Source organism: Bacillus sp. RC252, assembly GCF_044909215.1.
GTDB lineage: Bacteria > Bacillota > Bacilli > Bacillales > Bacillaceae_G > Bacillus_A > Bacillus_A mycoides.
The window spans coordinates 1-115,343 of record NZ_JBIYDV010000014.1; the positions used below are offsets into that span (position 1 = coordinate 1).

Below are 115,343 nucleotides of genomic sequence, written 5' to 3' on the forward strand. Positions count from 1 at the left end.
AAGAAAAATTAAACCACCTATCCCCTAAAGAATTTAGGGAACAGATGGTTTAGGTGTTTTGATATGTGTCCCGTTTTCGGGGTTCACTTCAAAATTGTACGGGGTTTTTCTGTAAGATTAAATATTCAGTTTATTTTCAAGGGAATATATGGTTTAATAATGAGGGGAGGGACAGCCGTTATGATTAAAAAAAGCGCACTCATATTAGGTAGTTTATGCATAGGTTTTAGTATGACAGCGTGTGACCAGAAGAAAGAAGTGAAGAAGAAAACAGCTATGTCTTCTACTATAACGGAAAATAAAAAGCAAGAGACCATTAATATAAATCATTTCTCAAATATTAATGAAGGAATGACTTATTTAGAAGTGAAAGATTTAATCGGTTTTGAAGGGGATTTACTCATAGAAGAAGGGGAAGAACATTCTACACGAATTAAGCAAATTTTTGCTTGGAAAGGAAACGATCCAAAATCATTTGCTAAAATAACATTTTTGGATGGAAAAGTGCATTCTAAAACACAGCAAGGTTTAAGTTAATAACTTGAAGGAATGGGAGAGTTAAGCATGAACATACATACAAGCGAAATACAATTAGTGCCGTATAAGGAGCAATATAAAGAGATAATACAATCATTTACTTTACCAAGTGAACAAGTTCAATTTACAGCGAATCCAGGTGAATTACTGGAGAAAGCGAAAAATGATCGAACGAAAAATGTAGTTGTTATTTTAGACTATAACGGAGTACCTGTCGGTGTATTTATATTACAAACAGGTGATAGGGTACAGGAGTTTACAGAAAATAAGGATGCCATACTTTTAACCTCTTTTTCCGTTAATCACAATAAACAAAAGAAAGGATATGCTAAAAAATCATTGGCGTTATTACAAGACTTTGTAAAATATTATTATCCAATAAAAAATGAAGTGATTCTCGCTGTAAATGAAAAAAACATTCCGGCACAAAAGTTATATGAGAAAGTTGGATTTCAAGATAAAGGGTTTAGAAGAATGGGACCAATTGGACAACAATTCATATTACATTTGCCTATAACGAGATAATGAGATAACAAAGCTTACTCTTGAAAAAAATCATGTAGTAAGTTTTTTAATTTGAGATATTTTCCGTACATGATATGTTAGATGTATTAAAGTAAGTATTCGAGAAGCATGAAGGTGCAAAACAATTCGATTGTTAAGCATTTAAATACGTGAGGGGTAATCATATGACAATTTATATTGCACTACTACGGGGAATTAATGTAGGTGGACATAAAGTAATCAAAATGGCAGATTTGAAAATAATGTTTGAATCAATAGGGTTAAAAAGAGTGAAAACATATATTCAAAGTGGAAATGTAGTGTTTGAGTCAGAAGAAGAGATAAGTTTTTTAAAGGAACGAATTGAATGTGAAATTAAGAACGTTTTTGATTTCAATGTTCCAGTCATGTTACGAGCAAATGATGAATTTATTAATATTATTAAAAAGTGTCCTTACGAGACCCATTCGTTATTAGAAGGAGAAAGTGTACATGTGGCCTTTTTAGCTAATCTACTTTCTGAAGAAGACAGTAAGCGGTTACTTATGTGCAAAAGTGACATAGAAGATTGCCATATCGAAGGAAGAGTAGTGTATTTATTTTTCAAAAAAAGCATTCGGAATTCTAAACTAATGAACCAGTTTCAAAAATTACATACGCCAGCTACAGTAAGGAACTGGCGGACTGTGAATAAGCTGAAAGCAATAGCAGAAGGTATTTAAACATAAAAAAGTGGTTTTCTAAATGCAGAAAACCACTTTTTTTATTTATATTGTTTGGCGACAATGAGTTCAACAATAGGGAAAATAAGAAAGGAAGAACAGAGTGCAATAAAGAGTGGAAGGTTTTTTACACCATCCAAATTGGAACCCATAGAAAATCCTTCCGAGCAGAGTAATATAAGGAACATAACACCTACAAGCACAAAATACGCGATTTTAAAGCTTTTATAGGTAATTTGTTGTCCCATCTCATCTTGACTTTCTTCCGATACTCCGTTTGGATCTCCCCATGTAATATGATTTATTAAATTACTAAGTATTAAAGAAGCAGCGAAAATAGTCCCGCCCAAAATTGAACCTTCAGTTATGTATTTGTATGTGCCATGTACAAGTATAGCGATTAAAGATAAAGTTATGATTACAAAAATAATTTTTTTAGTATTCAATATATAATTGCACCTCCACCTTTGTAAAAAACTCTTTACATCCATAGTATAAAATTGGAAAAGCTTCATGTCAAACGTTTTTTACATATGAAGTGAATGTTTAGGATGTTTTATTTTTGAGATAAATAAAAAATTACAATACATTTGAATGTAAAAGAATGGGCTCGCATATATTTGGAAGGGATGTCAGATTAATTTAGGGGGTAGTTATGTCTATTCTTTTAAAAGCGGGTGCAGATGCAGGAAATAATGGTTTGAAGTTAATGGTGAAAGGGCAGGAACCTATTTTTATTCCGAGTATTTATTCTTTATATATAGGTGAGTCTACGGGGTTGTTAGATGAGGGTGAAGTTTCATCGTCAGAATTAGAGAATCACATTGATGTGACCATTAGTTCTCCATCGCTAATGTTAAATAATGTACGATACATCGTTGGAGAAAAAGTGATTCAAGATCAATTAAAAGGTACTGAAGTGGAGAAGAAATCAAATAAATCTACTGATGAATTAATGGTCATTACAATCCTTTCAGGTTTAGCGATAAGTGCTATGCGTCAAAGTCCAACTTCAAGTCATATTAATATTCGTTATGATTTATCTGTTGCTCTTCCAATGCAACTTATTACACAGGAAATTGCTGCTGAAAATGCGAAACGGTATATGGGTAATCACAAGGTCATATTCCATTATCCAAATGGACGCGATGTTACGATTAATGTTTCTATTGAGTTTTGTAAATGTCTACCTGAAGGCGCTTCTGGGACGTGGGGGATTGTATATGATGAGGAAGGAAATGTTGTGAAACATAAAATAGAATGTGAACAAAATCAAGTTTCAGAAATTGATTTTGTAGATAAAACTTTATTGTCTTTTGATATTGGCGCGGGGACAACGGAAGAAGTTGTTTCATTAGGGGTAAATTTCCGTCCGCAATTAAGTAAAGGATTATCGTACGGTGTAAAAGAAACGTTACTACAAATTATTACGAGATGGAATCGGAAATATCCTACGAAAACAATTGATAGCATTACAGAATTTAACCAAATTTATTTAAATGAAAAGCACCCAAGAAATGCATTGTTAGTTGAGGAATCGCAGCCAGCATTTTTAGGTTTAGCAGCACGTGTCGCAACGGATATTATTAACAAAATTGATGATATGAAAGACGATCCATATGTATTTATTTATGGTGGGGGCGCAGTTATTATTAAAAATAGCTTAAAAATGATTTTGAAACAAAAAGGACGCTTGAAAAATGTGATCTTTGTAGATAACCCGTTATTCACCAATGCTCGCGGGTTATTAGTATATACATGTTCGCCAAAATATAGAGAGCATAAGCAAAAAGAGTTAGGGTTTACAAACTTAACGATAAGTTAGTTGGTGGAAGTATGCGATCTAGGCGATATAAACGTGGTGATCGAGTGAAAATTAATATTAATAAATCAGTATCGCCTGAAATGATTGCTTGGCTTAATAAACAATCTAATCCAACTAATTTCTTTTTCTTTGCGGCCCAGCAATTATTTAAACAAGTAGGAGATATTGATGTATCAAAAACCTTGCCAAATAGCCATGTTTTTTCTTTATATATAGAACCATCATCTCTATTAAAAGTTGAAATGAATCCATTTAAACACGTACCACTAGAAAATAGTAAATCCACCGAAAATGTAAAAAAAAAATCGTGGGAATCTGTTGACCAGTTAGATTGTCCATTTTTTTAAGCATAGAAAAATATAGGTAGAGCCCATCACTATACATACGAATGCAGTGATGGGTTTTTGATATTGTATCGTAATCTTTATAAAGTGAAACTATAATCAGTGGGGGTTTTGTTCATCCCCCACTGATTATTAGCCTTCACCAATCGGGTGTTTACTGCCCACAAATAGCGGGATAAATAGAAGGGGCAAAACAATTTGAGCCCCTTCTAATAGTTGTTCTTATCTTATACGGGATATATGTTCTGAAACTGCTTTAATAATTTTATCCCAGTCATCGGGATGAATCTCGTGCCCTGTACCTTCAAGGGATAATAGCTTTGAGTTCGGAATTTCATCAATAAGTGCGAGTCCATGTTCAAGTGGAAGAGCTGTATCGTCCGTACCGTGAATTACTAAAGTAGGTACTAGTAACGACTTTAGTATACCTTCATAAGAATCATCACCTGTAAGGAGGGCGTGATTAAACATACTTAATAGATTGTTAGCACGTTCTATTTCTTGCTTTACTTGTTTTAAAGTTCTTGCTTCATCAAATATACGCTTTGATCCACAGAGTAGACGTGATCCTGTAATTAAATATTTCGCTATAATATCTTTATTTGTCCAATCTAAATTTGCACCATTAGCATGATGTGTCAAAATTCTTTCATCCATTGGAGGCAAATCACGAGTATTGTTATCAGATCCAATAACGCTTGTTGCTAGTAATGTTAAGGTCAAAATTCTTTCTGGGTGTTTTACTGCAGCAATTTGAGCAATCATACCTCCTAATGACATGCCAAAAAGGTGTGCCTTGTCAATATGATACGCATCGAGTACTCCGATTGCATCTTCAGCCATGTCTGCTACAGTGTAATTGAAAGTCCCAGGCTCATATGTAATAGAGCGACCAACATCACGGTTATCATAGCGAATGACAAATCTTCCTGTGCTAGCTAACCTTTCACAAAATTCTTCATCCCAATAAACCATTGAACACGTAGCTCCCATAATTAATAATATTGCTGGGTTATTAGGATTGCCAAAGCTTTCTGTACATATATCGATACCGTTTACTTTGAAAACTTGTTCACTCATAGCACACTCTCCGTTTCATTTAAAGGTCATTAATAAATAAAGAGAAATATAACTTTGGGTGTTTCTTAGGCGTAAATTAGATTGTATTTAAGTGAAATAAATGTTTTTTGCACTCATGATGCTTAATTAGTAGAGTAGCATAAATATCACCTCCTAACATATTTATTGTCATCCAAGGCGGAAAATTTTGAAAAATAATTGTTTGTTATTACAATAAACAACAAGGGGGAGAGGAAATGAAAGCAATTGTTATTGATCAATATGGTAGTGTTGAAGAATTACAAGAAAGACAAGTTCCTAAACCAGTTGTTAAATGTAATGAAATATTAATACGTATACAAGCAACATCTGTCAATCCTGTTGATTGGAAAATAAGAAAGGGAGAATTACAAGAGAAGCTGCAATTTTCATTTCCAATAATATTAGGTTTAGATGTTGCTGGAGTAATTGAAGAAGTTGGAGAAGATGTGGACCATTTCAAAATAGGAGATAAAGTGTTTACGAAACCAGAAAATATAGGGAAAGGCTCCTATGCTGAATACATTACAGTGAAATCAGATTTAGTAGCACATAGGCCAAATAATATTAGTTTTGAAGAAGCTGCGTCTATACCTCTTGCAGGACTAACAGCTTGGCAAAGTCTTGTTGATTACGCACAAATAAAAGAAAATGATCGAGTATTAATTCATGCTGGAGCGGGCGGAGTAGGTAGTTTTGCAATTCAAATCGCAAAATCATTTGGCGCCTTTGTCGCTACAACTGCAAGTAGTAAAAATGAAGAGTTTTTAAAGTCTTTAGGTGCTGACCTCATTATTGATTATAAAAAAGAGAAATTTGAAGAGCTGCTATCAGATTATGATATTGTGTTAGATACAATCGGCGGAGAAGTACAAGAAAAAAGTTTTCAAATTATTAAATATGGTGGTGTTCTAGTTTCTATCGTTCATGAACCATTTCATGAAGTAAAGGGCATAAAATCAGGGTTCTTATGGTTAAAACCAAGTGGAAAGCAATTAGAAGAATTAACTAGTTTGATCCAGGATGAAAAGATAAAACCGATTATTAGTAAGGTTGTTCCGTTTAGTGAACAAGGAGTTAGAGAAGCTCATATTTTGAGTGAAAGTCAGCATACTAGAGGGAAAATTGTAATTACGATGGAATGATGTTTACATAAATATATGAGTGGTGACTTAAAAAAATTGTCACCACTCATATAAACTACAATTTTTGCATGACAAAAGTAATCGCATTCGTATTTAATTGAATGTGTGTACCGTTTCGTACAATATTATACGCTAAATTTTTTATTTCAACTTTTACTTCTTGCCATTCGGTATAAACGCCTTTTAGTGTCCGTATCATTTCTTCCATAGAAAGGTTAATTTCAATTAAAGCATCTAATTCTTGATTCGTTTCCAAGTCAATTTCTTGAATGTTAGAGTTAACTATTAAACAATTGATACCACCACTCTTTGTCCCATTTTTCATAGAGTGAAGCACTTTTTTAAAATCGTCTATTGATCTGACGTGTTCTAAACTTGATACTGCAACGATGTAGTCATAAGTATTAGGAGCAATATAGTAGTTTTCAATTGCTACTTGTTCCGTTTTTATGTATTCAAATACACCATATTCTTTGCTATAAACTTGTAACTTCATTAAAGCCGAATCGAGTAGATCAACACAAGTAACAGTGCCGCCACTATTCGTGATTTTTTGTGCAATCGGAATACTGTTTCTACCGACACCAGAGCCAAGGTCAAGTATTTGTAGGTCTTTCTGTCCTTCAAAATAGTTCAGCATGTCCATAACTGTTTTAACAGGTTTATAAAGCCAAGATCCCGCTTCGAATAATTTATATTGTTCATAGCAAAGATCGTGATACTTTTTCTCTTCTCGTCTTATGTAATCGATTCTGTTCATAGTGTTTCAGCTCCAATAGTTTCATGGCGAAATGAATAGGTTGGACAACCTTTAACATTCATTTGAATTCGAAATATACCACCAGCATGTGGGTACAGTTTTAATTCCGCATCCGTCATTCTTGTTCTGGCTGTTGTGATATATAAATCGGTCAAATTAGATCCTCCAAATGTACACGACGTTACATATAAAGCAGGAATCGGAATACTTAAAATCTGTTTTCCAGTAAAGGGATTCCATCTAGTAATCTTCGAGCCTCCCCAATGTGCAATCCATAAACAACCTTCTACATCAATTGTCATACCATCGGGTATACCTTCATTTTCAGGGAAAATGATAACATCTGTTGGATTGCTAATTACACCAGTATGTATATCATAATGAAAACGGACTACTTTTTTGGTAGGTGTATCAATAAAATAAAGGTATGTATCGTCAGGAGACCATGCTATGCCGTTTGATGTATTTACATGTGCAACTTTTTTATCTACGTTGAAATTATTGTTTAAACAATACAAGGAACCAGCAGCATTAATACCGTATAAGTCTGTAGTGCCTGCCCAAAAGCGGCCAGCCGGATCGCATTTCCCGTCATTAAAACGATTTTCTATTAAATGTGGTTCAGGATCATAGATATGTGTAAGCTCTTCTGTATTTAGATTAAAAGAATAAAACCCTCTTTCTAGAGCTAAAAGTACTACATCATCTAGATATGGAACGACACAGCCGATTTGCTGATTGAGGGCAATCACTCGGTTTGAATTATTAGTGGGGGTATAAATGCATAGTTTTTTCTCCATAATATCAACCCAGTATAAAAGCTGCTTTTGTTCATTCCAACATGGTCCTTCAGCTAAACTTGCTTTAGCATCTAAAACTAATTCTATATTATTGAACAAGATGTTCACCTCGCTTTATAAGATATTTATATAATTCGATAAGAATAGAGGTAAACCTTTTGTGAGAGATTATTAAGATTTGCAATGTCGAAAACAGACCTTTTCAAGTTATTAAAAAATGTATAAACACTGTGAGGAAAATGCATATGATGTTTTATGAGATTGTTTGCTTTTCGTGTAAAAATATATTCCGAGTATACGAAGGAAGTGAAAAATATAAGCGATTTAAGGAGAAACCGAAAGGGACATATTGTTGTGATGAGTGTAGCCACAGAATTCAATTAGAAGCGATAAAAAATTTTTTTAGGTAGTTTTATATTTTTGTTCAGAAAAAATTGACAATAAACACATAATAAATTATCATATGTAAAAATCAATATTTAAAATGGCATTGAAGAGAAGAGTAGTTAAGAAAGAATACGTACAGAGAGCTCTGGTAGCTGAGAAAGAGCGGTATACATCTTAATGAAAAAGACTTGGAGCTGCGCAAGGAACTAATTTATTTAGGGATGGTGCGACGGGTTCTCCCGTTATAGAGATAGGGTATAAGCATATTTTGCCGTACCTGAAAAGGTTAATATGGTGACGTATTAACAAACTGAGGTGGTACCACGAAGCTAATAACTCTCGTCCTCAAGATGAATAATCTTGGGGGTGGGAGTTTTTTTGTTGTATAAAACTGAAAATGTGAAAATACAATTGAGGTGAGTGGCATATGCATTGGGCGTATGAAGTAGCACCTGAATTAATTAGAAAACATCCAAACAAAGAAACTTTTGTTTGTGCAGCTGGAATTAGTCCATCTGGTTCTGTTCATATTGGGAACTTCCGTGAAATAGTAACGACTTATTTCGTTGTAAGGGCTCTGCAAGATTTAGGGAAAAAAACTCGGTTTATCTTTTCATGGGATGATTATGACAGGTTTAGAAAAGTTCCTAAAAATATTGATCCTTCTTTTGCAAAATATATTGGTATGCCATACTGTGATATTCCAGATCCGTATGGGTGTCATAACTCGTACGCAGAGCATTTTGAAAAAGAGTTTGAGGAATCGCTTCAAGCATTTGGAATTGAAGTAGAATTTATTTATCAACATGTTGAATATAGAAGCGGAAGGTATAACGAAAACATATTAGAGTCTTTGTATAAAAGAAAAGAAATATATGATATTTTAATGGGTTTTAAAACAGGAATACACCGAGAAGAAGATAGAGAAAACTTTTATCCCGTTACGTTATATTGTGAGAGCTGCGGGAAAGATGCAACAACTATTACCCATTTTGATGAAGTATTAAAAACAGTTCGGTATGACTGTGAATGTGGAAATCAAAATAAATTATCCGTATTAAATACAAGTCAAATGAAACTGAATTGGAAAATCGATTGGCCGATGAGATGGATGATAGAGGATGTTATTTTCGAACCGGGCGGAAGAGATCATTCATCGGAAACCGGTAGTTATAATGTATCAAAAGAAATTGCAAGGAAAATATTCAATTGTGAAGCCCCTCAATACGTTGCTTATGATTTTATTGGAATTAAAGGGCATCATGAAAAAATGTCCAGTTCTTCAGGGAATAGTATTACACCTAGCGACTTATTAAAAGTGTATGTACCAGAAGTAATTCTTTTTATGTTTGCAAAATATAGGCCCGGCGCAGCTTTTCACATTGGACTTGATGAAGATGTAATTCGCAATTATACAGAGTATGAGAGATTGAAGGATAGTTATGAAAATAAAACACTCAAAAATGAAGATTTATTTGATGCAATTAAACTTTCTAGACTAGATAGCCGATTTAAAGAATATCCAAAGTTTAATCAAGTAGCAGGAACTTTACCGTTATTAAATTTTGATTCATCTATTTTACAAGATATATTAGAGAAAATAGATAGGAGCTATGCATTACCTGAAATGATAGCGATAAGTAATCGTGCTGAGTATTGGATAAGAAACTTTCAATCTAAAAAATTAATTGCGGTAAATAAAGAGAAAAATACGGAGTTTTATAACACATTGGATGAAAGGCAGAAAAAATGGCTAGTAGAAGTTTGTAAAATACTTCGTTCTAATAACGATCATTCTAAACTAATGGAGCAATTGTATACGATTTGTCATCATGAAAATAAAAAAATAATGAAAGAAAATCAAAAACAATTATTTACCATTATTTATAGGCTCGTTATGAATCAATCAAGTGGTCCACGTATACCGTTATTAATACATGTGGTAGGCATCAGAAGATTCATCACATTATTAGATTTCTAAACTACAGTAAAACAACGCAAGTACTCAAAAAAATAAGTACTTGCGTTGTTTAAGTTTAGTTATCTTGAATACATTTTCGGACATTCATCACCACGTGGTTCATAAAAACAATGGCTTTTAAATTGTCCTGCAAACGGCTGGTTATACCATTCGGGTGGACAAGCTCCAACTGGACGAAAATACCAAAGAGCCCATCGTGCTGGCCAGCGCCATTCACCTTGTAAAACTTTTCTTGCGATTTCTTTTTCTGATTCACGGGCACGTTGATAAAAGTAACCGTATTGAACAGCTTCGAATCCGCCAGGGCTTTGATATACTGCATCACGCACAGATCGAAGCTCTTTAAAATCTAAACAATCACAAAACACACGATTTACGACAACGCAGCCAACAAGTTGTTCACCTTGTCGGCCTTCACCCTCAGCTTCAGCACGGATTAAACGTGCTAATAAATCAACGTCACTTTCGTTGTATGGAATAAGGGGCATTGTAATACCACCTTTCTTTACCTGTTATAGTAAAGAGTGTATGTTTCAAAATGAGCTAAGTGCATTTTTCTTGAAAATAACTACTAATTTTAAAAAGGAGCTTATACAGATAAAAGCTAACTATTATATAGAAGATAAAAACGAAAAAGGAGAGGTATTATGCATTGTATTCATAAAGAACATATCATTTACGCAATGTCACCAGAAAATAATCCATGTATTGAAGTAGAAATTGGGAGCCGTCTTGTATTTGAAACATATGATTGCTTTGAAAATCAAATTGATTCTGAAGATGTTGTGTTTCAAGAGTTAGATTGGAATCGAATTAATCCAGCAACTGGACCTGTATATATTAAAGGTGCAGAACCTGGCGATATTTTAGTCGTAATGATTGAAAAAATTAAAATTGCAGGGCAAGGCGTTTTAACGACAGGTGCGAACCTTGGTGTAATGGGTGATAAGTTAAATGAAAATATAGTGAAAATTGTCCCAATACATAATGGACATGTTTCATTTTCAAAAGAACTGCAAATTCCGATTAATCCAATGATTGGTGTGATTGGTACTGCACCGAAAGAAGAGAGTATTTCATGTGGCACACCGCATGATCATGGCGGGAATATGGATTGTAAAGAGATTAAAGAAGGAACAACGTTATTATTACCTGTAAATGTTCCTGGTGCTCTTTTAGCATTAGGTGATTTACACGCTGCGATGGGTGATGGTGAAATTGGTGTTAGTGGAGTAGAGGTTGCTGGTGAGGTAACTGTAACTGTTCAAATTATAAAAGAAAAGAAATGGCCACTACCGATGGCGATCCAAAAAGAAAAAATAATGACAATTGCTTCAGAGAAATTGTTAGATAATGCAGCGAATCGTGCTGTACGTAATATGGTGACATTTTTACATGAAGAATTAGAAATGTCTAAAGCTGATGCAACTCTTTTATTATCAGCAGCAGGTAATTTAAAAGTATGCCAAGTTGTGGATCCACTGAAAACAGCGCGGATGGAACTAGGAAGGGAATATGTGGAGAAGTTAGGGTTTTCTCTAAGTCAATTTCATATTAAATAAAAAAAATAGAAAAAGGATACTTTTGTATAAAAGTATTCTTTTTCTATTTTACGGATTTTGTGAAAAGAGGTAGTATTTATTTATATAAGTATATTTGAGATTGTGGATCAAAAAGGAGTTCAGAAATGGTTAAAATTATGATTGTAGAAGATGATATGAAAATTGCGGAGCTATTATCAACTTATGTTGCGAAATACGGTTACCAAGGAATTGTTATATCGGATTTTCAAAATGTGTTAGACATATTTTTAGAAGAACAACCAGAGCTAGTTTTATTAGATATTAATTTACCAAGCTTTGACGGTTACTATTGGTGTCGTCAAATTCGTGCGGTTTCCACATGTCCAATTTTATTTATCTCGGCCCGTGAAGGTACGATGGATCAAGTTATGGCGTTAGAAAATGGTGGCGATGATTTTATTCCGAAGCCTTTTCATTATGAAGTTGTAATGGCAAAAATTCGTAGTCATTTAAGACGTGCTTACGGAGACTATGCACCGAAACTAGAAGAACGAATGGTTGAGCAACAAGGTCTTTGTTTATATCCAGAAAGACTTGTGTTAAAACTTAGGGGTCAAGAGATTGATATAACGAGAAACGAAGCTATTTTATTAGAGACGCTAATGAAATATTATCCACGTGTTGTGAGTAGAGAAGTATTATTAAATAAATTATGGGATAGTGAATCTTATGTTGATGACAATACATTAAGTGTAAATACCACACGTGTGCGTAAAAAGTTAAAAACGTTACAAATTGAAGGAGCAATTGAAACGATTCGTAGTGTTGGATATAGGTTGCATATTACTTGGGATACTGGTATGGAAAAATGATAAAGCTGTTTATACGTGATCATATACCACTCATTTGTTTTACAGCGATCCAACTACTAGCCATATTCCTAGTTTATTGGTTTGATGGGCATAATCATATTTCAACGGCATTATATGCAATGTTTTTAGGTGCTTTTTTTATGGTAAGTTATTTAGTTTTTCGTTATTTTACACATCGTTCTTTTTATGAACGTTTAGCAAATCCATTGCAATCTTTGGATGAATCTGTTCAAAAATCTGATTTTGCAGTTTTATCTACTGCACTTCAAGATCTGCTTGATGCACAATATCGTCATTATCAAAATCAGCTGCAATTACAAGAGAGAAAAAATAATGATCATTTAACCTTTATGAATCAGTGGATTCATCAAATGAAAACACCTCTATCTGTAATAGAATTAATTACACAGGATGAAGTGGATTCACGTTTTGAAAGTATTAATGAGGAAACAGATCGGTTGAAAAAGGGATTAGAGATGGCATTATATGTCGCACGTTTAGAAGCATTCACACAAGATTTTTATGTAGAAAGAGTACAACTACATAAAGTAGTAAATGATTCCGTGCATGAACATAAACGCTTCTTTATCCGGAATTTTGTATATCCAGAGCTTGAAATTGATAAAGGTATTACTGTAGAAAGTGATGCGAAATGGTTGCAATTTTTAATTGGACAAATTATATCGAATGCGATTAAATACTCATCAGGTAGTAGAGAAAAGATTAAAGTGAAAGCATGTAGGGAAGGTAATACAGTTGTACTTGAAATTATTGATAGTGGCGTAGGGATACCGAAGCAAGATTTGCCAAGAGTATTTAAACCTTTCTTTACAGGAGAAAATGGTAGAGATTTTAAAGAATCAACTGGAATGGGGCTATATCTTGTATATGAAATTACAAAACAATTAGGACATAGTGTAGAAATCCATTCAGAAGTTGATAAAGGTACCGTTGTACGAATTAAATTTTGTAATGTGTAAAAAGTAAACAAGGCTAAAAAACTTTTGAGATAAGTTTTTTAGCCTTGTTTTGTACCCTTGATAAAATTGGAGAATGAAATATTATATACGTAAGAGAAGCAAAACGAATCCGATAAGAATAAATGAAATACTACATACATAAACGCTTTTTAATAATAAAATAGAATCCTTTATAAGTTGCGAATGATAGGGGGCTTGAAATGGATATTCGGAAAATGAGATATTTTATAACGGTGGCAGAAGAATTAAACTTTAGCCGTGCAGCAGAACGTCTTATGATGGCACAACCACCTTTAAGTCAAGAAATTCGTAAATTAGAAGAAGAATTAGGAGTTCAACTTTTTCATCGAACGAAAAGGATGGTTGAACTTACCGATGCTGGAAAAATATTTCTAGAAGGTGCACGACAAACGTTACTTCAAGTAGATAGAACCATTAAAGAAACACAGCTTGCGAATGAAGGGAAGATAGGACATTTAATAATCGGTTTTGTCGATTCTACAGAAACCGTTATAAATGTATTAAAAAAATTTCGAGAACGGTTCCCCAGAATCCAGCTCATATTACGCGAAATGACAACAGATCAACAAATAAAAGCGCTCTATGAAAAACAAATTCATATTGGATTTATTCGTTCCAAGCAGAATAATGAAATATTAACTTCCGAAGTTTGTTCTGTAGAATATTTAAAACTGGTTTTGCATGAAGAGCACCCTTTCGTTTCGTTACGTAAAATTCCAATCAAATCATTAGTGGATGAACCATTTATTTTATTTCCACGTCATTTTGGTACAAATTTTTACGATTTAATTATTAGTTACTTTTGGGAACATGGAGTAAGTTTAAATATTGTTCAAGAAGCGATTCAAATGCAAACGATTGTGAATTTAGTTGCAGCAGGAATGGGGATTTCTGTCGTTCCATCATCAGTGGAAAGTTATAAAAAATCGGGAGTCATATATAAAGAAATTCAAGAAAATACCCCGAAAATAAATTTATATGTTGGATGGAGACTAGATGAAAAGTCTGTTGTGTTAGAGAACTTTTTAACAGTTATTAGAGAGGTTTATACGACTTCACAATGTGAATTTAAAAGATAAAAGCCCATCTTTATAGGATGGGCAGTGTGGATTTGGAAAGGAAAGCTTCTTTATAGGGAGAATTCACTGATGTTTCAACCTGTTTTGCTCGGATCATACTCAATGAAACCTTTTAGTACACTATCAATCTGATCCATAATTTCAGGTTGCAATTTAACACTAGAAGCAATTACGTTTTCTCTTATTTGCTCCGGATTTGAAGCACCGATAATCGCGGAGGAAACAGCTGGATTTTGTAGTACCCAAGCAACAGCGAGTTGAGATAAGGTAAGATTAGTTTCGTGCGCGATGGGATTAAGTTTCTGAATTGCAGTGAGTACATCATCACTCATCCAACGTTGCACGAGTTTTTGGAAAAATGGTTTACCAGCATCAGAGTTAGCACGGGATTGATTCGACAAGGGTTTACCAGGTTGATATTTTCCTGTGAGAATACCTTGTGCAAGGGGAGACCAAACAACTTGACCAAGTCCCTCACGTTGACATGTTGGTATTACATCAGTTTCAATAACTCGCCACAACATCGAATATTGAGGTTGGCTAGCGATAAGTGGAATGTTCAATTCTCGTGCAAGTGCTGCACCGCGGGTAATTTGTTCTGATGTCCACTCACTTACGCCTAAGTAAAGGACTTTACCTTGTCTTACAAGATCACCAAAAGCTAACATCGTTTCTTCAAGGGGAGTTGTTGTATCAAATCTATGTGCATAATAGACATCAATGTAGTCTGTCTGCAACCGTTTTAATGATGCATTACAATTTTCTATAATATGTTTTCGCGATAATCCACGATCATTTTTTCCAGTTCCAGTCGGATGACATACTTTTGTACATAGTTCTATACTTTCTCGGCGTATACCTTTTAAAGATCGGCCAAGTACTTCCTCGGCTATCGTGTCCGAATAAACATCAGCAGTATCGAACGTTGTAATTCCTACATCTAGTGCGGCTTTCACGCAATCATTTGCAGTATCTTCGTTTACTTTTCCACCATGGTTTATCCAGTTCCCATATGCAATCTTACTTACTGTTAATCCACTGTTTCCTAGTTTGCTAAATTCCATTGTAGAATGCCCCCTTAAAAATGATATCTTTATTATAAGAACTGAAATTCAATATGTATAATATATAATTGATGATAAATTTATATAAAAATTATATAAGGAGGAGTATATAGAAGTTTATAGATAGGGAAATCTAAAGCAAGAAGAACATGAAATTGTAGTTTGTGTTTTATTGATATGAAGTGCAAAGAGGGAAAAGTTTTTTTGCAGTACATATAATAATATTTACGTATACAATACCACTATGGTATAATATGGTTACTAATGACGGAAAGGAATGATGGGTGGACGATGATTAACTAATCTTATTTTTAAATGTTGAAATTAAATAAATTTCAATTTGTAAAAAATAGGATTAGTCTGCCCGATTCCATTCAACGGTATTGCTATTTGATTTGCGTAATAGCTTATTTGGGTATAAATAATGTAACGACTAATCCTGCCAAAATTACTTTGGGAGGATTTTTTTGTTCTCCCTTAATGAAAGGGATCGGTAATATGAAAGAACTTTTAAAATTAAATGATGTTTATGTTGAAATAATGGAAAATACTTTGTTAGAGAAAATGAATGTTACAGTAAAACAAGGGGATGTTATCGGATTAATTGGTAAAAATGGTGCCGGTAAATCAACGTTGCTTCAATTAATAAATGGGAAGATTGAGCCATCAAAAGGTACTGTTGAATGGCAGCAAATGGATGTGACAACAGCATATGTTGAACAAGAAATAGAATCCTTTATTAGTAATGATGTGATTGCAAAAGAAGCAGAACTTCTTGCGAAATGGGGCGTGCCAACGAACGATTTTCTTACGTTAAGTGGTGGTGAAAAGCTGAAAGTTCGACTAGCTAAAGGATTTGCTGAAAATCCTAATGTCTTAATATTAGACGAACCGACAAATCATTTAGATGAGATGAGTACGGAATTTCTCATTAAACAAATAAAAAATATGAAAGGTACCGTTATCGTCGTATCGCATGATCGATATTTTTTAGATGTTGTCGCAACAAAAATATGGTCAATTGAGGATAAAAAATTAATCGACCATAGCGGGAACTATACAAGTTATATGAAAGTTCGTGAGCAAAAAAGATTGACGCAGCAGCGTGAATATGAAAAACAACAAAAACGTATTGAACTTGTAGAATCACAAATAAAAGAATTAAGTTCATGGTCACAAAAAGCGCATGCACAGTCTACAAAACAAGAAGGTTTTAAAGAGTTTTATCGTGTAAAAGCGAAGCGAACGGATGCACAAGTTAAGTCAAAACGAAAACGTCTTGAAAAAGAGCTTGAAAAATCGAAAGTAGAACGAGTTAAAGAAGAGTATGCTGTTGAATTTTCTATTCAAGCGAATAAAAAAGTAGGAAAACGCTTTTTAGAAGTGAAACAATTGAGGAAAGGATTTAATAAACAAATATTATTTGAAAACGTTAATTTTACAATCCAGCACGGTGAGAAAGTTGCGATTATTGGACCAAACGGTTGCGGGAAAACAACCTTATTGAAGATGATTATGGGAACAGAAATGGCTAAAGGGGATATATGGATTTCACCATCTGCAAACATCGGTTATTTAACACAAGAAGTATTTGATTTACCACTTGATAAAACACCAGAAGATTTATTTTTTAAAGAGACGTTTGAAGAAAGAGGAAAAGTCCAAAATTTAATGAAACATTTAGGATTCCAAGCTTCTCAATGGAAAGAGCCGATTGAACATATGAGCATGGGTGAACGAGTAAAATGTAAGCTAATGGCTTATATTTTGGATGAAAAAGATGTGCTTATTTTAGATGAACCGACGAATCACCTTGATCTTCCTTCGCGTGAACAGCTTGAAAATACATTAGCGGAGTATAATGGAACACTAGTTATAGTTTCTCACGATCGATATTTTCTAGAGAAAACAACTAACACGAAACTTGTGTTTTCAAATAATACGATACAAAAGCAGCTAGAGAAACCTATTAAAACAAGAGATGAAATTGAAGAGATTCGTTTAACGTTAGAAACAGAAAGACAAGAAGTATTAGGGAAATTAAGCTTTTTAACTTCTAAAGACAAAGAATATAAAGAACTCGATGAACGGTTTATAGAACTTACGAAGCAGATTAAGGCGCTTTAACGTAAGTAAGGGGGATTAAAATGAAAGAAAAGAGTTTGACTAATATATTTAGAATAGATTGTGGAGATATATACCTACAAGAGTTTACGGTCAAAGATGCAGAGAGTATTTATAAAATATCAAATCAACCAGAAATAGAAAAGTTTTTACCCGACTGGAAATCAACGAAAGAACAAAGGGGTAATTGGGTTGCAAATTATGAAATACCAGAAAATAAAGCATTTCTTAATGCAGTGAGAACTACGACTAACATAGATGATCACATATTAAGACTAGGAATATTTAAGAAAACCACAAATGAATTTATTGGATGGTGCTGCACAGGTATGAAAGATGAGCTTCCTGCACCGAACAGAGAAATTATGTATGCTGTTTCAAGTGAATATCATAATAATGGCTATGCAACGAGAGCGACAAAAGGCTTGATCGGCTATTTGTTTGAAAATACAAATGTGGATGTCCTTAACGCAATTGCATTAATAAACAACGCACCATCAAATAGAGTTATTGAAAAATGTGGATTTACTTATATAAGCCAACAGACGATAGAAAACCAACTATATAATCATTATTTATTGAGCAAATCAGAGTGGATAAAAAATATCGCTCTTTAAAAGGAGTTATAATGGAATGAAATGATTTTAAAAAAGCTTAGAGCTAAAGCTCTAAGCTTTTTTATGTACTATTTACTTTTTGATTTTAATTGTGAATTATAAGTTGTTATTCATCGTTTTGAAGTTCTATAGTTTTTCTTTATAATATATTTTATGTTGCTAATAAAGAATACAAGGAATACAGCAACTTTTAATGATGATAATTGTTTCTTAAACTCACTTTTATTTATATATTTAATAGGTTTACAAGGTGTCCTGGCAACCAGAAATAAGTAGTATTGTATTTCATACTACTATATAGATATTATAAGATGAATAATCGTTAATTATAGTTTGAAAATAGGTTTGTTATCAGTTTTTTTAGAAATCTTACAAGCGTGTAAGATAAATGAAAGATGAATCAATATGTGCTATAAGACAATTCATTTACACTATATTGTGAGAAGTGCAAATGAAGGGAGAATATAAATGGAAATTCTACATGCAAAAAGTATTAGTAAAGTATATAAAGGGAAAGTACCTTTTAAAGCATTGGCAGATATTGATTTATCAATTCAAGAAGGTGAATTTATAGGGATTATGGGGCCATCAGGGAGCGGGAAAACAACGTTATTAAATATGGTATCTACTATCGACTCTCCAACATCGGGAGAAATATTAATAAATGGTACAAATCCTTTCCAGTTGACATCAGATAATTTGGCTTTATTCCGTAGGAAACAATTAGGATTTGTTTTTCAATCATTTAATTTACTTAGCACACTTACAGTAAAGGAAAATATCGTATTGCCGATGACATTAGATGGTGTTTCTGTACAAGAAATGAACAAACGAGTTGAAGAAATTGCAGAGAAATTAAATATTACAGATATATTGAGTAAAAGAACTTTTGAAATTTCAGGGGGGCAAGCTCAAAGAACAGCAATTGCTCGTGCAATTGTTCATAAGCCACAATTATTACTTGCAGATGAACCAACAGGGAATTTAGACTCTAAATCTTCAAATGATGTAATGGAGATGCTAGATACTTTAAATAAAGAAGAAAAAGCTACGATGATGTTAGTTACACATGATCCGTATGCAGCGAGTTTTTGCAGCAGAGTCATATTTATTAAAGATGGTCAACTATATAACGAAATTTATTGTGGTGAAAGTAGGCAAGCATTTTATCAAAAGATTATGGATGTCCTTTCTTTGTTAGGAGGGAAAAGGCATGACTTTTCGTCAGTTCGCATTTAATAATATTTTTCGCAATAAGCGTACATATGCTGCTCATTTTTTAAGTAGTGCATTTTCTATTATGATTTTCTTTACGTATGCTCTTTTATTATTTCATCCTGATTTACAAGGTGAGTTGAAATCGACAAGTGCAACAATAAGTGCATTTGGTACATTGGGATTTTCAGTTTCGCAAGGCTTGATTTTTGTATTTTCATTTTTCTTCATTCTATATTCAGTTAGTTCATTTTTAAAAACGCGTAAGAAAGAATTTGGGATATTAATGATGCAAGGTATGTCAATGAGACAGCTTAAGAAATTATTATTAATTGAAAATATGTTGATTGGACTTGGCTCAATTTGTATAGGAATTCTCATTGGACTCGTATTTTCTAAACTAGTTTTATTGATAAGCGCAAGTGTATTAATGATTAGTAATGGTTTGCCTTTTTATATACCAGTGCAGGCTGTATTATTAACAGTCATCACATTTCTTTTATTATTTTTAATTGTTTCGCTCGTTACATTTAAAATGATAAAAGTAACAGAACTTGTGGAACTTATACAAGCAGAGGAAAAGCCAAAGCCAGAACCGAAAGCATCAATTTTATTATCGCTACTTTCTTTAATTAGTATAGGGTATGGATATTTTTCAGTATTTCGCTTTATCCCAAGTACTAATTTTATTACGCTTGGGATAGGGGTGCTCCTAGTAATTATAGGAACGTACTTTTTATATACACAGTGTAGCGTTTATATATTGCACCTTGCGAAAAGGAGAGAATCTTTCTTTTTAAAGAGAACAAATATATTAACATTTTCTGAATTAATTTACCGTATGAAAGATAATGCAACGATGTTTTTTATAGTATCTATTGTTTCAGCAGTTGCATTTACAGCGATTGGTACAACAGCTGCAATTGGAAATAGGGATTTGGTAAGGATGACAAATCCGTATACATTTTTGTATGAAAGTTTTGAAAACGACAAAGTATTAAATAAAAATCTTTCTATTATAAAAAAACACCTTTCTGATGCTAATATCCCGTATCGAATGGCTTCATCTTCATATATATACACGGAAAATGGTGTAAATGTAATGAAGTTAAGTGAATATAACGATCTTGCTAAAGCACTAGGCTATCAACAAGAAACAATCGAAAAAGAAGATGAAATTTTATTAATTCCTGGAGTCGTATCGCAAAAACAAGAATTTAAAAATGGCGAGTATAAAAAGAATATAGAAGTCATTCAAGGAGATTGGACAAAGACATTTCATGTGAAAAAAGCTGTAGAAAATTTAGTTTTACCACATGATTCTAGAACTATTTATATCGCTGTTAAAGATCAGGTATATGATGGAATACCTCTTACTAGTGACCCGGTTAATAAAGACATTCAATATCGTACTTACGGATTTGTTGTAGACGATTGGATGAAAACGAAGGGAATTTCAAACGAATTAATTAGTAGATTTGAGAAAGATACTAGAGTAGGTAATTTTCAATTTCGGGCTTTAACTATAGATTTGTTAAGTGCAAAGCAAACGAATGGATTATTACTTATGGCAAGTGTTTTAGTCGGAATCGTCTTCTTCACATTCGCTGCTAGTTTTATTTATTTCCGATTATATACTGATTTGGATCGCGATCAACAGCAATATAAAATGATTTCGAAAATGGGATTAAGTAAACGAGAATTAAAAAAAATTGTAACGAGACAGTTATTATTAATGTTCTTCTTACCGATTGTTGTTGCAGTGATTCATACTATAGTCGCTTATACGGCATTACAGCAATTAGTCGATTTTTCTATAATTAATAGCTCTATCGTTATTTTAATTTCATTTATATGTATACAAGTATTATATTTCTTTATAACCCGTTGGCGTTACCTGCAAAAGCTTTATAAGGTTATGGAGCAATAGAGTTTATTAGCTTGTAAGACTACATTAAAGTATGTGGAAAAAATGAACTGTATGATGAAAGGAAACGCGATGAAAAGAACTTTAACTATTTTTATGTTAACGATACTACTATTAATAAGTTTTAGTGCATGTTCTAAAAAGGAGGATCCATTTCCTGCAAACGGTTTATTAATCATTGGAAATGAAAATAAAATTTCACCAATTATTAATCGTTATCAGGAAATTACGAAAGCAAATGAAGTCTTTTCTGTGAAAACAGGTACTTATGGAAACGGACAGGTATTAATTTTAAATGAATCTACAGCACAAGCATTGATTAAAGAAAAAGTTTTTCGTAAACGAGATAATGGCTCCAATTATATTATAGATACGTTACCGAATTTCCCAAAAGAAGGTTCGCTGTTGTTTACACATGAAGACGAAAAGAATATGAAAAGTATTGAATTAGAAGGAAAAGAGATTCCAGTTTTATACGATAGTGACGCTTGGATAGGTAACACTCGTAAATATCCAACGCAATGGTATGTGATTGTAGCACAAAATAGTGTGTATAAAGAAATAAAGGTAAATGAAACGAAAATGCACCTTCTTCATCTGAAAAAATCTTTAGGAGATGAAAAACCTAAAATGTCGACAGATAATACATTGGTTAATGAAAATGTCAAAGTAACAAGGCTAATTAAAGGTTTGGAAGGAGAAGTATCTTTTCAGTTTGTAACGATTGGAGAAAAATCTTAAAAAAGAGTTCAAGGTTGATAAAAACTTTATCAATCTTGAACTCTTTTTAGTTTATAGACCAATCAAATATTATGCTTTACATTACTTCATCTAATCGAGCCTCACTCGTTTCTTCAATCGTATTTGAATTTTGAACTGAATTATTTTGAGCTTCTTTTTCTTTACGAGACTTTTGTAGCATTTCAAGGATGATCCATAAAGGAACACCTTTATCCTTTAACATCTTCCATAAATCTAATTCGTTAAATTTATGCTCAGGCTGTTTCATTTCTTTTTCAGAGGAACGAATATCGAACTTGATAGGATCATCCGCTTTCTTACCTTCAAGTTTAGTAGAAGAGATAGTATTATGCTCAAGAATAGATGGAGTTATTTTAGTAGGTTGAGATAATGTATGAATGTTTGATTCGATTTGCATGCTTTTTCCTCCTTTTCAAGTAATGAAATAAGTTTTCTTATGATTATTAAATCCATTTGACATGAGGAAACTATATTCAATTATAAATTCAAATAATCAGATTTACAAGTTGTATTGTAAAAAGAAAATGTTTACTTGAATTAATATTTATCAACATTTGTGTATGTTGTCTATATATACAACGTATATAAAATACTTTACATTATGTTTAAGTTAAAAACTGATTGTGTCAATCTTTTTCACGGAAAAATGAAAGCGTTTAATTAGGGGGAGAAAGTATGGGGAAGTTATTTTTAAAAGTATGTTTTTTTACATTAGTAACTGTTTGTTCATTCGCAGCGAAAACAACATACGCTGAAGAGAGACAACAAAATAATTATCCTATCATTTTAGTGAATGGATTTGCTGGATGGGGTAGAGAGGAAATGCTAGGGGTAAAATATTGGGGTGGTGTTCATGATATACAAGAAGATTTAAAAAGAAATGGTTATACAGTACATACTGCAGCTGTTGGGCCAGTTTCTAGTAACTGGGACCGTGCATGTGAATTATACGCGCAAATTAACGGTGGAACAGTAGACTACGGCGCGGCGCATGCTGAGAAACATGGACATAATCGTTTTGGTAGAACTTATAGTGGATTTGCACCGAATTGGAGTGAAACAAATAAAGTTCATTTAGTTGGGCATAGCATGGGTGGACAAACGACAAGAACATTAGTGCAGTTATTAAAAGAAGGCAGTTATGAAGAAAAAAATCATGTGAAAAATCATCCGAACGCAAAGATATCACCACTATTTGAAGGCGGTAAATCGTATGTTCATAGTGTTACAACTTTAGCAACTCCTCATAATGGGACAACACTTGCAGACGGGAGTCTTCTATTGCCATTCGTTAAAGATTTTCTCATTACAGCTGCGAGTTTAGGAGGAAACAATAATTTATCATTATATGATTTTAAATTGGATCAATGGGGTATGAAAAAATATGCTGGAGAGTCCTTTTTCCAATATACTGATCGTATTTTAAATAGTTCAATTTGGGAGAATACAAAAGATATTAGTCAATGGGATTTAAGTACTGATGGAGCAAAGGAGTTAAATAATTGGGTAAAGACGCAATCGGATGTATATTACTTATCCTATAGTGGACATGCATCGCAAGCAGCACCTATAACAGGTTTGCATCTACCGCATATAACAATGAATAAAGTGCTAATGGGGAATGCATTCTTCTTAGGCTCTTATGCAAGATATGAAGAAAACCGACCATTAATAGATACTTCTTGGTGGCAAAACGATGGTGTAGTAAATACAAATTCTATGATTGCGCCTGCGTCTAATACTTTTGTAAATAATAATGAGTCTTTACAAATTGGAAAATGGAATCATATTGAAACGAAAGCAAATTGGGACCATCTTGATATGGTAGGGCTTAGTGTTTCAGACACGTTAGGTTTTTCTAACATTCAAGAGTTTTATAGAACAATTGTTGGAAAATTATCACGTCTACCGAAATAGATAATATAAAGCGCTCTCGATGGAATTCGAGGGCGCTTTATATTATATTGAAAGAGGGATTTGGTATAAAGATATGGGGGGATATTATGAAAATTCAAATTGTATTATCAGGATACGGGACAGTAGGAAGAGAGTTTATAAAATTATTAAATGAAAAATATTTATATATAAATGAAACATATGGAATTGACTTAGTTGTTAGTGGAGTGATAGGAAGAAATATTGCAATACATAACGGGAAAGGTTTGCAGATTAATGATTTATTGACGTATGGTGATGGTTCTGCTGCAATTGAAAAATATATCGAACATTATCCAGAGGAACGCGGAACGATTAATATAAATGGTACTGTATTGGTTGAATCAACTGCTACAAATCTTAAAAATGGAAATCCAGGGAAACAGTATATGAAACAAGCTATTGAAAAACAAATGGATATAGTAGCTATTTCAAAAGGTGCACTTGTTACAGCTTGGAGTGAACTGAATACAGCAGCACGTATTTCAGGATCACGCATTCGATATAGCGGTGCAACTGCCGCTGCGTTACCGACATTAGACATAGGACAACTAAGTTTAGCAGGTTGCCATATTGAAAAAATAGAAGGAATATTGAACGGGACAACAAATTATATTCTTACAAAGATGCATGAAGAATATAAGACGTTTGAAGAAGCATTGCAAGAAGCACAAAATAAAGGAATTGCGGAGACTAACCCGTTATTAGATATAAGCGGGATGGATAGCGCTTGTAAATTATTACTTTTGACGAATAGTTTAATGGGAAACGATTATTCACTCAAAGATATAAAAATAAACGGAATAGAGCACGTTACAACGCAACAAATTCAAAATGCAAAGGAACAAAATAAATCAATTAAATTAATTGCATCAGCATATAAAGATGATAATGGAAAAGTAAACCTTAGTGTACAACCTTGTAATTTAGAGAAAGAACATCCGTTAGCAAATATAAATGGCACGGAAAAAGGAATTACGTTCTTTACAGATACAATGGGACAAGTCACTACAATTGGTGGAGCTTCTAATCCACGTGGAGCTGCAGCTGCTGCTTTAAAAGATGTAATCAATTTATATCGAAATGATTTATAGGCTTTATAACCGTACCGCTATTAATAAAAAATACATATGTAGTGGACCTTTTGAGAATGAAATAAATATGCAAAAATAATTGCAGGGGGTAAGAAATTGTTTAAAGATTTTAAAGTTGTAAAAGATCGTCCCGTTTATATTCAATTAAAGGATTATTTAAAAAAGATGATTATGAAAGGGCATTTGTTGGGGGACCAAAAAATCCCATCAACAAGGGAACTGAGTGAATTATTATCAGTGAGCAGAAATACAGTACTCTCTGCATATGCGGATTTAGAACAAGAAGGACTCATTTATGCAGTTAAAGGAAAAGGAAATTTCGTTGCGAAGGTGGATATAAGTAACACCTCGTCTGTTGAAATAGATTGGAAAAATAAACTTAATACAGTTACCACATTAGCGGATGAATTAGACTTAATGAAGCATGGAGTTCGCTGGGAAAAAGGAATGATTGTTTTTAATAGTATAGCCCCTGACGAAAAGCTATTTGATGTTGAAAATTTCAAAAGAGCTTTTCTTACTCGTATGTCCATTGAAGGGGATATCGTATTGAACTACGGATATGCAAAAGGTTATAGACCGTTAATGAATTATTTACTTCATTACATGGAAATGAAAGGTGTAGATATTTCGAACAAAGATATTCTAATTACAAATGGATTTACAGAAGGATTAGATATTGTGTTATCTTCTTTATCGAAGAAATCAGGGCGTGTTATTTGTGAGAACCCAACTCACCATGCTGCATTGAAGCTTTTTCGTTTACATGGACTTGAAGTTCATGGAATTGATATGAATGATGATGGTATTGATACGAATGAAGTAGAAAAAAGTTTGCGTGAAAAGGATTTTGATTTCGCGTATTTAATCCCTTCTTATCATAATCCAACTGGTATTGTTACGAGTTCGGAGAAAAGAACGGAATTGATGAGGTTATTTTCAAAATACAAGATCCCTATTATAGAGGATGGGTTTAATGAAGAATTACGTTATTCGGGTTCACATTTATCGCCATTATTAACTTTTGCAGGGGCTGGTAATAATGTGATTTATATTAGTAGCTTTTCAAAGGTACTTTTCCCTGGTTTACGTGTAGGTTGGATCATTGCAGATAAAGAACTGATACATTATTTAGAAAGTGTTAAAAGAGCCAGAACCATTCACACATCTACGTTAGATCAAGCTGTTCTGTTTCAATATTTACATGAAGGATATTTTGAAAAATATTTAAAAAAAGCAAGATCTGTTTATAAGAAAAAATATGAGTTAGCTGTTGGGGCGTGTAATCAGTACATTCCGTTTAAAAGAATGACTGGAGACGGTGGACTTCATTTGTTTATAGAGTTGGAAGAAAAAATTCAAGCCCGCACACTTTTACAAAAGTGTTATGAGAAAGGAGTTACCTTTTCTCCTGGTGATGTTTTTTACTCTGATGGAGGAGGAGCGAACACATTCCGATTAGGATTTTCACGTTTGAAAGAACAGGAAATTGTTAGAGGGATTCAAATAATTGGTGAAACTTTAAAAAATGAAACTTGGAGTTGAGAAAATGAGAATTGGCGTTATTATGGGAGGAGTATCCTCTGAAAAACAAGTATCAATTATGACTGGGAATGAAATGATTGCACATTTAGATAAGAGTAAATATGAAATCGTTCCAATTACGTTAAATGAAAAAATGGATTTAATTGAAAAAGCGAAAGACATTGATTTTGCATTGCTAGCATTACACGGAAAGTACGGAGAAGATGGTACAGTTCAAGGGACGCTAGAGAGTTTAGGTATTCCTTATAGCGGTAGCAATATGTTATCTAGCGGTATATGTATGGACAAAAATATTTCGAAAAAGATTTTGCGTTATGAAGGAGTAGAAACACCAGATTGGATTGAACTTACAAAAATGGAGGATCTAAAGCTTGAGGAGTTAGATAAATTAGGATTTCCGTTAGTGGTAAAACCAAACTCTGGCGGCTCAAGTGTTGGAGTTAAGATTGTCTATGATAAAAATGAATTAATCTCTATGCTGGAAACTGTATTCGAATGGGATTCTGAAGTAGTAATTGAGAAGTATATAAAAGGTGACGAGATTACATGTTCAATTTTTGATGGGCAACAGTTACCTATCATTTCGATTCGACATGCTGCTGTGTTCTTTGACTATAATGCAAAATATGATGATACTAGTACAGTTGAAGAAGTTATTGAACTTCCAGCTGAAATAAAGGAACGTGTAAATAAAGCGTCACTGGCTTGTTATAAAGCATTAAAATGTAGTGTTTATGCAAGGGTTGATATGATGGTGAAGGAAGGAATTCCATATGTAATGGAAGTTAATACATTACCAGGGATGACACAATCAAGTTTACTACCAAAAAGTGCGGAAGCAGCGGGAATTAATTATAGCAAACTATTAGATATGATAATTGAAACTTCATTAAAAGTAAGGAAAGAAGAAGGTTTTTAAGGTAGTTATATAATTAATTCTTTTGACAGTTCCATGAATTATGCTATGATAATTACAATACGACAACTAAATAGTTATCCACTAGGGGGGCCTTTTATAGGCTGAGATCAGATGAAATTTTGAGACTCTTAGTACCTGATCTGGTTAATGCCAGCGTAGGGAAGTGGGAAAGACGTTGCTATTTAACGAATAAATACTGTCAATTTCACTTTCTTTACGCCTGTAAAGAAAGTTTTTTTATTTTACAGCTTTAATAATTGTGGATAAATACGTATATTTTTTACATTATTTGGAGGGATTTAAATGACTTTTTCACAATCATTACGTAAAGAAGTAGATTCAATTTGGGAAGCAAGTTTTAACCATCCTTTTGTAAAAAAACTAGGTGAAGGAACATTAGATATAGCTAGTTTTCGATATTATGTGCTTCAAGATTCTTATTATTTGAGTCATTTTGCTAGAGTACAAACGTTAGGTGCTGCAAAGGCTCTTGAATTAGAAACGACAGCTCGTATGGCACACCATGCACAAAATACGTATGAAGCTGAGTTATCATTACATGAGAATTTCGCAAAAAAATTAGGGATTACAAAAGAAGAAAAAGATAATTTCATTCCTGCGCCAACTGCATATGCATATACATCTCATATGTATCGTGCAGCTTATGAAGGGCATTTAGGAGATATTATTGCGGCTATTTTACCTTGTTATTGGTTATATTATGAAATCGGTGAACGATTAAAAGAATGTCAACCAGAAGAGCCAATTTATCAAGAATGGATTTCTGCATATGGGTCTGATTGGTTCCGTACTCTAGTAGAAGAGCAAATCACACGATTAGATATGATCGCTGAAAAGGTAACAGAGGCAGACCGTAATCGTATGAGACAACATTTTATTTTTAGTAGTCAATATGAATATTCATTTTGGGAAATGGCATATACATTAGAAAAATGGCCGATGAATGAAGAAGTTAAAGGTGTTATTTAATTAAGAGTATATAAAAGGTATCGCTATATAAAGAGGCGATACCTTTTATTATATTTAGTTTCTGTAATTTTTTTGTAAATCACAGATAAAAAATATAATAATTCATTATAATGATTTTATAATATAAAGTCCCATAAGGAGGTAGTTATATGTTAATAGGTATTTTATATTAATTTGATTTTAATAATGTTTTATTTATATAACTAAATGTAATTTAGCTATTTCCTTTAATGTGCTTGGTTAAAATTTGATTCGTTAATGCTTAAAAAATTGGTATCTTTTCTAGTATTATTCATGATCAATATAAATTAAGAGAGGAAGTATTAATAATATGGAAAAATTACAGTTATTAGCATTTAAAAATATAGTAGAACCCCTCTATAATGAGAAAGTATCGTATATTTATTTTCCTATTGAATGGCTTGAGATTGTAGAGATACATTATAGAACATTTTTATTAACGAGCAAATTAAAACTTGTAAATGAAAGATTGTATGAAATGTTTTCTGATATATTATTCATTCAGCATAATCCATATATATTAAAGGAAGATACACCTTGGATTGTGGCTAAGGAACCAATGAGACAAGAACAGTTAGACTATATTTTCCAAAGCTGGTATGAGGTTATTCGTGATTGGAAACCGAATAAATTAATAGATCCACCACATTTAGAATGGCAGCATGATTTAATTAGTAATTTACCAGTATTACATGATAAAAAAACGTTTTCTAAATGGGTACCAGCTCTAATTACTCATATTTTTTGCGAACAGCCTTTACGTATGGAAAATAAAAATGAGGAAGAAATATATTTTTCACCACTGCGATCACAACATGTTTCTGAAGCGATGTCTGAGCCAATTAAAGATGAAGAAACACATGATTATTTCTCTTATGTATATCGGTTTGAATACGTAACTCGTGGAGGTGAGAATATTCCGCTATTAAAAGTATCTGTAGGGATTAGGAGGTTTTATCAACAATATAATCATAAAGATATCCCTATACTTTTAGGGCGAAAGCGGAGCCAAATACTGATTTCAACTCCTGAATTTGAATCAAATAATAAAAAGCAAAGATTTGTAAAGTTAAAGGTACAACAAGCTGTAAAAGGAATAAAGTGGATTAAACGTTTTAGAAATTTAAAAGATGATTATAGGATAGGGGGAGAAGTTAAATTAGAGAACATTCTCCAATGTCCGAAAGAGTATATTAGAGGAACTAATGTAAGAGTACTTCTTCCATATAACGAAAATATATATAAAGTTCAAGGAACAAAAATAAAATTTGGTATAAAAGTAAGAGAAAAAGAGGAACTTTTTAATGAATTCCAACGAATATTCCCATACTTCACATTACTTCCAGAGGGTAAAAAAGTATTAACTAATAATGAGAATGAGTTATTACCTTTATTTGCACCAAAGGGATTAGACACAATTACGTTAGAAGTATGGTCAGATGATATAGTAATAGAGATAGAACAAGCGTTATTAGATAGCAAAATAGTTTTAGCTCAAAACGGAGATTCCTCCTATGTATTAAATGCAGACAATCCGGTGTTGTTAAAAATAGTAAGATATAACATTGGGAAATTGTTACAAAATCCATATAGAATGCAATATAGTCATAAAAACAAAAAGAAACTAGTAGACGATGTCGTAAAAGCTGTACATGCTACGGCAGGTGAGCAAAATGAAATGAAATTAGCATTAATTGCAATAAAAAATTGTGATGGTCGCGAAAAAATTAATCCAAAGCAAATTATTCGGGAAGGATTCGCTCAAACGGAACGTATTTCAGCATTTATTAATTTATTTATCGGACAAAGTGTATCTAAAAAAGAAATTATTAATGCCATTCTTAGTTTGTTAGAACAAAAGGGGTTCTTAAAGTGTAGTTGGAATAAGATAAAATTACCGGGGATAATTGTAAATTTATCAATTGAGAAAATGTCTAAATATGATTTCTTACCTATTTTTTCAAAAATAAATGGGAGAGAAATATTATATAAATTATATGGTCAAGAAGAATGGGGCACAATTGATCATACTTTATTAAATATAGGTAATAATAAAGTGTTTTTACCACAACCATCAAAAAGGAATGATATAGGAGTCAGTTTTAAACAATTTATGTCAGAAACATTAGTTGAAATTTCACAAGATGCACATAAACAAAATAAAGAAGTTTATTTTATTGTAGATGCCAATATGAGGAAATATTGGATAGAGGAATTGCAAAATAAAAGCGTTAATATTGGGGTTTCACCTGAAATAATCTCAAATTTAAAAGAGGATATAAACATAATTAGAATTAATACTAACTCAGATGTACCGAACTATATTGTTAGAGACCAAGAACATGTTATGAATGAAACGAGATTATTTGTAGATCAAATGGGAATTTACTATAGCACGGCTGCATACGAATTAGATTGTAATGAGATAGTACATCAGTACATACTCGAAGTTATCCCGCTTGGTGTGAAATCTGAAGAGAGAGAAGAAATCGCCAAAATGATACATTACATGTGCTGTAAATCAACCTTGCTCTCAGAACAAAATATTCATAATACGCATGTAATGCATATGGCTAAATTAATTAAAAATTATACTACCGATATTGATTCAAGGGAGTTTAAAGAATTCAATGACGAATTAGATGAAGATATAATAATTTTAGAAAAAGAAGATACATTGATATTAATATAAATAATAGTGTACAAATCCTGCTAGTAATAATGAGCAGGATTTGTCATTTTTCATTGTAAATATAGATATGATTTGTCATGTATATTTTCGGTTTCATATTTACTTTATTTACATACAGGATTAAGATGTTTTTTAGAAATACAAAAACTACATCATATGGAAAAGCGATTTTTATTAATTGAAAAGAAAATTTGAAAGGAATGGGGAATTGTGAAGAAATTAGATGTATTATTAATGCTACTGAGCGGCCTCTTTCCAATTGCAGGAATGTTAAAGCAAATCCCTCTTGAACAATCTTTATATATTGGAGGACTTTTATTTTTTACTAGTTTCGGTAGTTACTTTGCGAAAAAGATATATTCACGTATATGTAGCTGGATAGCCTATGCACCATTTATAACACTACTGTTAGTTATTTGGAATCAGGATATTTCAATAAGTTCAATAATAGCGAACGCGAAAATCGCCGCTTGCATTGCGTTAATTCCGTGTTTATTCCGGTTTCGTACATACGGGCTTACTTTGGGCTTATTCTCATTATGGGCCGCGTTACTATGGGATATAAAAGAAGTGCAGTCGTTAGTCATACTTGAGCGTATGATGAATTTAATGACAAGCCATTATTTATATATTCTCCTTTTAGTTGGAGGACTTATATTAGGTGGATTACTTGCGATGTTATTACACCGTAAAGAGAAAGACACTAATAAAGAAAATACTAATTTATTTAAACAAAAAAAGAAACGTAAAAGGCTATCATTTAAGATCCGCTTTCCAAGATTACCGAAATTTAAGATGAAATTATTTAAGTTTGGTGGAAAAGGTTCTAAACGTAAAAGGCCAGAAACAATGCATGAGCGTAATAACGAAGAACCAGTTGTAACATATGAAATGGCAGAGCAAATAGATCAATATAAAGAAAGTACTGTTCAAGGACAAACTAGGATGGAACGTCGAAAAAATAGGTATAATGCATAATAAATTCCACTAACCCCTTAATGATTTATCGTAAAATTGATAAATCACTAAGGGGTTTTTATGTAATTAAATATAGGTTGCGTATGAAGTATTCATAGCATATTTTAAAGGTAAGGATTTAAGTAAAATAATGGGAGGACAAAATGCTTATTATTACATATATTTCTGTTTGCATATTATTCTTAGTTAGTTTTTTACATGTTTATTGGGCTTTCGGAGGTAAGTGGGCGACAAATAGTGTCATTCCAACTAAAGCTGGAGAAAAGGCGTTTACACCAGGTGCAGGAATGACATTGTTCATTGCATTATTGTCAAGTATGGCAGCAATGATTTTATTACAACAAGAAAATATTGTTCATTTCGCAGTTCCCAATGTTTTTGTTCAAATAGGACCCTGGGTTTGTATGGTTGTTTTTTCATAAGAGTAATTGGTGAGTTTCATTATTTTGGTATATTTAAACGAAAAAAAGATACGCAGTTTGCTAGAATGGATACTGTTTTATATGTACCACTTTGTGCATTTTTATCTTTATCCTTCTTATTAGCAATAATAACGTGAACATATAAAAGGTAATTGTATAGTGAATTTAAAAAATATAAATATACGGATGTCGGATAAGCGGTTTCTGTGTAATCAGAAACCGCTTATTTTGTATGATTGCATTTTATTGCAAAAGAGTGTGACACATTATAGCGTATGCACAGTTTTAGAAGTATTAGTCAATTAAATAATAACTTCATGTATATCTTGAGGTATGTATTTGTGAAGATAATTTCTTTTTCAATCATATAATACATTAGGAGGAGGGATTATCTTGACCGAAATAACAATTAGTTTATGCATGATTGTAAAAGATGAAGAGCAAGTTATCGCAAGGTGTCTAGATTCAGTAAAACACATAGTTGATGAAATAGTTATTGTAGATACTGGATCTACAGATAGAACTAAAGATATTGTTCGAAAGTATACAACTAATATTTATGATTATAAGTGGAATGATAATTTTGCGGCGGCCAGAAATTTTTCATTTTCTAAAGCGAAAAAAGATTATATTTTATGGTTGGATGCTGATGATGTTTTATTTGAAAAGGATCAGCAGAAATTTTTAAATTTAAAACAAGAAATGAATAATGATATTGACGCTGTATTAATGTTTTATCATTTGAATACTGGATTAAGTATGGAGCTAATGTATATTACAACACGTTATAGGCTTGTTAATCGCTCAAGAAATTTTCAATGGATTAACAAAGTGCACGAATTTATACAAGTTGAAGGAAATGTGTTGCACACGGATATAACTATTACTCATTGTAAAGAAAAGCCAAGAATTGATCAGAATTTTAAAATTCTCCAATCCATAATTGAGACAGAAGAAGTTACACTTACAGATTGGTTCAATTATGCGAATGAATGTATGTTTCAGCAAAAGTATGATCAGGCAATTCAATTTTATAAAAAAGTATTAGATAGTAAAGAAAAATGGGGAGAAGGAAATGTTTATGTGTGCGGAAACTTAGCGTATTGTTATATGCAACTTCAAAAGTGGGATAAAGCATTAGAAACTTTTACAAGGGCTTTTCAATACGGGAATCCAAGAGGGGAAATTTGTGTTGGGATAGGGCATGTCATGATGGAACAAAAAAAATATAAAGAAGCAATTCGTTGGTATTTAGCAGCCACGAAAATTACATATCCTAACGAGGCGATACTTTATAACCCCGCAAGTTACAATTGGGTTCCATATTTCCATATAAGCTTGTGCCACAGCCATTTAGGAAACTATGAAAAGGCGTTACAGTATAATGAATTAGCAGCAAATTATATACCTAATCATCCAGCGGTAATATATAACCAGCAATATTTTAATACTTTATTACAAAGTAAAGAGAAGGGTTAATTAAGCAAATAAAGTCAAGTTATTTTTATTAATGATTTCATTTTCTATAGTGATATACACAATATTAATTATGAGGATGGACTGCTTCTAGTTGGTACGTAACTAAAGAAATTATTACAACTATGTAAGGTTAATAGGATTTAAAAGTATTTTTTATATATAAGGGGAAATAATATTTAATTAGGAAGTGTAATTAAATGATTGAAATTAAATCTATTATCCATTCGTACAAACTAAAGAGAAGAATAGCTAGGGATTTATACGGCAATAGAGATGAATTGACGCTGTTATTAAATGAATTTAATAATATAAAATGTACGGCTGCATCTGAAAAAAAGAAAAATAGTATGCTATCTCGTTTACAATTAATTTATCAAAATATGAAATTAGATAAGCAGTACCCTCTTCCATTTGCTTTAAATAACAAGTTATTGGAGCGGTTAGAAAATGAATCTCTTCAAACTATTGAGGGTTGTGTATCATGTCTACATGTAATGTTGGATATAAATTATGAGAAAATAAAACATTATGGATCGAGCACAAGTAGGTCATTTGTTCCATTATCGCAATCTTCAATTTGTCTTGCTGATTGTGTTTGTTTAACAGGAGTTGTATTGGGGTTACTAGGAACAGTGACATTTGGAGGATTAATGTTATCTGTATGTTCTCTTACATAAAGAAAAAAGGACACCCACTTAAGGTGTTTTTTTTAGCTACTTAGGAGAGCTTTTGAGATAGGAGGGACATGGATTCAAATCTATAGTTACACATTTTTATTGTGTTGTGTAACTTAAAAAGGAAAGTATCAGCAACTGCTTATTTTGTATGACTATAAACATTGGCTATTTGGGAGCTGTAATAGAATGCTTAGAAGGGGGCAAAAAATGGTGTGTGAAATATTAATAAAAAAGGACAAGCAGTCGTACCTACTGTCCTTTAAAGGAGAAAAGTCTTTTGGTTAAGAACTACGAATAAACAGAAAGTCTGCTTGTAATTAGTTTTATCCCAAATATACATGCCTATACAAAAAAGGGATAAGTTCAAAAATACTTATCCCAGGAAGGGAAATCCCAAACACCAAAATGGCTTGTATTGGTATACAGGTTCAAAAGTAGTATATGTCAAACGAAAAATCTCATACAAAAAGCAGACAATCAAAAGTATTGTCTGCCAGAAAGTTGGATGAATTAGCCAACTGTGAAAAATTGCTTTCCCACTTCAAGAAGAGTAAAGGCAACAAATTTGAAAGAAATGAATTGGGATTTAGTTATTGCTCTATGAATGATGCATTTTTTTCATTTTTTTTGTCCCCAAAAAACAACTAATAATTGCGAGTAATGCATTTGAAGAAATGAAATTTACGGTCCAATAAATTCCTGTTCCAGCAATTATATCGATAATTATAAATCTTTTAATTGCCGAACTTTGTACTACATGAAAAATAAATTGATTGTTATCGTTACCCAATGTTATCACATCCCTTATCTAATATATGACAAGGCATGCTTGCTCTAGTCTTCATGATAATATACGAAAAAGAGTAATTAGCAGAAGCTTATAAAGTAGTTATAAATAAAAGATAACTATCGGAAGTTAAATTATTAACTTCAGTGAAAAAAATAACAATCATAATTTATCCTGCGTTATTGATGGGATATTATGTTTTACTTAAGGTAAGGGCTTATGCGGAAAGTTTGATGAAAAATTCTTTCATTAAAAGTACGATTCCTAGCAGAAACAAGACTTCAATTGAGAACCAAAACATACTTTTGTGAGGTTTTTTAAACTCCATAATAATTGATGAAAATAAAAAAAATGCGATAAGTATGATGATTAAGAGTCGGATTATATCAACCATTAATAACACTCCTAATATTTAATCAGTACTATTATATAATCTTTTCCAAAGATATATAATTCTAGAAACATTCTATTGAAATTTTAATGAAAAGAACAGGTGGTGTTTAGTAGCTTTTTTCTCAAAATCATTTCAAACGTGTAGTGGGAAGTGATAAAAGTGATAAATCCACGTTTTAATAAAAGGATGTAAGCGTATTTTTAGCGAATTATAGATAATTAAGAGAGGCGGTGACACTATGAAGTATGTAAAAGTCAGTATGAATGGTGGAAGTGAGCACAAATTCTCAATGACTTTAGAACGATTTGAAGAGTTTATTACTACAGAGAATGGATTATTAGAAAATAAATTAGTTTGTATTGAAAATGTAATGATTAACCCTACTAATATATCTTCTGTAGTTGAAAAAATTGGTGTACCTGCTAAATTTATGGAAGTTTAAAGGTAATTAGAAAAAAAACATCCATGGGGATGTTTTTTGTTTATAAATAAAGCAATTGTACAATGAAAGTATGAGAAAATTTTATTAGTAATAATGTAGGCTATTAAGAATGAATGGATATAGAAAGGTCTTTTCTAGCGTGTTAGTTACTCCAATGTGTATGTATCTATTTGGCATCTAGACATTGTGCTTTCCAGTGCACGATGTAATAAGTACAAGCATATAGTATGTAATAGGACAAGATCTTCGTGTCCTACTAAATACTCAGAAAAAACCTCTAATCACATTAGGGCATCCAATAGCAGGGTGCTCTAATTTTTTATGAAAAATGTATCTTCACAACGGTTTCGTTTCAATTATAGTTTTCTTTAATGTTAATAAATATTAAGATTAATATGATAGCAATAATTAAATTAGACAAATAAAAATTTTGGTGACACAGTAGTTCAAAGATGACATCGAATGTATACAATAAAGCGACAGCAGGTAATATACAAATAAATATAAATCTCCAATTTTTTAAATAATGTTTATAATTAGTAAGTACTTTCGCCATTAATATTGCTCCTGTATTTTTTATTTTCCATATAATTATACATTTAAATAAACAGATTTACAAAGTGTTTAAAAATTATTTAGCAACTAATGTGATTTTGGGAGATAAATAAGGAGGAAGAAAAAAATATTATAGATCTATAGATTGAGAGGAATATAGAGAAAGCTTTTGTTAAAAACTTAGATGGCTGCAGCAATCTGTGTAATAAACGATTTGATTTTAAAAAGACTTTTAAACATCTGGGCTAAAATGATACACTATAATCTACGTTATTTTAGAAATGAATAGAGGGATTTATATGATAGATAAAATTAAAAATGTTGTAGAGGATATGTATGAAGATGAAGCAAAACATTTACTTCAAAGTATTCTAATACAGTTAGATGTATTAGACGGGAATTATAGCGAAGATATGATAAAAAATTTAACGAGTATCCCTAAGCAATTGACGAGTCATACAACTCAGGAAAAGAATTTAGAAGAAAGCACACACATTCATATTGCCTTTGATGATTCAACTGCCGGATGTTTAAAATATATGTTGAAACAAGAAGGATTACACGAGGAGAGTGTTGTTTCATACTCTGAATTCTTTTCAATTGGTCCCATACATCAATTACATACGAATGAAGGTCAATTAGCAAGGGCACAGTGGTTATTAAATAACTTAACTTCTTATGATTGTTATTTTGAAGAAGAGTATTTACCAAGATTTAAGGAGACTTTAGAAGAGCTACATTCAATTCCGAATGAAACACCGATTACCGTTTGGAAGGCGGATAATGCCCATGAGCACGTAGGGCTTTGTTTTGCAATTGCGCAATTAAAAGATAAGAAAAATATTCGTGTTATGAATACTTCTGAAGCGAGTAGAGAAATATTAAAACAAGATTATGATATCCGTGGAACTGGAGAAGTATCTCCTGAAAGTTTAGCTCTTTTCCAAAAAAGTTTTGTGGAATTTCCGTATTTAACTGAAGAGAAGCGAATGAAGTTTGCACATGAGTGGGATAGATTATCGCAAAGCACGGAGTTTTTAAGAGTTTGGAAAGACGATGAAGTGCATTCTGTACAAGAAGATTATTTTGATCAATTCATTATTGAGTGTGCGAAAAATGTAGGAGCAGATAAAGAGTTTCATAAAGCTCCGAGAGTAATAGGTGAAGCACTTGGACTTGCGGATCAATTGGTTGGGGATACGTTTTTGGAATATCGCTTGAAAGAATTAATTAAGCAAGAAGTATTTGAATATGAAGGTTCGTTAGATCAAATGCGTTTTTATAGTGTGAAGTTAATAAAATAAAAAATATGTTTTGTTTATAAAAAAGCTCGTATTTTTAAAATACGAGCTTTTTTTAGATGAATTTAGGCTATACATAAGCTTCCTATGAATGGCGTATCACATATGAATGTTAAAAGAAACAAATGAAAAGAAGGTGATGGGTTATTATGTATAACCAACAAAACTATCCATATGATCAAGAGATGTATTATAATCCACAAAACTACGGTTATGAATCTACAAATGAAGTGAGAGATATTGAACAAGAAGACTATAGACCAGATGATGCGGAAGATGCTCCAACATCACCACCACCGTCACAAGCTCCGTCGTTACCGTCCACATTTGCTTCTCCAGCACAAGCAGGCAATATGAAATCTTGGATGTGTAACTGTTTAGGAAGATGGGGCTATTTACGTTTACATCGACCTGGTCCTTTCGGAAGAGATTTATGGTTCTTTCCAACCGAGGTAAGAAGAAGCGGGGTTTCAGGCTACACTTGGCAAGGTGGTCGTCGTCGTAAAGTAAGTTATCGATATCAACAAATTAGTAATTTTATGTGCTTCGCATAATAGGAAGTGAGAGAGTAGAATAATTTTACTCTCTCACTTTTTTATTTTTCAATATACGAAGTAAGATTTTAATTAAAAATTTACAATTTTCTAGTTTTTATTGAAGTATAATTCAAATGTTAGGTTGATTTACACAAATAATTGAGAGTGAGGGAATGTAATGTCAATAAAAAATAAGGTTGGCCGAAAAATAGAGGATGGCATTAATTTAGCTTCTGCTCAGTTTAAAGAAGATGCATATGAAATTTATAAAGAGTCACGAAAAATGCAACCTATATTATTTGTAAATGAAGTTGAAATCGGTAAAGAATGGCTCATTACAAGATATGAAGATGCTGTGCCACTTTTAAAAGATAATCGTTTAAAAAAAGATATGGCAAATGTGTTTTCTCAAGATACAAATAACATGTATCTTTCTGTTGACAATAGTGATCATTTAACAACGCATATGTTAAATTCGGACCCACCTAACCACAGTCGTTTACGATCTTTAGTTCAAAAAGCTTTTACACCAAAGATGATTTCACAATTAGACGGAAGAATTCAGAGAGTAGCGGATGATTTAATAAATGAGATAGAGCGAAAAGGTACATTAAATCTTGTGGATGATTATTCATTCCCATTACCGATTATTGTAATAAGTGAGATGCTTGGAATTCCAAAAGAGGATCAAGCGAAATTTAGAATTTGGTCTCATGCTGTCATTGCATCGCCAGAAACACCTGGAGAAATAAAAGAAACCGAAAAACAACTATCTGAGTTTATTACATATCTTAAATATATAGTTGATGTAAAACGAAAAGATCCAAAAGAAGATTTGGTTAGTGCGCTAATCCTTGCGGAAAATGAAGGGCATAAACTTAGTGCTCGAGAGTTATATTCAATGATAATGTTACTAATCGTAGCAGGACATGAGACAACAGTGAATTTAATTACGAATACGGTATTAGCACTTCTTGAAAATCCAAATCAATTACAGTTATTAAAAGATAATCCAAAATTAATTGATTCTGCAATTGAAGAAGGATTGCGTTATTATTCTCCAGTTGAGGTTACAACTGCAAGATGGGCGGCTGAACCTTTTCAAATCCACGATCAAACAATACAAAAGGGAGACATGGTTATTATTTCATTAGCTTCAGCAAACCGTGATGAAACCGTATTTGAAAAACCAGAAGTATTCGATATTACACGAGAAAATAACCGTCATATTGCCTTTGGGCATGGTAGTCATTTCTGCCTAGGAGCACCACTTGCTAGGTTGGAAGCAAAGATTGCTATTACTACTTTGTTTAAACGGATGCCATCGTTACAAATAAAAGGTGAGCGTGAAAAAATTAATTGGCAAGGTAATTATTTAATGCGTTCTTTAGAGGAATTACCATTGTCTTTTTAGAATAGTTATATTGAGACATGCATACACGACAAATGATTAACATAGAGTATGTATGTGTTATTTAAATTCGAAACGGAAGGGTGAAAACATCCCAATGATCAACTAATTCTATTTGTAAGAGATCTTCGTTAAAAAACGAAATATTCTTCTGAATAGGATTAGTATGTGCATGTATAGAAAAGGGATGTGTTTCGCACTGCGAATATATAGTCTTTTCATATGATTTGTGCTGCCTCCTGTTCAGAACACGAAATAGGAGGCTTTTTTATGTCGACGACTGCAGAAACGAAACAAAATCATGGGGTATCACAAGTATTAAAAAATCGATTTGTGCAAGGGATTCTAGCATCAGCATTATTTTTACAAGTTGGTATTTGGGTTCGTAACTTTGCGATATTACTTTATGTTATGGAAATGACGAAAGGTGATGCTTTTGCCATTTCGATGATTTCGGTTGCTGAATTTGCTCCCATTTTTATTTTCTCATTCATTGGTGGAACTTTTGCTGATAGGTGGAAGCCAAAGAAGACAATGATATGGTGTGAGACGTTAAGTTCTATTTCCGTATTCGCTGTATTAATTACTCTTATGTTTGGAACGTGGAAAATCGTGTTTTTTGTGACGCTTATTTCTGCAATCCTTTCGCAGTTTTCTCAACCATCTGGTATGAAGTTGTTTAAACAGCATTTATCAACGGAACAAATTCAATTAGCGATGTCTATATATCAAACAATATTTGCGATTTTTATGGTGTTAGGACCGATTCTTGGAACATTTATTTTTCATAGTTTTGGAATTTATATTTCAATCATCATAACAGGTATCGCTTTTTTACTTGCAGCAGCTGTGTTGTTATTTCTTCCGAAAGATCTTGAGAATGATAATGAGAAGAAAGAAATTACGCTGTTACAGGAAATGCTGGATGGTATTAAATATGTAAAAAAGAAAAAAGCATTAACTTTGCTAGGGTTTTGTTTTATGGCAGCTGGACTAGGTATAGGTTTAATTCAGCCACTAGGCATCTTTATTGTGACTGAGCAGTTAGGGTTATCAAAAGAGAGTTTACAATGGGTACTAACAGTAAATGGTGCGGGAATGATTGTTGGCGGGGCTTTAGCGATGGTATTTGCGAAAAACGTTGCTCCCCAAAAGATGTTAATTGTAGGGATGCTCGGTCAGGCAATTGGAATTGGTATTATAGGCTACTCCACAAATTTATGGGTGACACTTACGGCACAACTTTTTAGTGGTTTAGCTCTTCCATGTATCCAAATTGGTATTAATACGCTCATTATTCAAAATAGCGATACCGATTTTATTGGTCGCGTGAACGGCATTTTAAGTCCACTATTCACCGGTTCAATGGTAGTAACGATGAGTATAGCTGGTTCCTTAAAGGAGATGTTTTCATTAGGTACGATGTATGAGGGAACGGCTCTACTATTTATAATTGGATTATTGTTTATTTTACCTATATACAATTTAAAGCCAGTAATAGCAGTAGAAAGTGAAATGAATGGTAAAGGAAGTGCTGTGCAACATGAATCCTAATCCAAATGTTAAATACCCTATTGAAGGAAATCAAAACGTTCATTTTATAAAAAATACAATAACGAAATCTAATATATTTGTTGGTGACTATTCTTATTATGATGCGAAAGATGGAGAAACATTTGAAAATCGAGTATTATATCATTATGAATTTATTGGAGATAGGCTTACCATTGGAAATTTTTGTTGTATTGCAAATGGAGTTACCTTTATTATGAACGGAGCGAATCACCGGATGGATGGATTTTCGGCATATCCATTTAATATATTTGGAAATGGGTGGGAGAAGTATACACCTAGTTTGTCTGATTTACCTTACAAAGGTGATACAGTTATAGGAAATGACGTTTGGATTGGTATGGATACAACTATTATGCCCGGAATAAAAATAGGGGATGGTGCAATCATTGCAGCTAAATCTGTTGTGACTAGAGATGTCGCACCATATACAATTGTTGGCGGAAACCCTGCAAATAAAATAAAGGAACGATTCACAAATACAATAATAGAAGAATTATTGCAAATTCAATGGTGGCATTTTGACATTGAAAAAATAACCGAAAATATAGATGCTATTGTACAAGGAAATATTGAACCATTAAGAAAGTTAAAAAGGTAATAAAAAATGCATGACAAAGAGTATCATACCTCCGAATTTTGTTAATGATAATAGAACAAGGAGGTGTGATACTATGGCACAAGACGTTTTATGTGAAGTAAACAACTGTAAATTTTGGGCTAACGGCAATAAATGTAGTGCAGATGCAATTTATGTAGTAAGTCATAAAGGTAAACATGCATCTACAACTGAAGAAACAGATTGCAAAACTTTTGATCCAGAAGTATAAATTTTTGAAGGGTAGCCAAATCGTGGTTGCCCTTTTATTAATTATAGTATTGATAATAAATCTCATTTTCATTCATTGTTTTTAACTTTTCTTTTTATTTTTTCATATTTTCTTCATAAGTGATGCAATCCAGAGCAATTCATGTTCAATACGTGATTTACTAAATTCAATGACTTCTGTAATAAAAGATGAGCTAACATGTAAAGATTGAATAGCAGTAAGTTGTTTATGTAGTACGTCTTGGCGTATTGTTAAAATTTCTTTTCTAGCTTCGTAATCAAGTTTTTCAAATAGTGCGATACGCACAAGGAACTCAGCGTTATTTGTCGCAATCTTTTCGGGAAACTCTCTTAACATTTCAGAAAAAATTTCTTCTCCTGTTTCAGTTATGTCGTACATATTTCGGTTTGGCTTTCCGACTTGTTTATGTATTTTTTTCGTTATAGCGCCCATATTTTCGAAGCGCCGAAGAGCGGGATACAGTGTATTATGATTTAATTCGAAATTCTCACCTAACCGATTTTGAACATTTTTCTTTATTTCATATCCATGTTTTGGTCCAGTCGTTAATTCTGCTAGTAATAAAATGTCAACGTACATAAAAATCCCCCTTATATATTTCTCAAGTTCTCCAATGAAAAATCTCCTTTAACATATGTTAAAATAACATATGTTAGATTATACAACTTTGAACTACCGACCTATGACTTTTATTGTAAAAGAAAAGGGAGGAAAGAACTATGGCTTCGCCTGAAAATGTGATTTTAGTTCATGAAATTTCAAAGCTGAAAACAAAAGAAGAATTGTGGAATCCGTATGAGTGGTATGAATTTATGAGGGATAACCATCCGGTTCATTATGATGAGGAGCAGGATGTATGGAATGTTTTTTTATACGATGATGTAAATCGAGTTTTATCGGATTATCGCTTATTTTCCAGTAGAAGGGAACGAAGACAATTCGCAATCCCACCTTTAGAAACTAGAATAAATATAAATTCTACTGATCCACCAGAACATCGCAATGTACGTTCTATTGTTTCTAAAGCATTTACTCCAAGAAGTTTAGAACAATGGAAACCTCGAATACAGGCTATCGCAAATGAACTTGTACAACATATCAGAAAATATAGTGAGGTTAATATCGTTGAAGAGTTTGCTGTAGCTTTACCTGTTACCGTCATATCCGATTTATTAGGAGTACCAACAACGGATCGTAAAAAAATTAAAGAATGGTCTGATATTTTATTTATGCCGTATAGTAAAGAAAAATTTAACGATTTGGATGTAGAAAAAGGAATTGCGTTAAATGAATTTAAAACATACCTTCTTCCAATTGTCCAAGAGAAAAGATATCATTTAACCGACGATATTATTTCAGATTTAATACGAGCTGAATATGAAGGCGAAAGATTAACCGATGAAGAAATAGTTACTTTTTCTTTAGGTTTATTAGCGGCAGGTAATGAAACAACTACAAATTTAATTATTAACAGCTTTTATTGCTTTTTAGTAGATTCACCTGGAATATATAAAGAGTTAAGAAAAGAACCTACGTTAATTTCAAAAGCGATTGAGGAAGTTTTACGCTATCGTTTTCCCATTACATTAGCTAGGAGGATTACTGCGGACACAAATATATTTGGACCTTTTATGAAAAAGGATCAAATGATTGTTGCGTGGGTTAGTGCAGCAAATTTAGATGAGAAAAAGTTCTTACAAGCTTCTAAATTTAATTTACACAGAATAGGAAATGAAAAGCATTTAACCTTTGGTAAAGGTCCTCATTTTTGCTTAGGGGCGCCACTTGCACGTTTAGAAGCTGAGATTGCATTAACTACCTTTATAAATGCCTTTGAAAAAATAGAGTTATCTCCATCGTTCAATTTAGAAAAATGTATATTAGAAAATGAACAAACATTAAAATACTTACCTATTCTTTTGAAAACTAGGTAAAACGTTCAGCAAGGTACAAAATTACTGTACCTTGTTTTTTTATTTCTCAATTGTAAATTTTTAGTGGTCTATTTAGTATGGAAGTGTGTGAAAGAAGAGTGGAGGAGAATGCTTATGTTAACGTGCGATGGGAGTAAAACGTTTCAAATATTTATTAAAGCTGTAACTGATTTAATAGATGGTGATTTATTGGAAGAACAAATCGTGTGTGAAATTGAAACATTACTAGAAGAACTTTTAGAAAAGAAAACATGGCTTCCGTTAGATAAACAGAAGGTGAATTCGGCTCAATATGCACGACACTTACTGTATGAAGATCCGTTAAAACGTTTTGAAGTATTAGCTCTCGTATGGAAAGATGGACAATCTACACCATTACATGATCATGATGGCACATGGGGAGTAGAAGGCGTTTTTTCAGGAAGGATAATGGTGCAGAACTTTGTTCAAACGAAGCAACTTGGAAATTCACTTTCTTATTTAACACATACAGGAAATCTTTATTTGGGAGAAGGCGAAACAGATAAAGTAATTCCACCAGCTGATTGTCATATTCTAGAAATATCCGGAAATGAAAGCGTAATCACTATTCATATATACGGAAAACGTTTAGAAAAGTTTAAAGTATATATACCAACAGAAGAAAAAAACGTATACATGTGTGAGACAAAATATATTAGTTATAATTCGTAGCTTAAAATCCAAAGCTTTTCTTTAAAAAGAACAGCTTTGGATTTTATTTTTAATTATTTCTTGACCTGAAACGCTTTTCATAAATTATAAATAAGGAGTGCTTCACGAGATTCGTATGAAAACGATACCTTTTATTTAATAAAAACTCGTGTATTTATAGAAAGTGGTGAAGAAATAATGAAATTAATCGCAATTGATCTAGATGGAACTCTTCTTTCAGGGAATAAAATGATTAGTAAAGAGAATGCAGAAGCAATTCGGAAATGTCAAGAAGCTGGCCATGTTGTAGCAATTTGTACTGGACGTTCTATTGTGGATATTGAACGACTATTGTTAGAAGTTGATTTGGAGTGTCCGATTATCGCGGAGAATGGTGCACTTATATATAAAGATAAAAAAATGATGAAGAGATACCCAATTCAAAATATGCAGGCACTTGAGATTGTAGAATATCTTGAAGAGAATGGCTTGTATTATCAGCTTTATACTAATAAAGGTGTGTATGTACCGGATTATGGAGTAGAGAGTGTACGTAATGAAATCGAGTATGTGAGGAATGCAAAAGAGAATTTCGATTTGAAAGAGTTAGAAACGATTGCTGCATTATACCTTGAGCATACAGCATTTCATAGTACAGAAAGTTGTAAACCAATTGTAGAAATGGATATACATGTGCATAAACTTTTACCGTTTTCTTATGACATAGAGAAATTAAAAAAATTAAAAGAAACGTTTCTGCATAATACAGATTTAGCTATTACATCTTCCTATTGGCATAATTTAGAGATTAATCATCGAGATGCTCAAAAAGGAAATGGATTATATACTTTAGCAGAACATCTTAATATTCCAGTTGAAAACACTGTAGCAATAGGTGATGGCTTAAACGATGTTTCTATGATGGAGAAAGCAAATATATCAATTGCAATGGGAAATGCAGTTGAAGAAATAAAAGCGATGTGTCAATACGAAACGTTAACAAATGAAGAACATGGTGTCGCACATGCTTTATATAAATATGTAATGTAATAAAAAAAGAAAAAAAGAATCCAAATAGATTCTTTTTTCTTTTTATTAGGGGTAAGGTATTCTATGTGATTCATAGAAGCCTTATTACACCTAATTATATAGAATATATTGGAATAAATGTTTATATTTTTCATGAAAGTTATGAAAAATTTGTGAACTTTATGTTTATTGTATTTTTATAGTGCTGTTAGCAGCGCGTAACACTCCCATATTATTTTCTGTTTTTAATTGAAAAATAGAATTTGTTCGAATAATTATTCTACAGCTATATACCTAGGAGCACTTTCTTCGTATAATGAAGAAGTATGAATTTTTAATTTGTATAAATTTTACATATCGAGGTGAAAAAGGAATGAATGCGCGGCTAATGGAACTTATTGATGTGAGTACAATAGAAACCATGGCAGAACAATTTTATAAATTAACCAACATATCACATCAACTTCTTGATGCTGAAAACGAATCTATATTTTCATTTGGAATTAATGAAATGAAAGTATGTAAACTTCCCAAAATTGAAATCCCCCTTTTCTTATACAATCAATATTTAGGATCTTTTGTTGTATGGTCCAAACGAAGCGAAATTTTCAATTGCCAAAAATATTTTGAAATGCTTTCTAACCTCATTATAACTGAGATGAAAAAAGCAGTTCAAAGTAAAAATACATCGTTACTTTCTCGAAAAGAGGAAGAACTACATACGATCTTACAAAACATGCCTGTTATGGTTGATGCGCTTGACTATAATGGAGATTTTGTTTTGTGGAATCGAGAATGCGAGATTGTAACAGGTTATACTGCTGAAGAAATAATTGGGAATCCAAACGCTCTTCAATTACTGTATCCTGACCATAATTATCGCAATCAAATACAAAATAAATTTTTGACTCGTGGAAAAAATTTTAGAGATTGGGAAATGAGTTTAACATGTAAAAATGGTGAAATTAAAACGATAATGTGGTCCAATATATCAGAGCAGTTTCCTGTAACAGGATTTAGTTACTGGGCTGTTGGGGTAGATATTACACATTTAAAAGCGATAGAAGAGCAATTAAAACAACAAACGTCTGAATTAGAATTAATTTTTAAAGCTTTACCAGATTTATGTTTTTTAACAGAAGATGATGGGACAATTATAGATTATAAAGCAGGATCCCCTACAAAATTTTACGTACCTGCAGAAGCTTTTATGGGAAAAAAATTTTACGAAATATTACCGTCTTCAGTAGCACAGCAATTTCAAGAAGCAATTCGCCAATTGAAAGAAGAAGGAAAGAATGTAATTGTAGAATATTTTCTAACAATTAATGGAAGTATCGATTTCTTTGAAGCTAGATGTTTACCATTATTACAAGATAAAATTATGATCATTGTACGCGATATCACAGAGCGGAAAAAGGCAGAAGAATTGCTAAATAAATCAGATACACTTGCGGCAATTGGTCAATTAGCAGCCGGTGTAGCTCATGAAGTGAGAAACCCATTAACTGTAATTAAAGGATTTATACAGTTATTCCAAATTAATAGAGAAGATCAAGAAAAATATTTTGACCTTATGCTTTCCGAAATAGAAAGAATAGAAGCAATCCTCCAAGAGTTTTTGTCGATTGCTAAAACTGATGAAATAAATACAGAAAAGAAAAATATTTATCAAATTTTTAAAAATGTCGTATCGTTAATTAATACAAAAGCAATCATGACAAATATTCAAGTTGAACTATTTACAGATTCCAAAGAGATAATCATTGAATGCTCAGAAAATCAATTGAAACAAGTATTTATTAATATTTTGCAAAATTCAATCGAAGCAATGCTAGATGGCGGGAAAATTTCAATCCATATAAAAGAAATACATAAAAAAGGTGTCATTATTAGTGTAATAGATGAAGGAATAGGAATACCTGAAGAAAGAATTAAAAGATTAGGTGAACCTTTCTATAGTACGAAAGAAAAAGGTACCGGTATTGGATTGATGTTAAGTTATAAAATAATTGAAGGTCATCAAGGAACAATAAGTATAATGAGTGAGGTTGGCGTCGGGACAACTGTAACTATTTACTTGCCAAAAATTCAGAGTAAACAATCTCTATCAAATTGTGATGATAGATGTATTTCAATACGTTCTAATATTAACTCCTAAAATACTTAATACCCAATAACAAAGCTAAGCTTTTGTTATTGGGTATTTTTATATTTAATTTAGTAAACTTTACCTTTTCTTTATGTTTGTTTTAATTTCTATTAAGTTTTAAACGTTATATTAATATGCGTACAAAGTAATGTATGGAAATTGTACATTATTTTTAATATAGAAAGCTTAAAATTATTAGAAATGTTGTAAGGAGGAGATTATGACAAGGTGAAAAAGAAAGAGAAAAAGAGTGGTAGAGCACTACCTATACGATTAAATATTTTATTCTTTTGTGTGTTTTTATTATTTTCTGGAATTATAATCCAGTTAGGCAAAGTACAAATTTTCGATGGAGAAACATATAAAAACGAAGTAGAAAAAAGAGAGAATGCAACTGTTAATCTTACAGTACCACGGGGCAAAATTTATGACCGTGAAGGTAATCCAGTTGTTGACAATAAGTCTTTACGTACGATTACATATACAAAGGTGAAAGGTGTAAAAGAGGAAGAAATGTTAAAAACCGCAAGACAACTTGCAGCAATAATTGAAATGCCGCAAGAAGATATTGATAAGTTAACCGAGACTGATAAGAAAGATTTTTGGATGCAATTAAATCCAAAACTTACTCAAAACTTAGTATCTAAAAAAGAAATAGATACGTTTAGGGAAAAGGATATTAATGGAAAAGATCTAGACAAAAAAATAGAAGAGTTAAAAAGAAAGCGCATCACAGATAAAAATCTTCAAGAATTAACAGCCACAGATATAGAAGTGTTAGCTATTAAAAGTAAAATGACTTCAGGTTATCAAATGGCACCTCAAATTATTAAAAAAGATGTTAGTGAAAAGGAATATACTGTGATTAGTGAAAATTTAGCAAATCTCCCAGGTGTAGACGCATCAGTTGATTGGGAAAGGCTCTATGTAAATGATGGCTTATTCCGTTCAGTTCTTGGAAATGTTTCGAATGCTAATGAAGGATTACCACGTGAACGATTAGATTATTATTTAGTGCGTGAGTATAGCCGGAATGATCGTGTTGGGAAAAGTTACATCGAACAGCAATACGAAGATGTGCTTCATGGTACGAAAAAAGAAGTAAGAAGTATTGCTGATAAACAAGGTAATACAATTAGAACGGAAACAGTTTCTGAAGGAAAAAGCGGCAAGAATTTAACTTTAACAATAGATATGGAATTACAGAAAAAAGTAGAAGAGAGCATAGAAAAAATATTAAAGGCCTATAAAGGTTCAGAATCGATGTTGGACCGTGCTTTCGTTGTAATGATAAATCCGAAAAATGGTCAAGTATTATCAATGGCAGGGAAAAAATTAGTAGAAAGAGATGGGAAAACAGAAGTTGAAGATTATGCTTTAGGTACGATGACAAGTTCATATGAGCTTGGATCAACTGTTAAAGGTGCGACAATATTGACTGGTTTTGAAACGAAAGCTATAACACCAGGTACTTATTTTTATGATGCGCCTATGAAGTTTAAAGGAACTAAGGAGAAGAAGTCTTGGAAAGAGTTTGGAAATATAGACGATTTAAGAGCGTTACAAGTTTCTTCAAACGTTTATATGTTTAATACAGCATTAAAAATTGCAGGTGTGGATTATGTGAAAAATAGCTCATTAAATATTAAACAGGAATACTTTGATAAAATGAGGTATTATTTCAGGCAATTTGGATTAGGTGTTCCAACAGGTATCGATTTACCGAATGAAACAGCTGGACAAATTGGTAAAAAAGATAACCAGCCAGGTTTCTTATTAGACTACTCAATTGGCCAGTATGACACGTATACACCGCTTCAGCTTGTACAGTATATTTCAACAATCGCAAACGGTGGATATCGAATGAAGCCACAAATTGTTCAAGAGGTTAGAGAGCAAACCGCGCAAAAAGATGAGATTGGTAAAGTGGTGCATTCAGTAGAACCAATCGTTTTAAATAAAATAGATATGAAAGAGGATTATATAAATCAAGTAAAGGAAGGATTTAGGAGAGTATTCCAAGAAGGTGATGGAACTGGAGTAAGGGCATTCCAAAAAGCACCGTATAAACCAGCGGGAAAAACAGGGACAGCACAGACAGTATACGGTGGAGAAAGTGATATTGGAAGAAATGAAAAAGGTGAGCGAAGAGAATGTTATAATTTAACGTTAGCAGGATATGCGCCATATGACGATCCAGAAGTAGCATTTTCTGTTGTTGTGCCCTGGGTTATAAATGATAAATCAGGTATTAACTCTGATATTGGAAAAGAAGTTTTAGATGCTTATTTTGATTTAAAAAATAAGCGATTAACTGGCGAAGCACCAAAAATAGATGACTCTAAAGAGAATTAAAATATACGAAACGTCTCTAGCAATTATATGAACTAGAGACGTTTTTTACATACGAATAGTTTAGAAATGAGGTATATATGAAGCAATTGATTCTAAAAGATTGGAGAAAAATATGTAGCTATATTTTAATTATAATAGGAATTATTTTTATTAATAAGTTATTTTTATTTTGTATGGTAGAAGGAATTTCGATGCAACCTACTTTGAATGAGAATAATCGCATACTAGTTAATAAGGCTAGCATCTATTTTTCTTCTTTTCATCATGGTGATGTTGTAATAATAAAAAAAGAAGACTCGCCTACATACTACGTGAAGCGAATTATTGGATTACCAGGGGATAACGTACAATTAAGAAACGATGTGTTATATATTAACGGTAAAAAGCGAGATGAGTTGTATATACAGTTAGATATGTCACAAGTATCAAATCGTTTTTCAAACTTTAGAGAAATGAAAGTTCCCTCGCATAAATTATTTGTACTAGGTGATAATCGTAATCATAGTATGGATAGTAGGAATACACTTGGACTGATCAATGAGTCACATGTAATAGGTAAAGTAAAAATGGTATATTATCCATTTGATCAAATAAAATGGTTAAAATAATTCTATTAGATATGCACGTTTTACAAAATAAATCATATATTGATAGCATAGGACAAGCAGAAAAGCTTATCCTAACCTCACAGAACACTCCTTATCACAGTTAGGCATCTACATTTTATGTAGATGCCTTTTTCAATGTCTGATAATTATTTATCAACCTAAAGTAGTAAGTATATTGGGACTATTAAGGGGAGATTGCTTGTAATAATAACAGTACGATTAATAAGAACATTGAATTGTAAGGAGTGAGAAATAAGTGATGAACATTTTAATAGTTAATTTCCCTGCAGAGGGACATGTAAATCCTACATTAAGTTTAGTAAAGGCCTTTACTGAAAGAGGTGATAACGTACACTATATTACAACGGAAAGCTTTAAGGAAAGGCTTGAAGTTTTGGGAGCCATTGTACATACTCATCCGGATTTATTAAAGGAGATTTCTATTGATAATGAAACTTCATATGGATTAAAATCTTTCTTTCATGTACATGTTCAAACTTCTTTATACATATTAGAAATTACGAAACGATTATGTAAAAGCATTAATTTTGATTTCGTAGTTTATGATATATTTGGTGCTGGAGAGTTAGTAAAGGAATATTTACAAGTTCCAGGCATAGTTTCCTCTCCTATATTTTTAATTCCACCAGTATTATTGGAAACCTTGCCTTTTCATCCAAATGCAGAAATACAATTCCAACCCGATGAACTCTCTGAAAAGTTACTGTATCAAATGGAACATGAATTTGGAGTAAAGCCCAAAAATAATCTTCAATTTATGCATAATAAGGGAGATATTAGTCTCGTGTATACAAGTCGTTATTTTCAACCTAATAGCGATTCGTTCGGAGAAGACAATGTTTTTATTGGACCGAGTATTATAAAGCGCAAAACAAATGTAAAGTTTCCACTTGAATTGCTTTCAAAAAAGAAAGTTATTTATATTTCAATGGGAACACTTCTCGAAGGGCTCGAACCATTTTTTAATACTTGTATTGATGCTTTTTCAAATTTCGAAGGGATTGTAGTAATGGCGATTGGTGATAGAAATGATATTTCAAAAATTAAGCAAGCGCCAGACAACTTTATTATAACCCCTTACGTACCTCAATCAGAAATATTAAGTGAAGCAGATGTTTTTATTACACATGGTGGAATGAATAGTGTGCACGATGCAATCCATTATAATGTCCCATTTGTGATAATACCGCATGATAAAGATCAACCTATGATAGCGCAAAGATTAACTGAGCTTGAGGCAGCACATAGATTATTGAAAGAGCATGTTAATGTGCAAACTTTAAAAAAGGCGGTAACAGACGTTCTTTCAAATGAAAAGTATAAACATGGCATTCGAAAACTGAATGAAAGTTTTTTAGGGTGTGGTGGTTCCAAAAGAGCCATTGCAGTTATTGATGCTCTTTTAAATAAATAGTTCGGACAATATAAAAGCATAGAGGCTCTACCTGTATGCTTTTATATTATTATCCAGCAAATTGTACAGCAGTATTTGCATGTAAATAAGCAGTATCAAAAACAGGAACAGTAAGGTCATTTTGGGAAATAAGCAATGGTATTTCCGTACAGCCTAGTAATATTCCTTCCGCACCATTTTGAATTAATGAATTGGTAATTTGTATTAGTTTTTCTTTTGATGTTTCTGAAATAATTCCTCTACTTAATTCATTTAATATGACGTGATGGATAAAAGTTCTTTCTTCGTCATTTGGGATAATTGTCTCAATGTTATATTTTGCTAGTCGTGATGTATAAAAATCTTGTTCCATCGTTTGTTTCGTTCCTAATAATCCGATCCGTTTTATATTCTGTTCTACCATTTCTTTAGCACTTACATCACCGATATGAAGAAGTGGGATTGATATTGCTTGTTCTACTTCCTCAGCAAATAGATGTACAGTATTAGAACACATTAGTAAACATTCAGCTCCTGAGTTTTCTACCTTTTTTGCTACCGTGACTAATTCATTTTTCACTTCTTCATATTGATGGTTTTGCAATAATGTAGTTACCTCCCCAAAGTCCATGCTATATAAAACAAGCTTCGCATTTTGATCATATTGAGAGAGAGTTAGTGTATTAATATGTTTATAATATAACGATGTTGATTCCCAACTTAGTCCGCCAATTAAGCCAATTACTTTCATCATGCATTCCTCCCGTAACAATTTTGAATTTATTATTTCATAATTCCGATAAGAATACAATGATTTAAATGAACTATTTATCGAAAAATAAAAATAGCAAGAAAAGTATTGAAATTATTTATTGTTAGTGCCATAATACAGATTACAACTACATACTTATCCAGAGAGGTAGAGGGAACGGCCCTATGAAACCTCAGCAACCCCTATGTAATTACATAGGAAGGTGCTAATTCCGCAGAGGACACTATGTGTCTTTTGAAAGATAAGGGGATTCTTGTACGTGAAAGAAAATGACCTCTTATTTAAGAGGTCATTTTTTGTTGTATAGAAAGGAAGTGTCGATGCATAATTCATTTTCAAAATAAATATAGAGTATTAAAAGTTGAATAATACGAGAGGGGAATTGTAATGAACAAATTAACGACAAAGCTAGTAGTAGCTATTGGAATTGGAGCAGCTTTATACGGGGTATTAGGGCTTTGGGGATTTTCTATCGCACCGAATACATTTATTAAACCCGCATTGGCTATTTTAACAGTTTTTGGAGCGTTATTTGGCCCAGTAACAGGACTTTTAATAGGACTCATCGGTCATACCGTTACAGATACGATCGCTGGATGGGGTATTTGGTGGGGATGGGTTATTAGTTCAGGTATTATTGGTTTAGCAATGGGACTCATACAAAAAAGAGTTGGTTTTAGTGTAAAACATGGAACGTATAATAACCGTGATATTTCTTATTTTGCAATTGCAGGGTTAATTGGTATTGTCATAGCTATTATATTTGCTGGAGCATTCGATATTATTGTGATGGGAGAACCGTTTGACAAAATAGTTATACAAGTACTAGGCGCAACAATTGCAGACGTTATCGTATTTTTAGTTCTTGGCTTACCAATCACGATCGGTCTAGCGAAATCAAATAAGAAACATACACATTTAAAAATTGAAAAGTAGGGATGAATACATGCAACCAATTATTTCTTTTGAACAATTTACCTTTCAATATAGGCATACCACGCAGCCTACTTTAAAAGATATTACATTTCAAATATATCCTGGGGAAAAGGTACTTATCGCTGGACGAAGTGGTTCAGGTAAGTCAACATTAGCTCATTGTATAAATGGGCTAATCCCATTTTCTTACGAAGGGATAAGTACCGGTAACATTTTAATAGCTGGAAAGGATCCGAGAAAAGGTAGTGTTTTTGAACAGAGTAAACACGTAGGGACAATATTACAAGATCAAGATGCACAATTTATAGGCCTTACTGTCGAAGAGGATGTAGCATTTGCATTAGAAAACGATTGTGTAAATCAAATAGAAATGAGAAAGATTGTTACGGATTCTTTAAAAAAGGTAAGCATGCAGGACTTTCATACACAAAGTCCACATGAATTATCAGGAGGTCAAAAACAGACAGTCTCTCTTGCAGGTCTGCTAACGACAAATGCAGATATATTATTATTTGATGAACCGTTAGCTAATTTGGATCCTGCATGTAGTTTGAATACAATAGAACTCATTAAAAATATACATGAGAAATATAATAAAACAATTGTAATTATTGAACATCGAATAGAAGAAATTTTAAACCTTGATTTAGATAAAATTATTTTAATAGATGAGGGAGAAGTTATTGCCGTTGGTTCACCGGATAGTATTTTAAATTCTAATATATTACCAAATATCGGACTAAGAGAACCTATTTATATAGAGGCGCTAAAGAAATTAAATTTTGATAGTAATAATGTTAGGGTATTTCCAATTGAAAATCTTCGTAATGCAGGCGTTCATATCCTATTAAAGAACTGGATGCATAAGCAAGTTTCATCAAAAAACAAATATATTAAAAAAGCTTTATGCAAGATAGAAAATTTATCATTTACGTACAATAACAAACATACAGCCTTAGAAGATATCAACCTTTCAATAGGAGAGGGAGAAATAGTAGCGTTATTGGGTCATAATGGAGCAGGGAAATCGACATTAGCTCATACTCTTATAGGAATAAATAAAACAAAGAATGGGAGAATAACATTCGATGGAGAAAATATAAATTGTTGGTCTATTCGTAAACGCGGGGAAGTTATTTCTTATGTTATGCAAAACCCAAATCAAATGATTACACAGCCTACTGTTTTAGAAGAGGTTTCATATTCATTAAAATTAAAAAAAGTTTCTAAAGATGAAATTGAGACAAGAGTCGAAAAAGCTTTAAGAATTTGTGGATTATATCCATTTCGTAACTGGCCAATTCAGGCATTAAGCTATGGACAAAAAAAGAGGCTTACTATTGCATCTGTACTTATAACAAACCCAAAACTTATTGTATTAGATGAACCGACAGCTGGACAAGATTATTACCATTACAAACAGTTTATGTCGTTTATTAGAAAACTGGCTGAAAGGGGCATATCCTTTATTATTATCACACACGATATGAATCTTGCTTTAGAATATGCAGATCGAGCGGTAGTTCTGCATGAAGGGAAAATTATTGCGGACAATACTGTATCTGCTGTTTTAGGGGATCAAGGAACGTTACAAAGAGCTAATCTACGGGAGATTTCATTAATAAAACTAGCTAAATTAAGCGGAATTCCAACTCCAGAAACATTTGTGAAACTTTATATTGAAGCTAATAGGAGGGAGGAATATGCATAATACGTATTTTTATCGTATGGATGGTGCAATTAAATTATCTTTATTTATATTTTGTATGACACTTACTTTTTTATTTTTTGATTTTCGTATATTGCTAATTTTATTTATTGTTGGATGTATCGGCCTCTTAATTGCAAAAATTCAATTGCGTAAAATTATAGTTATTTTCAGCGTTATATTTACATTTAGTTTATTAAATTCCGTTATGATTCTTTTCATTACGCCCACCCATGGATCGGAATTAACGGGATCGTATACCTCTTTTTTTTATATAGGTTATGCAACAATTACATATGAAACTTTATTTTATGCAGCTACACTTTCATTGAAATATTTTACGTTATTACCATTTACACTTCTTTTTATTTATACAACTCATCCAAGTGAATTTGTGAGCAGCTTAAATAAATTTGCTGTTCCTTATAAAATTACATATGCAATAAATATTGCACTGCGTTATATACCAAGCATTCAATCTGAATATATAATCATTAGACACGCGCAGGAAGCAAGAGGCGTACCTTTTGAAAAAGGAGAAGCGAGCTTGTGGATTCGTATGAAAAACCGTGTTTTAATTTTTTGGCCACTTATTATTCATTCATTAGAAAGGATTGATACTGTTTCAAATGCAATGGATTTAAGAGGTTTTGGAAAAAATGATAAACGAACGTGGTACTATGCAAAAGACGCACAAAAGGAGGATTACATCACACTTTTTGTTGGTATTATCATTTTGATTATTGCAGTTTACTTAAAGCTGAATGTATTCCAAAGCTTCTGGTACCCATTTTAAAGCACTCTCAATAGAGTGCTTTTACTAATTTTTATGAAGACATGCTCAAAAAAGGGAGATATACATACTGTATAATACGAACCAGTTAAAATGATCAACTACCTATTAGTTTTCAAACCAAAAGGAGGAGAAAATATGAGTTTCGGCGGTTCTTGTGGTTTTGGTGGAGGTTTCGCTTTATTAGTTGTGTTATTTATTTTATTAATTATTGTTGGATGTAGTTGTTGGAGCTAAGGGTACTAATTTCTAATTAGTCTCTTCTAAATGTAAATTAAAAAAACATAGCAGATACTTTTTGTATCGAAATAAAAAAGGAGCCATTATGCTCCTTTTTTATTTAGTATGCAATGTGCTCTCATTATTATATTTTGGGAATGTAATAGTTAAAGTAGTTCCTTTATTAACGATACTTCGGATTTTTAAACTGCCTCGCATCGTTTCAATAATTTTAACAGCAACCATCGTTCCTAAACCCGTACCTTTCGTTTTTGTACTAAAATATGGTTCGCCAAATCGATTAATTTGCTCTTGCGACATTCCAACTCCACTATCTTGAATCCTTATTATGACCTTATTATTGCTAACAGTTGCAGAAATAATTAGATTACCGCCACATGGCATTGCTTCTATACTGTTTTTTATTAAATTTAAAAAACATTGATGGAAGTGCTGTGTATTACCAATAATTGTTCCCTCTGAGAATTCTTTTGTAATATTAATATTATTCATGTTACAAAAAGGCAACATCATATTAATAACTCGATTTAACTCGTGCTCCACTGAAATATGATCTAGTTTTTCTGAAGCTGGTTTGGCAAAAGTTAAGTAATCATCAATAATTGCTTGTGCACGATTTAACTCTTCAAGAATATGTTCAATATACTCATCTTTGGATTGTTGAGTTATATTGGGTGTTTTTAAAAGTTGTGTAAATCCTTTTACAACAGTCAATGGATTCCTTACTTCATGTGAAATACTTGCAGCGAGTTGGCTGACAATCTCCATTTTTTCAACTTTTATTAATTTTGATCGCATAAATATTGCATCTTTTAAAACCTCATTAAAATAGACCATAAATAATATTAAAATAGTTGGTAATAGAATGAAATAAATAATGTACAAATTATTCACTTCAAAATCTGATAGAGTTAAAACAATTACTGTTGTAAATATTGCAAGGAAAAAAGTTAAAAACATAGATGAAGTTACTTTTATTTTCCTATTGTATGTATTAAATTTTGATGATGCGAATGCTGTAATGATTAACATCGTTCCATAAACAATGATTGTTAACAGGCTAAAACCATAAAACATAAAACGTATTATTAATAAAATCATGAGTAATGCAATACCGACTGGAAATCCACCATAAAGTGTACCAATTAAAAAGGGGATTTGTCTTAAATCATGAATATAATTTTCATCCATATAGATGGGATACCGCATACATAAAATTAGTGGGATACTCGTACAAAGAATGATAAGTAGTTTCTTATATTTCTTCCCGAAGTACCCACTATCATAAATAAAATAAAAAACAAATATACTGCTTAAAATATAAAGAAGATTATTTAAAACATTTTGATTAATGTAAACAAAGTTCATAATACATGCCCCGTTATCCTGAATTTCAATCCCATATGTATTATACATTATAAAAGTGCAAGTTTTACATGTACTTTTACAATGTATGTAGTTTTTATAGATTTTCAGTGTTATAGGCTTTTAACCATGCATTATTAAACTCTTCCATTGACGCATAGCGCTCACTACGATTTTCATTTACAGCACGGTATGCTACTTCATATAAGCCTTCACTAGCTTCCCATTTCAATAAAGGAACGATCTTGCCCGCCACCTAGTAGTGCAAAAGCTATAGCCCCCATATTAAATACGTTTGTTTGTCCGTCTATTATAGAGTTAAGTTGAAACTCTTCAGGTGACATAAAACGAGATGACCCCCACATTCGTCCCATTTTATTTACATACGGTTTGTTACTGTATAAATCAATATCACAAATTTTTATTTCATTAGTTTTAAAGTTGTACAAAATACTACCGTCATAAAAATCAATAGCTACATAGTTTTTGTGTTCAACGTAAGTATGGAAATTAAAAATAGAATTTAATGAAACTAGCCTATTTTTAACGGATAATTTTTTATATTTATAAAATGGTGAGTTAGGATTAGTATATTTTGCTGGGGGAGGGAAACTCCAGTGCGAGTGAAGACATTCACCGTCAAACCAATCAAAAATTAAAACATATCCATGTTGTACAGGGTAGTGATCAATTAAACTTATAAGAGAAACGTGTTTTAATTCATTGTATATAGTAACTGAGCTTTTTAATCTTTGTATAGCTTCATTTGTAGAAGCATTATATGAGAGTGTTTGTGCCCCTGCATATTTTATAAAGTTCTTTTTCCCATTCTTTTCAACACCAAAACTTATATTACCGGAATCTTGTTGGTCAAAAACCGCAAATACTGTACCTAGTTTTGTAAGCCAATCAAAATTATGATGTTTTTTTAGTTGGAATGTTATAGTATCTAACTGAATTTTAACTGGAATATCTTTCATAATTCACCTCAAATTTAATATAATTAAGTTGTCCATTACAGTATTCGACATATTTTGTGAAATCCCTATATTTATAAATTTGAATTTTATAAATATAATAATATATAGTTATAAGGAGGAAAGCAAATGGATGGAAAAATCATAATTAAACCGTACCAACAATATTGGCATACAGAGTTTTTAAATGAAAAAAATAAAATTGTGCCGTTACTCCATGAAGAAATTATTGCTATTGAACATATCGGAAGCACAGCCGTAGAAGGGTTAGGGGCTAAACCTCTTATTGATATGATGATCGGCGTAACAAATTTACAAATTACCGGGAATTGGAGGGAAGCCCTAGAAGAAATTGGCTATGAACATGTTCCTAAAAAAACACCTAATTGGCGTTTTTTTAGAAAAGGTAAATGGAGAGCTGGTACCCACCATTTACATATTTATATTTATAATAGCGAGGAATGGAGGAACAACCTTTTATTTCGAGACTTTCTAATAAATCATGAGTGGGCACGTGAAGAATATAGAGTATTAAAAGAGATGCTTGCTGCTACCTATCCTTTTGATCGTGTTTCATATACAAATGCAAAAGCACCGTTTATTTGCAACATATTAGAATTGGCCAAAAAAGAGATAAATAAAATATAAGTAGTTTGCAGATTCTCATTTTATTTTAATCTTTCTCTCATGTTATTCTCTCTTTTACTTGATACACTGCTGATTATAGAGCTTTTGAGTCAAAAGGAGATTATATAAAATGGAGAAAATACTTAGAAATAAATATTTCCATATATATGTTAAAATAATTGGTATTACTATTATTGTTTGTAGTGTAGAATTGCTATTTATTAATGTTTTGTACGGGAATGAATTAAATGTACAATGGCTAAATAAGAAATTAGGTTCTTTAGGTGAATACGGGGTAATTATAGCTGCATCATTATGGTCCTTACGTCATATATGGTTATTTTTAAAGAAGAAACATATTCACGGATTTAAAATAATTAAAGAGCTATATCTTTTTATAAAACATTTTCACGTATTAATTGGATACGCTGTAATAGCCGTTTCGACTACTCACGGTATTTACTTTTTAATAAAAGGAAGTCGGCATATTATGCTAGTATACAGTGGTATATTTTCTCTTTTAACCTTAATAACATTAGGGGTTGCGGGATTTGTTTTACAGAAATCTAATCAGAAAACAAAATTGAAGATGTATCGAAAAGCACATCAAATTATTGCAGTCATATTCGGAATAGGATTGCTTATTCATTTAATCGTATAGGAGGAAGTATCGTTGCAACATATACTAATTATTGAGGATGAGGAAAGCTTAGCAGATTTTTTAGAATTAGAATTAAAGTATGAAGGATATATAGTAGATATACAACTTGATGGAAGAAAGGGATTAGAAGCAGCACTTGAAAAGAATTACGATCTCATATTACTTGATTTAATGTTACCGGGATTAAACGGACTGGAAGTATGTCGTCGACTAAGAGCAACTAAAAGTACACCTATTATTATGTTGACTGCTCGTGATAGTATTATGGACCGTGTGACAGGGTTAGATAGTGGAGCTGATGATTATCTTCCAAAACCGTTTGCAATTGAAGAACTTTTAGCACGTATGAGAGTGATTTTTAGGAGAGAAGAAAATACAGAGCAAAAGCACGCATCTTTTCTTTCGTTTAAAGATCTACAGCTTCAGATTGAATCTCGAACTATAACTAAAGGAAATGAAGAAATCGAACTTACAAATAAAGAATTCGAGCTACTGCTTATGTTTATGAAAAATATTAATCGAGTTCTTACCCGTGATATTCTACTGGACCAAGTATGGGGATATGATGCAATGGTTGAGACAAATATAGTCGATGTGTATGTTCGTTATTTACGTAATAAGTTACATAGTTTAGATAAGGAGGAGTATATCCAAACAGTCCGCGGTGCTGGATATATAATGAAATGATAAAAAACATTGTGTACCGAATTCGAAATTTACCTATAAAGTGGAAATTAACACTTTGGTCCACTACACTAGTATTCATTTTGTTTATTTTGTATAGCACGTTACAATTCATTGTAATTAATAAGTGGACTATAGATTATGAACAGAAACAAATAAACAGACAATTGACAGAAATAGCGGCATATTTTCAAGATAAAAACGAAACGCTCTCGAGCAAAACATTTGAAAACAGTAATGAATTTCTTAACAACATGATTGATAAACATCAAATGATTCGTATTATCGGAAATGATGGAAAACCCATTGTTACTGTTTCGCGAGATTTTAATGAATCGTGGATAGAACCAAAAAATGTTACACAAGATGAATCATTTATAAAAAGACATATAGAAGATCGAATATTAGTTGAGCGCATACCAATTCAAACAAAAAAATTCACGGGAACTATTGAACTTACGAAAAACTTAGAGACATTTGATCATTTATTAAAAATTATCTTAGTGGTAATGGTCTTTGCAGGGGTATGTGGATTAGTGTTTAGTTTTTTAGGCGGAATACTTATAACGAAAAAGCTTTTATCAAGTGTCCAAAACATAACGGATACGATGAAGCGTATTAAGAAAAACGGACTAAATGAAAGAGTTCCAGTACGAGAAAATAATGATGAACTCGCAAAATTATCGATTCTTTTTAATGAAATGATGGATGAAGTAGAAACTTCTTTTACACAGCAAAAACAGTTTGTAGAAGACGCATCGCATGAATTAAGAACACCATTAACAATTATTCAAGGGCACTTATCAATGCTGAATCGATGGGGAAAAAATGATTCAGCAGTATTGGATAAATCTCTTCAATCCAGTCTAAAAGAAGTAGATCGATTAAATAAATTAGTTTCAGAACTGCTAGAGCTATCAAGAGCCGAATCAGAACAGATGCATCCTATAGCAGTCGAACGAGTCCATGTTAATAGCGTATTAAAACAAGTTACACAAAACTTTGCAATACTGCAAACGGACTTTAAATTTGATATGAAATTGGATGCAGATGATGCATATGTTTCAATGCCATCATCTTACTTAGAACAAATTATTATTATTGTAATGGATAATGCAGTGAAATATACAAAAGAAGCTAATAAGTATATTTGTATTGAATCAAGTATACAGTCGGGGGAAATTAATATTCGCATAATAGATCATGGAGCGGGAATACCTGAATCGGATTTACCATTTGTTCTTAACCGTTTTTATAGAGTCGATAAAGCGAGAAGCCGAAAACAAGGTGGCAATGGGCTAGGTCTATCTATTGCAAAACGGCTTGTAGAAAAATATAGCGGAACTATTCAATTAGAGAGTAAAGAAAACGAAGGAACAATTGTTACAATTACATTTCCTGATACTACACATGAATAGCTAAAGGTAAAAAATTCTTTTTGAAAATACTCTTTAAAAGGAGGAATACATTTTGTATTTCCTCCTTTTTTGATGCTTAGTAATCAAATTATTTTATTTATTTCGATATTTAAAGTACATTGAAAGGATTAAGGGGGAATAATTAATGAAAGCTATTGTACATCAACATAAAAAAGGATTAGAAGGTTTAGAATATAAATTATCACCGGAGATAACTCCTAATGTGGGGGAAGTTAAAGTGAAATTAAGAGCAGCAGGTTTAAATCATCGTGATTTATTTATAATGAATAATAGAAAAGAAATGGAACTACCATTAGTTTTAGGGTCAGATGGTGCAGGTATTGTTATAGAACTAGGAGAAGGAGTTTCAAATATTTCACTACATACCGAGGTTATTATTAACCCTAGTATTGGATGGAATAATACTCATGAAATACCAGAGTTACCTGAAGTACTAGGTGGACCAGCCGATGGAACGTTTGCTGAATATGTTATTGTACCAGCAGAAAATGTAGTGGAAAAGCCATCATATCTTATGTGGGAAGAATCTGGCGTTTTATCTTTATCGGCATTAACTGCATATAGAGCGCTTTTTACAAAAGGTAGATTAAAACCTGAAGAACATGTCCTAATTCCGGGAATCGGCGGTGGTGTAGCTACTTATGCTATGTTATTTGCTAAAGCAATTGGAGCAAAGGTGAGTGTTACTTCAAGGATAGAGGACAAAAGAAAGGCTGCTGAAAAATATGGAGCAGACTTTTCTTTTAATAGTTCTGGTAATTGGGACGAGTGCCTACATGGAGAAAAAGTGGATTTAATTATAGATAGTATAGGTCCGGCGACTTTCTTAAAATATTTTGATATATTAAAACCAAATGGAAGAATCGTTAACTTTGGTGCAAGTTCAGGAGATAAAATCGAATTACCGTTACGAGCATTATTTTATAATCAAATCGATATTATGGGAACATCAATGGGGAGCAGTGAAGAGTTTAATGCGATGATTCATTTTATAGAGGAACATAATATTAAACCAATCATTGATAAAGTATATCCATTAGAAGAAGCAATTCAAGCTTTAAATCGAATGCAGCAAGGAGAACAATTCGGTAATATTGCCCTTCGTATGGAATAAAAATATGATTTCAGAGAAATTATATTTAAATGAACATGTTAAGTATTATATTCATGCATAAAGTGTTTACCATACTATTTAAAATGTTTTACAAGCTGTATACATACTTAGCTCTTGTAAATAGTTACACGATTGTCAAATGAATAGTAATAAAATGAGAATTAGATGAGAAAAGTTTAAGCCCATTTTCATATTGATGTTGTATACTGTGTAAATCAAGAACACTTGTATCTTTATTTAAAGTACAATGAGTAATAATAAGGAGAGAGTAATATGAATTACACAGTATTTCAATGGATTAATAACTTTGCTGGATCATCCAAGCTATTAGATACGCTAATGATCGCTATTACAAATAGTGTTCCATATGTAGCTATTCTATTCATGCTTATCCTATGGTTCAATAATGGAAAGAAAGAGAATGCAATTAGAAAACAATATACAGTGTTATATACGACACTTTCAGTTAGTATTGCATTATTAGTAAATGTTCTTATACATGCGGTATATTACCATCCGCGTCCTTTTATAACACATCATGTAAATCAATTAGTACCGCATGCAGCAGATTCATCATTTGTAAGTGATCATTCTGTACTCGTATTTTCGATTGCTTTCGTATTTATTCTAAGAGGAGAAAAACTTAAATATATCGCGTTAATATGGGCAATATTAGTCGGTGTATCACGCATGTACGTAGGCGTTCATTATCCTCTAGATATACTTGGTGCTGCGTTCTTAACATTTATTACAAGTGGATTAGTGATGCAAAGCGCACGTATATTTGAACCGTTAGCAAGTTTTATTTTCAAAATGTATGCACTAGTAGCAAAACGAGTTCCTTTTTTAGCGAAATATAACCACAGAGCGTAAACTTAAGAACCTACCAAAAAGTAGGTTCTTTTTATTTGAAGATTCGAAAAATTTCACTCACCGTATTTTATATTTAAAAACATAAACGATCAGAAACAAATAGCAACTTAGATTGTTTTCTTATCGTTTTAGAGGAATTCACTGAAAAAACTACGAAAAATATAGTATCTAAAATAAAAAAGTGCATCTTCGCATTAATGCATTGTAAAGGAAAGGAGATTAGTATGCATAAACTTCAAACGAATAAAAGCGCTCGATATATGATGATTGCTTTTATTGTTTTGTTTCTTACTATGCTTTTACGCATATTTTATATTCAAGCGGTAGGAGTCGTGCATAATGTTAATGTAAAGGATCTTGCGAAGGAACAACAAAACAAAAATGGAGTTTTAGAGGCAAATCGCGGGACAATTTATGATCAAAACGGTAAAGTATTAGTCCAAGACTCAACGACATATCGCATCGTTGTAAACCTAAAAGGAAAAGATAAATTAAAAGATAAAGAAGATACCGCACAACGTTTAGCAGATGCGCTTGAAGTTGATAAAGAGGAGATCATGAAAAATTTTCACGAAGGACGTACGCAAGTTGAAATTGGTAAAATTGGACGGAATTTACCTAGAGAAGTGAAGGAGGAAATAAAAAAATTAAAAATACCAGGGGTGTCATTTACGACAGAAAAAGCTAGAGTATATCCAAACGAAGACTTTGCATCATATATCCTAGGTTTTGCTAGGCCAGATGAAAAAGGAAATGCAGAAGGTAAGTTTGGACTCGAACAAAGTCTTGATAAATATTTGCGCTCTACAAACGGAAATGTAAAATATGTAGGTTCACGAAATGGTATCCCACTTACAAATGATATAGGAAAAATAGAACCTGCTAAAAATGGAAATAACGTATACCTTACGCTTGATAAACAAATTAATAGTTTTTTAGAAGATGCAATGAACAAAGCGGAGCAACACTATGACCCTTCTATGTTAGTAGGAATTATTGCAGATCCAAAAACAGGTAAGATTTTAGCAATGTCTAGTAAGCCTAGTTATAATCCTAACAAGGGAGACATTGAATATTTTTTAAACGATCCAATTGCGAATGCATTCGAACCAGGGTCTACAATGAAAGTTTTTACATTAGCTGCTGCAATTAATGAAGGTGTATATAACGGGAAAGAATATTTCCAATCAGGAAAATACGCAGTTGGTTCAGCAGAGATTAAAGATCATAATGGCGGCTATGGATGGGGCTCAATTACATTTGATGAAGGGTTTGAAAGGTCATCGAACGTTGCTTTTTCTATTTTAGAAGACCAGTTACTGAAACCAAATAAATTCAAGCAATATATGAATAAATTTGGTTTCAATCAAAAAACAGGGATAGATTTACCTGGAGAAAGTAAAAATACATTATTGTTAAATACTCAAATTCAACAAGTTACTACATCTTTCGGCCAAGGCTCAACTGTAACTCCTATTCAAATCGTACAAGCGGCCACAGCTATAGCAAATGACGGGAAAATGATGCAACCTTATATTGTTGATAAGGTTGTAAATCCAACAAATAAACAAGTTATTATGGAAAATCAACCTAAAGAAATAGGGAATCCGATTAAAAAAGAAACCGCAGATAAGGTAAGGAACTTAATGGAGCGTGTTATAACATCATCTAAAGGAACGGGAACGATGTATAAAATTGATGGTTATCCGATTGGTGGTAAAACAGGGACAGCGCAAATTCCGAATCCTGAAAATGGACGATATATGGAAGGGAAAGATAATTATATTTTTTCATTCTTAGGAATGGCTCCAATTGATGATCCGCAATTAGTCGTATATTTAGCCATTAAGCAACCTAAATTAAAGGGGAATGAATACGGTGCTCAGCCTCTTGCTGAAATTTTTAAACCAGTTATGAAAAATAGTCTAGAATATTTAAAAGTGAAACCATATACAGAAAAGCAAATGGCAGATGCAACAAAGCAATCTGAAATAAAAATACAAAATTATGTAAATCAAACAATGGATACCGTAAAAAATATTGCAGAAAAAGAGAAACTTCAGCCGGTATTATTAGGAGAAGGAAAGATAATAAAACAATATCCACAGACTGGCGAGGTAATGAGTGAAGGAGATCGCATATTTCTAGTAGGAAGTAATGTGAAAATGCCTAACCTAAAAGGTTGGTCAATGCGTGATGTTATGTATTTCTCTAAGTTGTTGAAATTAGATTTAAAAACAACAGGTACAGGGTATGTAACGAGTCAAAGCATTGAAAAGGAACAATATATACAAGAAGGTGATACTTTAAAACTAGATTTGGAACCGCCTCTAGAACCATTAGCAGAAGCGAGTACAAATTAATATCGAATTTTGTAAGAGTCTATAGTATAATAGGCTCTTTTTGTTAGAGTTACAAGCAATTTCACGCACCGTATTTTTTAATAAATAAAAAATCAAGTTGCAAAATTATAAAGGATACTCACTTTTAAAAAAACTGATTATTCTTTTTAATCATTTACAATATAAAACCTATGTGATAATATGGAAAAAACCAAATGCAGTGAAGAGAAGAGTAAATAAAATGAATTTTTCACAGAGAGCTCCATTTAGCTGAAAAGGAGCAAAAATTCTTTATTGAATCAAGTCTCTGAGCAGCACATCGGAACCTTTTAAAAGTGGATGGTGTGACGGGAGCTCCCGTTATAGAGCTAAGGTATAAGCATGAAAATAGTGCAGTACCTGATAAGGTTAATATGGCGACATATTAACAAACTAGGGTGGCACCGCGATGATAAATCTCGTCCCTAAGACTTTAAGTCTTGGGGGTGGGATTTTTTTATTGTTTTAAAACAATTTAGAAAGCGGGTGCCTAAAGTGAAAAAATTACTTAAAGATTGGAAATATCCTTTATTACTATTGTCCGGAGTTGGTATTGCGAATTTAGGTGCATGGATTTATTTAATCGCACTGAATGTACTTGTCTATAATATGGGTGGCTCAGCCTTAGCTGTCGCTACTTTATATGTGATAAAACCATTAGCCACTTTATTTACAAACGCTTGGTCAGGAAGTATGATAGATCGTTTAAATAAACGAAAGTTAATGATTCACCTCGATATATATCGAGTAGTATTTATCGCTATTTTACCCTTGGTTCCATCCCTTTGGATTGTCTATCTCTTAGTATTTTTTATAAGCATGGCCAGTGCGATTTATGAACCAACTGCTATGACATATATGACGAAATTAATTCCAGTAGAGCAAAGACAACGTTTCAACTCACTACGTAGTTTAATAGGATCTGGTGCATTTTTAATCGGTCCAGCAGTAGCGGGGATATTATTAATTACTGGTACACCAGAGTTTGCTATATATATGAATGCTATAGCATTTTTGCTATCAGGGTTCATTACATTACTTTTACCTAATCTTGATAAAAAAGACGATTTTAATACATCCAATGATAAATTGTCACTTACTGTATTAAAGAAAGATTGGAACATAGTTTTAAATTTCAGCAAAAAATCTGTGTATATAGTATGTGTTTATTTCCTATTCCAAGGAATGATGGTTTTAGCTACCGCTATAGATTCACTTGAACTATCGTTTGCGAAAGAAGTTTTATTGTTAACAGATAGTGAGTATGGCTTTTTAGTTAGTACCGCTGGTGCGGGTTTTATTTTAGGAGCAATAACAAATACAATTTTATCAAAAAAATTAGCACCTTCATTTCTAATTGGGATAGGATCATTATTCATTGCAATCGGATATTTGATTTATGCTTTTTCAAATGAGTTTTTAATGGCTGCTATCGGATTCTTTGTTTTATCTTTCTCTATGGCATATGCAAATACAGGATTTTACACATTTTATCAAAATAACGTTCTGGTTCATATGATGGGACGAATCGGGAGTATATACGGGCTCGTTATAGCTGTTTTAACAATTTTTATAACGATTCTGTTCGGCGTTGCAACTCAATTCACTTCTATACAACTTGTAGTCATTGTAGGAGTATTGGTAATGCTACTTATTACTATCATATTGTGCGTGTTTACTTTATTACCATCGCAGTCTAAGGTATATTCCGCTGAATCAATAAATTCGAAATAGTTCCCTTGGTTTTTATTTGAAACTTAGGGGGTTGAATAGGAGGTTTCTTTCCCCTATATATGGAAAAATAATAAGGGGAAAGAACAATACCAATAAACAAGGGTGGTTATTATGATAAAAACAAAAGATCAAATAGAGAAAATTGTAAAAGAAATACATCAGAATATAGATTTTTCTGGGGTAGTCTTAATAAAAAAAGATGATGATATTATTTATGAAAATTCATTTGGATATGCTAACCGAAGTGAATGTATAAACAATACACTACAAACAAGATTTGGAATTGCCTCAGGATGCAAATTATTCACTGCTATCAGTATCTGTCAACTTGTTGAAAGAGGTGTAATTACTTTTCATACAAAGTTAAAAGATTGTCTACATATTAAATTTCCAAACTTTAATGAAGATATTACAGTACATCAACTTTTAACGCATAGTTCAGGTATTCCAGATTATTTTGATGAAAGTATCATGGATAACTTTGAAGACCTTTGGAAACAAACTCCTATGTATCTATTAAAAAGTTTAAAAGACTTTTTACCATTATTCCAAAACAGTAATATGATGTTTACACCAGGAAGTAAGTTTTACTATAACAATGCAGGTTTTATTATACTTGGATTAATTATAGAACAGCAGACAGGACTTGAATTTACGGAATATATAGAAAGAAACATATTTGTTCCAGTTGGTATGAATGATTCAGGCTATTTCTCTTTAGATAATTTACCAAAACATACAGCTCTCGGATATATAAAGGGTGGAAATAGTCAAAAATGGAGAACAAATGCATACTCTATACCCATAAAAGGAGGTTCTGATGGTGGTGCTTATATTACTGCACCAGACATGGTGAAATTTTGGGAAGCTCTATTTAACAACGAAATATTAAGCCACGAATATACGAAGTTACTTTTAACTCCTCATATTTTAGTGAATAATAGCCAGTCTTACGGCTATGGAATATGGATTGAAAAAAGACAAGGAAATATTTTTAAATATCATGTAATGGGATATGATCCAGGCGTGAGTTTTCGCTCGGCCGTATACCCGGAATTAGGAATTACATTAGTTATTCCATCAAATAAAGGGGCAGGACCTGAAAAACTAATGGTAGAAATAGAAGGAGCGTTTTAATTACATGGATATAAAAATTAGAGCATATAAAAAAGAAGACGAAATAGGCTAGGTACGTTGCCGTGTGTTATCTTTTTTAGATACAGCATATTATGACAATGTACTTAGAGGGAAAGAAAAATATGAAAATCCCGCAATTGAACTAGTTGCTATACATGAAGAACAAGTAGTAGAAGACGTACGAGTAAAAAGTACGTCTTTTTACTTTTATAAATAATGCTTAAGGCTGATGGGAAATCACATTCCATATTATACAAATTAAAGTAGCTATCGTATTTCAAGTATGGTATGAACAGAGACGAATATAATTTTCAAAGGTAAACAAGTATATAGGAGGACTCTAAATGGATATTCTATTTGTTATTCTACTTGTTATTCTTATAATTGTATTAATGCAAGGTAAGGAATACAAAGTGAATATTAATCGTATTTGGCTCATTCCGGCTTTGCTGTGCTTTGTAACAATCCAGTCCATTATTCATATGGGACAATTAAATATATTGCACGTACTACTATTCGTTGCAATGTTTGGAATTGGATTGGCACTTGGGATTATTAGGGGGAAAGCTTTAACATTTCGGTTAGATAGTGAAACGGGTCATGTATTACGAAAAGGAAATTGGTTAAGCACAATTATTCTCCTTGTTATTTTAGGTGCGAAAATCGTGATTAAGCAAAGTATGTTTTCTGGCAGTACGCACTCCACATTAATGGTTGTAACGAATGCCTTCCTCTGTATCACATTAGGTACAGTAATTAGTAGACGATATTATATTTGGAAAAAATATAATGAATTAACACAAAGAGTATAAAAAAAATCATCCCTTGTTTAACAATCTTTTGAATGGTGATACTAATTAACATTGAACTTTTTATAATAAGGGATGATATTATGATTTTTATCTACACAGATTTCGGCGGAACGCATACAACCTCGCTAGCTGCAGCTTATCATTTAAATAAATTACCAACTGATCGGAAGTTAACGAAAGAAGAAATTTTAAATGTGGAGTACTTTAATAAATTGAAAACAGAAGATATGGGGAAAATTATTTTTCATGGACAAGATGAATATGGGAATCCCGTATATACAATTGGATGCGGGGCATCAAAAGTCGTTGTACCTGCGATGAAGCATTTAGGAGAGATTCTGCAAAAACATTATCAAAACCATGACAAGATTATTTTCTCTAATACATCACCAACAGTTCCATTGCCAATGACTTTAGGCGGTTTGTTTTCTAGAAGATTTCATATTGATTTTATTGGTGTACCGTTACTCGTATGGGGAGCAAAAATTTGCTGTGATAATATCCAGCGACTTGTCAGTTATACGAAAGAAGCGGGGCGAATGACGAATGATTATGTTGTTATTTTAGATAACGAAACATTTAAGTAATTTAATGTTAAAAGAAAGCCGGAAAATTTTGTGGTTTTCTTTTTTTGATAAATAGACAAAAAACATTCACATTTATTATACATCTACTATAGCCAAAATAATAAAGTCCTGTTACTATTACAGGGGATATTCTCTTTTCGTAAGATAAATATATAGAAAAGTCAGAAAAGAGGAACAGAATAAGGGAGGAACAACATGAAGCGTGTTGCTTGGTTTACTGATAGTACAACTGCGAGTTTTACAACAGATGGTGATAACTTTGTTATCCCAATTGAAGTTATTATTGATGGAGTGTCTTATAAGGATTGTGAAGAAGGAGTTCATAAACGTCTTTATGAAGCGTTAAATGATGGAAGAACAGTTACTACTTCGCAACCTAATATAGGGGAAATGGTAGAATTATTTACTAAATGCAAAGAAGAATATGAAGAAGGCTTTGCAGTTGCTATTAGCGGAAAAGTAAGTGGGACCTATCAAAATATGAAGTTAGCTGCTGATATGGCAGGTTTCCCTTTAACTGTATTAGATAGTGAAACGACAAGTTATCCAATGGATGAACTTTTGAGAAAAGCTAAAACGTTATACAATGATGGTATGACTTTACAAGATATACATAAAACATTAGTAGATGAAAAAAGAAGGCCTTTTTATGTATTTCCAAAAAGCTTAAAAGGTTTATATGCAAGTGGTCGAGTAAAGGGAGTTCAATTTTTACTTGGAAGTTTATTAAGTGTCAACTTAATCTTAGAAGTAAAAGGCGGCGAACTTTTACTTGAAAAGAAAGTGCGTAAAATCCAAAAATGTAGAGAATACATTAAAAATGAGCTTGAAAAAGAATTACCAAAAGTACTTCATATGTTCTATGCTAACGATAAAAATGGAGCTGAAGAATGGATTTCAGATATTAAACAAGCATTCCCTGAAATGGATTTCAAGCTTTATCCATTGCCGATTTCATTTGCTGTACATGCAGGTGAAGGTACAATAGCAATTAGTTATTAAGAGGAAAACCCGTGAATGATTCGCGGGTTTTTTTATTTTTTTCTACAATTACCCTATACTAGATAATTATATATAGATGGATAAAAGGATTTCCTACTATTAGAAAAGAAGTATTTATAAACAAATACTAAAATGGTAGTGATATTATGAAAATCGGAAAGTTTGGAGAAAAAAACAATATAAGTATAGATACAATTAGACATTATATGGATCTCGGACTAATTATTCCTGAAAAAAAGGGTGGCCATTATTTTTTTGATGAGTATTGTCAAAAAGATGTAGAGCTTATATTAGAGTACAAATGGCTAGGATTTAGTTTGAATGAAATTAAAGAACTTTTTCTTTATAAAAGTTTAGCAAAATCTATAAATTATGAAAAAGATACTTTTTACCAATCTTTATTTAAATTGAAATATGAAAAGATTGAACAAGAAATACAAATTTTAGAGGAAAGAAGAGATAAATTAAAGGCAGCGTTAAATGATTTATCTATAACAACTGAGATTTCTAATTCAATTTTAGGGGTAGATTTAAGGGTGCTTAATTTTCTTACATGTTTTAAGTGTAGCGGAAATTTAATTCTTCAAGATGGAATTATTAATAGTAATCAAATTACGGAGGGGAAATTAACTTGTAATTGCGGCGAAGAATATGTTATTAATTCAGGGATTTTAACAGCAGATAAATCGTTTGAAACGTCTGACAGGGCTTCTTTTGAAGATCCTATTTCAGATTATATCCATGCAACTGATTCTTCTTATTTGGAGAATATACATAGAATAGGAGAATGGGCGAAAAAGAAACTAAAACAACTAGATTTAAATGACAAGGTAATACTTGATATAGGATCGGGTCTTGGATTCTTTTTACGAAATATTTATGAAGAACTGCCAGAGGATTGCTTATATATTGCTGTTGATCGTGATTTGAATAAACTTCTATTTTTAAAAGATGTAATTGAAAAAAGAAATTCCAAAAGAAACATTCTTTTTATTTGCGCTGATTTTTTAAGTATACCTATTCAGAACCATTCTGTTGATATTGTAATTGATCAGTCTGGTACAAGTAATTACAGTTTTGAGCATGAGGATTTTTTACTTCACGAATTAAACTATCTATTCAAACCTGATTGTTATTTATTAAGTTCATTTATTGTATTTAAAAATTTTAGCATAAATAGCCAAATTACAACTAGATTAAGAGATAATTTTACGTCTTCAAAAGTCAAGGGAGAAATCCAAAAGCTACAGTTTAATTACATAGATGAAAGAACTTCAGAATATATAGAACGAGGCGGAAAGTACGAAGATTTCTTTGTTCAAGGAGAAGAAATTTATACATATTCATTTTTCGGAAAAAGATGGGGTTAACCCCATCTTTTTAAATTTTTCTTTTAGAAGTTTTTAATAATAGCATATTGATATTGGGTTAACCCGAGAACTTACACTGTACGTAATACAAAGTTCAGCGGGAGGGAAATGTTATGGGAAGTTTACGATTACATATAGAAAATAAAAAAAGAAACCAAGAACTAAGAAATATTTGTTTATATTCAATTGCAAAAACAGTATCAATATCCGGTAGCTCTATGTATAGTTTCGCATTAGGATTATATGTTTTACAAATAACCGGATCTGCGTTAAATTTTGCGATTACGCTCATTTTAGGAACGATTCCAATGATTGTTATGAATCCATTTGCCGGTGTAATTGCTGATAAGGTTGATAAAAAGAAACTGGTTATTTGTATGGATTTACTAAGTGGTTGCTTATTAATAACTGTTTATATATTAAGCAGCTATTATGGATTAAACTTATTCATCATTTATACTACTACCTTTCTTATGACGGTATTTACAACATTCTTTGGAATAGGGTTAGAAGCGGCAAAACCAAATATCGTCTCTAAAGAGAGGTTAATGAGTATTAACTCTATAAGTAAAATTATCGATTCTGTATCTTTAATTCTCGGTCCTATGTTAGGTGGCATCGTTTTTGCTGTATTAGATATAAAAACTTTTATAATTATAAATGGTATTTCATTTATTCTTTCGGGCATATCCATATTGTTTATTCACTTTAAATTGTTCGAGTACAACATAAATGATGGATGTTCAAAAAGAGAAATTAATTTTATTAAAGATATAAAAGAGGGGTTTTCTTACTTAATTGAAAAGGAAAGCTTAAAGAATACGTTTAGTATTTTAACTTCACTTAATTTCTTCCTAGGTTTTGCTGTAACTGTTCCATTGCCATATATTATAAATACGGTTCTCAATCTAAGTTCTAAGCAATTTGGTATGATTCAAGGGACTTTTCCTGTAGGGATGATAATTGGTGCAATTTTAGTAAAAAAGATAACTAATCGTTTTTCTTACTCTTATCTTTTGAAAAAGCTAAGTTCAATGTTGGCAGTTTTTATGATTATTTCAGGAATTCCAGTTCTATTCAAAAGTTTTGAAGTAAATGATTTTGTATACGTTATTACGTATTGTGTTGTTATGTTCTTTTTAGGGCTAATAATAGCGTTAATTGATATTCCTTTAATTTATTTCACGCAAAAAGAGATTCCTGATGAATATAGGGGGAGAGTACTCAGTATTGGATTAAGTATAGGTAAAATGATGCAGCCAATAGCACTAGCATTATCGGGTCTATTATTAAATTATATTCCAGCCTACATGCTTCCAATTGCAGGAGGGATAGTATTTCTTATTTTAAATAAAGCTTACTCAAATAAGTTGAATTTAGAAATTCATTCAAAAGATTATAGTGTTTTGCGTAGCTAAGTGATATTGTTAAATGTTTAAAAAGCACAGGAACATCATCCTGTGCTTTTCTATCGTAATTCAGCTGTCTTTCTAATGACAATCTTATCAATATCATCTTCTTCTTCACCAATAAATAACCCGCGCTCTTTTAAATATGTTTCAAAGTATAAATCTGCTTCTGCACGTTCATCATATGGCTTTACAGATAGAACGAAACCTAATTTATTTTGCTCCTCTAAATGAGAAGTGGAGATATAAGCCGGTACATTGTGGCGTAAAAAGAGCTCTTTAACAGGAATGATCATATCTTTCATTAACTTCGTTAACATACCCATTTCAAACTCAAAATTAAAGCGATCTATACTAGATAAATCCGCGAATACTACACCAATAAAACCTGTATTAAATACTTCTTGATATTCTACTTCTTCGTTACCGTAAAAATTCTTTTCGATTAAATAATTTATAAAGTAAGCAACGCCATCACTTTGTTCAAACGGTTTTGTTGAAAGAACAAAGCCGATTTTCTTTTGTTTATGTAAATACACACATGACATGTGTGCGGATATATTATGTTCTTTAAATAATGCACTCGTTGCCCCAGATAGACCATCTAGTACGTGATGAACAATTTGAAGTTTTTTACGAGCGAAATAATAGGATTTCTTTTGTAACTCCAATGTATCAATAAAGACAGAGCCGATAAAGCCTGTATTTGAAATAATAGGTGTTTGCTTTTTTCTTCCTCTGCGCTTTGCTTGAGTCATTGTTGAAATCATCCCTTCATGTACAAATAAATTAAAAGAACGTTTGTTCGTATATTTATATTTTACTATTAAAACGCACTAAAGTAAAGGGTTTTTGACGAAAAAACAATAAAAAAGACACCTATAAAAGGTGCCTTAAACGTTGCAGGGAAGAGGTTTCATCCCATTATTTATATTAAGATACAGATACAATCTCTTCTGTATCTTCTACATCTAAATGACAGTCCATAGTACGAACATCTTGATCTTCATGACTTCCGAAATAAATAGTAATTTTCATATGTATCGCTCCTTTATTCTAGGAATACCTAAAATAATTACTAGTAATGTTAATATTTATTATATACCACTTTTTTCATTCCGACAACGTTATATCATTTTTAATTCTTTTAGGGCGCAAAGAGTGATTTATAGAGATATTTTTATAGAAATAGGTACATTTCTTATATGATATATTTAATACTGAAGGATTCGAATACGAATTTTTATGAAAGGAGCAAAATGAATGAATTATAAACAGTTACTAATAGACAATTTTACATATAAAACCTCATATATTGCGCGGCAGGTAAATGGAATGGATGTAAAAGAAACGAAGGATTACATTACTGTCGACTGCGGATTACCTGCAGATACATTTAATATTATCACACTACTAAATAGTAATGTAACGGAAGGAATCGAGAAATTATATAAGGAGGTAGAATACTATAATCAAAAGAAATTTCCAATGAGTGTTTGGTTTTGGGATGATAAGCAAGAACAGACTATAAAAAGCGAATTAATCAAACTTGGTTTAAAAGAAGCTGAAAAGAATATCGCGATGGTAGCAGAATTAAAAACAATTCATCCAAGAATAAACATGCCAGTAGGTTTTACGATACAAAAAGCATCTTCTTCAGGACAAATCAAAAAGTTTGGAGAAACGTTAGCTAATCTATTTGGTACATCAGAGGAAGGTAAAAATGTACAAGCATACTATAATCAAATTTCTTCTTTAAGTTTATGGAATAGCGATAACATGAAACTATACTTAGGTCTTTATAAAGGTGAGGTAGTATCTGTTGGCTCTTTAGTATGTACGAAAGATAGTGTCGGTATTTATGATATAGCGACTAAAGAAGAAATGAGAGGACAAGGATTCGGCTCTACTATGTTTAATTTCTTGCTGCAAGAAGCTGAACAACTAAAAAATACGTATTGCGTATTACAAGCTTCACCTGATGGAATAAATATTTATAAAAAATCCGGCTTTCAAGTTGTAGGACAAATGACTGTTTTTGAAAATCGGCATTTATTTGAGTAAATCATCCAAGTCAAATTGTTTTAAATATAGGAGTTAACATACCGTTATGAAAAAAACAGCTATAATTAAAATCATTTGTTTCTTCATAGTAATAAGCATCTTTGTTTTTCAACAAGTAAATGAACATAATTATATAAAAGCTACTAATCAATCAAATCATATAAAAAACATTGCGCATAGAGGTGCTTCTGCATATGCACCAGAACATACAATAGTTGCTTATACATTAGGACAACAATTAAAAGGTGACTATATAGAAATAGATCTCCAAATGACAAAAGATGGACATTTAATAGCTATGCATGATGAAACATTAAACCGTACAACAAACGGTGCGGGCTTAGTAAAAGAGCATACATTAGAAGAAATAAAGAAACTAAATGCAGGATCTTTTTTCAATAAAAAGCATTCTAATTTAGCAAAGAAAGAATTTGAAGATGCTACAGTTCCAACAATAGAAGAAATTATTGAAACGTTTGGACATAATGCTAACTATTATATCGAAACAAAATCGCCAGATAAATATCCTGGAATGGAAGAAAAACTATTAGAAATTATTAATCATTACCAAATAAATGATAAAGTTATTATTCAATCATTTAGTGAAGAAAGTCTGCGAAAGATTCATAATTTAAATGCCAATATACCGCTAGTACAATTATTATCACATAAAAAAGCAGTTCAATTAACAGAATCAGAAATAGAAAAGTATAAAACATACTGTATAGGTCTTGGTATGAATTACAAATATATTGATGCAACCTACGTAAAAAAAATAAAGAATTATGGATTAGAAGTTCATCCATTTACAGTAGATAATGAAAAAGATATGAAAAAGTTACTAGTATGGGGTGTAGACGGCATGTTTACTAATTATCCGGATCGTTTACATTCAATATTGGATTTGAAAAATCATAAATAAAAAGAATTACCAGATAGGAAATGATGTACGGCTGTTTTCCTGATGGCAACATAATTGAATACATTGAGCCGAAGTTTAAATAACTATGCAAAAGAGAAAACAAAAAGAATCCAATAAAAATATTGGATTCTTTTTATTTAGTTCTATGCACCCATCGTGAAACAATAGGATAATGAAATTCTTTATTTTGTAATTCATATAAAATCCCTTTAAGTGGTCCTAAAATTACGGCGGCTAAAAGTATTATATATAGTGGAATTGTTCCAAAAATAACAAATAAGGAATTTGTACTCAAGTCAATGTGTAATAAGGAAAGCATGATCGTACGGATTACTACGAAGTTCCAAAGAAATACAGCGAGCCATACTCCAAATTGGAAAAGGGCTGATTCTAGATTCATCTCTTTTATACTTTGTGATTTGAAAACGAAATAAAGTATGAGCGGTATAAAGAAAAGTGTATTACCAAAGAGGAAAAAGGCCAAGAAAGATAATAAAGTAATTGCATGTATCACTAGTTTAATGTTTTTATCTTGTGATAGTATCATTAAAATCCTCCTATATTTAATTTAGATGGTAAAAAACAATATAACCCATTATATCATAGGAAACATGAAATCTAAATAATCATACTATTCTCTGTATTGAGCATAATTTTTCATAAGATTACTCAGAAAGTAATCAAAATGCAACTAATTTTCCCTCTGTTTTTTATATTTTTTTGATACACTGGCTACGAGAGGAATGCCAATTAAGGTAGGTAAAAACCAAAACCATATAGGCGGCAGTAAATTAATAATTGGAATATGAATTCCGACGTTTACTAAAAGTGCGGTTACGGCACCGATATAGGAGCCTAACATACCTCTAATATGGTGTTGCAACCAATTTCTCCATCGTTTTTTTCTTGCGAGATATCCGTAAATCGCAAATGAATAGGAGATAATTGCTACATAAAATAAATATGCGATTTCATCCCACTTTATAATGGCCAATATAATTGCCGTCAGGGTTATGCCAACATAAGATGCATGATATATTTCGCCCCATTCCGTATGTTTTCCTTTCTTTTTTTGAGCAACCATCGCTACAATACCAGTAATTAAACATATGGTTCCAAATAATATGTGTATGGTCAAAAGAATATTGAAAATGCTCATAAAAGTTCCTCCTTTTTTATTTTTATAGTATTGCAGTATAGGAGAAAAGTTGAAAAATATAGTTAGTTCGCCTTAATATATTGAAATAAAGGTACTCCTAGAACAAAATGAAATGATTAAATTTTTTCTCAAATTTAGTGAGATGAGTATTACGTTAAATGAAGGAGAGACTTCTATATTTACATCTATCACATACTTACAATCCGGGAACGATAAACAACAAAAAGTTTACGACGTTATGAATAAGCTAAACATAATGGCGGATTTAGCTTTATATAGTCCTGTACTTTGTGGGACAATCTCTATTAGAATTGATACCCTTCACTCTGACTTAGATATTGTAATGGAAGTACATAATTATGATGTTTTTGAACAGGAAATTAGATCTTTGTATGGTTCATATGAAGGTTTTGAAATGAAAAAGAAAAACATTAGAAATATCTTAACAATAAAGGCAACTTTTCAATTTGAAGGTTTTGAATTTGAATTATTTGGTCAACCGCAGCCAGTGCGTAACCAAAATGCATATAAACATATGATAGTGGAGCACATGCTATTAATGCAGCATCCCCATATTAGAAAAAAATCATCCAATTAAAAGAACAAGGCATAAAAACAGAACCGGCTTTTGCACAAGTATTAAAAATTGACGGAGATCCTTATGAAGAACTTATTTTATTAGGACAGGAAATGAGATTTTGGTAAATAGGGTACACATAAAAATCCTCTTTATATAAAAGAGGATTTTTATTATGCCATTAACTTACGAATTAAATTACTTAATATATAAATACCTTGAGTAATTTGTTCAGAGGAAGCATATCCATACGATAAGCGTATGCACTGATCCGATTCTTCTTCATAAATACGTCCTGGGTTTAAAAGAACTCCCTTTGATAGTGCTTCTGAAAACAGTTTTTTCATTGGAATGTTAGGTACAACCGTTAGCCATATAAAAAATCCACCACTTGGAATATCCCATGTAGCAATATCTGCACAATACTTGTCTAAAGCTTGTAACATCATTCGTCTCCGCTCTTTCAGGTGGATCCTTACGTTCGCAACGTGTTCTTCATAAAATCCTTTACTCAACCATTCTGCAGCAACTCTTTGTGATAAAGAACTTGATCCATAGTCAGTTTGCATTTTTATGTCTGACAATCTCTCAATAACAGGCTCTGGCCCGATAATCCAGCCAATTCTAAGTCCTGGGCTAAGTGTTTTAGATAGACTGCCGATATATAAAATATGTCCATGTTTATCCATCGACTTTAAAGGTAGTGGCGGTATTTCATCAATCCATAATTCACGGTAAATATCATCTTCAATGATAGGCAATTGTTCTTTTTCGCATATTTTTAGTATTTCTTTTCTTCGATCCTTGGACATTAATACACCCGTCGGATTTTGAAAACAAGGAATCGAATATAAAATATTTTTCTTTTGACTATAATTAATTCTTCTTAACAAGTCATTAGGGATAATTCCATGTTGATCCATCTGTATTCCAGAAAGGTGAATATTAGCCGATTGAAATACATGAAGAGAATATAAGTAAGAAGGTCGTTCAAGTAAAACAGTTGACTCTCTATGTAAAAGACCGATTGATATTAATTGTAATGCCTGTAATGCACCAGAGACTATTAATATAGAGCTTGGTGATGTATTTATTCCAAATGATTTTACATAATTACTTATTGCTTCACGTAAAGGGAAATATCCTTTTTGTTCTTCATATCCGAAATAATCTAGTTCCTCACATACGTTACGCATAATGAATTGCATAGTTTCTAACGGGAAAAGATGAGGTGCAAGTTCTCCTTTACTAAGATGAATCAATTTTTTATTTGCTTCTGCTTTATTTATTTCTCGTACCATTAACTTGCTTGGTTTATGAATACCAGCCTTTACATATTCACTCCAATCGGGCGGGGGATTGGTGGCTAATAATGACCATGTATTATTCGTTACAATTGTTCCTGACCCGATTTGCCCTTGAATTAAGCCATCTGCCATAAGTTCTTCTAGTGCGGTTATTACAGTACTACGATTTACATGAAATAATTTCGCTAACTGCCGCTGGCTAGGAACCTTACTTCCAATCGGCCATTCTCCGTATTCAATTTTTTCTTTCATATAGTCTATTATCTGCCGATATTTAGGCAGTTTTTTATCAGTAGACATATTAAAAACTCCCTCATTCATTTTAAAAATGCAAAGTGGTTGGTTTTTTCGAGGATTAACTGGTTGAAGACATTGTATCAACTATTAAATATGATGAAAAGAAATAATTGGTAATTAGAAAATGGCTGGTTTATTGGAGAGGGAGAGAAAATATGCATAATAAAAAATGGGATTTTCGTATTGTATGTGCTCACGCTTTTACGATTCTTATATGGGGAACAGCTTTTCCAGGAATTCGGATGGGGCTTGAAGCTTACACCCCTGAACACCTTACTTTGCTACGATTACTAATTGCTTCTTTGATTCTTCTTCTGTTTTCACTTATATACAAATTACGGTTACCTGATTTAAAAGATATTCCAGTAATTTTTATATTTGGCGCTCTAGGATTTACTATTTATCATATTGCACTAAACTACGGTGAACAGAGTGTAAATGCTGGACCTGCTAGTTTAATTGTTTCAGTAACACCTATATTAACGGCAATTCTTGCTTCTGTTTTTATGAATGAAAAAATGAAATTAAATGGTTGGATTGGTGGTGTAATTAGTTTAGTAGGAATTGCTTTTTTATCATTAAGTCAAGGAGATTCCATTCAATTGAATAGTGGGGTATTACTAATATTATTAGCGGCATTTTCAGAAAGTCTATTTTTCGTTTTTCAAAAGTCTTATTTAAAAAAGTACGGTTTCTTACCATTTACAATATATACAATTTGGTCTGGTACTGTATGTATGCTTATTTTTTTACCAGGGATTTATCAAGAAATTGTAGCAGCTCCTATAGAAATTACTTTGAGCGTTATATATTTAGGTGTGTTTCCAACAGTCCTTCCATATATTGCATTAGCGTATATTACATCTCATGCCGGGGCTTCTGAAGCAACGAGTTCTCTATATTTAACACCAGTTACTGCATGTTTTATTGCGTGGATATGGTTAGGCGAGGTGCCAACCTTTGTTTCGATAATTGGAGGGATAATTACTATACTTGGAGTTGTGATTGCTCATTTAATATTTAAAAAAGATAATTATAAGCAAATCGAGAGCGAAAAAGTATGGTAAGACATCCCTGCGAGTATTTGCAATTTGAATGCAAAATTTCGGATTAATAACAGGTTTTCAATTCTATAAATATAGTGAAAAAAATCTATATTAAAATCAGTTAGTCCAATATTTGTACGAGATTTAATTAAACTGGTAGATTATTTATCTGCAAAAGAACTAGCATAATGCTAGTTCTTTTTTATCAATACATTACTCACCATTAATATTTGCTTAGAACTGTATAGATTTAATTTTTTTCCACATATACATAATTATCTTACCTATGAAAGGAGTGCATTTCTTGGAGAAGGTTTTATTTTTTGGAGACCCAGGTATTGATGATTCGTTTGCAATTATGTATGGCTTACTGCATCCTGAAATTGAAATTGTTGGTATCGTAACTGGATATGGAAATGTTGAACATATACATGCCGCTCATAATGCCGCATATATTTTACAGTTAGCAAACAGACAAGATATTCCTGTAATTAGCGGTGCAACAGGCCCACTTACAAATGAAATTACAACGTATTACCCTGAAATCCATGGACCAGAAGGATTAGGGCCCATCCATGTACCGGAAAGTGTGTTATCTATTCCTATATACAATTTTGGTAGTATTGCTGCGATTCTTGTAAAGTATGGAGAAGATTTAACAATTGTCGATGTAGGAAGATCTACCTCGTTAGCGATTGCTTTTAATTTATGGAACGAATTGATGTTAAATATAAAAGGAATTTATTTTATGGGTGGTGTCTTTTTAGAAGCAGGGAATGTTACTCCATTAGCAGAGGCAAACGTGTACGGAGATCCTATAGCAAGTCAAATTGTATTTCAGCAAGCGAAAAATATAACGTTATTCCCTTTAAATGTAACAAATAAAACGGTTTTAACCCCAAGTGTATTTACTTACATTTTAGTTAATACACAAAATCCATTTAAGTCGATTATGAAACCCATGTACGATTATTATTTATCAGCATACCAAAAACTCAATCCATCTATTGAAGGGCCATTATTACACGATGTACTTGCTATAAGCGGTTTAGTGAATCCTACATTTTTAAATTATACATCCCGAAAAGTGACTGTGGATATATGTGGCGAAACGAAGGGACAAACTTTTGCTGATTTTCGCCCACACTCTAAATCTGAAGGGGCGCGTATAGCGTTACAATTAGATGAGGAAAAATTTATTCAGGATTTTATGAAAATCATGTTATAAGTTGATGTCGAAAAAGGGAATCATTTCACTCCGTTGAATATAAAAGATAAATTCTCTTTTTAAAGGAGCTTAAAATAGTGAACGTCCAATTAAAAATTGTTACGAGAGAAAATTGGGAAGACGCATTAAAGTTACGAGTTAAAGAAAATCAAATGCAATTTGTTCCCGCAGTGGCAGTATCACTTGCTAAAGTATACATAAAACCAGATGGTGAAAATGTCGAATATATTCCATTCGCTATATATGATGGTGACCTTATAGTTGGTTTTATTATGCATGCTTTTGTACGAGAGTCAACAGATATGTATTGGATTAACGGATTTATCATTGATGAAAAAGAGCAAGGAAAAGGATATGGAAAAGCAGCATTACAGGAAATCATTAACTTAATAAAAAATAACTTTAAAGAGTGTGAGGAAATTAGATTAACTGTCCATAAAGATAATATTTCTGCAAAGAAACTATATGAATGTTATGATTTTAAACCATTAGGAAATGTATATGACGGTGAGGAAGTATATCGCTTATTGTTGTTGAAATAAAGATGTACTGTTTTGAAACAATAAGTTGTTCCGTTAAAGGGTCATATTGCGGAGAATTGGTTGTACTAATTCATATAAATTATCGCAAACTCAATTCACGCAATTATTTAAACATTTTATTATAAAACAGTATTTATATATACTTAAACTATCATTAATAAAAACATCAATGGAGGAACTAATATGAAAGAAAGCAATAAAAAAGAGTTGTCACTAGAGCAACGTGAAGAATTACTACAAACATTGAAAGATCGTTTTGAGAATAATATGAACCGTCATAAAGGTTTAGAATGGGCTAATGTTCAAGAAAGGCTGGATGCTAATACTGAAAAGTTGTGGTCGCTCAACGAAATGGAACGAACTGGTGGCGAACCTGATGTTGTTGATTTTGGTAAAGAAAAAGGCGAATATATTTTTTATGATTGTTCAGCAGAAAGTCCTAAAGGTCGTAGAAGTGTTTGTTACGATCTTGAAGCGCTAGAATCAAGAAAGAAACATAAACCAGAAAATAACGCTATTGATATGGCAACTGCCATGGGTATTGAACTATTAACGGAAGAAGAATATCGTACATTAAATAATCTTGAAAATTTCGATATGAAGACGTCGAGTTGGGTGCAAACACCTTCTGATATTAGAGAACTTGGCGGTGCCCTTTTTTGCGATTATCGCTTTGGACATGTCTTTGTGTATCACAATGGAGCAGAATCCTACTATGCCGCAAGAGGCTTTCGTGGTTCGTTAAGAGTCTAAAATTTGTACAGGCAGGTAAATTTGAAGTAGAGAATAGATTTGCTTAGGGAATAGTAGTGATTGCATATTAGCTACGGCTTCGATTTTGAGGCCGCAAAGAATAGGGCTAATCAAACCTTATTGTAAAAGAATGAATCAACTAAAAATATTAAGAGTATGTTTTGATAATTTTCTTCATAAACATACTCTTTTTTAGAATCATTTATCAAAATTATTAGTTTTAATTAACGTATAAACGAGAACTTGTAAAAGGTACTCTTGCAATTATCAATGAAATTCACCCATATGAAACACCTATGATTTATATTATCCCGCTTTTAAATGAAAATTTTCGAGCAAGTATAAAGTGAATGATTAGGAGGAATACAAAATGAAAAGTAAATTCCATCATATTGTACGAGCTATCATGATACAAGATGAAAAACTACTAGTTGCTGAATACATAGGCCATCACTATTTTTTACCCGGTGGTCATGTGGAAATTGGGGAATCAGCAGAGAATGCACTAATAAGAGAGTTACGAGAAGAACTTGGAGTAACTTGCAGTATAAAACAATTTTTAGGCGTCATAGAAAATCAATGGCAAGCCAAAGAAACCCTCCACCATGAAATTAACCACATTTTTGAAATAGATTCAAATGAGTTAAAATCCGATTTCACTCCAATATCTAAAGAGTCCCATTTAGCATTTCACTGGATTGATTTTAATAAAGAAAATATAAATTCCTATACAATAATGCCGACACCTTCAGTAAAAGAATTACTAGAAAGAAAATTAAGTGATGAACTATTAACTTGCTGGATTAGTAACTTTTAATTGTCTCTATTTATATTAATTCCGTCCACTAAAAGAATATAAAGAAAATAGGCTCATAAACAAGGTACATCACCTAGTGTAAAGTCATATTTTGTTGATGTACGCATTTAGTCTATAGCCTTATTTCTACTTTATTTTTAAAAGTAAATAAACTCGAAAATTTGGACGGAATTTACATTTGTAAATGGAGGGTTTCATAATGAATGAGTTTCAACAAGAACTACAAGCGTTAAACCTTAATGCTTATCAACCTGGTAATGTTGTGTATTGGGATCAGCAACAAAATCAATATCCATATTACTACATTCAAGACGATGCACGTCGTTGTGGCGGATGCGGTGGCGGCGGACGTTGTGGCGGTGGCGGTTGTGGTGGTCGCTGTGGTGGTTGTGGCGGCGGACGTTGTGGCGGTTGCGTAGGTTGTGTTGGTTGTTTCAGCTGTTCTAATTGCTGGAACTGGTGGTTTATTTAAGTATTATAGATCTATAATATTTCACATGAAAGAAAAGTGCAGATGCAAAGTTATAATGTATTGAAACTTTTCTTTCATGCTGTTATTTTTATATGTTTTAGGGGGATATTTATTTGTACAAATATGAAAAATTAATTTCATGGGTAGAAAGCATTAAAGAGACCAATCAAAGTTCTGCGGCAGCACTTTGTATTATGAAAGATAATAAGATTGTACTAGAGCATTATAGTGGAACGCATTCAAATACTCCTACTAGTAAAAAAGTAACCATATCTTCACAGTTCAATGTCGCTTCCGCAAGAAAAAGCTATTTAGGATTAATGGTAGCTTATGCAGTTTATGAGGGGGAAATAAAATCACTTGATGACGAGGCAGTAAATTATTTTGAAAAACATGATCCTTCATTACTCGGTAAGACAACGATAAGACATTTAGTAACTCATTCACACGGTTTAAATGAAACCGATGAGGGGACAGTTTTTCGTGAATTTGAACCGGGACAAGCTTGGGCGTACAGAGATATTAATGTAAGAATGGTGACGCAGCTTATTTATCAGCTGTATAATAAGAGTTTTCCTGAATTACTAAAGGAGCGTGTATTCCTACCTGCCAACTTCAATGAAACTGGATGGAGAATAGAACATGATGAAAATTTAGTTAAGGTTATTGTAAATCCAAATGAAGATGCAATAAGTAGTGTTGGTGCAGTAGATGACGGCTCCGAGAAAAATCTTTTTGTCTCCGCGAGAGAATTTGCCTACTGGGGGAACCTGCATTTAAATAAAGGGTTTTTAAATGGTAAACAAATTGTGCCAAAAGAAGTTATAGCACTTGCTACGAGCTTACAAAGTCCAGAGTATACAAATAAAGAACTACCTCAAAACGGGTTGTTTTGGTTCGTTCAAAATGAACCTGCTTTATTTAGCGAACTTGGTGAGCGAGTTCCTAAAGGTTCCTATCAAATATTAGGAATTACAGGACCAACGATATTAGTCATTCCAGAATATAATGTCGTCGTTGCTAAAATGTACAATAAAAGATACAACTATGGTGGGGATAATTATTTATATTATTTACGTGAATTTAGCAATTTAGTCGCTGATACATTTAGTAGCAGTAAAAATAATATGGTTAGGGTATAACTACTCCTATAATAAAAAGGAGTGAACTTTAATGAAAAATGAAGTGAATAAAAATAAAAAGCAAAATATAAAGGATGTAAACACAGAACAAAACGCGATTTATAGCGATCCGAAAGATGCAGCTAATATGCAAACTGTACCGCAGCCGCAAGACTTTGAGGAAATTGAATATTAATTTTCTCTCCGACTTATTTATGAAAGAAAAATACGTCTTAAGTCTCATCACTTTCAGCAAATTATTTGATAACATATATACATAAGCATTCGAAAATGTCTTATCTTAACAAAGCTTTCTTTAAATGCTGTATATAACCTACAAAAAGGCACTTCTTGATGAAGTGTCTTTTTGTGTAAGCTAACTCAATTTCCATTTTCCGTACAGTATCTTGCAATTTATCATGGATATACTAACTGTGAAAATTCATGTCATGATAAAAGAAGGGGACAGTTAGCATGAAACAAACATCTATAAATCCATTGCTAATTGTTCTAGGTACAATCATTGTTCAAATTGGCCTAGGAACAATTTACACATGGAGTTTATTTAATCAACCCCTTGTAAGTAAGTTTGGATGGAATCTCAATTCAGTCGCGATCACGTTCTCAATTACGAGTTTTTCTTTATCATTCTCAACTCTATTTGCAGGAAAGCTACAACAAAAATTTGGACTTCGTAAACTTATCGCTACTGCAGGAATTGTTTTAGGACTCGGTTTAATACTTAGTTCACAAGTTTCCTCATTACCATTACTTTATTTATTAGCCGGTGTTGTCGTTGGATACGCTGATGGAACAGCATATATTACATCACTATCTAATTTAATTAAATGGTTTCCAAACCGTAAAGGGCTTATTTCTGGTATATCTGTTTCAGCATATGGAATGGGAAGCTTAATTTTTAGATATGTAAACGGAAATCTTATCGATAGTCTTGGTGTATCACAAGCATTTTTATATTGGGGTATTATCGTCTTACTTTTAGTATTAATCGGATCGTTCTTCTTACGTGAAGCAATTGTAAGTAACACTACGGCTGAAACATTACACAATGACTATACTCCGCGTGAAATGATGCGCACTAAACAAGTATATTTCTTGTTTTTTATGCTATTCACTTCCTGTATGGGTGGTTTATATTTAATCGGTATGGTAAAAGACATTGGGGTGCAGCTCGTTGGTCTTAGTACAGCGACGGCCGCTAATGCCGTCGCAATGATTGCAATCTTTAATACAATAGGTAGAATTATTCTTGGAACGTTATCAGATAAAATAGGTCGATTAAAAATCGTCTCGGCTACATTTATTATTATTGGATTATCCGTCTTCACTTTAAGTTTTATTCCACTAAATTACGGGATTTATTTTGCTTGTGTAGCAAGTGTCGCCTTTTGCTTTGGTGGTAATATCACTATATTCCCAGCCATTGTCGGGGATTTCTTCGGATTAAAAAACCATAGTACAAACTACGGGATTGTTTACCAAGGTTTCGGATTTGGTGCACTTGCAGGATCATTCATTGGAGCACTACTTGGAGGGTTTCAACCAACCTTCATTACAATCGGTGTTTTAAGTATTATATCATTCGTTATCTCTATATTAATTCGCCCTCCAAATGCAGAAAAGAAGAAGGAAATAAAACAGTTAAATCGAAAAATAGCTTAATGCTAAGAAAGAGTCCTTATGCTAGGGCTCTTTTTCATTACAGCATAATGTATAAACAATGGATGCCATTCAAAAAATCTAATTCGTTTCGTATTAGTTATTTACTCAAATTACTTTTTATGAATCCAAGAAATTTAATGATAGAATAAAATAAAGACAGAAAATTTTCACCATTCAAGGGGGTTACATATGAAAAAAGTAAATGTTACATACGCACTTCTATATGATGAAACTCATGAAAAGCTATTAATGGTTAAAAACAAAGGGGAAAATGGTTCTTATTACACTTTACCAGGTGGAGCAGTTAAATTCGGGGAAACGTTAGAAGAGGCAGCAATTCGTGAAGTGAAAGAAGAAACAGGGCTAGATATATCCGTAAAAGGGGTTTGTTCCATTAGTGAAGCCTTTTTTGAGGAGAGAGGACATCATGCAATCTTCCTTAATTTTTTAGGAGAAATAATCGGAGGGGAAATCTGTATATCACGGCCAAAAGAGATTGAGGAGATTACCTGGATGGAATTAGATTCAGCAGAACCTTATTTACGTATACCAGAACACTTAAAAAGCCTTTTACAAAAGAAAGAAACAGTTCCTTATATTTTTAATGGAACTATTATTCATCAATCTTCATAAAGATAGTATTTCATTTAAGGCGGGGGAAAAATGGAGTTTATCGTTAATCACAAACAATTTACACAAGCTCTTTCAGAAGTAAGTAAAGCTATCTCAACAAAAACTTTAATTCCTATATTATCCGGAATAAAAATAACAGCAGATCAATCTGGAATTACTTTAATCGCAAGTAATTCGAATATTTTCATTGAAAAATTTATACCTATTTCAATTGAAGACGAACAAATTACAACTATTTTAAAAGCAGGGAGTATTGTTGTACCAGCAAAGTATTTCATTGAAATTATTAAGAAAATGCCAAGTGAGATTTTAATAAAAAGTATAAATGAACAGTTGATTACAATTCAATCAGATGAAATTACTTTAAACTTAAATGGACTCTCGGCAAATGAATTTCCTAATGTACCATTTTTAGACGCACATACAGAAATACAAGTAGAAACGGAACAGCTGATTGAGGTATTCAAACAAACTGTCTTTGCAACTGCTAAAAATGAATCTAGACCAGTTCTTACTGGCGTACATTTCGTTATTGATCATAACAAATTAATTTGTGCTGCTACTGATTCGCACAGACTGGCTTTACGTGAAATACCCATTTCTTCACATGCGAAATTAAATTGCATTGTACCAAATTCGACTATTAGTGAACTACTAAAATTAATGAACAGTAATTCAAATTTAGTATACATATATCTTTCAGAGAGTCACATTATTTTTAAATTCAGTACAATTACGTTGTATTCAAGGCTTATTGAAGGAAAATATCCTAATATATCCGGCCTAATTCCAAATGAATCCCAAACGGTTATTAATATAGATAGAAAAAAGATTTTACAAGGTGTAGATCGGTCAAGTTTATTGGCTAGTGAATGGGCAAACAACAACGTTAACTTAGAAATCATCGACGAATGCACAATACAAATCTCTTCTAACGCTTCTCAGATTGGTAAAATATCCGAGACACAACAAATAGATGCTATTCACGGCGAAAAGCAATTAAATATATCTTTCGATGGACGATATATGGTCGATACTTTAAAAGCAATAAAAGAAGATAGAGTTACTTTAAGTTTTGGCGGTTCCATGAGACCGATATTAATTGAAGCAGGTGAACAATCTGCAGCAGTATATTTAATATCACCTGTTAGAACTTATTGAGAACAAAGGAAGGAATTAAATTATATACAAGCACACTTTATGTTTTATAAAAAGAAATGAAGAAATACTTATGCTAAATAGAGAATATGATCCTGTAAAAGGATTATGGAACGGTGTAGGAGGGAAGATATAAAAAGGAGAAACACCGTTAGAAAATGCAATTCGTGAAATAAAAGAAGAAACAAATATAGATGTTGAACAAAATCAAATTCAATTTAAAGGCATTATTAAATGGGAGGATTCCTCATATTCTGGTGGCATGTATGTCTATTTAGTAGAGCTACTTAATGAATTTACATATCACACTCCAAAAAAAGTCTCAGAAGGAATTCTAGATTGGAAAGAGGTATCTTGGATTCTAAGTGACTATAATTACGGCGTAGGAGAGATGATACCTAAATTTTTAACTGAAGTACTTTATAATGAATTAATATTAGAGCACTCTTGCGTTTTATCAAATCATAAATTAGTAGAGTATAAGAATAAAGAATTAGCTAAGCAGACCAGCATAGTAAAGTAGTAATTAGGGGAGATTAGTATGTAATAGAAGGAGGAGCTCATGAAAAAAGGAAATCACTTATTTTGGATATATATAACTAGTGTTACTATTATAATACCCTTGATTATTTACTTAGCATTGGCAACCTCTAGCGAAAAAGATACTCTTACTCAAGTGAAAAAAGCCCCCAATATCCCATCTGCTATTCAAGATTCAAACGATATAGAAGACCCCACAGGATATTGGACAACAGAAAAGATGAAAAATGAAATTCCAGTAGATAAAACAAAAAATTTTAATAGATGAGTCATAAATGAATAAAAAGCGAACCATCAATATTAAATTGGTTCGCTTTTTATTATACTTACACTTCTCGCCACCAAGCAGCCGTAGGATAATCTTTAGATTGTAACGCAATAGCTTCACCGATTTGTGGCGTTGCAATATTAACCCCTAAACGATTTGCTTCTTTCGTAACACGTTCAATAGGATCACTCCATTCATGTAATGCTAACGTAAAAGCACCCCAATGAATAGGAACAAGCAATTCTCCTTTAACGTCAATATGAGCTTGTACTGTTTCTTCTGGCAACATATGAATAGCAGACCATCTCGTATCGTACTGCCCGCATTCCATTAAAGTAAGATCGAATGGACCATATTTCTCACCAATTTCCTTAAAGTGAGGCGCATAACCGCTATCACCGCTAAAGAAAACTTTCGTTTCTTGACCAAGAATAAGCCATGAACACCATAAAGAACGATCTTTATCTGTCATACTTCGTCCAGAGAAATGCCTTGCAGGAGCGCAAACTAACTTAATATTATCAAACGTAATTTCATCCCACCAATTATGTTCACTAATTTTATTAGGTGAAACACCCCATTTAATAAGATAACGCGCAACTCCAATCGGGACATAAAAATGCTTCGCATAATCTTTTAACCGCATAATACTTTTGTAATTTAAATGATCATAGTGATTATGAGAAATGATAATCGCATCAATTTCTTGAAGTTCATCATGTTCTAAAGAAAAAGCACCACTATACCGCTTACTATTAAACACAGGAAATGGGGAAGAGGCATCTCCAAACATAGGGTCTAATAACAATTTTTTACCTTCTATTTTCAAAAGAGAAGCAGAGTGCCCAAACCATGTCACACTCTCTAAAGATTCATTATTTTTATTGGATAAAACAATAGGTAAATTCTTTACAGGACGTAGCTTTGTTTTCATTTTAAAGTAATCAGTCATTAAACCGATAATATCTTTCGGATTAAAACTTACATCAGTCGGAATTTGATTCATATATTTCTTTTTCATTAGTTCTCCTTTTTACGTTTAACAATATACGTATGTTGTTATTGTAGCTAATTGTAGTTTAAACGAAATCATTTTACCTTTCATCTTAAATGCAGTACATTTCATAAATTCTTCAAATTTATTATTTATATATAAAAAATAGAATTCATTTAGCAGCAGCTAAAACTAATATTATGTATTTGTGAATTGTTTTGTTTAAGTACATTCTTTCTTATAAACAACAAAGACCGTATGTTTCTTTATATGTTATAGAAGCAGATAGGTAACTAATTATCCACAGGAAGGAGAGTCTATAAATGCTAGAAGAAAGAAAAAAGAAGTCTAAATGTAAACTATTAAATAGCAATAATTAAATATAGAATTCTAGATAACCTTAGTATAGGTATCAACATAGCTATACTAAGGTTTTTTATTTGAAATCATTAAAGGATACTAATTTTTATTTATAGAACATAGTAAATACATAGGTTTTACAATTAAATTACTAAAAAAGAAGGTATTTTAAAATGCTTGCTAATTATACTCCGGAGAAAATACTTAAAACAACTTATGAGACAAAAATGATTTCATAAGTTGACAATTATCCAACTTTAAAAATAAGCGGAACAAACCTTCAATATTTACTTATAATGCTCCATCTGGGCATAGAATCAAATACTATAAAAACGAAGCTAAATTGGACTAACGAGGAATTCGAAAAACAAATGCACGCATTAGAACTAGGAGGTTTATTGAATGAGACAGAAGGGAGTTACTATCCAACATGTATGGTTATAACAGCTAATGAAGGAGAAAAACTGTATAACCTATGTGAGCCTCTAATTAAAACTGCACTTAACATAATTGAAAAGCATTCTAATCAAATTGATGCTATGTCTAAAAGAATCGAGACATTTAATCATTTACCTAAAGAATCGTATAGTCTTTTACTATATAGTGGTGTGTTATTAGATTTTGGACAAATAATTAACATTGAGGAAAACTATTTAGAAACAGAACGGCCTTTGAGAAACAATAAAAGATATTATTATGCGATTATAGAACAAGAACAAACAGACAAAGAGTCCTTTGGAATGTATGGTAATACGTATTTGGATTTAGGGGAATATCAAATTGGTCTTTATGGAAACACTCGATATACAACTTTGAATTTAATAACTGCGAATAAAGAAACGTTTGAAGAATATTTTCACGATGCTATTACTGATATTAATTATACAAAAAACAATTAGTTAAAAATTTTGTAGCAATAGATAGACAAGTAGACTTAAATTCAAATGTATTATACGAAAAATTAGGCTTATATAAAAATTCGCAATGAATTATCCCAGTGTTTAAAGCTAAAGATTTATCTATACTTAACGAAATCGCGAACACAATCAGTAAAGATTTGATCTTATTATGTAAAGAAAATGAGAAACCTTTAAAAGAATACTTTGCAAACAGCAGATACGCAAAAGAAATAACTTACGAAGAATTTTTTATTTGGTGGTATCACTTTTTCTATACAAAAATAACTGAAGAATTAATAAAACAAGGCATAATTAGTATCAGCACTCAAGAAAATCAAACATATATAATCTATTAAATACCTAATTTTATAAATATAAGCAGCGTATTATAACTCCACATATGTAGCAGAAGGATATGTGAAAAATCATTTGTAAAATAGATATTCATCTAAAATCAAACATGAAGAAAATACGATATAAATAGGGGAGATGCACCTTGCAAAAGAAATTTATCAACCCGGAAACTATGCCAGCAACTTTTGGATACTCACATATTGTTGAGGTTAGTAACGCTACACGGACAATTTACATATCAGGACAAGTAGCGATTAATGTTGATGGTCATATAGTTGGGCATGGAGATTTAGGTACACAAACGCGCCAAGTATTTGAAAATATTAAAGTAGCATTAGAAGCTTCAGAATTAAATTTTAATGATGTAGTAAAATTAACATTTTTCTTAACAGATATTTCTCAAATGGCCATTGTTAGAGGTGTTCGAGATCAATACATTGATACTAAGAATCCACCAGCAAGTTCAGCTGTAGAAGTTAGAAAGTTAATTAAAGATAACTTATTAATTGAAATCGAAGCAATTGCTGTAGCAAACTAATTTTAAAAACTTATTCTTAATCATATCAACGCAATTCGTTCACTTTAAACGAATTGCGTTTTTTATTAACTAAAATATAAATTATACACGGAAACATTCTTATCAATAACACAACATAAATAACTTAAAAAACAAATAACCACACAATCTACAACACATTATGAACCAAATTAAAAAGGGGAGCCTAACAACCACAACTAATATATAATAGGTTTATTACTTTTTACTAGTTAACATAATATATATTATACGAAGTTGTATAGAGTAAGTGTTTACCTGTATCAAAAACCAAGTAAACTATACTTAATGAGACGGAACGGGTATTTTTAATGAGATTCACATAAAATCTTATCTAAATGAATTTCTACAGTTTTTATCGTTTATTTTGCTATAAATTAATCACAGCAAATCTTAATCGATTGATTATCGTTTAACGAGCTAAAAATAATTTTGATTAGCACGGAATTTTTTTATGCGAAATAAATTTTTCTATACAAATGATAAATTTCATTTTATGTTTTGCTTTATAGATTTATTGCTAATTATATATGTTTTATTATTTTATATTTTTATTGTTATTTCTTTTATTTACGCTTGACTTTCATTGGATTCTTCATTCTAGTTAACATAACGTTTATTTTTAACGTAAAAAAATCCTCCTCACCTTCAGGAAGATTTCTTTTGCTAGCTAGTAATCCATTTATCTATTTTTAGTAACAATCCCAATTGTAAATAACATTGGAAAAATCTAGGTTTAATAAATCTTCCTTACGTGTAAAGAAATTAGCAACACCAGAATCTCCCCACATAATATTTAATGAATCATCTGTATCGATTTGTAACAATAATATATCGTATTGTTGGTATTTTTCTTCCCATTCCCTCGGATCTGTCTGTGTGAAAAATGGATAACCGCCAATTTTATGCCCTTGATCTTCGTATAGATCATCATACAGTTCGCCTAATTTTGTTTTATTTTCTTCATCAACAATTTCTTCCCAATCAATGTTTTCCTTAAAAATTTTTTCAAATCGATAATCTCTTGATGTTACTGGTTGATAATCCAATTCAAACTTTAGTTTAGCTGCTTCAGGTATGATAAAATGCTCTAAATCTAAAGTGTTTAAATAACTAAAATCAGTAATAACATTAGTTAAATCTTCCGTTATTGTAGAATGATAAATAATTCGAAAGTCTTTTTGGCTAGTTGGATGGTCAAAATCTATTCCAAAAAGTTCATCATCAGCACTTACGAAAAATTGTAATAGTCCCTTTTGAGGCATAGTGTCAATATGCGGCATTTCTTCAAAGTTTAACTGCGCAAGTAGCATCATAGGTTGTCCGTTCGAGTCTTTAGGATGCTCTTGATTTATAGGTACATACGGATAGCCACCAAACTTACTTTCAAAAAGAGTTGTTTCTGCTTGCGTTCCAGACACTTTAATATACGGTTTCACACTTTCTTCTAAAATACTTCGATACTGCTCTAGTTCTTTCGGTAATTGAAGCTGATACGTATTCTTCATTTCTTCTGCCTCCCTTTAAAGATAAATAATAAATGCCTACCTCAATTATATTGCAAAAGATGGTTTCATTAAAAAAAGCTAAAAATCCGTTTTAACTCTCATTTTTTGCGCACTGGGCGGACAAAGTAAATTATGTTCTGAGACCTTTTTATTAATAGTTGTAATTAACATAGCTGCTTCTGCATTATCCGTTAGTTCTTTTAAATTTTCTTTTAGATGATCTATTTCCTTTGAAAGTTCAATCCACCTAGGCAAAACATGATTATTTTTCAAAGTTCTATAAAGTTGCTTGTCAGGATTATACGAAAGATCTTTATCAAGATTAAGAGGTTTCCCTTTCCCAGGTAAATCATTAAACGCTCCTGTCTTTTCTGCCTGTTTAACGATAGAACTAATATGATCCTCATACGTGAACGACCAAACTTTTTCATCTTTAACTAAAATTTCTTGTTTTTTAAGTTTTTTATCTAGCTCATCTTGATTCATAGATTCTCTCTCCTTTTTATTTTATAGTGTGGTTTTTGTATGTTTTAATGCTCTCAATCCATCAAACAACTTTTCTCGCCACCAAACACTGTCATGACCGCCTTGAAACTCTTCATAAGTCTTTGGTATCCCTTATCTTTTAAAGCTCTATATAAGCGCTTATTAGCCGTTAAAAGAGGTTCGTTTTCAAGTTGTCCTGCTGCCAAATAAAAATGAGGTTGAGACGTATTAGGATTTATAGATGTAATTTGATTTTCAATCCACGGAATTTTATTTTCAAAGCCATCCTTTTTCCAATGTACGGATCCAGACATTGACAACACATTCCCGAAAATATGTGGATTTTGAAGAGCTGCATAAAAAGCTGCTAAGCCACCGAGACTGAAACCGGCAATTGTTGTATTCCTCTCTTCTTGATATACGTGATACTTAGCTTGAATCGACGGAAGTAATTCCTCCGTTAAAAATGTATTCATTTTATCGTTATAGGTTAGCTCTTCTAGCCGATCAACAGGATCTATAGCAACAGCTATACAAGACGGAATTTCTTTTTTATAAATTAAATAATTGAGTGTTCTTGTGATTGAAAGGTCTTTAATAAAAGAATTCCCATCAAATACAATGAGAAGTTCATGAAGGTGTGAAGTTTGAGAATAATTATGAGGAGTATAAATATGAATCTTACGTGTATTATTTAAAGTTGAACTATAGAAAGAATATGTTTCAATTTCTCCAGATAGATAATGATTAGAAGAAAATCGACTATCATACGGCACTTTCATATCTATTTCTAACACGGATGCTTTATTGGCATCTTCTCCAAATACATTTCCATTAAATCGGTCTAGTCGGTACTGCTCACTACGCTTTATCCAATCATTTTCGAAAAAATCATTTACTGAAAAATAGTAAGTTGAAATAAAACGCTTATCCGTTCTAAACGTTCGATACCAAATATCTGTATGTAACAACCTTTGCAATTGATTTACAGACAGATCCCAACCAGGAAAACTACCGAATACATAAACGTTTTCAGTTTTTCGGTCCCCTAACCATATATACGTTATAAGCTTATACCGATTATCTACTGGACACTGTTCTATTAATGGCGTATTATTTGACTTTATTTCATGCAAAAAAGTATAAAAAGCTTTCTCGTTTCCGTTTTTCAATTGATTATTAAGTTCCTCTAACTTTGGACTAATTATTGAAGTCATCCATCTTCCTCCTTTGTATTTCTTTTCACTAGATTGCTTTTATAAAATTTAAGATTAGGATGTTGTGTATTTAGATGAGTTATTTATTAGAAAGTTTATCAATTTCCTGAATAGAAAGCTCCAACGCTTTTATCCGTCTTGTTAAAAGCGTTCTTTGAGGACTACCATCTTTAGACTTATCATAGGCTCTCTCAATTGATGGGAGCAAACCAGCAAGGACATTACGAGCTTCTGCTAACTCTTCTTGGCTATACCCATGACTTTCTTGATTCCACACGTTCTCTAACACTGCTAGCCCTATGCAAACGGCTTTAAGCCTTTTTTTTACTAAGGTAGTATTTGCTCCTTTTTGAGTCATCTGCGAAAAAGCATTTTCAAGTTTACGAATTGTCGATTGTAAAGATTTTATTGATTCCAATTTATCTATATTTGACACGTTTTCCATGTTAGTGCTGTCCCTTCTGCGTTTCTAATTTATTTTGTTTAATGTTTGATAAAATCGTTAAGAACTTGATTTCACTCGAAATATTTTAACATAAATAACTATATTCAAGTTGGAGAATAACTTAAAGGAAAACGGATACTAAACTTATTCTCCCTCCCTTACATCATTCTATATGTACTTCTTTCTTCTCATTAGAATTCCTATATAAGCAAGTTGGAAATATTGTATATTTTATGAACTAAAAAACGCACAAGCTATTTAACCTGTGCGTTTTCGTCTTTATTCAGTAAGGTAGTAACGTAACAGTTTCCGAACCTTCTCATAATTCATGAAATCTCTATACAAAATGGGATACTTTACAATTTCTGTTTCAAGAAAACAATATTGCGGAAACCATTCGAAAAACGATTTTCGTAGCCACTTAATTTGCTGAAACGTAATATTCTCTTCGTTTTCATTTAGTACAGAATTTAAAGTTGCTGCTGTATGCATCCAATAATAATTTAAATCAGCGTTTATACAGTCCTCATCTGTAAATTTACTTTTTAAGTCTCGCTGCAATTTTCCTGTAGCACGAGACGGAAACGGTTTAAATAGTGGACTATGCATTTTCTGCAATTCATTAAAAATAACTTCTTTTCCTAATACCAACGTTCTACTCCTTTATTTCTCCATCCAATTCAATAAATTTTCATAATGATTATGAGCATCTTTATAGCCAAGATTATATAAATTAACGAGCTTTTCTTTATTTCTTTCTATTCCGCTTATAGGAAGCTGTGCGCTTGGCTGAATTACATAAAAATTATCTTTTTGTTCGTTGTGATTCATATAAGATACAGTTTCATTATAAAAACGATAATGTTCTACTAAATGCTCTGCGATTTTTGGATATCTTCTATATAAAATTTTAGCTAGTCCAGAAAATTTATTACGCTGCTTCTCGTATCCTTCTGGCTTTGTCATTATAACAACGTTTTTTAAATAACCATCATTTTGCGCTTTAAAAACTGGAATAGGATCTATAATCCCTCCATCTAACAATTTTCGATCATCATATTCTACAGCAGGTGCTATAAACGGCACAGAGCTTGATGCACGAATAATTTTTAAAATATCATTTCCATGTTCTGTTTTATTATAGTAAACTGCCTGTCCTGATTCGCAATCAGTCGTTCCGATTACAAACTGTTCATTTGAATTTAGGAAAGTTTGAAAATCAAACGGTACAATTTTGTTTGGTACTTCATCAAATAAAAAATCCATTCCAAATAATTCACGTTTTTGAATTAAGTTTCGATAAGATATATACCTGTGATCTGCTACTAGCTCTGTATTTACTTTCTTATTTCTTCCTTTTTGACGCGACAAATATGTTGCTCCCATACACGCTCCAGCGGATACACCGACTACATACGGAAAGAATAAGTCCCTTTCCATAAAATATTCGAGTACTCCTGCAGTATATAACCCTTTCATTCCGCCACCTTCTAATACTAAACCGATATTTTTCATGCTATATCCCTCTGCTTCTGTTTTCTTAATTATATGTTAGCATAAGATTTTAGGATGAGGTTATATAAATTGGTTGCAATAATAACAAAAAACTATTGAAGCAATGTCATAATCTATTAGTCATTCGCATGGTACAATATAAGAAACTCATTCCACATATTATAAAGGAGGAATTTCATATGGGTTTATTTAGTGGTATTTTAGGAAATGCATCAAGTGCGAGTACAGAAAGCGTTGAACGTGATTTAGAAAAGATTATGCTAGATGATGAAAAAGTTGAGCATGCTTATAAATTAATTCGTGATTTAATCGTATTTACAAATCGTCGTCTTATTTTAGTAGATAAACAAGGAATATCAGGTAAAAAAACAGAGTATCATTCTATTCCTTATAAAAGCATTACACAATTTAGCATTGAAACAGCTGGGCATTTTGATTTAGATGCAGAGCTTAAAATTTGGGTATCTAGTATGGATGATCCAATTACGAAAGAATTTAAAGGTGACGATAGTATTTTAAGCATTCAAAAAGCGTTAGTAACATATACGACGAAATAGTTCATTTTTGTATATTTATTCGAATTCAAAATTACTAACCCGAACTTTTTGGAAGAATATACATTTAAATTGTATATTTAATCTAAAACAGTACAAAAAGGTAAAGCATTTAAAATGTGCTTTACCTTTCTTTTTTATAATAAATTAAAGTTGCTTTATCATTTAATTTCTTTTTAAATTCCGTTCTTATATATCCCATCTTTTCGTATAGAAAACAATTTCGCTCTTCCTCTAAAATTGTAGCAAGCTCCCAAGTCGTTATTTCAGGAAACATCTCCTCGATTAAAATTAATACTTTTTGAGCAATTCCGTTCCCTTGATAGTTTGGAATAATAAACATCGGGCTGATCCAAAATTTAGATGCCCCTTCTTTACGTGATATACATATCGCTCCGACAAGATTCGTGTTTACGAAAATTTTATAAAATCCACCGTCCAGATTATTTATTCTTGAAATTGTTTTTTCAATAAGTTCATTTGCCGGACTTGTTTCATAGTCCTTATACTTTTCTAATAATGAACTAAATGATTCTACTTGCATTTGAAATATAATCTCTGCATCAATTTCTGTCGCCTTCTCTAATGTTACCAATTTAAACGCTCTCTTAAAGAAGTAATATGAGCTGTATGATGACGACCGTGCCATGCATATAGTCCAATTGCAGCAGCAAGTTTTGTTTCTCCTGATTCAGGATGATTAAATGTCTTTTCTAAATCTGCTGGTTCTAAAGAATATAATAAGTTAACCCATCTTTTATGTAATGAATCTAGCATTACAAGTGAAACATCTACTGGTAATTTTGAGTCAGGTAGCTCTGCCCATTTTTCTTCTTTGTACGGTTTAATAGTTGGATTCTTTTCTGTCAGTGCTAATTTAAAGCGTATATAGCTATTCATATGACTATCAACAACATGATGAACAACTTGACGAACAGTCCATCCACCGACGCGATACGGTGTATCTAACTGCTTCTGATCTAAATTTTTTATCGCTCTTGCTAGTTCATTAGGTAAATCCTCAATTTCTTGAATCCATTTATCAATTATTTCTTCTGTAATAGTTCCTACATAAGTAAATTGACCTATTGGATAACGTAAATCCTTCATGTACATGTCCCTCCCTATTATCTTTAACCCTTAGCGGTCCTCCAAATATAATGTACGAAATTTACGTTTTCCCCGTTTAAATCTACAGTAGTTGTCTCCGCTTCCTTTTCACGAGAAAATCCGTTCTTTTCTAATACAATTTGTGAAGCTATGTTATTTGTTGTTGTCATAGCATGTATTTCATTAATTTCATAGACTCTTGCTTGAGCCAAAATCAATTTTACAGATGCTGCTGCAACTCCTTTTTTAGTAAACTTCTCTCCAACTCGGTAGCCTAACGACCCAATTCGTTTTTCCTTATCTACATCAACTAAATTGATACGTCCTACAATTTCTTTTTCTGTATTACGTATGAGATGAAAATAAGAAATCCCCTCAGTTTGTTCTTTTAATAGTTCGTCAAGTTGCTTTTGAAAGTATTCATACACGTAATAATTAGAGCCACGACTTGGTACCATTGTTTCAAAAAATGATTTGTTCGTTAGTTCAAAGTTAAATAAATCTTCAGCGTCTTGATTCTTTAATTGTTCTATGTATATTTTCATCCCGTTTACCCCTTCTTGATTTACTAACTGTTATACATTCTTTTTTAACCGATAATTTTCCTGCTATTTCTTTCGCATCAGTAATACAGCGAGTAGCACTTTCGGATGAAATAGGTGAAATGGACTACGAATTAAATTCATCACTCTTACTAATCGAATATAAACGTCAGAGTCACTTGCAGATAGTTGATATATTTGTTTCGTATACCATAGCTGAAATTTTTGCTTTATCGTTAATTTTCTTTTTAGCTGAGGATGACGTGATATTTCCGTTGTAGTCATTTCCCAAGGAGTTTGTATGATATTAGCAGTTTCTTTATAAAACTGCTGTGTAAATGCTTTATCAAGCCTTTGTCTCCGTTGTAAAAGCAACTGCAATCGGTGAGCTTCCATAGCCGCAACTGAAACTCCTTGCCCGAAAACGGGATCAAAACGACATTGTGCATCTCCGACTACTAACAAGCCTTCTGGTAAATGATTAACTAAATCAAATCGCCGACGTACTTGATAAGGAATTTTGTACGTTTTGATATCTGAAATTGCCTCCGCTTTGTTTAGAAAATCTGTCACGTTAGGGATTGATAGATTTTCAGCGAAATCATAAAACTCATCATCTGTTTGTGGTGCTTTCTCATTTGCGTATCCACTGAAAGTAACAAAATAACGATTATCCTCAATCGTTTGAATAAGTACACCATACGGATTGTCCGGGAAACTTGGAGACATCAGCATATTACAGCAGTCTAATTTCTCATTTTCTTTGAGTTTAAACATTTTAGTTGCGTAGAATAAATCGATACGCACTTTCTCTTCTTGCACTTCGATATTGTATTCACGTAACCACGCTATACTTTTTGAACCGAATCCACTCGCATCAACAACAATATCTGCTTGAATTTCTTCTTGCATGCCAGTCTCTAAACATTTAGCTTTTACTCCACATACTTTGTTAAGCTTTCCATCTACTAATAACCCTTCAACCAATGTTCCAAACTGAGTTGTAATATTTGAAATTTGATGTATTCGTCTTTGAATATGCCATTCAATCAAAAGCCTACTTTGTTGAATCATATGCACTTCTCCTATGAATGGCTGTTTCCATAAACCAAATTGATTCCATTTTATATCACGAGTAAAGTTATTTACGATGCTGCCTGCTTCTATTAATTCATTAGTAATAGTAGGAAACAATTCCTCGATTGCATTTTCTCCGCCTTTTAATAACACATGAGGATGATTACTTTGTGGAACTCTTTTTCTCAAAGCTTTTCCATCCCATCTTTCACCGACTTCTATAATGATTACTTCTTTAAAAGAAGTTGATAATGCTTTTGCTGCGAGTTTTCCTGCTATACTTCCGCCAATAACGATAGCCTTATTAAACATATTTTCCCCCTTAATGAAAAAAGATCCTGCCTTGTATGAATGAAACAGGATCTAAACGAAGAATTACGAAATTAAAACACATGAGTAAATTGCAACGTTAAAATTAAAATACCTAATCCCCATACGTAATACGCGAATACTTTTAAGGAGTGACGTTTTAAATATTGAATCATCCATGAAACAGCTATGTAACCAAAAAACGCTGCTGATAACGTGCCGACAATTAAAGATGTACTAGAAATAGATTCTGCTTTCCCTTGATAAACATCTACAAATTGCAAAATGATAGCTCCAACAATGGCTGGAGTTGATAATAAAAAAGAAAAGTAAGCAGCCGTTTCACGGTCTAGCTTCCTCCATAATGCAGCCACGATTGTCATACCAGAACGGGAAATTGCCGGAAAAATAGCAGCCGCTTGAAATGAACCGATGATAAATGCATCTTTATATGTAATGTCATCCATTTTTTTACGACCATTTTTTTGTTTATCGGCCATATAGAGAAAGAAACCTGTCACTAAAAACTCCCATCCAATGGTAATACCTGTTTTTGAAATATCTTCAAAGAAGTCTTTAAATAACAATCCGATTACAACTGCAGGTATCGTCCCAACAATAAGTAATAACATTAGTTTTGAAAATGGATTTTTAATTAAGTATATAAATTCTTTTTTGTAATAAATAAACACTGCAAGCAAAGTCCCGATATGCAGCATCGTATCTAAAAATAATCCAGCTTCATCTAATTGAAACAAATGCCTTCCTAAATAAAGATGTCCTGTACTACTAATCGGCAAAAACTCTGTTAAACCTTGTATTATCCCTAATATAAAAGCTTCTAACCAATTCATGATGGTCCCCTTTCTCGTTTGCTTGTACCAATATATGAAGGTTCAATTTTCGATATGAAAAAAACTATTTTTCTCTATGAATTTACTTTTATTTCATGGATATATATGTAAAAAGGAGTAAGGAGGGTTACTATGTGGCAACATACGAAATTCGGCAATGTATTACTGTGGGCAGGACCTATCCTTGTGTTTATAGGGTTATGTATGACAAATGTTATTTCAGATATTCCTTTTTTTGAAGGAAAGCATAAAACGCTTGGAATTATAATTTTATTTATAGGGCTTTTCTGTTTAATTGCTGCTAATCATTTTAAAAAAGGAGAAAGAAATGAAGAATGAAACACAAAAAAACAATCCTAGTATATGTGCTAGGATTGTTTTTTTTACTTATTTATAAAACACTTTATCAACGTTATATTTCGCTTTGTACTTATTAATGATGTAAGTTTCGTAAATTTCTCTTTCAGTTGGATCTTCTACGATACATGCATCGATACGGTATACTTCATCACGATTATTTTTGATTGGTGAAACATTATCTTCAAAATGCTTTTTAATACGTTGTCTAATTTTACGAGCTTTACCTACGAAAAGAAGTTCGTCATTAATATTGTAAAACATAAAAATGCCGCCTTTATCTCTAGGGAACAAGTGGAAATCGATAAAACCGTTAATTGGAGTAATTAATGGCTCGTCTCCTTTAATAACTTGGTTACGTTCAGTAATTGAAACATCAGCTTCAGGAATATTAATTTTAATCAAGTTCATTCACGTCCTCTTTTATTATAAAGATAAATAATAGCATAAGTATGTAAGAAAAGCTATGTTAAGAGAGATATTTCATTTTATAATTCAAATATTATAGGTATATCATGTAAACTTTTTCTCCAAATCATATGATCGTTTGATTCGCCCCAATAATCCTTCAGCATATAACTAGGTTTTCCAAACTTTTTTGTCCATATACTTTGTGCTTTTTTGTATCCGCTATCTAAACAGCATTCGGTTCTTCCTCTGCTAAGTAATGTAAGATACATTGTATTTAGTAGTAAACTCCCTATACCTTTTCTTTGATACTCCGGAAGTATAAATACAGTTCCTATTTCATACAAATCCTTAAGTGCACCGTCTGTACAACTATTAATCAATGTACTTGCTGGACCGATTTCAATCGTTCCAATGATTTTATCGTTACTTGTATCTATTGCTAATAAAAAGTAACGACTTTCTCCATTACTATCAAAATCATTTTTCAAATATTGCTTTTTCGTGTTAAGTTCATTTTCTATGTCATCTAATAATTGGGATAACCCTTCATTTTTATATGTATTCGTAATAACTATACGGAAAAACAAGTATAGTTCATCTATATCATCCGAATTCGGCCTTCTAATTTCAACGTTATACATGGCTTACATCTCCAATCTTTGAAAATATATGAGAAAGTGTATTCGTTCAAAAAGATTTTATACAATTGTTAAGACCATGCTTTATATACTCTATTCATTATTATTCTACACAGCTCTGCATAGATCCAGCAGTATAGAAAACTCAGTATAAATATTAATGTAATAACTTTTATATCCATAGTCGTATGAATAGTAGGACCAAGTACAGGAAAGCGGAATATATCGAGAATGATCATAATTCCTATAAGTAGACATATCGCTGAGAAGGAAATTACCCAAATCCTCCTCTTGAATTGTAAAAAGGATACTCCTAACGCTATACCTAATAATCCTGTAGTAAAGGGAAAGACAATTAGTTCACTTGGCTCAATAATGAATAATAGGAAAATAGTAAGAATGTAAGAAAGTACTCCCTCACGAATAGAATAACAAATAGCCAGAAAAATCGGTAGCGTCGCGAAAGGACTAATAAATAACCCAATTCCAGGGATTAAGTTCCCCGCAGATTGAAAAATAGCAACAAGTGAACCGAGTAATGCTGTAATGATTAACCTACTTGCAGGCGTCACCTTTCTTTTATGAACAAAATTCGCATCCTGCTCTATCATCCATTGATACCAATAGCTTCTAAAGCGATTCATCAAATTCCCCCCTAAAGAGACCTAATTCACCACTTTCTATTTTTATTCATATACTTATTGGTTATGTTTTACTTTCCGCTTTCTGCTTGTTAGGAATCACTATACAATAGATGTTTATCCATAGAAGTTTTTTTAAGAGGCGCTAAGTCGTGCGTTTGAAAAAGTATGAATTCCATATATTTTTAGACTAAGAGTTTATACTGTATCATGGAACAATTTCAAAAATAGTACCTTTGTTAAAATCCGTTACTTTCATAGATCCATAAACCCCTAAATATAATCTAGTTTGATCTCCGTTTGTTCCCAAGCTCATATAATAAGCTGCTTGAGCACCAAAATCATAATTGGTTTCAATAACATGAAAATCATTACGTTTCCCGTCTAGAGCTGCTCTAGTAAAAGCTAACACTCCCTTTACTGGAGATTGAAATTCTTCTTTCTTAGCAAGATCAGTAAACACGATACTACCAGTTAAACTAGGAATTGTAGTTCCCATATATGGTTGTACTCCTGTAAGTGAGGTTCCTCCAAACTTATCTGCTCTGGAATCTTTATGAAAATAACTAATTAGGGGCTGTATGCGCCTCACTGATGTTTCTATTGTTTCATTATAATAAGCCATTGTTCTCTCATCCAAAGTAGGATTCTCAGAACAGTGCCTTATAAAAGAAGTAGGAAATTCTCCTTCCCATCCTCGCCAACCAAAATTAATAAATCCATCTTGATTGGGAGTGGATCTCATTAAATGCGTTTGAACAAGTTCGGTAACCGGTATGGGTTTATAATGAACAAACGAAAAAATAGACTCTACAATATCCTGCCCGACATTTCCAGCATATTTGATATATTGATTATAAAACCTTTGAAATGAAATACCTGTTATATTCCGAACTCCTTTCGCAATTACTGTAAGTGTTTCTTGTATAGATAAAGGAAACTCATTAAAGCGTGTAACTACTGGAGGGTTATTTATGAATGTATTTTTACTTACATCAATTTCAATTATTTTGCCCGCTATTTCTAAATCATCCTGGCTTAAATTAAATGGATCATAACCCGATCCACCATCTCCATTTGTAAAAACAAGTTTTCCACTCTCAGGTGAAAAGTTTAAACTATTGACTCCGTTATGATTAAAAAAGGGCCTTCTTATGTTAAGTAATGTCCGCCGTTTTTGAGGTTGACTATGTGATTGTAAAATCCATTCCTCAACCGTATCAATATGATCATATTGAGTATCTCTATTTACCCACTTTAAGTTTAAAGTTTTCGGATCACACGGATTAGGTTTAAAAGGCTCAGAAAGGGCACCCGGACCTTGAGTGCCAGCTACTGAATAATGAAGGTAAAATAAACCGTTTTGATAAAATTGTGGATGAAACGCTAGTCCTAGCAATCCGCGTTCATCATAACCGCTACTAGAGACACCTTCTTCAAACGTGCCTAATTTGATAATTCGCGGGCGAATATCTAAAAAATTCCTTATAACTCCGTCTCCTATGTAAAAGATTTCTCCTACCTGGGTTGCAATAAATAACCTTTCAATTGAGTCACCTGGTAGTATAGTTGTTTTCAAAACAGTAGGTAAATTGAACTTACTTGCAATGGGCCGTAAACTAACCTTAACTTTTGTCAACTCACTTTACACCCCTTTAATTGCGTTTTATTAAAAGAGTATGATTAAAACTGTTCGATTAGTATTCAATTAGGGACTAGGGAATTGGATACTAGTTCTGACTGCGCTGCTTTTCCTGCTTCTCCATATAACTACGCATCCGTCGCATATATTCAGGTGCGTCCATTCGATTCCCTGCGATCATTTCAATAATACAGAGTCTTTTGGCGCTTTCCTTTTCAGCATGGATTATAGCCTGATCAAGCTCTCCATAGGTCCGGACCGTAACGGTAAACGCGTTACCTCCAAAAGCTTCGGCCAGCTTGGTGTAAGACCATTGAGGGATTTCGTTGTACTTTTGATCCTCTGTTTTGACATTTAAATATCTCTCGATTGTATAACCATCGTTGTTCAAAACAAAGATTATAGGCTTGCAGCCGTAATAGAGCATAGAACTGATTTCCTGTACCGTTAGCTGCAGGGCACCGTCACCTGTAAACACCAATACTCGGCGTTCCGGCGCGGCCATAATAGCACCAAACGCCGAAGGGATTGCGTAACCGATGGACTGCCATCCACCTTGTCCAATATATGTTACATTGCCCGGCAGTCTTATCTCTCCCATTCCGTAATAAAGCGTTCCGGTCTCGGCGATTACAATATCCTCCTCTTTCAGCATGCGCTGAAAACGTGGATAATAGCCGTCCGCCATTAGAGGTCCGTCGGCAATAGTTGTGAATTGCTCATAAGGGAATGACAATTTTTTTGTCAAACCTTTGCCCGTATAACTCAACTTCTGCACAGCAAGTAGCATGTCGGCTGCAAGAACATTCGGATATTCCGCCTCAGCGATTTTAACTATATCTGGTTGAATATTGACAGTTATCAGTGGGTTCAGCTTTGCGGTAAAACTTGCGGTGTTTGTATCCGCCCATACCATACCAATCGCAATGATACAATCTGCATTCTCCACTGTACTTTGGACTTCAGTCCTCCCGAAAGAGCCTAAATACATTCCGATATAATTTGGATGGTTCTCGTCGAATCCGCCCTTCCCGTACATCATCGTTACAACAGGCACATTCATTGCATCGGCTAGCTGCCGAGTCGCTGTCTGAAGGCCGAATCGCATCGTTTTCACATCCACCAAGATAACTGGTCGGTGGGAACGTTCCAAAAGCAGACGGACATGATTCACTGCAGCCTGAAGGGTATTCGGGTTGGATGTTGGACGTGGTGGTGCCGGTTCTGTCCAGACTTTAATCGGCTTGGTCACTAAATCATTAGCCACAACCAGGTATACCGGCTTTTTCTTTTCCTTAGCAATGCGAATCGCAGTCTGAATCTCAATCTTGGCATTTTCTGGTGTAAGCACGGCAGTATAAGCCGTTATCTGCTCATACACCTTGCGAAAGATGTCAAAATTTCCATCCATTAAGGTGTGGTGCATCAGCTTATGCTCTTTTTGATCCTTCTCAGGAGGGGCACCCACAATGTGTATTATTGGCACATGCTCGCTGTTGGCTCCCGCTATCGCATTGCATGCGCTGAGCTCCCCGACCCCAAATGTCGTAATAAGAGCCGATATTCCTTTGATTCTTGCATAGCCATCTGCAGCGTAGCCCGAGTTTAGTTCATTTCGTCCTTCTATAAAACGGATGCCGTTATAACACTCCAAAGTATCAAGAAGTGTAAAATTATAGTCCCCTGCGACACCAAAAATTTCGGTTATGCCCTCCAGTTTCAGGCAATCGAACAAATACTGGCCAACCGTTTTTTGAGCAGGTCCCCTTTGTAAACCAAAGCTGCCCGTATTAATCATGTTGTCCATCGCTTGCTCACTCCTTATCTATTTCTTTATAGTACCCTTTTTGATAATTCCCTTTAATTAAACCGGTTATCCGTTGTGCAACAATTAATGGAGAAGATTTTTGTACAACCATATATTACAACTACATTCTTCGTATTTTATATATCATCAATAAAGAGTTCAGAAAACCCATAAATAAAAAAACGAGTGCTGTGAAGAAACGCACTCATTGAAAGGAATTTACCATTCTCGACGATTATCGCGATCACAGTCACGATCATGATTACGTCTGCGACGGCATTCATCACAATCGCAGTCACGGTCACGTCTACAACGACGGTCATCACAATCTCTATGTCTGCGTCTGCAGAACATTAAATCATCCCAAAATCTATCACAATCTCGGTCACGTCTGAAATTACCATTACATCCCATAAATATAATTACCTCCTCTTAACTCTTGGATTCATCATATTCTATGCTAAAAAACAAAAACAGCTTGTTTACTAGTCTATTTTCTGCATTTTAAAGTAATAATATTATTATCTAATCTTTAAATTTCAAATAGAACCTTAAAAATGATAAAAACCCACGAAGAAAATGAATTTTCACCGTGGGTTTTAGTTATTTAAATGGACTTTCGGGACACCTAACTCAAGAAGCATCCGCACCTTCAAACTGACTATTATAAAGCGAAGCATAGAAACCATCAGCTTTTAATAACTCTTCATGATTACCTTGTTCTACAATATCCCCGTCTTTCATGACAAGGATTAAATCTGCATCACGTATTGTTGATAATCTATGAGCGATAATGAAGCTTGTTCTACCTTCCATAAGGTTTTCCATCGCTTTTTGAATCAGTACTTCTGTACGAGTATCAATGGAGCTTGTTGCTTCATCGAGTATTAATATTTTCGGATCCGCTAGAAGGGCGCGTGCAATTGTTAGTAGTTGCTTTTGTCCTTGGGATACGTTGCTTGCTTCTTCGTTTAGTTCCATTTGATATTTATTTGGTAATGTTTTTACGAAGCTGTGAACGTGAGCTGCTTTCGCTGCTTCAATTACTTCTTCGTCTGTAGCATCGAGTCTACCGTAACGTATATTTTCCATGATGGAGCCGTTAAATAGCCAAGTGTCTTGCAGTACCATACCAAACATGTTGCGTAGGTCTTCTCGCGTGAAGTCTTTTATATCGTGACCGTCGATACATATTGCACCGCTATTTATGTCATAGAAACGCATTAACAGTTTTACAATCGTTGTTTTACCAGCTCCGGTTGGTCCGACGATTGCTACTTTTTGTCCAGGTTTAATGTTAGATGAGAAATTATTGATGATGATCTTATCTGGATTGTATCCAAATTGAACATCTTGGAAGGTAACTTCTCCTTGAACTTTTTGCAGCTTCACTGGATTTTCTGCTTCTGGCACTTCCTCTTCTTCTTCTAAAAATTCGAAGACTCTTTCTGCAGCAGCTGCAGTGGATTGAAGTACGTTCGCGATTTGCGCTACTTGAGCGATTGGTTGCGTAAAGCTTCTAACATATTGCACAAAGGCTAAAATGTCTCCAACTGCGATGGTTCTCTTTACCGCAAGCCATCCGCCTAAAATAGATACAGCGACGTAACCGATATTACCGATAAATGTCATAATCGGCATCATCATTCCAGATAAAAATTGAGATTTCCATGCGGAGTGATAAAGGGTATCATTTACCTTTTCGAATTTTTTTACTTCTTCTTCTTCTTTGTTAAAGGCTTTTACGATATTGTGACCACTATAAATTTCTTCGACCTGACCGTTTACGTGTCCTAAATATTCTTGCTGGGATTTGAAGTATTTTTGTGATCGTTTTACGACTGCCATGATGAGAATCATCGATACTGGCAATATTAAAAGCGCCACTAATGTCATTTGCCAGCTGATGGATAACATCATGATAAGTACACCGATGATTGTAATAACGGATGTGATGATTTGCGACATACTTTGGTTTAACGTTTGGCTCACCGTATCTATGTCATTTGTAATTCTCGATAATACTTCGCCGTGCGTTGTTTTATCAAAGTAATTCAGCGGCATACGATTAATTTTTTCGTCGATTTCTTTTCTGAAGTTATAAGATACTTTTTGAGCTACTCCAGAAATAATGTACCCCTGGATAATACCAAACACAGTGCTCAGTATATATAATCCAAGAAGTAAAATAACAATGTTTCCGATATAGGTAAAGTCAATGGCCGCACCGGGTGCTCCTGATACTTTGCTTACGAGTCCTTCGAAAAGTTTTGTTGTCGCATTTCCTAAAATTTTTGGACCAACGATTGTAAAGGCTGCACTACCGATTGCGAAAAGGATAACGACTAAGATTGATAATTTATAGGGCTTCAAGTATTGAAGGAGTTTATTCATCGTTCCTTTGAAGTTTTTTGCCTTCTCAATCTTTCTCATGCCGCCGCCCATAGGACCGCCACCGCCAGGACCAGGACCGCCTTGTTTTCTATTTTCTATTTTTTTATCACTCATGATGACAACTCCTCTCTTGAAAGTTGTGATAAAGCAATTTGCTTATAAACTTCACAGTTTTCCATAAGCTCTTCATGAGTACCAGTTCCAACTATTTTTCCTTCGTCAAGTACAATAATCTTATCGGCATTCATGATTGTGCTGATTCTTTGGGCAATAAGTAAAACAGTACTTCCTGTAATCTCATTGTTTAAAGCTCTGCGCAATGCTGCGTCTGTCTTAAAGTCAAGAGCTGAGAAACTATCATCGAATATGAAGATTTCCGATTTTTTCGTAAGAGCACGTGCAATAGAAAGTCTTTGTTTTTGACCACCGGAAACATTCGTACCACCTTGTGATATTTCTGTACGGAAGCTTTCAGGTTTTTCGTTAATAAACTCCATAGCTTGCGCGATTTCTGCCGCTTTTGCGAGTTCTTCTTCAGTTGCTTCTTTCTTACCGTATTTCAAATTACTCTCGATTGTACCTGAGAATAGAACTCCTTTTTGCGGTACATAACCAATTTTCTCTCTTAATTCCTTCTGAGATACTTCTCTAATATCCGTGCCATCTATTAATATTTGGCCGCTTGTGACATCGTAAAATCGTGGAATTAAGTTGATTAATGTTGATTTACCACTACCTGTACTTCCGATGAAAGCTGTCGTTTCACCAGGTTTTGCAGTAAAGGTGATATTGGAAAGCACATCTTCTTCTGCACCTGGGTATCTAAAGCCAACATTTTTAAATTCAACGTAACCTTTCTTGTCTGAAGCAAATGTTTTCGGCTCTTTTACATCACTAATGGTAATGTCAGTATCTAAAACTTCTGCGATACGTTGTGCGGAAACTGAAGCACGCGGAACCATAATAGATACCATTGAAATCATTAAGAAGGCCATGATGATTTGCATTGTATATTGCATAAATGCCATTAAATCACCAACTTGCATATGTCCCATATCCACTTGGTGTGATCCAACCCAAATAATAAGTACAGTAACGGCATTCATGATAAACATCATCATTGGCATCATAAATGACATTAAACGGCTTACAAATAAATTTGTGTTTGTTAAATCTTGATTTCCTTTTTCAAATTTCTTTTCTTCATGTTTTTGATTATTAAAAGCACGAATAACGAGCATACCTGTTAAAGATTCACGAGTGATTAAGTTAATTTTATCTACTAACTTTTGGATACGCTTAAACCTAGGAATCGCGATGCTAAATAAACCAATGACTAAGCTTAAAATCGCAATTACCGCAACTGCGATAATCCATCCCATTGAAAGATCTGTAGTAAGTACTTTAATAATGCCGCCGATACCTAAAATTGGTGCATAGAATACAATGCGAAGCATCATAACCATAAGTGTTTGAACTTGCTGGATATCATTTGTACTTCTTGTAATTAGAGATGCAGTGGAAAACTTATCAAACTCCGCATTCGAGAAGTTTGTAACTTTCCGGAATACTTTCTTTCTAAGGTCTCTGCCGAGTCCAGCAGCTACTTTTGCAGCAAGTAAACTCACGATAACGGTAGCTGCCATACTTACTAAGGATAAAAGCAGCATTTTCCCGCCGGAAGTAAGAATGAAATTAGATTGAAGCTTATCTATATTGATACCGATCTTTTTATACTCATTCTCAATGAATGAAACGGCTGATTGTGTTACCATGCTGCCTGGCATATTCTTAAACTTTTCATCTGCCTTTTCTTTCATTGCATTGATTTGATCTTGAGGAAGTTTCGCAATGATTGCAAAAGGATCTGTATTTGGCGGAAGCTTCGCTGGTGTTTTGTTGTCACCCGTCGCAGCAGGAGGGAAAGCAGATGCGCCTCCTTTTTCAATTCCTTGTGTAATTAACATTGGTTTCCCAAAGATATTGTTAAGTTCGTTAATTATATTTTTATCTTCTGTATGTAGCTTATAAAGCGGCTCTTTATCAAGCTGTGGATAATCTTTTAAGTCATTTTTTAGTTCACTTTGAGAGAGGTTGTTCTTATCTAAAAGCGCATAGTTGTCAGCTACTTTTTTCTTCTCATTTTCATTCATAAAGAGCGTAAGTTTATCCATTTCACTTTTACGAATAACCTCAGGTACTGCATTTTCTACACCTTTTTGTTGAATCCCTACATTGACAATGTTAGACATATAGTCTGGCAGTGATAGATCACATACTGCCTGCACAGTTAAAAGACATACAACTGCAATGATGGAAGTAACAAATGGTTTTAAATGTTTAATGATCTTTAACATTTAATTCATCTCTCCATTTTCCTTATCTAATTTTTTTAGTTTTTACTCCGTTTCTC

The 115,343-nt window shown here is 32.6% G+C and carries 110 protein-coding genes, 7 pseudogenes, 2 riboswitches and 2 other annotated features; of the genes and pseudogenes, 80 read left to right on the plus strand and 37 right to left on the minus strand.

Features of this window, described 5'->3' with window-relative positions; genetic code table 11:
* Positions 1-180 precede the first annotated feature (180 nt).
* The 3 genes from ABH960_RS19365 to ABH960_RS19375 all read left to right on the plus strand — a co-directional run bounded on the left by ABH960_RS19365 (position 181) and on the right by ABH960_RS19375 (position 1,763).
* The gene (locus tag ABH960_RS19365) at positions 181-537 is read left to right on the plus strand and encodes a hypothetical protein (RefSeq protein WP_002085167.1); all 357 of its coding nucleotides are present in this window, start codon (positions 181-183) and stop codon (positions 535-537) included.
* Positions 538-564: 27 nt separating this feature from the next.
* On the plus strand, positions 565-1,062 hold the full coding sequence (locus ABH960_RS19370) for a GNAT family N-acetyltransferase (RefSeq protein WP_242245678.1): 498 nt from the start codon (positions 565-567) through the stop codon (positions 1,060-1,062).
* 164 nt (positions 1,063-1,226) lie between these two features.
* Positions 1,227-1,763, plus strand: coding sequence for a DUF1697 domain-containing protein (locus ABH960_RS19375; protein ID WP_016091496.1), 537 nt, complete (start codon positions 1,227-1,229; stop codon positions 1,761-1,763).
* Positions 1,764-1,804: 41 nt separating this feature from the next.
* On the opposite strand, the gene ABH960_RS19380 is transcribed toward ABH960_RS19375, so the two are convergent.
* Positions 1,805-2,209 (minus strand): hypothetical protein, encoded by a 405-nt coding sequence (locus ABH960_RS19380; protein WP_012261049.1) that lies wholly within the window; start codon positions 2,207-2,209, stop codon positions 1,805-1,807.
* Between the two features lie 209 nt (positions 2,210-2,418).
* Between ABH960_RS19380 and ABH960_RS19385 the strand changes: the two genes are divergently transcribed.
* Both ABH960_RS19385 and ABH960_RS19390 read left to right on the plus strand, forming a co-directional pair.
* A complete protein-coding gene (locus tag ABH960_RS19385) occupies positions 2,419-3,588 on the plus strand; it encodes a ParM/StbA family protein (RefSeq protein WP_002013097.1) in 1,170 nt (389 codons plus the stop codon).
* 11 nt (positions 3,589-3,599) lie between these two features.
* Entirely contained in the window at positions 3,600-3,935 is a 336-nt protein-coding gene (locus tag ABH960_RS19390) for a hypothetical protein (RefSeq protein WP_404447617.1), read from the plus strand.
* Between the two features lie 219 nt (positions 3,936-4,154).
* On the opposite strand, the gene mleBCA is transcribed toward ABH960_RS19390, so the two are convergent.
* Positions 4,155-5,012: a BCA family alpha/beta fold macrolide esterase gene (gene mleBCA / locus ABH960_RS19395; protein WP_404447620.1), complete on the minus strand. Its 858-nt coding sequence runs from the start codon at positions 5,010-5,012 to the stop codon at positions 4,155-4,157.
* A gap of 236 nt (positions 5,013-5,248) precedes the next feature.
* Here mleBCA and ABH960_RS19400 point away from each other — a divergent pair, with 236 nt between their 5' ends.
* Entirely contained in the window at positions 5,249-6,175 is a 927-nt protein-coding gene (locus tag ABH960_RS19400; RefSeq protein WP_404447623.1) for an NADP-dependent oxidoreductase, read from the plus strand.
* A gap of 55 nt (positions 6,176-6,230) precedes the next feature.
* On the opposite strand, the gene ABH960_RS19405 is transcribed toward ABH960_RS19400, so the two are convergent.
* Both ABH960_RS19405 and ABH960_RS19410 read right to left on the minus strand, forming a co-directional pair.
* On the minus strand, positions 6,231-6,935 hold the full coding sequence (locus tag ABH960_RS19405) for a class I SAM-dependent methyltransferase (RefSeq protein ID WP_404447626.1): 705 nt from the start codon (positions 6,933-6,935) through the stop codon (positions 6,231-6,233).
* Positions 6,932-7,834 (minus strand): SMP-30/gluconolactonase/LRE family protein, encoded by a 903-nt coding sequence (locus ABH960_RS19410; protein ID WP_404447629.1) that lies wholly within the window; start codon positions 7,832-7,834, stop codon positions 6,932-6,934. Before ABH960_RS19410 ends, ABH960_RS19405 begins: the two co-directional genes overlap by 4 nt.
* Before the next feature lie 140 nt (positions 7,835-7,974).
* Here ABH960_RS19410 and ABH960_RS19415 point away from each other — a divergent pair, with 140 nt between their 5' ends.
* On the plus strand, positions 7,975-8,145 hold the full coding sequence (locus tag ABH960_RS19415) for a DUF2197 domain-containing protein (RefSeq protein ID WP_071734470.1): 171 nt from the start codon (positions 7,975-7,977) through the stop codon (positions 8,143-8,145).
* A 71-nt stretch (positions 8,146-8,216) separates the two neighbouring features.
* Positions 8,217-8,472, plus strand: a binding site (T-box leader).
* 77 nt (positions 8,473-8,549) lie between these two features.
* Positions 8,550-10,103 carry a lysine--tRNA ligase gene (gene lysS / locus ABH960_RS19420; RefSeq protein ID WP_404447632.1) on the plus strand — a complete coding sequence of 518 codons (1,554 nt, stop codon included), beginning with the start codon at positions 8,550-8,552 and terminating at the stop codon, positions 10,101-10,103.
* Between the two features lie 59 nt (positions 10,104-10,162).
* On the opposite strand, the gene ABH960_RS19425 is transcribed toward lysS, so the two are convergent.
* A complete protein-coding gene (locus tag ABH960_RS19425; RefSeq protein ID WP_001128405.1) occupies positions 10,163-10,591 on the minus strand; it encodes a cell wall hydrolase in 429 nt (142 codons plus the stop codon).
* Positions 10,592-10,750: 159 nt separating this feature from the next.
* Between ABH960_RS19425 and ABH960_RS19430 the strand changes: the two genes are divergently transcribed.
* The 4 genes from ABH960_RS19430 to ABH960_RS19445 all read left to right on the plus strand — a co-directional run bounded on the left by ABH960_RS19430 (position 10,751) and on the right by ABH960_RS19445 (position 14,578).
* Entirely contained in the window at positions 10,751-11,665 is a 915-nt protein-coding gene (locus ABH960_RS19430; protein ID WP_404447635.1) for an acetamidase/formamidase family protein, read from the plus strand.
* 125 nt (positions 11,666-11,790) lie between these two features.
* On the plus strand, positions 11,791-12,498 hold the full coding sequence (locus ABH960_RS19435; protein ID WP_404447638.1) for a response regulator: 708 nt from the start codon (positions 11,791-11,793) through the stop codon (positions 12,496-12,498).
* Positions 12,495-13,478 (plus strand): sensor histidine kinase, encoded by a 984-nt coding sequence (locus tag ABH960_RS19440; protein ID WP_341093259.1) that lies wholly within the window; start codon positions 12,495-12,497, stop codon positions 13,476-13,478. Before ABH960_RS19435 ends, ABH960_RS19440 begins: the two co-directional genes overlap by 4 nt.
* 200 nt (positions 13,479-13,678) lie before the next feature.
* Positions 13,679-14,578, plus strand: coding sequence for a LysR substrate-binding domain-containing protein (locus tag ABH960_RS19445; protein ID WP_341091590.1), 900 nt, complete (start codon positions 13,679-13,681; stop codon positions 14,576-14,578).
* A gap of 74 nt (positions 14,579-14,652) precedes the next feature.
* On the opposite strand, the gene ABH960_RS19450 is transcribed toward ABH960_RS19445, so the two are convergent.
* The gene (locus ABH960_RS19450) at positions 14,653-15,642 is read right to left on the minus strand and encodes an aldo/keto reductase family protein (protein WP_404447642.1); all 990 of its coding nucleotides are present in this window, start codon (positions 15,640-15,642) and stop codon (positions 14,653-14,655) included.
* Positions 15,643-16,140: 498 nt separating this feature from the next.
* Here ABH960_RS19450 and abc-f point away from each other — a divergent pair, with 498 nt between their 5' ends.
* The 5 genes from abc-f to ABH960_RS19475 all read left to right on the plus strand — a co-directional run bounded on the left by abc-f (position 16,141) and on the right by ABH960_RS19475 (position 22,266).
* Entirely contained in the window at positions 16,141-17,769 is a 1,629-nt protein-coding gene (gene abc-f, locus ABH960_RS19455) for a ribosomal protection-like ABC-F family protein (RefSeq protein WP_404447645.1), read from the plus strand.
* Positions 17,770-17,789: 20 nt separating this feature from the next.
* Entirely contained in the window at positions 17,790-18,383 is a 594-nt protein-coding gene (locus ABH960_RS19460) for a GNAT family N-acetyltransferase (protein ID WP_404447648.1), read from the plus strand.
* A gap of 468 nt (positions 18,384-18,851) precedes the next feature.
* Positions 18,852-19,622 (plus strand): ABC transporter ATP-binding protein, encoded by a 771-nt coding sequence (locus ABH960_RS19465; RefSeq protein ID WP_404447651.1) that lies wholly within the window; start codon positions 18,852-18,854, stop codon positions 19,620-19,622.
* Positions 19,597-21,528 (plus strand): ABC transporter permease, encoded by a 1,932-nt coding sequence (locus tag ABH960_RS19470; protein WP_404447654.1) that lies wholly within the window; start codon positions 19,597-19,599, stop codon positions 21,526-21,528. The genes ABH960_RS19465 and ABH960_RS19470 overlap by 26 nt, the downstream gene beginning before the upstream one ends.
* Before the next feature lie 54 nt (positions 21,529-21,582).
* The gene (locus tag ABH960_RS19475) at positions 21,583-22,266 is read left to right on the plus strand and encodes a lipoprotein BA_5634 family protein (RefSeq protein WP_404447861.1); all 684 of its coding nucleotides are present in this window, start codon (positions 21,583-21,585) and stop codon (positions 22,264-22,266) included.
* Between the two features lie 76 nt (positions 22,267-22,342).
* Here ABH960_RS19475 and ABH960_RS19480 read toward each other — a convergent pair whose 3' ends face one another.
* Positions 22,343-22,684 carry a DUF3914 domain-containing protein gene (locus tag ABH960_RS19480; protein ID WP_113936350.1) on the minus strand — a complete coding sequence of 114 codons (342 nt, stop codon included), beginning with the start codon at positions 22,682-22,684 and terminating at the stop codon, positions 22,343-22,345.
* 278 nt (positions 22,685-22,962) lie between these two features.
* On the opposite strand from ABH960_RS19480, the gene ABH960_RS19485 reads away from it, so the two are divergent.
* The 10 genes and pseudogenes from ABH960_RS19485 to ABH960_RS19530 all read left to right on the plus strand — a co-directional run bounded on the left by ABH960_RS19485 (position 22,963) and on the right by ABH960_RS19530 (position 35,039).
* Entirely contained in the window at positions 22,963-24,204 is a 1,242-nt protein-coding gene (locus tag ABH960_RS19485) for an esterase/lipase family protein (RefSeq protein ID WP_219302512.1), read from the plus strand.
* Positions 24,205-24,290: 86 nt separating this feature from the next.
* Entirely contained in the window at positions 24,291-25,316 is a 1,026-nt protein-coding gene (locus ABH960_RS19490) for a homoserine dehydrogenase (protein WP_098168297.1), read from the plus strand.
* Between the two features lie 96 nt (positions 25,317-25,412).
* Positions 25,413-26,861, plus strand: coding sequence for a MocR-like pyridoxine biosynthesis transcription factor PdxR (pdxR, locus tag ABH960_RS19495; protein WP_002085207.1), 1,449 nt, complete (start codon positions 25,413-25,415; stop codon positions 26,859-26,861).
* Between the two features lie 4 nt (positions 26,862-26,865).
* Positions 26,866-27,780 (plus strand): D-alanine--D-alanine ligase, encoded by a 915-nt coding sequence (gene ddlB, locus ABH960_RS19500; protein ID WP_002013134.1) that lies wholly within the window; start codon positions 26,866-26,868, stop codon positions 27,778-27,780.
* A gap of 73 nt (positions 27,781-27,853) precedes the next feature.
* A riboswitch (TPP riboswitch) is annotated at positions 27,854-27,959 on the plus strand.
* 124 nt (positions 27,960-28,083) lie between these two features.
* Positions 28,084-28,770, plus strand: coding sequence for a thiaminase II (tenA, locus tag ABH960_RS19505; RefSeq protein ID WP_404447658.1), 687 nt, complete (start codon positions 28,084-28,086; stop codon positions 28,768-28,770).
* A gap of 331 nt (positions 28,771-29,101) precedes the next feature.
* Positions 29,102-31,483 (plus strand): pPIWI_RE module domain-containing protein, encoded by a 2,382-nt coding sequence (locus ABH960_RS19510; RefSeq protein ID WP_404447661.1) that lies wholly within the window; start codon positions 29,102-29,104, stop codon positions 31,481-31,483.
* A gap of 210 nt (positions 31,484-31,693) precedes the next feature.
* Entirely contained in the window at positions 31,694-32,461 is a 768-nt protein-coding gene (locus ABH960_RS19515) for a DUF3959 family protein (RefSeq protein ID WP_002085215.1), read from the plus strand.
* Positions 32,462-32,604: 143 nt separating this feature from the next.
* Positions 32,605-32,939, plus strand: a pseudogene (locus ABH960_RS19520) (DUF3995 domain-containing protein); the annotation flags it as partial.
* Positions 32,940-33,303: 364 nt separating this feature from the next.
* Positions 33,304-34,362: a glycosyltransferase gene (locus ABH960_RS19525; RefSeq protein ID WP_404447864.1), complete on the plus strand. Its 1,059-nt coding sequence runs from the start codon at positions 33,304-33,306 to the stop codon at positions 34,360-34,362.
* Positions 34,363-34,559: 197 nt separating this feature from the next.
* Positions 34,560-35,039: a homoserine dehydrogenase gene (locus ABH960_RS19530; protein WP_088039499.1), complete on the plus strand. Its 480-nt coding sequence runs from the start codon at positions 34,560-34,562 to the stop codon at positions 35,037-35,039.
* Between the two features lie 598 nt (positions 35,040-35,637).
* Here ABH960_RS19530 and ABH960_RS19535 read toward each other — a convergent pair.
* Positions 35,638-35,829, minus strand: a complete 192-nt coding sequence (locus ABH960_RS19535; RefSeq protein WP_002070042.1) for a hypothetical protein — start codon at positions 35,827-35,829, stop codon at positions 35,638-35,640.
* A gap of 629 nt (positions 35,830-36,458) precedes the next feature.
* Here ABH960_RS19535 and ABH960_RS19540 point away from each other — a divergent pair.
* Positions 36,459-36,662 (plus strand): hypothetical protein, encoded by a 204-nt coding sequence (locus tag ABH960_RS19540; RefSeq protein ID WP_002085220.1) that lies wholly within the window; start codon positions 36,459-36,461, stop codon positions 36,660-36,662.
* 352 nt (positions 36,663-37,014) lie between these two features.
* On the opposite strand, the gene ABH960_RS19545 is transcribed toward ABH960_RS19540, so the two are convergent.
* The gene (locus ABH960_RS19545) at positions 37,015-37,218 is read right to left on the minus strand and encodes a hypothetical protein (RefSeq protein WP_002142003.1); all 204 of its coding nucleotides are present in this window, start codon (positions 37,216-37,218) and stop codon (positions 37,015-37,017) included.
* A 298-nt stretch (positions 37,219-37,516) separates the two neighbouring features.
* Here ABH960_RS19545 and ABH960_RS19550 point away from each other — a divergent pair, with 298 nt between their 5' ends.
* From ABH960_RS19550 to ABH960_RS19575, 6 genes are all read left to right on the plus strand, one after another.
* Positions 37,517-38,521, plus strand: a complete 1,005-nt coding sequence (locus ABH960_RS19550; RefSeq protein WP_404447666.1) for a DUF1835 domain-containing protein — start codon at positions 37,517-37,519, stop codon at positions 38,519-38,521.
* A 146-nt stretch (positions 38,522-38,667) separates the two neighbouring features.
* Positions 38,668-39,072, plus strand: coding sequence for a hypothetical protein (locus ABH960_RS19555; protein ID WP_002032464.1), 405 nt, complete (start codon positions 38,668-38,670; stop codon positions 39,070-39,072).
* A 160-nt stretch (positions 39,073-39,232) separates the two neighbouring features.
* A complete protein-coding gene (locus ABH960_RS19560) occupies positions 39,233-40,468 on the plus strand; it encodes a cytochrome P450 family protein (protein ID WP_404447670.1) in 1,236 nt (411 codons plus the stop codon).
* A gap of 267 nt (positions 40,469-40,735) precedes the next feature.
* Positions 40,736-42,019, plus strand: coding sequence for an MFS transporter (locus ABH960_RS19565; protein ID WP_404447673.1), 1,284 nt, complete (start codon positions 40,736-40,738; stop codon positions 42,017-42,019).
* On the plus strand, positions 42,009-42,638 hold the full coding sequence (locus ABH960_RS19570) for a Vat family streptogramin A O-acetyltransferase (protein WP_404447676.1): 630 nt from the start codon (positions 42,009-42,011) through the stop codon (positions 42,636-42,638). Before ABH960_RS19565 ends, ABH960_RS19570 begins: the two co-directional genes overlap by 11 nt.
* A 73-nt stretch (positions 42,639-42,711) precedes the next feature.
* Positions 42,712-42,867: a DUF1540 domain-containing protein gene (locus tag ABH960_RS19575; RefSeq protein WP_000046089.1), complete on the plus strand. Its 156-nt coding sequence runs from the start codon at positions 42,712-42,714 to the stop codon at positions 42,865-42,867.
* A 102-nt stretch (positions 42,868-42,969) separates the two neighbouring features.
* Here the strand turns inward: ABH960_RS19575 and ABH960_RS19580 are convergent, their stop codons facing one another.
* Complete coding sequence (locus tag ABH960_RS19580) at positions 42,970-43,467, minus strand: PadR family transcriptional regulator (protein ID WP_088033681.1); 498 nt, start codon at positions 43,465-43,467, stop codon at positions 42,970-42,972.
* Between the two features lie 140 nt (positions 43,468-43,607).
* On the opposite strand from ABH960_RS19580, the gene ABH960_RS19585 reads away from it, so the two are divergent.
* The 7 genes from ABH960_RS19585 (at position 43,608) to ABH960_RS19615 (ending at position 53,073) form a co-directional block, all read left to right on the plus strand.
* Positions 43,608-44,822 (plus strand): cytochrome P450, encoded by a 1,215-nt coding sequence (locus ABH960_RS19585; protein ID WP_404447680.1) that lies wholly within the window; start codon positions 43,608-43,610, stop codon positions 44,820-44,822.
* 114 nt (positions 44,823-44,936) lie between these two features.
* On the plus strand, positions 44,937-45,515 hold the full coding sequence (locus ABH960_RS19590) for a cysteine dioxygenase family protein (RefSeq protein WP_002085230.1): 579 nt from the start codon (positions 44,937-44,939) through the stop codon (positions 45,513-45,515).
* Positions 45,516-45,692: 177 nt separating this feature from the next.
* Complete coding sequence (locus tag ABH960_RS19595) at positions 45,693-46,544, plus strand: Cof-type HAD-IIB family hydrolase (protein WP_002085231.1); 852 nt, start codon at positions 45,693-45,695, stop codon at positions 46,542-46,544.
* Between the two features lie 352 nt (positions 46,545-46,896).
* The gene (locus ABH960_RS19600) at positions 46,897-48,684 is read left to right on the plus strand and encodes an ATP-binding protein (protein WP_404447684.1); all 1,788 of its coding nucleotides are present in this window, start codon (positions 46,897-46,899) and stop codon (positions 48,682-48,684) included.
* A 219-nt stretch (positions 48,685-48,903) separates the two neighbouring features.
* A complete protein-coding gene (locus ABH960_RS19605) occupies positions 48,904-51,030 on the plus strand; it encodes a peptidoglycan D,D-transpeptidase FtsI family protein (protein ID WP_404447686.1) in 2,127 nt (708 codons plus the stop codon).
* Between the two features lie 77 nt (positions 51,031-51,107).
* Complete coding sequence (lepB, locus tag ABH960_RS19610) at positions 51,108-51,638, plus strand: signal peptidase I (RefSeq protein WP_113936363.1); 531 nt, start codon at positions 51,108-51,110, stop codon at positions 51,636-51,638.
* A gap of 256 nt (positions 51,639-51,894) precedes the next feature.
* Positions 51,895-53,073 carry a macrolide family glycosyltransferase gene (locus ABH960_RS19615; protein WP_404447690.1) on the plus strand — a complete coding sequence of 393 codons (1,179 nt, stop codon included), beginning with the start codon at positions 51,895-51,897 and terminating at the stop codon, positions 53,071-53,073.
* A 49-nt stretch (positions 53,074-53,122) separates the two neighbouring features.
* Here ABH960_RS19615 and ABH960_RS19620 read toward each other — a convergent pair whose 3' ends face one another.
* On the minus strand, positions 53,123-53,806 hold the full coding sequence (locus ABH960_RS19620) for an aspartate/glutamate racemase family protein (protein ID WP_002136616.1): 684 nt from the start codon (positions 53,804-53,806) through the stop codon (positions 53,123-53,125).
* A 150-nt stretch (positions 53,807-53,956) separates the two neighbouring features.
* Positions 53,957-54,072, plus strand: a riboswitch (SAM riboswitch).
* A gap of 139 nt (positions 54,073-54,211) precedes the next feature.
* On the opposite strand from ABH960_RS19620, the gene ABH960_RS19625 reads away from it, so the two are divergent.
* From ABH960_RS19625 to ABH960_RS19640, 4 genes are all read left to right on the plus strand, one after another.
* Positions 54,212-54,760 carry an ECF-type riboflavin transporter substrate-binding protein gene (locus ABH960_RS19625; RefSeq protein ID WP_404447693.1) on the plus strand — a complete coding sequence of 183 codons (549 nt, stop codon included), beginning with the start codon at positions 54,212-54,214 and terminating at the stop codon, positions 54,758-54,760.
* Positions 54,761-54,770: 10 nt separating this feature from the next.
* Complete coding sequence (locus ABH960_RS19630) at positions 54,771-56,471, plus strand: ABC transporter ATP-binding protein (RefSeq protein WP_404447696.1); 1,701 nt, start codon at positions 54,771-54,773, stop codon at positions 56,469-56,471.
* Positions 56,464-57,264 carry an energy-coupling factor transporter transmembrane component T family protein gene (locus ABH960_RS19635; protein WP_219302469.1) on the plus strand — a complete coding sequence of 267 codons (801 nt, stop codon included), beginning with the start codon at positions 56,464-56,466 and terminating at the stop codon, positions 57,262-57,264. The genes ABH960_RS19630 and ABH960_RS19635 overlap by 8 nt, the downstream gene beginning before the upstream one ends.
* A gap of 135 nt (positions 57,265-57,399) precedes the next feature.
* Complete coding sequence (locus ABH960_RS19640) at positions 57,400-57,498, plus strand: YjcZ family sporulation protein (protein WP_000007808.1); 99 nt, start codon at positions 57,400-57,402, stop codon at positions 57,496-57,498.
* A 99-nt stretch (positions 57,499-57,597) separates the two neighbouring features.
* On the opposite strand, the gene ABH960_RS19645 is transcribed toward ABH960_RS19640, so the two are convergent.
* Together ABH960_RS19645 and ABH960_RS19650 are read right to left on the minus strand one after the other, a co-directional pair.
* Positions 57,598-58,917 (minus strand): LytS/YhcK type 5TM receptor domain-containing protein, encoded by a 1,320-nt coding sequence (locus ABH960_RS19645; protein ID WP_404447700.1) that lies wholly within the window; start codon positions 58,915-58,917, stop codon positions 57,598-57,600.
* A gap of 46 nt (positions 58,918-58,963) precedes the next feature.
* Positions 58,964-59,846, minus strand: a pseudogene (locus tag ABH960_RS19650) (protein kinase family protein).
* Between the two features lie 126 nt (positions 59,847-59,972).
* Between ABH960_RS19650 and ABH960_RS19655 the strand changes: the two are divergent.
* The 15 genes and pseudogenes from ABH960_RS19655 (at position 59,973) to ABH960_RS19725 (ending at position 75,682) form a co-directional block, all read left to right on the plus strand.
* Positions 59,973-60,491, plus strand: coding sequence for a GrpB family protein (locus ABH960_RS19655; protein ID WP_404447703.1), 519 nt, complete (start codon positions 59,973-59,975; stop codon positions 60,489-60,491).
* A 109-nt stretch (positions 60,492-60,600) separates the two neighbouring features.
* On the plus strand, positions 60,601-61,131 hold the full coding sequence (locus tag ABH960_RS19660) for a hypothetical protein (protein ID WP_404447705.1): 531 nt from the start codon (positions 60,601-60,603) through the stop codon (positions 61,129-61,131).
* Between the two features lie 12 nt (positions 61,132-61,143).
* The gene (locus ABH960_RS19665; protein WP_002141982.1) at positions 61,144-61,818 is read left to right on the plus strand and encodes a response regulator transcription factor; all 675 of its coding nucleotides are present in this window, start codon (positions 61,144-61,146) and stop codon (positions 61,816-61,818) included.
* Positions 61,815-63,233, plus strand: a complete 1,419-nt coding sequence (locus ABH960_RS19670) for an ATP-binding protein (RefSeq protein WP_404447708.1) — start codon at positions 61,815-61,817, stop codon at positions 63,231-63,233. Before ABH960_RS19665 ends, ABH960_RS19670 begins: the two co-directional genes overlap by 4 nt.
* Positions 63,234-63,378: 145 nt before the next feature.
* Entirely contained in the window at positions 63,379-64,368 is a 990-nt protein-coding gene (locus ABH960_RS19675; protein WP_404447711.1) for a zinc-binding dehydrogenase, read from the plus strand.
* Positions 64,369-64,641: 273 nt separating this feature from the next.
* Positions 64,642-65,241, plus strand: a complete 600-nt coding sequence (locus ABH960_RS19680; RefSeq protein WP_404447714.1) for an undecaprenyl-diphosphatase — start codon at positions 64,642-64,644, stop codon at positions 65,239-65,241.
* Between the two features lie 224 nt (positions 65,242-65,465).
* On the plus strand, positions 65,466-67,604 hold the full coding sequence (locus ABH960_RS19685) for a penicillin-binding protein (protein WP_404447717.1): 2,139 nt from the start codon (positions 65,466-65,468) through the stop codon (positions 67,602-67,604).
* A gap of 190 nt (positions 67,605-67,794) precedes the next feature.
* Positions 67,795-68,052, plus strand: a binding site (T-box leader).
* 65 nt (positions 68,053-68,117) lie between these two features.
* A complete protein-coding gene (locus ABH960_RS19690; RefSeq protein ID WP_404447719.1) occupies positions 68,118-69,356 on the plus strand; it encodes an MFS transporter in 1,239 nt (412 codons plus the stop codon).
* Positions 69,357-69,467: 111 nt separating this feature from the next.
* The gene (locus ABH960_RS19695) at positions 69,468-70,493 is read left to right on the plus strand and encodes a serine hydrolase domain-containing protein (protein WP_404447722.1); all 1,026 of its coding nucleotides are present in this window, start codon (positions 69,468-69,470) and stop codon (positions 70,491-70,493) included.
* Between the two features lie 64 nt (positions 70,494-70,557).
* Positions 70,558-70,665 (plus strand): annotated as a pseudogene (locus tag ABH960_RS19700) (GNAT family acetyltransferase); the annotation flags it as partial.
* Positions 70,666-70,837: 172 nt separating this feature from the next.
* Positions 70,838-71,305 (plus strand): CcdC protein domain-containing protein, encoded by a 468-nt coding sequence (locus tag ABH960_RS19705; RefSeq protein WP_404447725.1) that lies wholly within the window; start codon positions 70,838-70,840, stop codon positions 71,303-71,305.
* Positions 71,306-71,385: 80 nt separating this feature from the next.
* On the plus strand, positions 71,386-71,892 hold the full coding sequence (locus ABH960_RS19710; protein ID WP_002085266.1) for a DUF3189 family protein: 507 nt from the start codon (positions 71,386-71,388) through the stop codon (positions 71,890-71,892).
* A gap of 195 nt (positions 71,893-72,087) precedes the next feature.
* Complete coding sequence (locus tag ABH960_RS19715; protein ID WP_002013192.1) at positions 72,088-72,894, plus strand: DegV family protein; 807 nt, start codon at positions 72,088-72,090, stop codon at positions 72,892-72,894.
* Between the two features lie 146 nt (positions 72,895-73,040).
* Positions 73,041-74,264, plus strand: coding sequence for a methyltransferase domain-containing protein (locus ABH960_RS19720; RefSeq protein ID WP_098168269.1), 1,224 nt, complete (start codon positions 73,041-73,043; stop codon positions 74,262-74,264).
* 113 nt (positions 74,265-74,377) lie between these two features.
* Positions 74,378-75,682 (plus strand): MFS transporter, encoded by a 1,305-nt coding sequence (locus ABH960_RS19725; RefSeq protein WP_404447728.1) that lies wholly within the window; start codon positions 74,378-74,380, stop codon positions 75,680-75,682.
* Positions 75,683-75,732: 50 nt separating this feature from the next.
* Here ABH960_RS19725 and ABH960_RS19730 read toward each other — a convergent pair whose 3' ends face one another.
* Complete coding sequence (locus ABH960_RS19730) at positions 75,733-76,431, minus strand: hypothetical protein (protein WP_002168283.1); 699 nt, start codon at positions 76,429-76,431, stop codon at positions 75,733-75,735.
* Between the two features lie 505 nt (positions 76,432-76,936).
* Between ABH960_RS19730 and ABH960_RS19735 the strand changes: the two genes are divergently transcribed.
* Positions 76,937-77,737 (plus strand): GNAT family N-acetyltransferase, encoded by an 801-nt coding sequence (locus ABH960_RS19735; protein WP_002127623.1) that lies wholly within the window; start codon positions 76,937-76,939, stop codon positions 77,735-77,737.
* Between the two features lie 46 nt (positions 77,738-77,783).
* A complete protein-coding gene (locus ABH960_RS19740) occupies positions 77,784-78,659 on the plus strand; it encodes a glycerophosphodiester phosphodiesterase (protein ID WP_404447732.1) in 876 nt (291 codons plus the stop codon).
* A gap of 133 nt (positions 78,660-78,792) precedes the next feature.
* Here ABH960_RS19740 and ABH960_RS19745 read toward each other — a convergent pair whose 3' ends face one another.
* Together ABH960_RS19745 and ABH960_RS19750 are read right to left on the minus strand one after the other, a co-directional pair.
* On the minus strand, positions 78,793-79,206 hold the full coding sequence (locus ABH960_RS19745; protein ID WP_002141962.1) for a magnetosome magnetite crystal formation protein family: 414 nt from the start codon (positions 79,204-79,206) through the stop codon (positions 78,793-78,795).
* 144 nt (positions 79,207-79,350) lie between these two features.
* A complete protein-coding gene (locus ABH960_RS19750; RefSeq protein ID WP_404447735.1) occupies positions 79,351-79,818 on the minus strand; it encodes a DUF2306 domain-containing protein in 468 nt (155 codons plus the stop codon).
* A gap of 175 nt (positions 79,819-79,993) precedes the next feature.
* On the opposite strand from ABH960_RS19750, the pseudogene ABH960_RS19755 reads away from it, so the two are divergent.
* Positions 79,994-80,523 (plus strand): annotated as a pseudogene (locus tag ABH960_RS19755) (DUF4269 domain-containing protein).
* 45 nt (positions 80,524-80,568) lie between these two features.
* On the opposite strand, the gene pdxR (ABH960_RS19760) reads toward ABH960_RS19755, so the two are convergent.
* Positions 80,569-82,002 (minus strand): MocR-like pyridoxine biosynthesis transcription factor PdxR, encoded by a 1,434-nt coding sequence (pdxR, locus tag ABH960_RS19760; protein ID WP_002165703.1) that lies wholly within the window; start codon positions 82,000-82,002, stop codon positions 80,569-80,571.
* A gap of 152 nt (positions 82,003-82,154) precedes the next feature.
* Between pdxR (ABH960_RS19760) and ABH960_RS19765 the strand changes: the two genes are divergently transcribed.
* The 13 genes and pseudogenes from ABH960_RS19765 (at position 82,155) to ABH960_RS19825 (ending at position 92,260) form a co-directional block, all read left to right on the plus strand.
* Positions 82,155-83,066: a DMT family transporter gene (locus tag ABH960_RS19765; protein WP_113936386.1), complete on the plus strand. Its 912-nt coding sequence runs from the start codon at positions 82,155-82,157 to the stop codon at positions 83,064-83,066.
* A 283-nt stretch (positions 83,067-83,349) separates the two neighbouring features.
* A complete protein-coding gene (locus ABH960_RS19770; protein ID WP_002127616.1) occupies positions 83,350-84,273 on the plus strand; it encodes a nucleoside hydrolase in 924 nt (307 codons plus the stop codon).
* Positions 84,274-84,350: 77 nt separating this feature from the next.
* Positions 84,351-84,815: a GNAT family N-acetyltransferase gene (locus tag ABH960_RS19775; RefSeq protein ID WP_113936388.1), complete on the plus strand. Its 465-nt coding sequence runs from the start codon at positions 84,351-84,353 to the stop codon at positions 84,813-84,815.
* Between the two features lie 183 nt (positions 84,816-84,998).
* On the plus strand, positions 84,999-85,568 hold the full coding sequence (locus ABH960_RS19780; protein WP_404447740.1) for a DUF4256 domain-containing protein: 570 nt from the start codon (positions 84,999-85,001) through the stop codon (positions 85,566-85,568).
* Positions 85,569-85,938: 370 nt separating this feature from the next.
* Complete coding sequence (locus ABH960_RS19785; RefSeq protein WP_002013219.1) at positions 85,939-86,385, plus strand: NUDIX domain-containing protein; 447 nt, start codon at positions 85,939-85,941, stop codon at positions 86,383-86,385.
* Positions 86,386-86,584: 199 nt separating this feature from the next.
* Entirely contained in the window at positions 86,585-86,857 is a 273-nt protein-coding gene (locus ABH960_RS19790) for a heterocycloanthracin/sonorensin family bacteriocin (protein WP_002013220.1), read from the plus strand.
* Between the two features lie 113 nt (positions 86,858-86,970).
* The gene (locus ABH960_RS19795) at positions 86,971-87,999 is read left to right on the plus strand and encodes a serine hydrolase domain-containing protein (RefSeq protein WP_002013222.1); all 1,029 of its coding nucleotides are present in this window, start codon (positions 86,971-86,973) and stop codon (positions 87,997-87,999) included.
* Between the two features lie 31 nt (positions 88,000-88,030).
* A complete protein-coding gene (locus tag ABH960_RS19800; protein WP_404447745.1) occupies positions 88,031-88,174 on the plus strand; it encodes a hypothetical protein in 144 nt (47 codons plus the stop codon).
* A 278-nt stretch (positions 88,175-88,452) separates the two neighbouring features.
* Complete coding sequence (locus tag ABH960_RS19805; protein WP_113936390.1) at positions 88,453-89,661, plus strand: L-lactate MFS transporter; 1,209 nt, start codon at positions 88,453-88,455, stop codon at positions 89,659-89,661.
* Positions 89,662-89,850: 189 nt separating this feature from the next.
* Positions 89,851-90,294, plus strand: coding sequence for an NUDIX hydrolase (locus ABH960_RS19810; protein WP_404447748.1), 444 nt, complete (start codon positions 89,851-89,853; stop codon positions 90,292-90,294).
* Between the two features lie 30 nt (positions 90,295-90,324).
* Positions 90,325-91,455 (plus strand): DNA polymerase III subunit beta, encoded by a 1,131-nt coding sequence (gene dnaN / locus ABH960_RS19815; RefSeq protein ID WP_404447751.1) that lies wholly within the window; start codon positions 90,325-90,327, stop codon positions 91,453-91,455.
* 22 nt (positions 91,456-91,477) lie between these two features.
* A pseudogene (locus ABH960_RS19820) lies at positions 91,478-91,975 on the plus strand (NUDIX hydrolase).
* Positions 91,976-92,014: 39 nt separating this feature from the next.
* Positions 92,015-92,260, plus strand: coding sequence for a hypothetical protein (locus ABH960_RS19825; protein WP_404447754.1), 246 nt, complete (start codon positions 92,015-92,017; stop codon positions 92,258-92,260).
* A 58-nt stretch (positions 92,261-92,318) separates the two neighbouring features.
* Here the strand turns inward: ABH960_RS19825 and ABH960_RS19830 are convergent, their stop codons facing one another.
* Positions 92,319-93,281 carry an MBL fold metallo-hydrolase gene (locus ABH960_RS19830; protein ID WP_404447757.1) on the minus strand — a complete coding sequence of 321 codons (963 nt, stop codon included), beginning with the start codon at positions 93,279-93,281 and terminating at the stop codon, positions 92,319-92,321.
* Between the two features lie 629 nt (positions 93,282-93,910).
* Between ABH960_RS19830 and ABH960_RS19835 the strand changes: the two are divergent.
* Together ABH960_RS19835 and ABH960_RS19840 are read left to right on the plus strand one after the other, a co-directional pair.
* Positions 93,911-94,869: pseudogene (locus ABH960_RS19835) on the plus strand (hypothetical protein).
* A 140-nt stretch (positions 94,870-95,009) separates the two neighbouring features.
* Entirely contained in the window at positions 95,010-95,405 is a 396-nt protein-coding gene (locus ABH960_RS19840; protein WP_404447760.1) for a RidA family protein, read from the plus strand.
* Between the two features lie 710 nt (positions 95,406-96,115).
* On the opposite strand, the gene ABH960_RS19845 is transcribed toward ABH960_RS19840, so the two are convergent.
* The 6 genes and pseudogenes from ABH960_RS19845 to ABH960_RS19870 form a co-directional block, all read right to left on the minus strand.
* A complete protein-coding gene (locus tag ABH960_RS19845; protein WP_404447763.1) occupies positions 96,116-96,931 on the minus strand; it encodes a YwqG family protein in 816 nt (271 codons plus the stop codon).
* Between the two features lie 78 nt (positions 96,932-97,009).
* Positions 97,010-97,417, minus strand: a complete 408-nt coding sequence (locus ABH960_RS19850) for a DnaJ family domain-containing protein (protein ID WP_113936396.1) — start codon at positions 97,415-97,417, stop codon at positions 97,010-97,012.
* Between the two features lie 21 nt (positions 97,418-97,438).
* Positions 97,439-98,634, minus strand: a pseudogene (locus ABH960_RS19855) (alpha/beta hydrolase-fold protein).
* A 79-nt stretch (positions 98,635-98,713) separates the two neighbouring features.
* Positions 98,714-99,079, minus strand: a complete 366-nt coding sequence (locus tag ABH960_RS19860; protein WP_404447766.1) for a hypothetical protein — start codon at positions 99,077-99,079, stop codon at positions 98,714-98,716.
* A gap of 279 nt (positions 99,080-99,358) precedes the next feature.
* A complete protein-coding gene (locus ABH960_RS19865) occupies positions 99,359-99,730 on the minus strand; it encodes a YxiJ-like family protein (RefSeq protein ID WP_404447769.1) in 372 nt (123 codons plus the stop codon).
* 12 nt (positions 99,731-99,742) lie between these two features.
* The gene (locus tag ABH960_RS19870) at positions 99,743-100,594 is read right to left on the minus strand and encodes a patatin-like phospholipase family protein (RefSeq protein ID WP_404447772.1); all 852 of its coding nucleotides are present in this window, start codon (positions 100,592-100,594) and stop codon (positions 99,743-99,745) included.
* A gap of 179 nt (positions 100,595-100,773) precedes the next feature.
* Here ABH960_RS19870 and ABH960_RS19875 point away from each other — a divergent pair, with 179 nt between their 5' ends.
* Positions 100,774-101,151 (plus strand): PH domain-containing protein, encoded by a 378-nt coding sequence (locus ABH960_RS19875; RefSeq protein WP_002065713.1) that lies wholly within the window; start codon positions 100,774-100,776, stop codon positions 101,149-101,151.
* A gap of 121 nt (positions 101,152-101,272) precedes the next feature.
* On the opposite strand, the gene ABH960_RS19880 is transcribed toward ABH960_RS19875, so the two are convergent.
* The 5 genes from ABH960_RS19880 to ABH960_RS19900 form a co-directional block, all read right to left on the minus strand.
* Complete coding sequence (locus ABH960_RS19880; RefSeq protein WP_404447775.1) at positions 101,273-101,797, minus strand: GNAT family N-acetyltransferase; 525 nt, start codon at positions 101,795-101,797, stop codon at positions 101,273-101,275.
* The gene (locus ABH960_RS19885) at positions 101,737-102,258 is read right to left on the minus strand and encodes a YfiT family bacillithiol transferase (protein WP_219302409.1); all 522 of its coding nucleotides are present in this window, start codon (positions 102,256-102,258) and stop codon (positions 101,737-101,739) included. The genes ABH960_RS19880 and ABH960_RS19885 overlap by 61 nt, the downstream gene beginning before the upstream one ends.
* A 23-nt stretch (positions 102,259-102,281) precedes the next feature.
* On the minus strand, positions 102,282-102,803 hold the full coding sequence (locus tag ABH960_RS19890; RefSeq protein WP_404447778.1) for a GNAT family N-acetyltransferase: 522 nt from the start codon (positions 102,801-102,803) through the stop codon (positions 102,282-102,284).
* 63 nt (positions 102,804-102,866) lie between these two features.
* Positions 102,867-104,189 (minus strand): NAD(P)-binding protein, encoded by a 1,323-nt coding sequence (locus ABH960_RS19895; RefSeq protein WP_404447781.1) that lies wholly within the window; start codon positions 104,187-104,189, stop codon positions 102,867-102,869.
* Between the two features lie 71 nt (positions 104,190-104,260).
* Positions 104,261-105,040: an undecaprenyl-diphosphate phosphatase gene (locus ABH960_RS19900; protein ID WP_002065719.1), complete on the minus strand. Its 780-nt coding sequence runs from the start codon at positions 105,038-105,040 to the stop codon at positions 104,261-104,263.
* Between the two features lie 132 nt (positions 105,041-105,172).
* Here ABH960_RS19900 and ABH960_RS19905 point away from each other — a divergent pair, with 132 nt between their 5' ends.
* Positions 105,173-105,379: a hypothetical protein gene (locus ABH960_RS19905; protein ID WP_002136543.1), complete on the plus strand. Its 207-nt coding sequence runs from the start codon at positions 105,173-105,175 to the stop codon at positions 105,377-105,379.
* Positions 105,380-105,427: 48 nt separating this feature from the next.
* On the opposite strand, the gene ABH960_RS19910 is transcribed toward ABH960_RS19905, so the two are convergent.
* The 8 genes from ABH960_RS19910 to ABH960_RS19945 all read right to left on the minus strand — a co-directional run bounded on the left by ABH960_RS19910 (position 105,428) and on the right by ABH960_RS19945 (position 115,287).
* Entirely contained in the window at positions 105,428-105,808 is a 381-nt protein-coding gene (locus tag ABH960_RS19910) for a nucleotide excision repair endonuclease (RefSeq protein ID WP_002013261.1), read from the minus strand.
* Positions 105,809-105,885: 77 nt separating this feature from the next.
* Entirely contained in the window at positions 105,886-106,449 is a 564-nt protein-coding gene (locus tag ABH960_RS19915) for a GNAT family N-acetyltransferase (protein WP_404447786.1), read from the minus strand.
* Between the two features lie 68 nt (positions 106,450-106,517).
* Positions 106,518-107,090, minus strand: a complete 573-nt coding sequence (locus ABH960_RS19920; protein ID WP_404447789.1) for a YybS family protein — start codon at positions 107,088-107,090, stop codon at positions 106,518-106,520.
* A gap of 205 nt (positions 107,091-107,295) precedes the next feature.
* The gene (locus ABH960_RS19925; protein ID WP_404447791.1) at positions 107,296-108,726 is read right to left on the minus strand and encodes a PQQ-dependent sugar dehydrogenase; all 1,431 of its coding nucleotides are present in this window, start codon (positions 108,724-108,726) and stop codon (positions 107,296-107,298) included.
* A 91-nt stretch (positions 108,727-108,817) separates the two neighbouring features.
* Positions 108,818-110,536, minus strand: coding sequence for an alpha-keto acid decarboxylase family protein (locus ABH960_RS19930; RefSeq protein ID WP_078422420.1), 1,719 nt, complete (start codon positions 110,534-110,536; stop codon positions 108,818-108,820).
* A gap of 219 nt (positions 110,537-110,755) precedes the next feature.
* The gene (locus ABH960_RS19935; RefSeq protein ID WP_002141916.1) at positions 110,756-110,950 is read right to left on the minus strand and encodes a hypothetical protein; all 195 of its coding nucleotides are present in this window, start codon (positions 110,948-110,950) and stop codon (positions 110,756-110,758) included.
* A gap of 219 nt (positions 110,951-111,169) precedes the next feature.
* On the minus strand, positions 111,170-113,044 hold the full coding sequence (locus tag ABH960_RS19940) for an ABC transporter ATP-binding protein (RefSeq protein ID WP_098988617.1): 1,875 nt from the start codon (positions 113,042-113,044) through the stop codon (positions 111,170-111,172).
* Positions 113,041-115,287: an ABC transporter ATP-binding protein gene (locus ABH960_RS19945; protein ID WP_002200375.1), complete on the minus strand. Its 2,247-nt coding sequence runs from the start codon at positions 115,285-115,287 to the stop codon at positions 113,041-113,043. Before ABH960_RS19945 ends, ABH960_RS19940 begins: the two co-directional genes overlap by 4 nt.
* Between the last annotated feature and the right edge of the window lie 56 nt (positions 115,288-115,343).

Excerpts from the sequence above, each read along its gene's own strand:
- ABH960_RS19400 (WP_404447623.1), top strand. The coding sequence starts at position 5,249 with ATGAAAGCAATTGTTATTGATCAATATGGTAGTGTTGAAGAATTACAA.
- ABH960_RS19540 (WP_002085220.1), top strand. The coding sequence starts at position 36,459 with ATGAAGTATGTAAAAGTCAGTATGAATGGTGGAAGTGAGCACAAATTC.
- ABH960_RS19935 (WP_002141916.1), bottom strand. The coding sequence starts at position 110,950 with ATGGGATGTAATGGTAATTTCAGACGTGACCGAGATTGTGATAGATTT.
- ABH960_RS19585 (WP_404447680.1), top strand. The coding sequence starts at position 43,608 with ATGGCTTCGCCTGAAAATGTGATTTTAGTTCATGAAATTTCAAAGCTG.
- abc-f (WP_404447645.1), top strand. The coding sequence starts at position 16,141 with ATGAAAGAACTTTTAAAATTAAATGATGTTTATGTTGAAATAATGGAA.
- ABH960_RS19630 (WP_404447696.1), top strand. The coding sequence starts at position 54,771 with ATGCAACCAATTATTTCTTTTGAACAATTTACCTTTCAATATAGGCAT.
- ABH960_RS19940 (WP_098988617.1), bottom strand. The coding sequence starts at position 113,044 with ATGAGTGATAAAAAAATAGAAAATAGAAAACAAGGCGGTCCTGGTCCT.
- ABH960_RS19720 (WP_098168269.1), top strand. The coding sequence starts at position 73,041 with ATGAAAATCGGAAAGTTTGGAGAAAAAAACAATATAAGTATAGATACA.
- ABH960_RS19560 (WP_404447670.1), top strand. The coding sequence starts at position 39,233 with ATGTCAATAAAAAATAAGGTTGGCCGAAAAATAGAGGATGGCATTAAT.
- ABH960_RS19745 (WP_002141962.1), bottom strand. The coding sequence starts at position 79,206 with ATGATACTATCACAAGATAAAAACATTAAACTAGTGATACATGCAATT.
- ABH960_RS19845 (WP_404447763.1), bottom strand. The coding sequence starts at position 96,931 with ATGAAGAATACGTATCAGCTTCAATTACCGAAAGAACTAGAGCAGTAT.
- lepB (WP_113936363.1), top strand. The coding sequence starts at position 51,108 with ATGAAGCAATTGATTCTAAAAGATTGGAGAAAAATATGTAGCTATATT.
- ABH960_RS19640 (WP_000007808.1), top strand. The coding sequence starts at position 57,400 with ATGAGTTTCGGCGGTTCTTGTGGTTTTGGTGGAGGTTTCGCTTTATTA.
- ABH960_RS19435 (WP_404447638.1), top strand. The coding sequence starts at position 11,791 with ATGGTTAAAATTATGATTGTAGAAGATGATATGAAAATTGCGGAGCTA.
- ABH960_RS19450 (WP_404447642.1), bottom strand. The coding sequence starts at position 15,642 with ATGGAATTTAGCAAACTAGGAAACAGTGGATTAACAGTAAGTAAGATT.
- ABH960_RS19725 (WP_404447728.1), top strand. The coding sequence starts at position 74,378 with ATGGGAAGTTTACGATTACATATAGAAAATAAAAAAAGAAACCAAGAA.
- ABH960_RS19570 (WP_404447676.1), top strand. The coding sequence starts at position 42,009 with ATGAATCCTAATCCAAATGTTAAATACCCTATTGAAGGAAATCAAAAC.
- ABH960_RS19805 (WP_113936390.1), top strand. The coding sequence starts at position 88,453 with ATGAAACAAACATCTATAAATCCATTGCTAATTGTTCTAGGTACAATC.
- ABH960_RS19695 (WP_404447722.1), top strand. The coding sequence starts at position 69,468 with ATGATAAAAACAAAAGATCAAATAGAGAAAATTGTAAAAGAAATACAT.
- ABH960_RS19895 (WP_404447781.1), bottom strand. The coding sequence starts at position 104,189 with ATGTTTAATAAGGCTATCGTTATTGGCGGAAGTATAGCAGGAAAACTC.
- ABH960_RS19430 (WP_404447635.1), top strand. The coding sequence starts at position 10,751 with ATGCATTGTATTCATAAAGAACATATCATTTACGCAATGTCACCAGAA.
- ABH960_RS19675 (WP_404447711.1), top strand. The coding sequence starts at position 63,379 with ATGAAAGCTATTGTACATCAACATAAAAAAGGATTAGAAGGTTTAGAA.
- ABH960_RS19645 (WP_404447700.1), bottom strand. The coding sequence starts at position 58,917 with ATGTATAATACATATGGGATTGAAATTCAGGATAACGGGGCATGTATT.
- ABH960_RS19880 (WP_404447775.1), bottom strand. The coding sequence starts at position 101,797 with ATGGCACGGTCGTCATCATACAGCTCATATTACTTCTTTAAGAGAGCG.
- ABH960_RS19490 (WP_098168297.1), top strand. The coding sequence starts at position 24,291 with ATGAAAATTCAAATTGTATTATCAGGATACGGGACAGTAGGAAGAGAG.
- ABH960_RS19870 (WP_404447772.1), bottom strand. The coding sequence starts at position 100,594 with ATGAAAAATATCGGTTTAGTATTAGAAGGTGGCGGAATGAAAGGGTTA.
- ABH960_RS19685 (WP_404447717.1), top strand. The coding sequence starts at position 65,466 with ATGCATAAACTTCAAACGAATAAAAGCGCTCGATATATGATGATTGCT.
- ABH960_RS19470 (WP_404447654.1), top strand. The coding sequence starts at position 19,597 with ATGACTTTTCGTCAGTTCGCATTTAATAATATTTTTCGCAATAAGCGT.
- ABH960_RS19635 (WP_219302469.1), top strand. The coding sequence starts at position 56,464 with ATGCATAATACGTATTTTTATCGTATGGATGGTGCAATTAAATTATCT.
- ABH960_RS19890 (WP_404447778.1), bottom strand. The coding sequence starts at position 102,803 with ATGAAAATATACATAGAACAATTAAAGAATCAAGACGCTGAAGATTTA.
- ABH960_RS19715 (WP_002013192.1), top strand. The coding sequence starts at position 72,088 with ATGAAGCGTGTTGCTTGGTTTACTGATAGTACAACTGCGAGTTTTACA.
- dnaN (WP_404447751.1), top strand. The coding sequence starts at position 90,325 with ATGGAGTTTATCGTTAATCACAAACAATTTACACAAGCTCTTTCAGAA.
- ABH960_RS19945 (WP_002200375.1), bottom strand. The coding sequence starts at position 115,287 with ATGTTAAAGATCATTAAACATTTAAAACCATTTGTTACTTCCATCATT.
- ABH960_RS19875 (WP_002065713.1), top strand. The coding sequence starts at position 100,774 with ATGGGTTTATTTAGTGGTATTTTAGGAAATGCATCAAGTGCGAGTACA.
- ABH960_RS19830 (WP_404447757.1), bottom strand. The coding sequence starts at position 93,281 with ATGAAAAAGAAATATATGAATCAAATTCCGACTGATGTAAGTTTTAAT.
- ABH960_RS19680 (WP_404447714.1), top strand. The coding sequence starts at position 64,642 with ATGAATTACACAGTATTTCAATGGATTAATAACTTTGCTGGATCATCC.
- ABH960_RS19620 (WP_002136616.1), bottom strand. The coding sequence starts at position 53,806 with ATGATGAAAGTAATTGGCTTAATTGGCGGACTAAGTTGGGAATCAACA.
- ABH960_RS19885 (WP_219302409.1), bottom strand. The coding sequence starts at position 102,258 with ATGAAGGATTTACGTTATCCAATAGGTCAATTTACTTATGTAGGAACT.
- ABH960_RS19825 (WP_404447754.1), top strand. The coding sequence starts at position 92,015 with ATGAAAAAAGGAAATCACTTATTTTGGATATATATAACTAGTGTTACT.
- ABH960_RS19780 (WP_404447740.1), top strand. The coding sequence starts at position 84,999 with ATGAAAGAAAGCAATAAAAAAGAGTTGTCACTAGAGCAACGTGAAGAA.
- ABH960_RS19475 (WP_404447861.1), top strand. The coding sequence starts at position 21,583 with ATGAAAGGAAACGCGATGAAAAGAACTTTAACTATTTTTATGTTAACG.
- ABH960_RS19550 (WP_404447666.1), top strand. The coding sequence starts at position 37,517 with ATGATAGATAAAATTAAAAATGTTGTAGAGGATATGTATGAAGATGAA.
- pdxR (WP_002165703.1), bottom strand. The coding sequence starts at position 82,002 with ATGTCTACTGATAAAAAACTGCCTAAATATCGGCAGATAATAGACTAT.
- ABH960_RS19580 (WP_088033681.1), bottom strand. The coding sequence starts at position 43,467 with ATGTACGTTGACATTTTATTACTAGCAGAATTAACGACTGGACCAAAA.
- ABH960_RS19930 (WP_078422420.1), bottom strand. The coding sequence starts at position 110,536 with ATGGACAACATGATTAATACGGGCAGCTTTGGTTTACAAAGGGGACCT.
- mleBCA (WP_404447620.1), bottom strand. The coding sequence starts at position 5,012 with ATGAGTGAACAAGTTTTCAAAGTAAACGGTATCGATATATGTACAGAA.
- ABH960_RS19405 (WP_404447626.1), bottom strand. The coding sequence starts at position 6,935 with ATGAACAGAATCGATTACATAAGACGAGAAGAGAAAAAGTATCACGAT.
- ABH960_RS19860 (WP_404447766.1), bottom strand. The coding sequence starts at position 99,079 with ATGGAAAACGTGTCAAATATAGATAAATTGGAATCAATAAAATCTTTA.
- ABH960_RS19810 (WP_404447748.1), top strand. The coding sequence starts at position 89,851 with ATGAAAAAAGTAAATGTTACATACGCACTTCTATATGATGAAACTCAT.
- ABH960_RS19765 (WP_113936386.1), top strand. The coding sequence starts at position 82,155 with ATGCATAATAAAAAATGGGATTTTCGTATTGTATGTGCTCACGCTTTT.
- ABH960_RS19480 (WP_113936350.1), bottom strand. The coding sequence starts at position 22,684 with ATGCAAATCGAATCAAACATTCATACATTATCTCAACCTACTAAAATA.
- ABH960_RS19565 (WP_404447673.1), top strand. The coding sequence starts at position 40,736 with ATGTCGACGACTGCAGAAACGAAACAAAATCATGGGGTATCACAAGTA.
- ABH960_RS19905 (WP_002136543.1), top strand. The coding sequence starts at position 105,173 with ATGTGGCAACATACGAAATTCGGCAATGTATTACTGTGGGCAGGACCT.
- ABH960_RS19655 (WP_404447703.1), top strand. The coding sequence starts at position 59,973 with ATGGATGGAAAAATCATAATTAAACCGTACCAACAATATTGGCATACA.
- ABH960_RS19800 (WP_404447745.1), top strand. The coding sequence starts at position 88,031 with ATGAAAAATGAAGTGAATAAAAATAAAAAGCAAAATATAAAGGATGTA.
- tenA (WP_404447658.1), top strand. The coding sequence starts at position 28,084 with ATGACTTTTTCACAATCATTACGTAAAGAAGTAGATTCAATTTGGGAA.
- ABH960_RS19910 (WP_002013261.1), bottom strand. The coding sequence starts at position 105,808 with ATGAACTTGATTAAAATTAATATTCCTGAAGCTGATGTTTCAATTACT.
- ABH960_RS19735 (WP_002127623.1), top strand. The coding sequence starts at position 76,937 with ATGAATTATAAACAGTTACTAATAGACAATTTTACATATAAAACCTCA.
- ABH960_RS19705 (WP_404447725.1), top strand. The coding sequence starts at position 70,838 with ATGGATATTCTATTTGTTATTCTACTTGTTATTCTTATAATTGTATTA.
- ABH960_RS19365 (WP_002085167.1), top strand. The coding sequence starts at position 181 with ATGATTAAAAAAAGCGCACTCATATTAGGTAGTTTATGCATAGGTTTT.
- ABH960_RS19525 (WP_404447864.1), top strand. The coding sequence starts at position 33,304 with ATGATTGTAAAAGATGAAGAGCAAGTTATCGCAAGGTGTCTAGATTCA.
- ABH960_RS19915 (WP_404447786.1), bottom strand. The coding sequence starts at position 106,449 with ATGTATAACGTTGAAATTAGAAGGCCGAATTCGGATGATATAGATGAA.
- ABH960_RS19375 (WP_016091496.1), top strand. The coding sequence starts at position 1,227 with ATGACAATTTATATTGCACTACTACGGGGAATTAATGTAGGTGGACAT.
- ABH960_RS19595 (WP_002085231.1), top strand. The coding sequence starts at position 45,693 with ATGAAATTAATCGCAATTGATCTAGATGGAACTCTTCTTTCAGGGAAT.
- ddlB (WP_002013134.1), top strand. The coding sequence starts at position 26,866 with ATGAGAATTGGCGTTATTATGGGAGGAGTATCCTCTGAAAAACAAGTA.
- ABH960_RS19425 (WP_001128405.1), bottom strand. The coding sequence starts at position 10,591 with ATGCCCCTTATTCCATACAACGAAAGTGACGTTGATTTATTAGCACGT.
- ABH960_RS19660 (WP_404447705.1), top strand. The coding sequence starts at position 60,601 with ATGGAGAAAATACTTAGAAATAAATATTTCCATATATATGTTAAAATA.
- ABH960_RS19510 (WP_404447661.1), top strand. The coding sequence starts at position 29,102 with ATGGAAAAATTACAGTTATTAGCATTTAAAAATATAGTAGAACCCCTC.
- ABH960_RS19390 (WP_404447617.1), top strand. The coding sequence starts at position 3,600 with ATGCGATCTAGGCGATATAAACGTGGTGATCGAGTGAAAATTAATATT.
- ABH960_RS19625 (WP_404447693.1), top strand. The coding sequence starts at position 54,212 with ATGAACAAATTAACGACAAAGCTAGTAGTAGCTATTGGAATTGGAGCA.
- ABH960_RS19790 (WP_002013220.1), top strand. The coding sequence starts at position 86,585 with ATGAATGAGTTTCAACAAGAACTACAAGCGTTAAACCTTAATGCTTAT.
- ABH960_RS19575 (WP_000046089.1), top strand. The coding sequence starts at position 42,712 with ATGGCACAAGACGTTTTATGTGAAGTAAACAACTGTAAATTTTGGGCT.
- ABH960_RS19750 (WP_404447735.1), bottom strand. The coding sequence starts at position 79,818 with ATGAGCATTTTCAATATTCTTTTGACCATACACATATTATTTGGAACC.
- ABH960_RS19555 (WP_002032464.1), top strand. The coding sequence starts at position 38,668 with ATGTATAACCAACAAAACTATCCATATGATCAAGAGATGTATTATAAT.
- ABH960_RS19920 (WP_404447789.1), bottom strand. The coding sequence starts at position 107,090 with ATGAATCGCTTTAGAAGCTATTGGTATCAATGGATGATAGAGCAGGAT.
- ABH960_RS19850 (WP_113936396.1), bottom strand. The coding sequence starts at position 97,417 with ATGAATCAAGATGAGCTAGATAAAAAACTTAAAAAACAAGAAATTTTA.
- ABH960_RS19785 (WP_002013219.1), top strand. The coding sequence starts at position 85,939 with ATGAAAAGTAAATTCCATCATATTGTACGAGCTATCATGATACAAGAT.
- ABH960_RS19415 (WP_071734470.1), top strand. The coding sequence starts at position 7,975 with ATGCATATGATGTTTTATGAGATTGTTTGCTTTTCGTGTAAAAATATA.
- ABH960_RS19590 (WP_002085230.1), top strand. The coding sequence starts at position 44,937 with ATGTTAACGTGCGATGGGAGTAAAACGTTTCAAATATTTATTAAAGCT.
- ABH960_RS19385 (WP_002013097.1), top strand. The coding sequence starts at position 2,419 with ATGTCTATTCTTTTAAAAGCGGGTGCAGATGCAGGAAATAATGGTTTG.
- ABH960_RS19445 (WP_341091590.1), top strand. The coding sequence starts at position 13,679 with ATGGATATTCGGAAAATGAGATATTTTATAACGGTGGCAGAAGAATTA.
- ABH960_RS19710 (WP_002085266.1), top strand. The coding sequence starts at position 71,386 with ATGATTTTTATCTACACAGATTTCGGCGGAACGCATACAACCTCGCTA.
- ABH960_RS19440 (WP_341093259.1), top strand. The coding sequence starts at position 12,495 with ATGATAAAGCTGTTTATACGTGATCATATACCACTCATTTGTTTTACA.
- ABH960_RS19465 (WP_404447651.1), top strand. The coding sequence starts at position 18,852 with ATGGAAATTCTACATGCAAAAAGTATTAGTAAAGTATATAAAGGGAAA.
- lysS (WP_404447632.1), top strand. The coding sequence starts at position 8,550 with ATGCATTGGGCGTATGAAGTAGCACCTGAATTAATTAGAAAACATCCA.
- ABH960_RS19485 (WP_219302512.1), top strand. The coding sequence starts at position 22,963 with ATGGGGAAGTTATTTTTAAAAGTATGTTTTTTTACATTAGTAACTGTT.
- ABH960_RS19600 (WP_404447684.1), top strand. The coding sequence starts at position 46,897 with ATGAATGCGCGGCTAATGGAACTTATTGATGTGAGTACAATAGAAACC.
- ABH960_RS19730 (WP_002168283.1), bottom strand. The coding sequence starts at position 76,431 with ATGACTCAAGCAAAGCGCAGAGGAAGAAAAAAGCAAACACCTATTATT.
- ABH960_RS19900 (WP_002065719.1), bottom strand. The coding sequence starts at position 105,040 with ATGAATTGGTTAGAAGCTTTTATATTAGGGATAATACAAGGTTTAACA.
- ABH960_RS19370 (WP_242245678.1), top strand. The coding sequence starts at position 565 with ATGAACATACATACAAGCGAAATACAATTAGTGCCGTATAAGGAGCAA.
- ABH960_RS19740 (WP_404447732.1), top strand. The coding sequence starts at position 77,784 with ATGAAAAAAACAGCTATAATTAAAATCATTTGTTTCTTCATAGTAATA.
- ABH960_RS19460 (WP_404447648.1), top strand. The coding sequence starts at position 17,790 with ATGAAAGAAAAGAGTTTGACTAATATATTTAGAATAGATTGTGGAGAT.
- ABH960_RS19530 (WP_088039499.1), top strand. The coding sequence starts at position 34,560 with ATGATTGAAATTAAATCTATTATCCATTCGTACAAACTAAAGAGAAGA.
- ABH960_RS19670 (WP_404447708.1), top strand. The coding sequence starts at position 61,815 with ATGATAAAAAACATTGTGTACCGAATTCGAAATTTACCTATAAAGTGG.
- ABH960_RS19545 (WP_002142003.1), bottom strand. The coding sequence starts at position 37,218 with ATGGCGAAAGTACTTACTAATTATAAACATTATTTAAAAAATTGGAGA.